The sequence below is a fragment of the Paenibacillus sp. ACRRY genome (genome assembly GCF_022346995.1).
Classification (GTDB): Bacteria; Bacillota; Bacilli; order Paenibacillales; family Paenibacillaceae; genus Paenibacillus.
This window is the reverse complement of the sequence record NZ_JAKRNM010000004.1, coordinates 1-115,343: the sequence shown is the minus strand read 5'-3', so window position 1 is coordinate 115,343 and position 115,343 is coordinate 1. Positions and strand designations below refer to the sequence as shown.

At 48.6% G+C, this 115,343-nt stretch carries 92 protein-coding genes, 1 rRNA gene, 1 pseudogene and 1 riboswitch (1 of these 95 running past the window's edge); of the genes and pseudogenes, 21 read left to right on the top strand and 73 right to left on the bottom strand.

Features of this window, described 5'->3' with window-relative positions; genetic code table 11:
* A protein-coding gene (locus tag MH144_RS16565) for a M48 family metallopeptidase (protein ID WP_239302333.1) crosses the window boundary here: on the bottom strand, positions 1 to 652 show its 5' portion. Its footprint begins 44 nt before the window's first position; the window shows 652 of its 696 coding nt (coding positions 1–652); it begins with the start codon at positions 650 to 652; its stop codon lies off the left edge, out of view.
* A gap of 139 nt (positions 653 to 791) precedes the next feature.
* Between MH144_RS16565 and MH144_RS16560 the strand changes: the two genes are divergently transcribed.
* Positions 792 to 1,559 carry a GNAT family N-acetyltransferase gene (locus tag MH144_RS16560; RefSeq protein ID WP_239302332.1) on the top strand — a complete coding sequence of 256 codons (768 nt, stop codon included), beginning with the start codon at positions 792 to 794 and terminating at the stop codon, positions 1,557 to 1,559.
* A 94-nt stretch (positions 1,560 to 1,653) separates the two neighbouring features.
* On the opposite strand, the gene MH144_RS16555 is transcribed toward MH144_RS16560, so the two are convergent.
* The 3 genes from MH144_RS16555 to MH144_RS16545 all read right to left on the bottom strand — a co-directional run bounded on the left by MH144_RS16555 (position 1,654) and on the right by MH144_RS16545 (position 5,422).
* The gene (locus MH144_RS16555; protein ID WP_239302331.1) at positions 1,654 to 2,289 is read right to left on the bottom strand and encodes a 2'-5' RNA ligase family protein; all 636 of its coding nucleotides are present in this window, start codon (positions 2,287 to 2,289) and stop codon (positions 1,654 to 1,656) included.
* Positions 2,290 to 2,399: 110 nt separating this feature from the next.
* Positions 2,400 to 4,781 carry a GH36-type glycosyl hydrolase domain-containing protein gene (locus MH144_RS16550; protein WP_239302330.1) on the bottom strand — a complete coding sequence of 794 codons (2,382 nt, stop codon included), beginning with the start codon at positions 4,779 to 4,781 and terminating at the stop codon, positions 2,400 to 2,402.
* Between the two features lie 221 nt (positions 4,782 to 5,002).
* Positions 5,003 to 5,422 (bottom strand): ester cyclase, encoded by a 420-nt coding sequence (locus MH144_RS16545; protein ID WP_239302329.1) that lies wholly within the window; start codon positions 5,420 to 5,422, stop codon positions 5,003 to 5,005.
* A gap of 286 nt (positions 5,423 to 5,708) precedes the next feature.
* Between MH144_RS16545 and MH144_RS16540 the strand changes: the two genes are divergently transcribed.
* Positions 5,709 to 8,174 carry a transglutaminase domain-containing protein gene (locus tag MH144_RS16540; protein ID WP_239302328.1) on the top strand — a complete coding sequence of 822 codons (2,466 nt, stop codon included), beginning with the start codon at positions 5,709 to 5,711 and terminating at the stop codon, positions 8,172 to 8,174.
* 95 nt (positions 8,175 to 8,269) lie between these two features.
* Here MH144_RS16540 and MH144_RS16535 read toward each other — a convergent pair whose 3' ends face one another.
* The gene (locus tag MH144_RS16535; protein ID WP_095360984.1) at positions 8,270 to 9,172 is read right to left on the bottom strand and encodes an SDR family oxidoreductase; all 903 of its coding nucleotides are present in this window, start codon (positions 9,170 to 9,172) and stop codon (positions 8,270 to 8,272) included.
* A 315-nt stretch (positions 9,173 to 9,487) separates the two neighbouring features.
* Here MH144_RS16535 and MH144_RS16530 point away from each other — a divergent pair, with 315 nt between their 5' ends.
* Positions 9,488 to 10,504 carry a MerR family transcriptional regulator gene (locus MH144_RS16530; protein ID WP_239302327.1) on the top strand — a complete coding sequence of 339 codons (1,017 nt, stop codon included), beginning with the start codon at positions 9,488 to 9,490 and terminating at the stop codon, positions 10,502 to 10,504.
* Positions 10,505 to 10,530: 26 nt separating this feature from the next.
* Here the strand turns inward: MH144_RS16530 and MH144_RS16525 are convergent, their stop codons facing one another.
* On the bottom strand, positions 10,531 to 12,045 hold the full coding sequence (locus tag MH144_RS16525; RefSeq protein WP_239302326.1) for an alpha/beta hydrolase family protein: 1,515 nt from the start codon (positions 12,043 to 12,045) through the stop codon (positions 10,531 to 10,533).
* Between the two features lie 223 nt (positions 12,046 to 12,268).
* Positions 12,269 to 13,648, bottom strand: a complete 1,380-nt coding sequence (locus tag MH144_RS16520) for an amino acid permease (protein WP_239302325.1) — start codon at positions 13,646 to 13,648, stop codon at positions 12,269 to 12,271.
* A gap of 216 nt (positions 13,649 to 13,864) precedes the next feature.
* On the opposite strand from MH144_RS16520, the gene MH144_RS16515 reads away from it, so the two are divergent.
* The 3 genes from MH144_RS16515 (at position 13,865) to MH144_RS16505 (ending at position 17,319) form a co-directional block, all read left to right on the top strand.
* Positions 13,865 to 15,766, top strand: a complete 1,902-nt coding sequence (locus MH144_RS16515) for an AraC family transcriptional regulator (protein WP_239302324.1) — start codon at positions 13,865 to 13,867, stop codon at positions 15,764 to 15,766.
* 161 nt (positions 15,767 to 15,927) lie between these two features.
* Positions 15,928 to 16,293, top strand: a complete 366-nt coding sequence (locus MH144_RS16510; protein WP_239302323.1) for a DUF6713 family protein — start codon at positions 15,928 to 15,930, stop codon at positions 16,291 to 16,293.
* Positions 16,294 to 16,326: 33 nt separating this feature from the next.
* Positions 16,327 to 17,319, top strand: coding sequence for a DUF4003 family protein (locus MH144_RS16505; RefSeq protein ID WP_239302322.1), 993 nt, complete (start codon positions 16,327 to 16,329; stop codon positions 17,317 to 17,319).
* A gap of 102 nt (positions 17,320 to 17,421) precedes the next feature.
* Here the strand turns inward: MH144_RS16505 and MH144_RS16500 are convergent, their stop codons facing one another.
* The 5 genes from MH144_RS16500 to MH144_RS16480 all read right to left on the bottom strand — a co-directional run bounded on the left by MH144_RS16500 (position 17,422) and on the right by MH144_RS16480 (position 23,137).
* A complete protein-coding gene (locus MH144_RS16500) occupies positions 17,422 to 18,411 on the bottom strand; it encodes a phosphotransferase enzyme family protein (RefSeq protein ID WP_239302321.1) in 990 nt (329 codons plus the stop codon).
* A 153-nt stretch (positions 18,412 to 18,564) separates the two neighbouring features.
* Entirely contained in the window at positions 18,565 to 19,302 is a 738-nt protein-coding gene (locus tag MH144_RS16495) for an SMI1/KNR4 family protein (RefSeq protein WP_239302320.1), read from the bottom strand.
* 1 nt (position 19,303) lies between these two features.
* Complete coding sequence (locus MH144_RS16490) at positions 19,304 to 19,747, bottom strand: NUDIX hydrolase (RefSeq protein ID WP_239302319.1); 444 nt, start codon at positions 19,745 to 19,747, stop codon at positions 19,304 to 19,306.
* Between the two features lie 177 nt (positions 19,748 to 19,924).
* A complete protein-coding gene (gene gnpA / locus MH144_RS16485) occupies positions 19,925 to 22,105 on the bottom strand; it encodes a 1,3-beta-galactosyl-N-acetylhexosamine phosphorylase (RefSeq protein WP_239302318.1) in 2,181 nt (726 codons plus the stop codon).
* A 12-nt stretch (positions 22,106 to 22,117) separates the two neighbouring features.
* The gene (locus MH144_RS16480; protein WP_239302317.1) at positions 22,118 to 23,137 is read right to left on the bottom strand and encodes a glycoside hydrolase family 88/105 protein; all 1,020 of its coding nucleotides are present in this window, start codon (positions 23,135 to 23,137) and stop codon (positions 22,118 to 22,120) included.
* 168 nt (positions 23,138 to 23,305) lie between these two features.
* On the opposite strand from MH144_RS16480, the gene MH144_RS16475 reads away from it, so the two are divergent.
* Positions 23,306 to 24,247: an AraC family transcriptional regulator gene (locus MH144_RS16475; RefSeq protein ID WP_239302316.1), complete on the top strand. Its 942-nt coding sequence runs from the start codon at positions 23,306 to 23,308 to the stop codon at positions 24,245 to 24,247.
* A gap of 111 nt (positions 24,248 to 24,358) precedes the next feature.
* Here the strand turns inward: MH144_RS16475 and MH144_RS16470 are convergent, their stop codons facing one another.
* From MH144_RS16470 to MH144_RS16395, 16 genes are all read right to left on the bottom strand, one after another.
* Positions 24,359 to 25,717 carry an LLM class flavin-dependent oxidoreductase gene (locus tag MH144_RS16470; RefSeq protein ID WP_239302315.1) on the bottom strand — a complete coding sequence of 453 codons (1,359 nt, stop codon included), beginning with the start codon at positions 25,715 to 25,717 and terminating at the stop codon, positions 24,359 to 24,361.
* Between the two features lie 273 nt (positions 25,718 to 25,990).
* Positions 25,991 to 27,001, bottom strand: a complete 1,011-nt coding sequence (locus tag MH144_RS16465) for an ABC transporter substrate-binding protein (protein ID WP_239302314.1) — start codon at positions 26,999 to 27,001, stop codon at positions 25,991 to 25,993.
* A gap of 104 nt (positions 27,002 to 27,105) precedes the next feature.
* Entirely contained in the window at positions 27,106 to 27,861 is a 756-nt protein-coding gene (locus MH144_RS16460) for an ABC transporter permease (protein WP_239302313.1), read from the bottom strand.
* 91 nt (positions 27,862 to 27,952) lie between these two features.
* Positions 27,953 to 28,762: an ABC transporter ATP-binding protein gene (locus tag MH144_RS16455; RefSeq protein ID WP_239302312.1), complete on the bottom strand. Its 810-nt coding sequence runs from the start codon at positions 28,760 to 28,762 to the stop codon at positions 27,953 to 27,955.
* 251 nt (positions 28,763 to 29,013) lie between these two features.
* Positions 29,014 to 29,721, bottom strand: coding sequence for a DNA alkylation repair protein (locus MH144_RS16450; RefSeq protein ID WP_239302311.1), 708 nt, complete (start codon positions 29,719 to 29,721; stop codon positions 29,014 to 29,016).
* A gap of 55 nt (positions 29,722 to 29,776) precedes the next feature.
* Complete coding sequence (locus tag MH144_RS16445) at positions 29,777 to 30,169, bottom strand: hypothetical protein (protein WP_239302310.1); 393 nt, start codon at positions 30,167 to 30,169, stop codon at positions 29,777 to 29,779.
* A gap of 35 nt (positions 30,170 to 30,204) precedes the next feature.
* On the bottom strand, positions 30,205 to 31,383 hold the full coding sequence (locus MH144_RS16440; protein WP_239302309.1) for a DUF4317 domain-containing protein: 1,179 nt from the start codon (positions 31,381 to 31,383) through the stop codon (positions 30,205 to 30,207).
* Positions 31,384 to 31,875: 492 nt separating this feature from the next.
* Positions 31,876 to 33,444, bottom strand: a complete 1,569-nt coding sequence (locus MH144_RS16435) for a hydantoinase/oxoprolinase family protein (RefSeq protein ID WP_239302720.1) — start codon at positions 33,442 to 33,444, stop codon at positions 31,876 to 31,878.
* Positions 33,445 to 33,455: 11 nt separating this feature from the next.
* Entirely contained in the window at positions 33,456 to 34,571 is a 1,116-nt protein-coding gene (locus MH144_RS16430; protein WP_239302308.1) for a DUF917 domain-containing protein, read from the bottom strand.
* 4 nt (positions 34,572 to 34,575) lie between these two features.
* On the bottom strand, positions 34,576 to 35,865 hold the full coding sequence (locus tag MH144_RS16425; protein ID WP_095288555.1) for a cytosine permease: 1,290 nt from the start codon (positions 35,863 to 35,865) through the stop codon (positions 34,576 to 34,578).
* Between the two features lie 38 nt (positions 35,866 to 35,903).
* Entirely contained in the window at positions 35,904 to 36,488 is a 585-nt protein-coding gene (locus MH144_RS16420; protein ID WP_275440154.1) for a TetR/AcrR family transcriptional regulator, read from the bottom strand.
* Positions 36,489 to 36,767: 279 nt separating this feature from the next.
* Complete coding sequence (locus MH144_RS16415) at positions 36,768 to 37,577, bottom strand: AAA family ATPase (RefSeq protein WP_239302306.1); 810 nt, start codon at positions 37,575 to 37,577, stop codon at positions 36,768 to 36,770.
* A gap of 97 nt (positions 37,578 to 37,674) precedes the next feature.
* On the bottom strand, positions 37,675 to 41,046 hold the full coding sequence (locus MH144_RS16410) for a HEAT repeat domain-containing protein (protein WP_239302305.1): 3,372 nt from the start codon (positions 41,044 to 41,046) through the stop codon (positions 37,675 to 37,677).
* Between the two features lie 352 nt (positions 41,047 to 41,398).
* Complete coding sequence (locus MH144_RS16405; RefSeq protein ID WP_239302304.1) at positions 41,399 to 42,559, bottom strand: cobalamin-independent methionine synthase II family protein; 1,161 nt, start codon at positions 42,557 to 42,559, stop codon at positions 41,399 to 41,401.
* Between the two features lie 397 nt (positions 42,560 to 42,956).
* A complete protein-coding gene (locus MH144_RS16400; protein WP_239302303.1) occupies positions 42,957 to 43,526 on the bottom strand; it encodes an SF0329 family protein in 570 nt (189 codons plus the stop codon).
* 168 nt (positions 43,527 to 43,694) lie between these two features.
* A complete protein-coding gene (locus MH144_RS16395) occupies positions 43,695 to 44,684 on the bottom strand; it encodes a tRNA dihydrouridine synthase (protein ID WP_239302302.1) in 990 nt (329 codons plus the stop codon).
* 540 nt (positions 44,685 to 45,224) lie between these two features.
* Between MH144_RS16395 and MH144_RS16390 the strand changes: the two genes are divergently transcribed.
* Positions 45,225 to 45,431, top strand: coding sequence for a DUF2536 family protein (locus tag MH144_RS16390; protein ID WP_154892995.1), 207 nt, complete (start codon positions 45,225 to 45,227; stop codon positions 45,429 to 45,431).
* A gap of 215 nt (positions 45,432 to 45,646) precedes the next feature.
* Here MH144_RS16390 and MH144_RS16385 read toward each other — a convergent pair whose 3' ends face one another.
* The 3 genes from MH144_RS16385 to MH144_RS16375 form a co-directional block, all read right to left on the bottom strand.
* Positions 45,647 to 47,320: a GTP-binding protein gene (locus tag MH144_RS16385; RefSeq protein WP_239302301.1), complete on the bottom strand. Its 1,674-nt coding sequence runs from the start codon at positions 47,318 to 47,320 to the stop codon at positions 45,647 to 45,649.
* Position 47,321: 1 nt separating this feature from the next.
* Positions 47,322 to 48,221, bottom strand: a complete 900-nt coding sequence (gene cysD / locus MH144_RS16380) for a sulfate adenylyltransferase subunit CysD (protein WP_110755561.1) — start codon at positions 48,219 to 48,221, stop codon at positions 47,322 to 47,324.
* A gap of 326 nt (positions 48,222 to 48,547) precedes the next feature.
* Positions 48,548 to 53,008 (bottom strand): endo-1,4-beta-xylanase, encoded by a 4,461-nt coding sequence (locus MH144_RS16375; RefSeq protein ID WP_239302300.1) that lies wholly within the window; start codon positions 53,006 to 53,008, stop codon positions 48,548 to 48,550.
* Positions 53,009 to 53,373: 365 nt separating this feature from the next.
* Here MH144_RS16375 and MH144_RS31005 point away from each other — a divergent pair, with 365 nt between their 5' ends.
* Positions 53,374 to 55,239 (top strand): leucine-rich repeat domain-containing protein, encoded by a 1,866-nt coding sequence (locus MH144_RS31005; protein ID WP_239302299.1) that lies wholly within the window; start codon positions 53,374 to 53,376, stop codon positions 55,237 to 55,239.
* 108 nt (positions 55,240 to 55,347) lie between these two features.
* On the opposite strand, the gene rlmD is transcribed toward MH144_RS31005, so the two are convergent.
* The 4 genes from rlmD to MH144_RS16350 form a co-directional block, all read right to left on the bottom strand.
* Entirely contained in the window at positions 55,348 to 57,090 is a 1,743-nt protein-coding gene (rlmD, locus tag MH144_RS16365) for a 23S rRNA (uracil(1939)-C(5))-methyltransferase RlmD (protein ID WP_239302298.1), read from the bottom strand.
* A gap of 152 nt (positions 57,091 to 57,242) precedes the next feature.
* A complete protein-coding gene (locus MH144_RS16360) occupies positions 57,243 to 58,124 on the bottom strand; it encodes a diacylglycerol kinase (RefSeq protein ID WP_095288492.1) in 882 nt (293 codons plus the stop codon).
* 430 nt (positions 58,125 to 58,554) lie between these two features.
* Positions 58,555 to 58,971, bottom strand: a complete 417-nt coding sequence (locus MH144_RS16355; protein WP_239302297.1) for a DUF4395 domain-containing protein — start codon at positions 58,969 to 58,971, stop codon at positions 58,555 to 58,557.
* 99 nt (positions 58,972 to 59,070) lie between these two features.
* Positions 59,071 to 59,994 carry a ketopantoate reductase family protein gene (locus MH144_RS16350; protein WP_239302296.1) on the bottom strand — a complete coding sequence of 308 codons (924 nt, stop codon included), beginning with the start codon at positions 59,992 to 59,994 and terminating at the stop codon, positions 59,071 to 59,073.
* Between the two features lie 208 nt (positions 59,995 to 60,202).
* Between MH144_RS16350 and MH144_RS16345 the strand changes: the two genes are divergently transcribed.
* Positions 60,203 to 60,772 (top strand): TetR/AcrR family transcriptional regulator, encoded by a 570-nt coding sequence (locus tag MH144_RS16345; protein ID WP_239302295.1) that lies wholly within the window; start codon positions 60,203 to 60,205, stop codon positions 60,770 to 60,772.
* A gap of 61 nt (positions 60,773 to 60,833) precedes the next feature.
* On the opposite strand, the gene MH144_RS16340 is transcribed toward MH144_RS16345, so the two are convergent.
* A complete protein-coding gene (locus MH144_RS16340; RefSeq protein ID WP_239302294.1) occupies positions 60,834 to 61,646 on the bottom strand; it encodes a sirohydrochlorin chelatase in 813 nt (270 codons plus the stop codon).
* 1 nt (position 61,647) lies between these two features.
* Entirely contained in the window at positions 61,648 to 61,938 is a 291-nt protein-coding gene (locus tag MH144_RS16335; protein WP_017690665.1) for a YerC/YecD family TrpR-related protein, read from the bottom strand.
* Positions 61,939 to 62,396: 458 nt separating this feature from the next.
* Between MH144_RS16335 and MH144_RS16330 the strand changes: the two genes are divergently transcribed.
* On the top strand, positions 62,397 to 63,038 hold the full coding sequence (locus MH144_RS16330) for a tyrosine protein kinase (RefSeq protein WP_239302293.1): 642 nt from the start codon (positions 62,397 to 62,399) through the stop codon (positions 63,036 to 63,038).
* Positions 63,039 to 63,224: 186 nt separating this feature from the next.
* Positions 63,225 to 64,310 (top strand): DNA alkylation repair protein, encoded by a 1,086-nt coding sequence (locus MH144_RS16325; protein ID WP_239302292.1) that lies wholly within the window; start codon positions 63,225 to 63,227, stop codon positions 64,308 to 64,310.
* A 319-nt stretch (positions 64,311 to 64,629) separates the two neighbouring features.
* Here MH144_RS16325 and corA read toward each other — a convergent pair whose 3' ends face one another.
* The 4 genes from corA to MH144_RS16305 form a co-directional block, all read right to left on the bottom strand.
* Positions 64,630 to 65,589, bottom strand: coding sequence for a magnesium/cobalt transporter CorA (gene corA, locus MH144_RS16320; RefSeq protein ID WP_239302291.1), 960 nt, complete (start codon positions 65,587 to 65,589; stop codon positions 64,630 to 64,632).
* Positions 65,590 to 65,945: 356 nt separating this feature from the next.
* A complete protein-coding gene (locus tag MH144_RS16315) occupies positions 65,946 to 66,935 on the bottom strand; it encodes an inorganic phosphate transporter (protein WP_239302290.1) in 990 nt (329 codons plus the stop codon).
* A 14-nt stretch (positions 66,936 to 66,949) separates the two neighbouring features.
* The gene (locus MH144_RS16310; protein ID WP_095288482.1) at positions 66,950 to 67,564 is read right to left on the bottom strand and encodes a DUF47 domain-containing protein; all 615 of its coding nucleotides are present in this window, start codon (positions 67,562 to 67,564) and stop codon (positions 66,950 to 66,952) included.
* Positions 67,565 to 67,845: 281 nt separating this feature from the next.
* A complete protein-coding gene (locus MH144_RS16305) occupies positions 67,846 to 68,925 on the bottom strand; it encodes a DUF3048 domain-containing protein (RefSeq protein ID WP_239302289.1) in 1,080 nt (359 codons plus the stop codon).
* 341 nt (positions 68,926 to 69,266) lie between these two features.
* Here MH144_RS16305 and MH144_RS16300 point away from each other — a divergent pair, with 341 nt between their 5' ends.
* Complete coding sequence (locus MH144_RS16300; RefSeq protein ID WP_239302288.1) at positions 69,267 to 69,806, top strand: DoxX family protein; 540 nt, start codon at positions 69,267 to 69,269, stop codon at positions 69,804 to 69,806.
* A gap of 137 nt (positions 69,807 to 69,943) precedes the next feature.
* Positions 69,944 to 70,156 (top strand): hypothetical protein, encoded by a 213-nt coding sequence (locus MH144_RS16295; protein ID WP_239302287.1) that lies wholly within the window; start codon positions 69,944 to 69,946, stop codon positions 70,154 to 70,156.
* A 149-nt stretch (positions 70,157 to 70,305) separates the two neighbouring features.
* On the opposite strand, the gene MH144_RS16290 is transcribed toward MH144_RS16295, so the two are convergent.
* Both MH144_RS16290 and MH144_RS16285 read right to left on the bottom strand, forming a co-directional pair.
* The gene (locus MH144_RS16290) at positions 70,306 to 71,094 is read right to left on the bottom strand and encodes a DODA-type extradiol aromatic ring-opening family dioxygenase (RefSeq protein ID WP_239302286.1); all 789 of its coding nucleotides are present in this window, start codon (positions 71,092 to 71,094) and stop codon (positions 70,306 to 70,308) included.
* 168 nt (positions 71,095 to 71,262) lie between these two features.
* A complete protein-coding gene (locus MH144_RS16285; protein ID WP_095288477.1) occupies positions 71,263 to 72,093 on the bottom strand; it encodes an alpha/beta hydrolase in 831 nt (276 codons plus the stop codon).
* 376 nt (positions 72,094 to 72,469) lie between these two features.
* On the opposite strand from MH144_RS16285, the gene MH144_RS16280 reads away from it, so the two are divergent.
* On the top strand, positions 72,470 to 73,168 hold the full coding sequence (locus MH144_RS16280; protein ID WP_239302285.1) for a response regulator transcription factor: 699 nt from the start codon (positions 72,470 to 72,472) through the stop codon (positions 73,166 to 73,168).
* Positions 73,165 to 74,628, top strand: a complete 1,464-nt coding sequence (locus tag MH144_RS16275) for a HAMP domain-containing sensor histidine kinase (protein ID WP_239302284.1) — start codon at positions 73,165 to 73,167, stop codon at positions 74,626 to 74,628. Before MH144_RS16280 ends, MH144_RS16275 begins: the two co-directional genes overlap by 4 nt.
* A gap of 16 nt (positions 74,629 to 74,644) precedes the next feature.
* Here the strand turns inward: MH144_RS16275 and MH144_RS16270 are convergent, their stop codons facing one another.
* Positions 74,645 to 74,893 carry a hypothetical protein gene (locus MH144_RS16270; protein WP_239302283.1) on the bottom strand — a complete coding sequence of 83 codons (249 nt, stop codon included), beginning with the start codon at positions 74,891 to 74,893 and terminating at the stop codon, positions 74,645 to 74,647.
* A 155-nt stretch (positions 74,894 to 75,048) separates the two neighbouring features.
* Here MH144_RS16270 and MH144_RS16265 point away from each other — a divergent pair, with 155 nt between their 5' ends.
* Both MH144_RS16265 and MH144_RS16260 read left to right on the top strand, forming a co-directional pair.
* Positions 75,049 to 75,213 (top strand): hypothetical protein, encoded by a 165-nt coding sequence (locus MH144_RS16265; RefSeq protein ID WP_183522267.1) that lies wholly within the window; start codon positions 75,049 to 75,051, stop codon positions 75,211 to 75,213.
* Between the two features lie 96 nt (positions 75,214 to 75,309).
* Complete coding sequence (locus tag MH144_RS16260; RefSeq protein ID WP_239302282.1) at positions 75,310 to 76,119, top strand: hypothetical protein; 810 nt, start codon at positions 75,310 to 75,312, stop codon at positions 76,117 to 76,119.
* Positions 76,120 to 76,193: 74 nt separating this feature from the next.
* On the opposite strand, the gene MH144_RS16255 is transcribed toward MH144_RS16260, so the two are convergent.
* Complete coding sequence (locus MH144_RS16255; protein WP_239302281.1) at positions 76,194 to 77,099, bottom strand: AraC family transcriptional regulator; 906 nt, start codon at positions 77,097 to 77,099, stop codon at positions 76,194 to 76,196.
* 177 nt (positions 77,100 to 77,276) lie between these two features.
* Positions 77,277 to 80,486, bottom strand: coding sequence for a copper amine oxidase N-terminal domain-containing protein (locus MH144_RS16250; RefSeq protein ID WP_239302280.1), 3,210 nt, complete (start codon positions 80,484 to 80,486; stop codon positions 77,277 to 77,279).
* 291 nt (positions 80,487 to 80,777) lie between these two features.
* On the opposite strand from MH144_RS16250, the gene MH144_RS16245 reads away from it, so the two are divergent.
* A complete protein-coding gene (locus MH144_RS16245) occupies positions 80,778 to 81,746 on the top strand; it encodes a hypothetical protein (RefSeq protein ID WP_239302279.1) in 969 nt (322 codons plus the stop codon).
* Between the two features lie 87 nt (positions 81,747 to 81,833).
* On the opposite strand, the gene MH144_RS16240 is transcribed toward MH144_RS16245, so the two are convergent.
* From MH144_RS16240 to MH144_RS16120, 25 genes are all read right to left on the bottom strand, one after another.
* The gene (locus tag MH144_RS16240) at positions 81,834 to 82,442 is read right to left on the bottom strand and encodes a GNAT family N-acetyltransferase (protein ID WP_239302278.1); all 609 of its coding nucleotides are present in this window, start codon (positions 82,440 to 82,442) and stop codon (positions 81,834 to 81,836) included.
* Positions 82,442 to 83,734, bottom strand: a complete 1,293-nt coding sequence (gene ilvA, locus MH144_RS16235; protein WP_239302277.1) for a threonine ammonia-lyase IlvA — start codon at positions 83,732 to 83,734, stop codon at positions 82,442 to 82,444. The genes MH144_RS16240 and ilvA overlap by 1 nt, the downstream gene beginning before the upstream one ends.
* Positions 83,735 to 83,827: 93 nt before the next feature.
* On the bottom strand, positions 83,828 to 84,688 hold the full coding sequence (locus MH144_RS16230; protein ID WP_239302276.1) for an alpha/beta fold hydrolase: 861 nt from the start codon (positions 84,686 to 84,688) through the stop codon (positions 83,828 to 83,830).
* Positions 84,689 to 84,901: 213 nt separating this feature from the next.
* The gene (locus tag MH144_RS16225) at positions 84,902 to 87,193 is read right to left on the bottom strand and encodes a beta-glucosidase family protein (protein WP_239302275.1); all 2,292 of its coding nucleotides are present in this window, start codon (positions 87,191 to 87,193) and stop codon (positions 84,902 to 84,904) included.
* 228 nt (positions 87,194 to 87,421) lie between these two features.
* Entirely contained in the window at positions 87,422 to 88,027 is a 606-nt protein-coding gene (locus MH144_RS16220) for an alpha/beta hydrolase (protein WP_239302719.1), read from the bottom strand.
* Between the two features lie 14 nt (positions 88,028 to 88,041).
* Complete coding sequence (locus MH144_RS16215) at positions 88,042 to 88,992, bottom strand: ring-cleaving dioxygenase (protein WP_275440153.1); 951 nt, start codon at positions 88,990 to 88,992, stop codon at positions 88,042 to 88,044.
* 263 nt (positions 88,993 to 89,255) lie between these two features.
* Positions 89,256 to 90,338 (bottom strand): hemolysin family protein, encoded by a 1,083-nt coding sequence (locus tag MH144_RS16210; protein ID WP_239302274.1) that lies wholly within the window; start codon positions 90,336 to 90,338, stop codon positions 89,256 to 89,258.
* 252 nt (positions 90,339 to 90,590) lie between these two features.
* Entirely contained in the window at positions 90,591 to 91,928 is a 1,338-nt protein-coding gene (locus MH144_RS16205; protein WP_239302273.1) for a hemolysin family protein, read from the bottom strand.
* A gap of 645 nt (positions 91,929 to 92,573) precedes the next feature.
* The gene (purD, locus tag MH144_RS16200) at positions 92,574 to 93,842 is read right to left on the bottom strand and encodes a phosphoribosylamine--glycine ligase (RefSeq protein WP_239302272.1); all 1,269 of its coding nucleotides are present in this window, start codon (positions 93,840 to 93,842) and stop codon (positions 92,574 to 92,576) included.
* Between the two features lie 121 nt (positions 93,843 to 93,963).
* Positions 93,964 to 95,511, bottom strand: coding sequence for a bifunctional phosphoribosylaminoimidazolecarboxamide formyltransferase/IMP cyclohydrolase (purH, locus tag MH144_RS16195; RefSeq protein ID WP_239302271.1), 1,548 nt, complete (start codon positions 95,509 to 95,511; stop codon positions 93,964 to 93,966).
* Positions 95,512 to 95,710: 199 nt separating this feature from the next.
* Complete coding sequence (gene purN, locus MH144_RS16190; RefSeq protein WP_239302270.1) at positions 95,711 to 96,328, bottom strand: phosphoribosylglycinamide formyltransferase; 618 nt, start codon at positions 96,326 to 96,328, stop codon at positions 95,711 to 95,713.
* Positions 96,328 to 97,368, bottom strand: coding sequence for a phosphoribosylformylglycinamidine cyclo-ligase (gene purM, locus MH144_RS16185; protein ID WP_239302269.1), 1,041 nt, complete (start codon positions 97,366 to 97,368; stop codon positions 96,328 to 96,330). The genes purN and purM overlap by 1 nt, the downstream gene beginning before the upstream one ends.
* A 66-nt stretch (positions 97,369 to 97,434) precedes the next feature.
* Entirely contained in the window at positions 97,435 to 97,875 is a 441-nt protein-coding gene (locus tag MH144_RS16180) for an immunity 26/phosphotriesterase HocA family protein (RefSeq protein WP_239302268.1), read from the bottom strand.
* An 11-nt stretch (positions 97,876 to 97,886) separates the two neighbouring features.
* Positions 97,887 to 99,365: an amidophosphoribosyltransferase gene (purF, locus tag MH144_RS16175; RefSeq protein ID WP_095288459.1), complete on the bottom strand. Its 1,479-nt coding sequence runs from the start codon at positions 99,363 to 99,365 to the stop codon at positions 97,887 to 97,889.
* On the bottom strand, positions 99,350 to 101,593 hold the full coding sequence (gene purL, locus MH144_RS16170) for a phosphoribosylformylglycinamidine synthase subunit PurL (RefSeq protein WP_239302267.1): 2,244 nt from the start codon (positions 101,591 to 101,593) through the stop codon (positions 99,350 to 99,352). The genes purF and purL overlap by 16 nt, the downstream gene beginning before the upstream one ends.
* The gene (gene purQ, locus MH144_RS16165) at positions 101,571 to 102,260 is read right to left on the bottom strand and encodes a phosphoribosylformylglycinamidine synthase subunit PurQ (RefSeq protein WP_095288457.1); all 690 of its coding nucleotides are present in this window, start codon (positions 102,258 to 102,260) and stop codon (positions 101,571 to 101,573) included. The genes purL and purQ overlap by 23 nt, the downstream gene beginning before the upstream one ends.
* 4 nt (positions 102,261 to 102,264) lie before the next feature.
* Positions 102,265 to 102,510, bottom strand: coding sequence for a phosphoribosylformylglycinamidine synthase subunit PurS (gene purS, locus MH144_RS16160; RefSeq protein WP_090904903.1), 246 nt, complete (start codon positions 102,508 to 102,510; stop codon positions 102,265 to 102,267).
* Positions 102,511 to 102,811: 301 nt separating this feature from the next.
* Positions 102,812 to 103,684 carry a phosphoribosylaminoimidazolesuccinocarboxamide synthase gene (locus MH144_RS16155; protein ID WP_239302266.1) on the bottom strand — a complete coding sequence of 291 codons (873 nt, stop codon included), beginning with the start codon at positions 103,682 to 103,684 and terminating at the stop codon, positions 102,812 to 102,814.
* 232 nt (positions 103,685 to 103,916) lie between these two features.
* Positions 103,917 to 105,215 (bottom strand): adenylosuccinate lyase, encoded by a 1,299-nt coding sequence (gene purB, locus MH144_RS16150; RefSeq protein ID WP_239302265.1) that lies wholly within the window; start codon positions 105,213 to 105,215, stop codon positions 103,917 to 103,919.
* Positions 105,212 to 106,408, bottom strand: coding sequence for a 5-(carboxyamino)imidazole ribonucleotide synthase (purK, locus tag MH144_RS16145; RefSeq protein WP_239302264.1), 1,197 nt, complete (start codon positions 106,406 to 106,408; stop codon positions 105,212 to 105,214). Before purK ends, purB begins: the two co-directional genes overlap by 4 nt.
* The gene (purE, locus tag MH144_RS16140) at positions 106,405 to 106,890 is read right to left on the bottom strand and encodes a 5-(carboxyamino)imidazole ribonucleotide mutase (RefSeq protein ID WP_153976876.1); all 486 of its coding nucleotides are present in this window, start codon (positions 106,888 to 106,890) and stop codon (positions 106,405 to 106,407) included. Before purE ends, purK begins: the two co-directional genes overlap by 4 nt.
* A 193-nt stretch (positions 106,891 to 107,083) precedes the next feature.
* Positions 107,084 to 107,185, bottom strand: a riboswitch (purine riboswitch).
* Between the two features lie 270 nt (positions 107,186 to 107,455).
* Positions 107,456 to 107,890 carry a universal stress protein gene (locus MH144_RS16135; protein WP_095288453.1) on the bottom strand — a complete coding sequence of 145 codons (435 nt, stop codon included), beginning with the start codon at positions 107,888 to 107,890 and terminating at the stop codon, positions 107,456 to 107,458.
* A gap of 151 nt (positions 107,891 to 108,041) precedes the next feature.
* A complete protein-coding gene (locus MH144_RS16130; RefSeq protein WP_239302263.1) occupies positions 108,042 to 108,305 on the bottom strand; it encodes a DUF1294 domain-containing protein in 264 nt (87 codons plus the stop codon).
* A 129-nt stretch (positions 108,306 to 108,434) separates the two neighbouring features.
* The gene (locus MH144_RS16125) at positions 108,435 to 108,572 is read right to left on the bottom strand and encodes a hypothetical protein (RefSeq protein ID WP_170948088.1); all 138 of its coding nucleotides are present in this window, start codon (positions 108,570 to 108,572) and stop codon (positions 108,435 to 108,437) included.
* A gap of 125 nt (positions 108,573 to 108,697) precedes the next feature.
* Complete coding sequence (locus tag MH144_RS16120; protein WP_239302262.1) at positions 108,698 to 110,827, bottom strand: DNA topoisomerase III; 2,130 nt, start codon at positions 110,825 to 110,827, stop codon at positions 108,698 to 108,700.
* Positions 110,828 to 111,177: 350 nt separating this feature from the next.
* Here MH144_RS16120 and MH144_RS16115 point away from each other — a divergent pair, with 350 nt between their 5' ends.
* Positions 111,178 to 113,115 carry an amidase family protein gene (locus MH144_RS16115; RefSeq protein WP_239302261.1) on the top strand — a complete coding sequence of 646 codons (1,938 nt, stop codon included), beginning with the start codon at positions 111,178 to 111,180 and terminating at the stop codon, positions 113,113 to 113,115.
* A 131-nt stretch (positions 113,116 to 113,246) separates the two neighbouring features.
* Here the strand turns inward: MH144_RS16115 and MH144_RS16110 are convergent.
* A pseudogene (locus tag MH144_RS16110) lies at positions 113,247 to 114,249 on the bottom strand (beta-ketoacyl-ACP synthase 3).
* Positions 114,250 to 114,548: 299 nt separating this feature from the next.
* On the opposite strand from MH144_RS16110, the gene MH144_RS16105 reads away from it, so the two are divergent.
* Positions 114,549 to 115,094 (top strand): NADPH-dependent FMN reductase, encoded by a 546-nt coding sequence (locus MH144_RS16105; RefSeq protein ID WP_239302260.1) that lies wholly within the window; start codon positions 114,549 to 114,551, stop codon positions 115,092 to 115,094.
* A gap of 128 nt (positions 115,095 to 115,222) precedes the next feature.
* Here MH144_RS16105 and rrf read toward each other — a convergent pair.
* A 5S ribosomal RNA gene (gene rrf, locus MH144_RS16100) occupies positions 115,223 to 115,339 on the bottom strand.
* Positions 115,340 to 115,343 lie beyond the last annotated feature (4 nt).

Below are 115,343 nucleotides of genomic sequence, written 5' to 3'. Positions count from 1 at the left end.
TCGTCTTGTAGTCCGGCATGATCCTGCCAACGCGGCGCCAGAAGGAGCGATCGTGATTCATATGATGAATATGGCACAGCTCATGGATAATGACATAATCAATGACTTCCGGTGGTGCCATGGCCAGTCGATAGTTAAATGTGAGTTTTTTGTCCCAGCTGCAGCTGCCCCACTTGGTCGGGGATTCCACAATGTCTATGGACTTTGGCTTGACCTTCAGCTGCTGTTGGTATGGACCAATGCGTTCACCAATGATCCTCTTACACTCGGCAAAATAAAACTTCTTCAGATTCGCCCGCAGCTCATCCTCGGACAACCCTTCAACCTTAATTAACTCATGCAGTGCATATTCCTCGCCCAGAAACAAAAACTTCCCGCTGCCTTCTTCCTCGTAGTCTTTGGCCTGCGGTCCTTCCAGGGCGTGCTGCATAAGCGCCGATTTCTTCAATATGCTCTCACCATGCTGCTCTACAAGCTGCTGAATGATCTCATCGCTCGTGCCATTAGGTGCCTTAATCGTTACCATGTAGGGCAGGTCCATCGTGATGGAAACCTTCTTGCCTTTGCCATATACCACATGGCATTGAATGATGTGTTCGTTTAGTTTAATCGTTAGCATACTGTGCTCCGCTTCTTTTTTTAATCCATTCATTACGATTGTATATCATCCTAAGGTAATCTGCACAAACAACACATGCATATTTGTTAAATAAAACTGTATTATTATTCATAATTTTGTATTATTATTTAAAACATACTGAACTCAGTCTCATATAAACGGAGGACACCGCATGAAGCAGATCACTGAGATGGACCACAAAATCATTGAGGAATTATCCCTCAATCACTGGCAGTCCTTGTCTACCTTGTTCTATGATGGATGGATTTTACGTTTTGCCAACGGATACACGAAGCGCGCCAACTCCATACAACCCATCTATGATTCTACCCACGATGTATTTGCCAAGATAGACGAGTGCGAGCGAATCTACACTTCCAACCAGCTGAGTACCATTTTCAAAATCACACCGTTTAGCCAGCCGGATCACTTGGATCAGCTTCTGCAGGACAGAGGGTATTCCCTTGTGGATCACACCAACATGCAGGTGCGCAGTCTGGAAGAGCTGAAGGAACCGGAGTACCCTTTTGTACAAATCGATGAACAGTTGACCCAGGAGTGGCTGGATCACTTTTGCCGATTGAATCAAGTACATGAAGGGAAGCGGGAAACCATGACACAGATGCTGTCCAACATCCGTACAAGCACGGGTTTCATTTCACTCTCGGTTGATGGGCAAGTCGTGGCCTGTGGGCTGGGCGTTGTCGAGCGTGGCTACATTGGCTTGTATGATATCATTACGGATGCCGCATACCGGAATCGCGGGTTCGCTGAACAGATGATATTACATCTCTTGCATTGGGGGAGAAAACAAGGTGCCACATCCAGCTATCTGCAGGTTGTAGCCAGTAACGCTCCCGCTATAAAGCTCTACGCCAAACTGGGCTATTCGAAAATCTACTCGTATTGGTATAGAGTTAAGGCATTCCACGAATCTTGATCCTCAATTCTAATGGTGATTTTTCAGCTAGGACAACCTCCTTGTTGAGTAAGGCGGTTGTCTTGGGAGGCGATACTTTGGCAGTATGGTAATTCTATACAAAGCGCAAAGCTTTCGTATATATAGATGGTGATTTTATACATTTGCCATTCTCGTATATAGCTTTGATTACTGTTATTTCATTAATAGTAGCATGTAGTGTTTCAATTCTTTTGGTGCAGTAAACCATCGCTTCTTTTAAATTCTCATCGTTTAATCTGTTTGCTATTGTACAGTGAGGTATCCAAATATTGGGGAGATATTGAGACTCAGCATTCATTCGGTATTTTTCAAAGAAATGGTGATAATTAGCATGAAACGTTAAAAATTCTTGGGAAGGAACAGGGGCAAGGAATACAATTCCTGAATTCAAAAAAGTCCCTATTGAGTTCAGAGTGATCGAAAGCTGTTTTTTAGATTCATAAAAGCAGTCAAAATCACTTATGAATTTGTCGATATCTACGTCAGAGTCATAACCTGCTATGGTAATATGAGGTCGTCTATCCTGTACTTCTTCTGCATACCTGGAAACTGCATTATCACTTAATTCTTTCCAAACCTGCTTAATATAGAGCTCTGTATCCTGGTCAAAATGAGCAACTACTCCGTACAAGTCCATAACCCCCTCCATAACTATAAACCCTTGCAAAGGAGAGTATTCAACGGCATCATTGAGCAATCCTGCCCGCATATCATCTCCGAATGGAATTACCACCTTCGCTATAGAGCATTGGTTCCCAATAATTGAATGCAAAAATGCCTTTCTTAAATAACAAGAAAGGCATTTCATATTTTCTATCCTTATGATATAGGAAGCTTGACCAGTACCTCGTATGACTTGCCAGCCTGGATATCCTTAATCATGTCTCCTTCGATCAATTGACCGTTAACATACACTTCGGTCTTTCGGACAGCCGCATCCCGTCTCATCTCCACCTGCAGCTCGGCACCACGGAACAACCTGGTCACGGAAGCCTTATCCCATTCCGCAGGTAATTGCGGACGAACGAGCAACCCTTCGGCGTGACCCTGCAATCCGAACAGTCCATCGATCAGGCAGCGATACACCCAAGGTACCGTACCCGTGTTGAACAGGTGGCTGGAGCGCCCGGCTGTACGTGGATATTGTCTGTAGGCCCCGCGATAATAATTGGGGATGAATACAGGTAACTGCCCCCGCTGGAGGATATCTTCGGTATCGGGACCCGGAATCATTTTGCGAAGGAGACGGTAGGCGTTCTCCTTTTCCCCCACCAAATACAGTGCATAGATATAGAACGCAGCCGCATGGTTGTAGACCGCTCCATTCTCGGCGCTGCCCGGATGTTTTTGCGTGACCCGGCCCACATCTTCCCGCATGGCGGTGAAAGACGGTGCCAGTTTCTCCACACCATATGGCGTCTCCAACTGCTCCTCCACTGCCCGGATCAGCTTCTTCCGCTTCTCATCATCGGCCGCGCCGCTCATCAGCGCCCAACCCTGAGGATTAATATAGATGCGTCCTTCCTTATCCTTGCTGATGCCAAAAACGACATTATCATCCGTTATTCCGCGTGCATACCATTCGCCATCCCACAGATACTCGTTCGCTACAGCATTGGTCCGGTCAGCTTCCTCACGGAATTGCTTCGCTGTTTCGGTATGCCCGGCCTGCTCGGAAATATCCGCCCATACTTTGAACGCATACGCCGTTGCAATGGTCAGCCAGCCGGATACCCCTTTGCCCTTATAACCCACCATGTTCATCGGATCACACCAGTCGCCTTGATTAATGAAGTTGAGGCCGCGATGGTCACGATCCTGAATCAGCCAGCGCATGGCCAGATTCATATGCTCCAGCACAGAGGCTTTCTCTTCACTGTCGGCAAATGCAACCTGCTCCTCCAAAATGCTGTAATCATTCGTCTCATCCAGATACGTACGCATACAGACCGGAAGCCAGATACAATGGTCCGTATGAGGAACCTGGTTGATGTATTTGAGCTCAGCATCCGGGTGCAAAATGATTCCATCCGGCATCGCGCCGCTTGCATGCTGCTGAGCCAGGGCTGTCAGGAAGGATTCACGCGCGATCCCCGGCTGAATATAACTCATGCCCATGTTATCCTGCAGATAGTTCCGGGTCTGCGGATCAGTCGTCAAGCGGTTCGTTTTGCCGTGGTAATACATTTGGCGTGGCAGCCAGTGGTTTACAAAATTATTCAATCCGTCATCCGGGGTCTGGATCTGGATATTTCCCTGTCCTTCTGCAACGTAAGCCGCATATTCCTGTTCAGCCAAGGCAAAGCCATCCAATCCTTCATGATCCCGCTTGATAAAATACTGCTGCCGGATGCGTTCGATCTCTGCCTCATCATGAGCCGGGCCAAAGATAAACCGGTATTCCCGCTCAGCCCCAGCTTCGAGCTCCAACCTGTACTGAAGGACAGCGACAGGTGTCTCATACCTTGCATCCCCGCCCTCCAAGGTGTCCAGCTGCAATGCCGATGGAGCATGAAGGCCGCCTTCGCCCTCGAAACGCTCGTGATTCACTTCCCATGAAGCAGGCTTGCGATCCGCAAGCAGGTAGGTCTTGTCGCTGTAATTTTTGACTTTGGCATAGTCCTGATATTTCTGATACGGCGTAATGGACGAGCAGACGATTCCCTGCAACTCATCCACGTATTCACCGGATTGATTCATCCATGACATATAACCAACCGTGAAATACGGATACATGCTTAGCTTGCGTTTATGAGAGGAAAGGTTCTTCACCTTCACTTGCCACAGCTCCATGGCATCCGCTTTGGGCAGACGCAGGCTCATCTCAATAGAAATGTCATCGCTTACAACATTCCAGCGAATATCGTGTTTACCCACGGCGAATGTATAGCTGTCCGCCTGTTTTCGCACCGGCTCATACGGAGCTGAGAAAATATTTCCGCCTACTTCATCTTTGATGTAGACAAATCTCCCCGGATGATGCGCATAATACGGCTGCTCGGGCTGCATAAATGTCTTCGCTTCCAGATTGGGCGCATGCGAGTACTTGGCAGGCTCCGGCTGCATGAATTGGGCCACAGCATATCCGCGGCAATTCATATGGATCATCATCTTTTCGTTCCATAGGAATCCGGAAGCCTTGGGCATACTTGTCGGACTGGTCAGCTCGTAATATTCATTATCGTTCGTTGCTCTGATCATCACTGAACCTCTCTTTCGGGTTATAAAATTGGAATGACAGAAAACGTTTTAGTAACTTGTATACAACTTCATTCATTATAACACGGGAACGCTTACAGTCACGGATAAATGTTTAAAACTTCATGTAAATTAACCTGCTCAACGCATAAACTTCGAAAACATTCTATAAAAAATATAACTTCTGTAAGAAGGATCGAACTAACAAAAAAAGAGCTGATTTCTCAGCTCTTATTGCGCTCCAATTGTTTTTCAATACCCAGCCTGTCAATCTGAATCCAATATTCTGCAATCCGCTCATTTTCGACTCGATATACGGCACTGGCAATTTCAATCACGGGCAGATGGGTTGGTGCATAACCGTCCACTTCCCCAATATGAATACCGGCTTGTCTCCAGCGCACATACACTTTATTGCCCTGTGCGATCAGTTCCTGAATCGCAAGTGAGAATTCACCGTAAGCCTGAATCATCTCTCTTACATGATCCGCATATTCGGAAGGTGTCCTGTTTACAGTCACTTCTTCTTCCGATATTACCTGATGGGCCAGCACCTGTTCTGCCATCAATGTATCTGCATAATCTAGATTGCGACCTGACCGTACCTCCTCGAAAAAGGCTCTGACAATCTGTTCTGGGGTCATTCCATGCACTCCATTCACGTTGGATTCTCTGCCACATCTAAAATGCAGGCTTCTATCTTCCCTTATTCTAACATCCATTCCATGGTCGGAGATCAATCTGTTCTACTGTTCTGCAGGACTATTTTCCCTATTACCACACCTTGACAATGAGACTATATAACCATAAACTAGCAAAAGACTTTAGGTAATTAATAGGAGGTTTTGCTGATAAGAGGATTCAGATTGATTTTTACCATAAATGATAATGTCAGGTGTATGAACAAGAAAAACCAGAGAGCGGTGTATCATGAAACGTCTATTTGTAATGTTGTTTGCCCTCACTCTGCTGCTGGCTGGATGCCAGAGCAATGACAAGGAGAGCAGTCCAAGCGACAATAATCCCACAGAAACTTTAGAAGGCTCTACCATATTAAGTTTGAAGCAAAAATACGGCTCCGAATCAAGCCCATCGATTATGCCCATGTATAACGTAGCTCAAGACGAAGAATTCCAGTTTACATTTAAGGCTGACCTAAAAACCAGTCGTCTACAAGCAAGTGACATGATTAGTGTACATACGGATATTAAAGCCCTGGAAGCAAGTAAAGTCTATGCCATACCGGAAATCAATGATAATAGCATTTCGATCAAACCCCTCGGATGGGGTGTATTAAGCTCAGAGAAGCTGAAAGCACAAGCACAAAATACATGGGGTGGTGCTCCCATCTATTACATTCGTCTGAACTATAATCCAGATGCTGAGAAACTGACACCACTTGATCAACCCATGATTATTCCTTTTACAGTAAAATCCGAGTTGCCTGTTCCGAATCTTAAGTATGAGATCGACAAGGATAAACGGTTTACGCTTACCTGGGACAAGGTAGAGGGCGCAACAGAGTACAAAATCTATAATCGGGCCGATCGAACCGTTATTTTTGAAACAAACAATGTTCCCCTGCAAGGGGCAGAGAAAGCCTACAATGGAAGCAATCCGCTGGTCGTAGCAACGACAACCGAGACATCATTTAATGATTTCAATGAGGATGGCAAAGGCGGCCTTGGTATCATGAATGAACTAACGACATCCTATCAGAACCATGGCATGAAGGGTGAATACTACGTCACCGCTGTCAGTGGGGACAAGGAATCGAATTTCAGTAACGGTGTAGCTACTGCTCCTCTCTCTAACCAGCTACCCATGGCTCTAAAAGAACAGCTCTATATGAAGAAACTGAAGAGCACGAACGAACTGCCTAGAACAACAAGTATTGAGCACATCGACGGTTCCTTCTCCCAAGGAACAATTGTCTATGATACTGCGGATGTAGACATCTCGGAGTTCAATGAGACGAACATTCCTTTTCATATCAAAGGAACCGCTCTTAAGAGCTACGTACGGGTAGAATCTGTAACCCAAGACGACTTGGCCAAACTGGATCAACAAACGGTCGCGGAGTCCAGTAACGGACTGGTTGAGCCAAAAAATGACACACCTTACGTGCCTGCACCTGATGTGCCAACCATCATTAGCAATAATGATGCGCCTGCATCGGAGACTGCAACAGAATCTACGCCTGAAGAGTCTACAACGGCTGCTATTCCAGCACCTGAAGATGAAGTGGACACGATTACTGAAGAAGGTTCTGAACAAGCACCTGCCTCTAACCCTGAAACGAATGAAGCAAACCTGGTGGACGAACAGAAATCGAACACACAGCAGAATGTTGAAGAAGGCAACCAGGAAACCGTTCCTGAACCGGCTGCAGGTGATAAACTCATCAATGCGGATTCTGCACTGGAAGAAGTGCTGGCCAAAAACATGATTGCAGCTGAAGATCAAATCTCATTGAAAGCTTTTCCCGAAGCCCAAAATTTCACGACACTCTCGGATGTTGTCCTGAAAGTAATGTATCAGAATCCATTGATTCTCGGCGTCGAAGGTTTCGAATACAACTATGGTACATTGACACTCTCCATTCATTACAATGAACCTGCAGATGTCATCCAGAAGAAACAAGGCGAGATTATTGCCAAAGCAAACGAAGTTGTTGCTTCCATCATTAAGGATGGCATGAAGGATGATGAGAAACGAAAAGCCATCTACGATTATTTGAACGATAATGCGAAGTATGACGATGCGGCCCTGGAAAGTGCGGAGCAAAATAACTTCAAAAATGTGGAGGCTCAGTTTAACGACTCATTTACCACCTATGGTATCCTGGTCAAAGGGGTTGGTGTTTGCGCCAGCTATGCCTCCGTCTACAAGTTGCTCTCCGATCTGTCCGGATTGGACAGCATTGTCGTAACGGGAGCATCCAGTGGTGTTCCTCATGCGTGGAACAAGGTCAAAATTGGCGATGAATGGTTCCATGTGGATGCCACGAACAACCTGACCAACTCCGGTATTCCCTACTTCCTATACAATGCAAACGATGAGACGGCTGCAAGTCAGGAAACGATAGCGGATAAAGATTACTGGATCGATTCCGAACTCGACCTGTTTCATGGTGAAAGTGATGCGAATGACTATTATGTGCAAAATGAACTCGAAGTCGCTTCGGTCAATGAATATAAAACGAAGACGGAGAGTGAACTGAAAAATGGGGAGAAACGGGTTATTCTGAGATTTGCCTCCCCTATTAACTCTGATGAATTAATGACAGCGGCAGGCGAAGCACTTGCTGCGGTGGATGAAGCCCTGCTGAACACGGCACAACTGGCAACGCTGGGCAGTTACACGATTCTGGAAACCAATCCGGAACCAAAATAAAAACCAAAACACAAAGAACTCCATCCCCCCTATCGGGGATGGAGTTCTTTGCTTAACAAATGCTAATCAATTGGGGGCCCATTTATGGCCTCCTATTATGGACTAACCGTACCACCATTGGCATTCAGTGTCTCACCGCTCACGTAACTGGATTCCTGACTCGCCAGGAATACAAAGGCAGGTGCCATCTCGGCAGGTTGTCCTGCACGACCAAGTGGTGTGTTGGAGCCGAAACTAGCAAGCTTCTCGACGGGTTGTCCGCCAACCACCTGAAGTGGTGTCCATACCGGACCTGGCGCAACAACGTTCACACGAATGCCTTTGCTGCCGACCTGCTGGGCCAGTGCTTTGCTGAACGTGTTGATGGCCGCCTTCGTCGTTGCATAATCCAGCAGGATTGGTGAAGGACTGTACGCCTGAATGGACGACGTATTGATGATGGAGCTGCCTGGTTTCATATGTTTTACAGCTGCTTTGCAGAGCCAGAACATGGAGTACACATTCGTTTTGAATGTCGCATCGAATTGCTCTGTAGTCAGATCTGCAATCTGTTCCACAAACTGCTGTTTACCTGCCACGTTGGCAAGGATATCGATCCCGCCAAGCTCCTTAACGGCAGACTCAATGAGCTGCTCGCAATAGTTCTCATCCTTCAGGTCACCGGGAATCGCAACAGCCTTACGGCCTGCTTCTTCAATCAGCTGTACCACTTCTTTGGCATCCGCTTCTTCTTCAGGAAGATAAGACAGCACAACATCCGCGCCTTCACGGGCAAAAGCAATCGCCGCCGCGCGGCCAATCCCGCTGTCTGCACCGGTCACTACGGCTTTACGTCCAGTCAGACGTCCGCTGCCTTTGTAGCTCTTTTCGCCTGCATCAGGCACAGGTGTCATCTCGCGCTGAAGTCCTGGCTCTTCCTGCTGCTGTTTCCATTCTGATGTTGCCTTCGGATATTGTGTTGTCGGATCTTGTACAGTATGCTGGTCTTGATTAGCCATGTTCAATTCCTCCTCGGGGAAATTTACAAGTGGTCACTACGATCACAGAACAACCTTACGATCGCTGTTATCCCCAGATTTCTTTATCTCCCCTTTATTAAGGGGGAAATCCGGGGATAAAGGCGAACACTCCGTTTCTCCAGGTTATTTCTGCTCTCTTCGTGAACGTGTAAATTTCAATTTATTTATAGTTGGGTTTCATAAAAGTTGCACTCTTTTCTTTGTAACCGAGATGGATGGAATTTAAACTGAGCTTGACCATTTCCTTATGGCAGCTGCTGTACAATTGAATCTCCAGTAACTGGAGGTTATATAATGGATCATGAGGTGATTTTATTGGATTCAAATCACGGTTCTAATCAACATACCTATTCGATCGGCGAAGCCGCCAAAATGATTGGTTCCACCGTTAAAACGATCCGTTATTACGACGAGATCGGACTGGTTCATCCCTCTCTGCACACGGAAGGCGGCCACCGTCTCTACACCCCCCAAGACCTGTGGCGACTGGAGCTAATCACAACGCTTCGCTATCTGAATTTCGGCATACCGGATATTCGCAAGCTCATGTCTGGTGAACTGGGTGTCTCGCAGGCGCTGGACCTGCAGATTGAAGCGCTTGAGACCCAGATCGGCACGCTGAATTCCATGCTCTCCATTTTGCAGCAAGCCAAGCAGCATGAAGCCGAAGCTCCATTGCATGCAGGTCAATCTCTCAGCTATGTATCCAGCCTGGTGGATTCGCTTACGGCCCATGCCAAGAAACGCAAACAGTTCGTGTCTGCCAAAATGGAAGAATCCCATCTCCTGGACGGAATTCCGCAGGAATGGAGAGTTTCATTCTTGCATTTCTTTGATAAATACTTGATGAAAGATACCAAAATGTCTGCCGAGCAAACGATGGCCTGGAACGAAATTCAGGAAATCATTAATGATCCGGATTATTTTGCCGATCTGGCGCGACTCGAACTCCCCTTCTTCACGATGGCGAACCATCCACAGGTTGAGGCGGAAGTCTGGGTGAAGAAAATGGAGGAAATCCGCGTCCGGGCCACCGAGGCATTGTCCAAGCAATGGCCGCCAGACAGTCCTGCGGTTCAGGCGATCGTGCAGGATTTTGTCATGTTGTACGCAAGTAATGAGCATACCGGAGACCCGGAAGCTTTTTTCCGAACTCAGGCTCAGTACATGCTGGACTCTGTTACGGAGCGCATCCTCCGCTTTAACAGGCTGTGTACGGTGGTGAACCCCGAGTGGAGTGAGATCGTCGACGGGATTAACCTGCTTCAGGAAGGCATGCGGCTGCGGTTACAACAAATGGAAGAAGACTGAAGTCCAGTCTCCTTCCATTTAACCGTTTATCCCTTTTTCAACGAATAGGATTCATGTTCTCCCACGTTACTATCCATCCGCAGCGGTTGTCCTTTCAGGTAGTGATTAAAAAAGTCGATGGTTGTATCATTTATCAACTGTTGTGCCTCATGCGCATCTACACCCTGGGACCATTCCAGAATAGGAGATATCAAATAGAGGTCAGAGAAACTCAGATGTTTGGTGTTATTCAGTTCCATCCAGTAGTTCCCTTCTGCCGTTACCGGCTCATAGCGTGCGTATACTTCCTCATAGTATTTCTCGGCTTCCGGACGGGTCGTGCCCATGGCAGCGATCTCTTCGTCACTCATGATGCTTGTTCCTGCAACTGTTGTGTCTGCACTCATCATCAGGAACGGTTTGCCAACTCCTTCAGCAGGAATGCGTTTCTCGCCAAAAAGTACCCCATCCATATTCATGCCTGCCTTGAGGCGCGGATCATCCATCAACATCTGTACCGTCGTTGCCCCGCCAAATGAATGCCCGAACATGCCCATGTTGTCCAGATCCATGTGACCGGTAAAACGTCCGCTCGGATCATTCGCAGCCAATTTCTCCACCTCATCCAGTACAAATTGCGCATCCTTCACCCAGGTCTCATTAAGCTTGTCCATATAACTGAATTGCAGCTGTTCGAAGCCCTTTTTACCCTCCGATTCAAACTGAGCCACCCGTCCATCCGAAAATACGGATACCAAACTGCTGTAGGTGTGATTAATGCCAACGACAATGTAACCCTGACTAACAAGCTGCTCCACCTGGAACGTATTCTGATTTTCGTAGCCATGCAGACCATGAGAGAAAAGGATTACCGGATACTTGGCTTCCGCATCCGATAACGATGCTTCCTGTATTGCATGAGTTTGGACCTGGCCCAAACTTGAGAATAACAGCTTCGGCAGCTGCAGCACTTCATTGAAGGCTGTTGCATAAACCGCTGGATCGTTTACATACGGAGCTGTTTTCCCCTTGGCATCGGGATCTGTTGGATACCAGATCTGTACCATCAGCTCCCTTTGGTCTCCGGCGGTACTCGTCAGCAATTCCTCCCGGCTATTGTCCGTCCAATCATAGGAGACTGTGCCGATACCATAAGGACCTGTTGGTTTTTCAAACGAAAATACCGGAAATAGAAGCGGCAGACCTACCGCAACCGCTGCATACACCAGTACCAGCAACGATGCTGTAATGGCCCTTACACGACCAGACTTTCGCGCTGCAGAAGCAGTTGAACGGGCAGCACGTTTACCTTTTTCCGAGATCACACCTACACGCCGATGCCGTCTTGCTTCTGTGATTACAACAACCGCAGGAACCAGTGTCAGCAGGTATGCCGGGATCATCGGCCAGCGCATTCCCTCGACCAGACCATGGATCACCAGCAGGGCAGCCGATATAACCAGCCCTCCCCATACCCATTTCCGCGGTTTATTCCGTCCCCCGATCAACCACACCAGCATCATTACGTTGAAAATAAGATAAATCCATTCGATTGTCCTCATCTTGCTTATGCCCCCTTGTCTGCCGCAATGGAATTGATATGGATCGCGCAGCAGCTCTTCTAGTTCATATCCTAAAACCTCCAGTAACAGGAGATTCAAGAGGGAAATTTAGAGGACACAAAAAATGCACTCCCTGAATCGCATTGGATTACCCGAAGGTTCTCCGATGTGTTCAAGGAATGCATATACGATACGATGATATTACAATGTTACCATATTCAAATTAATGATCTTCTCTGCCCTCTACACGCTGCTTTTTCCCAATACCGAATATGAAATATCCGATTACCACGATGGCCATAAAGGTCGCACCCACAATTAGGGGCAAGCGTGTATCCGGGTTAAACGCCATCCCGATGATAACCAGGAGCAGATATACAATAATAATGTAGTTGCTGATGGGGAACCATTTGGACTTGAAGTTGTGTTCACCCATCTCATTACCCCAACGCTTTCTGAATCGGAACTGGCTGAAGGCGAGTGCGAACCAAGGCACCATCCCCGGAAGAACACTTGCACTGTAGATATACAGGAACAACTTGGAATCCGGCATCAGGTAGTTCAATATTACACCGATCAACAACAGGGAGATCGTAATGATGATACTGTTGCGAGGAACCCCGCCTTTGGACAGCTTTTTGAAGAAGGCAGGTGCCTGTCCATTCTCAGCAAGCGTATATAACATACGTCCCGCACTGTAAATTCCGCTGTTACACCCCGACATCGCCGCCGTGAGCACCACGAAGTTGATAATGCCCGCAGCAGCCACGATACCGACTTTGGCAAATGTGAGTACAAACGGGCTTCCCGTCTGTCCCACTTCGTTCCAGGGGTACAGTGTCACGATGACAAAGATGGCTCCTACATAAAAGATAAGGATACGCCATACGATATTTTTGATCGCTTTACGCAGCGTATGCTTCGGATTCTCCGCTTCCCCTGCCGTAATGCCGACCATTTCCACGCCCTGATAGGCTGCCGTTACGATACATAGAGCAAAAAGGAATCCTTTTATTCCTCCAGGGAAGAAGCCCCCATGACTCACCAGGTTCGATAATCCGATCGGCTGTCCACCGTTACCCAGACCGAAGAAGATTAAGCCGGTTCCGATCACGATCATGAACACAATGGCTGTTACCTTAATCATGGCGAACCAGAATTCAAACTCCCCGTAATATTTAACCGCAGCCAGATTCGCCGCCGCAATAATAAGCACACCAGCCAGTGCCGGCAGCCATTGTGGAATATCCGGGAACCAGTAGCCGACATAAATACCGATCGCCGTTACTTCCGCCATCCCCACCGTTACCCAGAGGAACCAGTAACTCCAGGCGGTCAGGAACCCGGCAAGCGGACTGATATATTTATGAGCAAATGTGGCAAAGGATCCGGTGACAGGCTCCTGAATCAACATTTCTCCCATAATACGCATGACAAAAAAGATAATGATCCCGGCCAGCAGATAGGCCAGCAGCACCGAAGGACCTGCCCATTTGATCGTACTCGCCGATCCCATGAACAATCCAACGCCGATTGTACCCCCGAGTGCAATCAGCTCAACGTGACGGGGCTTTAGCCCTCTAGATAGTTGCTTCGATTCCAAACGATTCTCCCCTTTTCTTGTGTGCAGCTTCGTGTTGTCAGAATTACATTTTCATGTTCACATTAACGCAATGCAGAATTACTTCACCAAATTGTACGAGATGTGCCGAAGAAATACAACAAGGAATGTAAGGAAGCGTTTGAAATGAGAATGATTATCATTTATAATAATGTACAAAAATAAATTAATGGCTTTCACTATGGATAGGAGGAGTTCATGGATTTTCCCACCTTGATGCAGCAATGGACTCAATCGTCCCTGAATATACTTGATGTTCGCTATACTCTGATCCCAGCGGCCCAATCTCTTCCACCCTATCGTCTTCCTGCGAACGGCTTCTACCTCATCTGCCAGGGGCAGGGAAGTCTTGTCATGAACCATACTTCCTACCTCGTCTCCCATAATCACGTGCTTCATGGAAGCAAAGGTATTCATGTTGAAATCATGACGAAGGAACCGATGGCATTCTATCTGATCTTGTACAAAACGGAACCGATTCAGACCGCAGCGCAGTCCCTTTCGGTGGAGCCTTCCACCCCTCGTTGGGCAGAGCCATTCGGCATGATTTCCAATTATCCGGCCGTTCTGCATCAGCATGCACGCAAGCTGTATGAAGCCTGGATGGATGGCGGAGAGTTGTCACGATTCAAGGCACGTGCCATCTTTCAATTATTTTTGCATGAGATTCTGCATCAACTGGATGATCAGTCTGCAGTGTCCGTCAAGCCGGATATGGTAGACCAGGCCATTCGATATATCGAAGAACATTACACCGAAGCCGTGACACTGGATCATCTCTCGCAAGCATTGAATTATAACGTGCAGTATTTGTCCCGAAGATTCAAAGCCAAGATGGGCCGCAGTCCCATTGATTACCTCATACATTTTCGAATGGAAAAGGCCATCCGGCTGCTCTTGGAAACAGATGCCACCATTCAGGAGATTGCACAGCGTGTTGGATATGCGGACTTGTTTTATTTTATTCGGCGGTTCAAAAAGCACACGGGTGTGGTTCCTGGACAATTCCGCAAGCTCGCTGCCACAGGGCAGTTATCACATGTTACATATAAGAGGTTCAAATCCTCCATATGGAATTCTCCGGCTCTCTCCTATACTGAAGAACGTAGCAACGCAGACGATCATTCAGGCAAGAAGGGAGATTCACTCGTGACCAGAGAATATAAAGCACCGCTAGCCGTAGCATTGCTCATGTGCATGATGATTATGCTCAGCGCTTGCGGGACCAGCATTCAACCATCCCAGGCAAGTCAGCCGTTAGAGTATCAGCATGATATGGGCACGACCAAGATTGAGGGTACACCTACCAAAATTGCTGCAGCCGATTATCGGATCCTGGATACGCTGTATGCCCTGGGCGTAAAACCACACGCGACCACCACATATGGCGGCTCTACGGTTCTGCCCTATATGGACGAAGCCGAGCAGAATGCAGGCATACTGCCCCTCGGAGACCGCATTAACCTTGAAGCAGCCCTAGAGAGCGAACCGGAGCTCATTATCGCCCGTCATATCGAACCCGAAGTTTATGAGCAATTAAGTAAAGTAGCTCCTGTCGTGGTGTTCCGGGGTGATGGTGATTGGCGGGAGGAAATGAAGGAGATTGCTGGCGTTGTCGGTAAACAAGCCGAAGCGGATACCTGGTTGGAGCAATATGATCTGAAGGCCGCACAAGTCAAACAGAACATTGCCAAGCAGGTTGGACCGGATGAGACATTCCTGTTCATGCGTATTCAAAAAGATGTGCAGGTAGCCAGCCCTAATGTTCATCTGGCCGCCACCCTGTCCAAGGATTTGGGACTGAAGTATGTACCTCAGCTGGCAAACATGAAGGATTCATATGAGAATTTGTCTCTTGAATCTCTACCGGAATTGAACCCAGACCATATCTTTATGACCATAGGCAAATCTACCGTGAGCCAGGACGATGAAGCGGAAAAGGTACTCGAAGATATGAAACAATCTGCCGTATGGAGCCATCTGAAAGCAGTACAAGCCGGCAATATCCATATCATGCCTCAATGGGTATTCGGTGATTATCCCAATATCAAGAACGAATCGCTTGAACTGGTAGAAGCTGCTTTGACCAAACAACCATAGGAGTTATACAGAAACAGAACACAATAACCCTCCCGCAATCTGGGAGGTTATTTTTGTGCTTTGGATATAGCCACATCGAAAAGTGACGTAACAGGCAACAGACTGGAACAATCTCGGGGCCCATTCGTATCTTCTATAAACACTTTAGTGGGAGGCTTTACATGCCTGACTTGTTACTGGTCTTGTTTTTGTTCAACCTGTCTCTATTTCTTCTGCACGAAATGGATGCGATCAGGCGGTCCGAGTGGAGATTATTTATCGTGTTGAAAGAGATGGAAGACGAGAAAGCTTATACATATTTCACATGGGTGCACCTGCCCATATACACCGTCATCCTCTCCCTGCTATTCAGTTCGTATCAGACGATTACGTTCTGGGTACTGGACATCTTTTTCATCATACATACGATATTGCATTTCTTATTTGAGAAGCACCCTCGCAATCAATTTAAAAATTCATTCTCAAGGTCATTCATCTACCCCATGGGAATTTTTGCTTTAATCCATTTGATTTTCCTAATAAACTAGGGGTAACAACTACTCATTTCGGGAGGTCTGCATATGGAACAGCAGCACGCAGCACGAGTCGAATTATTCGTTTCCAACGCACAGATCATCAAGAAGTCGTTCAAATGGCAAAATCCGATGATGCATCGCCTGGCGGCACTTCTCTATGCAGGCGAAAATAAAACTGCAGATGGCGAGGCCATTCGCCAAAGTCATGATCTGATGAAGCAAAATACAAACCTCTTTTCCGTATTCAGGGGCAATTCGGCTATCAGTATTGCCGCCATGCTCTCCCTTACCACGGATCAGGAGTCAAAACTGGCGGATACCCTGCATGTCTACGATCTGATGAAGCAGATCAAGTTTCGTCCTTCCGATTTCCTGGCCGTGGCCGCCTATCAGATTGCTGCCCAGGCAGCGCCTGACCAGTTTCAGTACACGGTGGAGCGTGCCAAGAATTTTTATGATCAGATGAAAGCAAAACACCGCTTCCTGACCGGACAGGATGACTACATTTTCGCAGCCATGCTGGCTCTCTCCGATCTGGATGTGGAATCCGGTGTGGCCCGCATGGAGCAGCTCTATCGTGAACTGAAGCCAGAGTTCTCCCCTGGCAACAGCGTGCAGGCATTGACTCAAGTATTGGTTCTTGGAGACAACAATCCTGAATCAAGCGCGCGTGTATTGGCATTACAGGAGGCGTTCCGTAAACGCAGCATACGCTTGGATAAAACGTATACCCTATCCTCCCTCGGAGTGTTCTCTCTGCTGCCTGTCAACCAAGACACACTGGTGGATCAGGTCCAAGAAACGTTTGACTGGCTGCGCGGTCAAAAGGGCTTCGGGGCATGGTCGATCACCAAACAGGAGCTGCTGCTATTCTCATCCGCCTTAGTGGCTGTTCAGCATGTTGAGAATCTGCGAAGCGGTGTGCTGACCACGACTCTCTCAACCAGCATCACCAACATTATCATCGCACAGCAGGCCGCCATGGCCTCCGCTGCCGCGGCATCGGCTGCTGCTGCCGCTTCATCATCTTCAAGCTGAGGTTCGCCAAGGCAGCTTATTATGAAAAGCCCCCTCTGATTGATTCAGAGGGGGCTTAAGATTATTCAAGATCAGTGTTGAACAATTACTCATCTTATGAAACTATATGATTCCCGCTTCTCGAAACTCCTCGATAAAACTATCCAGCCAATCATCACCATAATCCAGTGCACCCATATCATTTTCGATAAAAGCAACATCCAGACCCATGACCCAGAATCTGCGAGCGATAATGAACAGGTCCACCGCCTGCTCGTCCTCTGGAGAGAAGCTTCGTACCGAACGATAACCTGCCATGAGTGCATTCCATAATGCTGCTTTTTGCTCACCGGATTGTCTCTTTCTAGCCTTTACCTGAGCCAGATCGTAGGCACGCCAGCCTTTGGCTGCCCACTCCAGGTCATAATGCGTAAACGAGCCTCCCTGCTGAAAGGCATTATTGTTGCCATGCATATCGCCATGACACAGCCCCCATTCCAGACTATCGGCAGATGCTGTAATACGCTTCTTCAACTCCTGAGTAAACGCAACCAAAAATGGTGCTGCTTCATGCGACTCTCCGATATACGCCAGAATGCGCTCGAGCGGCTGATCAATCAGAAATGTTGTATCCAGCTCATATCTGGGCTGCTCCACTACCACCTGATCCATAGCCTTGTGCAGCTCTGCCGCAGATTGACCAAAAGCATAACAGGACTCCTCATCCTCCAGGTTGTTCTCGGCCCCTTCAATATAGCGGAACATCACGACCACGCGTTTGCCTTCCGGCGCATCCAGAACGGAGTAATCACGATTATCCTCTTTCTTCATGTAATCTCCAACATCTGCATGCACCGAAGAATTCAATATTGCTTTCAATTGAGATAGTACGGACAACTCCGTGATCACTTCTTCCTCCCCGATCTCGGCACGGTATACCCGAAGGATGTACAAGCCAGTGGACGTTTTTACCCGGTATGTATCATTCAATCCTCGCAGCCAAAACAAGCATTCTTCCCATTGACCCATATCATATTGATCTCTTAGAGCAAATTCCAAATATTTCGGGCTTAGAATAGAGCGCAATGCCATTGGTTGGTTAAAATTAAGCATATTGATGCTCCTTTGGTTTAATAATTTCTGTTACTCCTATCATTTAATATATAAGTTTCAGGTAAACATTGGAAGTAAAATGAAGCAGAAGTGTACCTTAGCAAGCTCGTCCATCATTCACCCCGACACGATGCTTACTGACCAAGCCAGTAATCACCGCGGCGATCCAAGATTAGTTCTATAATCGGGCAGCTGCCTGTCCTGCGTTGTACGATTCAGCAGGCTCGCTATACGCTCCAGGTCAAAAGAAGCCAGATATACAGCTAAGACATCATCCTCGTCTTCACCAACAGCCAGTTCGAATAGAAGAATCACATGATCCCTACAAAATATCCGCCAAGCCTGAAGAGATGACGTTTCTGGAATTTCATATGCTCCGTCGCTTAATCCCCAATAGGATCGGTAATCCGATAACCCCCACATGTTCTCATCAAAAATAACCCAATAGGGCAGCCTGTCCTCCACCCCCATTTGAATAAATGCCTTGCTTACCAGAAAATTGGTGAGCGATTCATTCTCCAGCGACCAATCCGGATTGTTCCAGGCACATAGATACACAGGCGGGTCTTCCTTCGTCAGATCACTGAAACGAATGCCGCAATAGATCACCGATTCTTCGCATTGATAAAATATCAAAAACGCCTTGTCCGTTGTAAAGAAATCGGAATCCGGTACAAAAATATCCTCCAGAAGCATCGGCTCATACTGATTATTGCAATGCTGCGTAATATAATGGGACCGCCCAAACCTCTTATAGTATTCACGCAGAGCGGCTGGAAACGTCTTGCCGAGGCGGCGCTCCTGTTCCCGAATGTCTTCTTCTGTGGTGGAACATTCTCCTTCATCATGACCTTGGAGGAACTCGGTTAACACTTTAAAATCTGCAATCAAGTCAATCTCCTCCTCTTACCAGATCGTAACTTTCAAAGAATACACGGGCTTCCGGAAATAACAGTGGAGCGATATGGTCTATGGGGAACCACCGAATATCATCGATCTCATCATCCTGAGGTTTCAGGTCGGTCCCGTCTCCAGCGTATTCCACCAGAAACATCGTCGTTTCCTGCCCCTGAAATCCCAATTTCTCCTGCGTTATGGCATCAAAACGAAAGACAATTCTATCCTTGAATGGTTTGGTAATTGTAAAGTTTGTTGATCCGGTTTCTTCTTCTAATTCCCTGAGCAGTGCTGCCTCTACGCTCTCATCCTGCGGTTCCATCCCGCCTTTCGGGAAATCCCACGTTCCTTTGATTTTCCCCTGTGCTCCCTTTACCTTATGAACTAACAGTACTTCATCATCCTTTTGAATGACCGCACCGACAGCCATACGAATCATTGATTACACCCCACCATCTTAAGTCTGGAACAAGATATCCGGTTTGCTCGCTTGTATGGTTAACATTATAAAATATTCATGAGCAGAATTCCTTTTTAGCCAAAATAGACCGCTCCCTAGTCAGGGAAACGGTCTATGAGACGATATTCTATGAAGAAATTTGATGAAGAAGATATCCTATGACGATACCGAGTTGGTTGCGCCAATCTTGGTGATGACCGTATCATAAGGAGCCAGTTCCAGCGTTTGTTTTCCAAACTCGGTATCAATCGTTGTTGTTTGAACCTGGTCGCTATTGTTGATCACAACCAATATGTTACTTTCCGGATAATACGCACACTCGGTGTACAGGTTATCCGGGATATACTTCGTTTCTTCGTATTCTTGGCCTGCATAGCGAATCAGATTCAGCAGCAATCTGGTATTCTCCCAGTTGAATTCAAATGCAGGGAGATAGATTCCTTTTCCTTTGCCGAATGCATGCGTAGACAACGTAATGTTTCCATCCGTTTCATGCAGCACCTTAGCTGTGCCATCCGTAAGATAGATGCCTTTCTTCGGCGTTATGCTGGCTTCATCCGGTACCAGACTGTACTCATCCCGGGCCTCATACGACCATTTCCCATGAACGACTCTTGCCCCTGTATCTTCATCCACACCAAGAATATGTGCCATTCGGAAAAAACTGTCGTATCCCTCGATCGCCGAAGGCTGATTGATGCCGATAAACGTACCACCTTCATACACCCACTTCGTCAGTAGGTCCACGCACGTATGGTCGTTCCAGTGCTCCCCACCGCTCCATGCGGAACCGGCAGAGCCGGCATTGATCACGACATCGCAATCTTGCAGTACGCCCTGACGGATGTCTTCAAAATCGATGAACTGAACCTCAACCGGTAATCCCGACAACGCTTCATTTACGTGAATGAGATCATGCATGTACGTTTCATGGAAATGCCCGGACAGCGTCCAAGATCTCAGTTTGCCCCAGCTATGCAGCACGGCTACCTTGGTCTTGATCTGATAAGGCATGCCAGCCTGATGCAGCTCCTTCATCTCCCTGAACTCATTGGCAATCTTCTCGATGTATTCCACAAAATCCGGATAAGGCTCCACCAGATGCAGATACCCGCCCAGTCCGATTCGATCGATCGGTTCTCTAAGCAGGGCACGCCGGATATTAATCCAATACTTCTTGGCATCCAGTGTTGGGTCGCCGCCCTCCTTGAAGGTAGGAAGCCCGCCTAAACCAACCGGAAACAGGTAGGGATGCAGCCGGATTTCATGCGTATCCACGTTGATACCCGAACACATTCTTGCCTCATACCCGGAGAAAACACATTTGATCATGCCGTCGAATCCAAATTCTTCGAAGCGGTCATTGTAAGGCTCCATGCCGACCCAGCTATCATCGTAGAAAACATAGGCCAGCTTGCCATGTTTGTGTACAATATCATTCAGCTTTTTGCCGAATTCAATCACAAAATCATTAATGAACGCCATCCAATCCAGCTTGCGCTGATTCGCAGGGATATGACTGACCCGGTATTTACCGCCATTCACAAAATCCTCAGCCGTGAGGGAATAGCCAGCCTTTTTGGCAAACAGATCAAGCGCTCTTGAACTTACTGTAAAATCATACGAACCCCAGTCCGAGAACAGATGGCGATTTCGCTCACTGCTGCCCCAGATCCAGGCGAAATTATAGAACAGGGAAGTAAACCGAACAACGGTCGTTTCCTTATGCTCCTGACACCAATTTTCCATCCAATTCAGCAAGTATGCTTGTGTCTCCGGATAGATGGGATCGATCTGCATCAGATGCTCTTTGTCCCAGTCATTCGTCGTGTGATTGTACATCGAAATCTCTTCCCATATCCGGTAAACCATGAAGCTGACGGTGTATTTATGCCACGGAACAATACCGGTAATGACTACATTCCCGGATTCCCGCTCATAATTCCACTGTTCTCTTGGCACTTCTTCCCCCGTCGTCCGGTCATAGACCTGCCAATACTTGAACGCTTCCCGAGAATCGTTCACCTTGAACTGTTCAGCGAAGAAATCCTCCATCAGATAGATGGACAGGTAATCCTGCACGGCCACCTTGGGGTTGGTTATGAGAAAACATTGCTGCAGCTTATCCGTATTGTGGGATGCCCACTCATTATGATCCCGGATGATACAGATCGTCGAATAAATGCCGTATCCTGCGTTGATAATCTCATCTGACAATTTCGTTCCGTCACTGTCACGAATGACATCGGCACCCCACCGTTCAGCGAGTTCCAGTGTCAGCGCCTCATAACCCGATTCTCCGGGCAGGGTGAAGGCTCCCGTTGTTTTTTTGGACAATTGGATCTCCTCCTATCTCAACATGTCGGACAGAAAAGCGAGTGCCAGGCCTTGACCCCAGCCCTGAATCCAGTCTTTCGGGATCTTGCGGTACCCTTCCCGATCCTTCATGACAGCCGTGCCGCCGGATACGCCCAGTACACGTCCATCTTCGGTGATATTTTGTAGAACACCGTCCAATGCCTTCTGTACATACTTGGTATGCAGCGGATTGCCGTTATTGATCATGGCCGCCGCTATACCGCAAGACGCCGATACTTCTTCATAGGACTCCTCATCGTCCAGCACCGTTCGCCACAAGCCGTTGTCCGTCTGAACCAGCTTCAATGCTGCCAGTTGGTCCCGAAGCGAGCACTCGACGTCCATACACTGCGGATATAAATACCAGTCCTTCAATTGAGGTTTCACCTGCGACATTGTGTAGGCACCCCAGGCATTCGCTCTTCCCCAGTAAAATCCGGACATATGATCCTTATTGACGTTGTTATACCCGTGGTACCAAAAGCCCGTGCTTGGGTCCTGAAGGTATTTGATATGCCAGTAATACTGATTCAGGGCATCCTGAATCATGGCTTCATCCTTCAACTTGCTGCCTACGCGCAGCAGGAAAAATGCAGCCATAAACAAGGTATCTGCCCACGCCTGTTCCGGAAAGTCATTGGCAACGGATACGGTATGCTGCAGCACGTTGTCTCCGAAGCGGAGCGCATGATTTTGGAGATAATCCACTTTGCTCAGCGCGATATTCCAGTACTTCTGGTCTCCTGTTTCTTCATACAACGTAATCAGCATATGACCCATGGCACAGGTGTTCACCGTCCAGCTCGGCAGGCCCAGCTCAATATATTCATCCGCCCACTGAACCAGCCTGTCCAAAATCTCCTTGTTGCCTGTCGTCTGGTAGGCTCTGGTTACACCGTAATACGCTACACCGCAAGGCCAGTCCCATGTCAGGTCCATGGATAGTGTTTTTTGGGTGACATTATCGATGACCTTTAAAATCTCTTCCCTGTCATATTTCACTTGAAGCATCGGTATTCCCCTCTCCTGGACACACGCCCCCAAGTGCGCCCTGAGAGGTGTCCGTTCGTATTGTAAACGCTTTACTTATTCCATTCTACGCAGTAAAATAGTGTCAATCTAAGCATATTCGTAACAAAACTGCGCAATTTCAACCATTTATGAATGGGGGTATCGCATATGGCCAAAACCAGGAAGCCTGTTATTGAATACCGTCATTACAGCCTGCCCATCCATTTTCCCGTCCTGCTATTAAGCGGTGAACGCTGGAAAATATCCGATATCAAGAGCGAGCATCTTCATTTTCATAACCATCTGGAGATTGGCATCTGCTACTCCGATAGCGGCATTATGGAGATCAAGGGAGAATCCGTCCCCTTTCAGGCCGGCGATGTGACCTTCATTCCCCGATATCTTCCTCATACAACGTATAGCACGCCTGGTACGGCCAGTTTGTGGGCTTATATTTTCTTTTCGCCGGAGGACCTGTTTCAGCATTCATTAAAACATACATACAGTGACTTTGAGCCGAATCTGTGGGCAATACAGGGAATGAACTGTGTGCTAAGCAAGGAGCAGCATCCCAAAGTGTACACGCTTGCCACATCGATCGTAGAGGAGTTAAGACAGCAGAATCCCTACTATCAGGAAAGTGCCTACGGCTTGATGCTGTCCCTGTATATCGAGCTCCTACGAATTCATTCCCGGAATCGCCCCCTGTCAGAACAGGGAACAGATCCTGGTTTGAAAGGGGACCTTGTGATCTCTCCCGTACTCGAGCACATTACCAAGAACTACATGACCCCCATAACCATCGACTTTTTGGCCGATCTGTGCCACTTGAGCACAACGCATTTCCGCAGAAAATTTTATGAGATTATGAGAACGACGCCTCTCGAATTCATTAACAGCACACGGATCGAAGAGGCCTGCAAACAACTGAAGAGCACCGACCATTCCATTCTATCGATCTCCGAGCAGGTCGGTTTTCATTCCATTTCCAGCTTCAATCGCTGCTTCTCCAAACTGATGGGACAGTCCCCCAAAGCGTGGCGCAAAGGTGCACAAACCGAAGTACAGTCCGCCAAAGCATCCATATTGGAGTTTACGGGATGGGTCTAAGCCTTGGCTTGAAAGGCAAGAAAATAAGCTTCCTCCTCCCTATGGAGGTCTCTCCGTTAGCACAACAAAAAACGCAACCATGAATGGTTGCGTTATGTTAATGCCTATGCCTTACACAACTTCACCTGTGCTCACACCGGTTAATGCCTTTTCGGGTGTTTGTACGGCAGGTACAGACAGCCCCAGATTCCCTCGAAGGGTACTGCTCTCATATTCGGTACGGAATAATCCCCTCCGCTGCAATTCAGGAACCACCAGTTCGATGATATCGTTGAAGCCCTCCGGGAAATGAGGCGGCATGATATTAAAGCCATCTGCACCATCGTTCAGGAACCACTCTTCCAATTGATCCGCAATTTGTTCCGGAGTCCCGACAATCTCCCGATGACCACGTGCTCCTGCAATTCGTTCATAGATAGCACGGATCGATTGCAGGTTCTCCCGTTTCGCAATCTCGCGAATGATGTTATAACGGATTCGGGGATTGGTCTCATCTTCGATGGAGCTTGCCTCTGGAAGTGGTTCTTCGACATCATACCCGGACAGATCAATATTCGTAAAAGCAGACAGATATGCCAATCCCACTTCAGGCAGGATATAGCTGTTTAACTGCTGCTGCTTCAGCAGGGCTTCTGCCTCTGTTTTGGCCACCGTAATGAACACGCCAGGCATGATCTTCAGATCTTCCGGATTGCGTCCGTATTTAGCCAGTCGGCCTTTGACATCCTGATAAAAAACCTGTGCCTCTTCAAGCGTTTGCCAAGCTGTAAAAATGACCTCAGCCGTCTTCGCTGCCAGCTCTTTGCCAGATTCCGAAGACCCGGCCTGAACAATCACGGGATGCCCTTGTGGTGTTGTTGGGGAATCCAGGGCACCCTGCACCTTAAACCATGCCCCCTCATGGTTAACCGGATGTACCTTCTCTATATCCAGATATCGTCCATTTTCCTTGTCGATGACAAGTGCCTCATCCTCGATGGACAACCATAGCTGCTTGACAACGTCCACGAATTCCTCAGCACGTTCATACCGGAGCGCGTGCTGCAGATGCTTTTCTTTACCGAAGAGAAGGGCTTCTCCTTCGTTGGCGGATGTGACGACATTCCAGGCAGCCCGTCCCTTGGACAGATGATCAATCGCTGCAAATTTACGCGCGACATGGTATGGGTCGTTATAGGTCGTGGTCAGTGTGGCCGTCAGCCCTATATTTTTCGTCACAGCCGCGAGGGCCGAAATGATGATAACCGGGTCCAGCTTCAGTGAGGAGTGTGCATTACCGGAAAGTCGCTGACCCAGGACATCGGCGAAAAAGATCATATCGAACTTACCGCGCTCAGCGGTCTGTGCAATCTCCGTTAAATAATCCAGATCGAATGCACGGCCTGCACCTGAAGAAGGATGGCGCCAGCTTGCTACATGATGTCCCGGCAGATTAATGAAAGCTCCCAGTTTCATTTGTTTTCTAGTCATACGAACCACTCCCTGATCTAATTTTGTTAAAAACTTATTCATATAAACCACACTTATCTATCACACAAGGCCACTGCGAGTGCAGTACCATCTTCCGATCGCTGTTATCCCCAGATTTTTCGATTCCCTTTCTCAAAGGGGAAAATCCGAAGATAACCCTATGCTTCCGATGCAGCTTTCTTTCAGAAAGCTTTCAGCGAACGCTTCGCTTCTTCAGGTTATTTCTGTCCTCTCCTTTCTCGTCTAAATGTTTAGTTCAATTTATATAAAAGGTTATTGGGCAAATGGATTATATTCGTTGGTATATAAGTCCTCCGGTTTCACCTGACCTTCTTTTAACTCACCATTCGCTACAAGCCAGTCGATCCAAGTTCCGTATTCCGATGGAGTAATGACGCCTCCCTTTTCCGAAATGCCCGTACTCTTCCAGTATTTAAGGTTATCCGTCGTTTCCTTGCGTTCCCGCTGATTAACAATGTCCTCGAACCTCGAGATGACTTCCTCCCTAGGTGTGGTCTGAGCCCAGTCAATGGCTTTGGCAACCCCGTCTACAAATTGCTTCACCGTTTTCGGATTCTCCCGGATATAATCTTCACTGAAGAAATAGTCGCCTGCGGTAAATTCCTTGCCAAACACATCGATATCTCTAAAAATTTCGGTAATTCCTCCTGTTGCCAGAGCCCTGTCCCGACCGATTCCGCTTAACATCACCACGTCGATCTGTTGATTCCGCAGTACCTGTTCCGCACTTGAACTTGGGACAGTCACCAACGTGACCTGTTCGATTTCTTTTTCAGTCAGATTACCTTGTCGTAAATAATCTTTGAGGACAAATTCCAGATGGGCCCCGAGAATATTCACGCCTACCTTTTTCCCGATAAAATCCTTGGCCGATTGGATTGGCGTCCCCTCAAGGGTATAAGCGCCGATGTACGTATGCTCATCACTGCCGTATGAACCGACGACCGATTTTATTTTTACGTTTTGAGAGTAGGATTTGATAATGGCTCCGTTAAAAGCTGATCCAAAGTCGATTTGTTTCGTCGCCGTTAATTGAATGCTCTCCGGTCCCCCAACGCTGTCACCTATGGATTCCAGTTTCAAGTCCCCCAAGTAGCCCAAATCTGCAGCCAGCTCCGGATAAGAAACACTTCCAGGTGAAGACTGATATTGCAGAACTTGATCTTCTTCTCCGCTCTTCGCGGAGGTCTTGGGATCTGAGCAACCTGATAGGACACCACTGACCAAACCTGCAAGTACAAGAAAGCCTAACGTTCTTTTCATCTCGCTTCTCCTCCTCCAAACGATATCTTATTTATAACTTATTAATTCAATTGATTTAGTAAGGATTAATGATAAAAAAATAATGAGTGAATATTTGAACAGAACTACTCATTCACTTGCTGTTTCCATTTGGAGAATTTACGTTCAAGCATGCTGAGCCCTTGGTTGATTAACAACCCTAACAAGGCAATGGTTAATATCCCGGCATACATCTGAGGAATCTGGAAGTTATATTGGGAATACGTAATGAGATAACCCAAGCCTTCTTTGGCCCCTACCATTTCAGCCGCTATGAGTACCAGGATAGCCCCTGTCCCTGCCATGCGAATACCCGTGAAAATCGTGGGAACCGATGCCGGCAGAATGACCTTGAGGAACAATTTGAAGGACTTGATATTCATCGATCTTGCTGCCTTAATTAGCAAGGGATCGACGTTGCCGACAGCAGCAATCGTATTCAGAAGAATGGGCCATGTGCAGGCAAAGAGCACGATCGCAATCTTGGAGGTTTCCCCGATTCCCAGCAGCAGCATGAAAACCGGAAGCAGCGCTAATGCGGCAGTATTTCGAAACAATTCCAGCACGGGATTCAACAGCTGTCTGGCTAATGGATACCAGCCAATCAGTAATCCTAACGGGATCGCAATAAGTAAGGCTAAGGCAAATCCACTGAATGAACGAACGATGCTTGCCAGAAAGTGAGTGAAAAGTTCACCTGAGATGATCAGACTCCATAATGCCCGGATGACCTCGGAAAAAGCAGGGAAAAATGCTGCATCTACCAAGCCCGTCCTTGGTGCAATCTCCCATAGTAAGACCAAGGCAATTAACACGATCGACTGTTTGAACAACTTAAGCACACCAGAAAAGGCAGCAGGACTTCGTTTACCAAGCCGTAGGGTTGAATGAGCAGTCTTTACGGATTCGATAGGAATACACTCCTTTAATCAATTAGATATAAGCACCGCGGTACTCAGGTTCATGCAGCAGACTCCATACTACATGGCGAGCTTTCACAAAGTCGGGATGGGAGCGAATATCCGCATCTTCCAATCGCGATTGAAGCGGAATATCCACAATTTGTCTCACCATACCGGGTCCTGGCGTCAATACCACGACTCGTTCTCCTAGATAAACCGCCTCATCGATACCATGTGTAATAAAAATGATGGTCTTCTGGGTCTTCTGCCAAATACGCAAAAGTTCACTCTGTAGGGATTCACGCGTCTGGGCGTCTAATGCGGCAAAGGGCTCATCCATCAATAAGACATCCGGATTAAAGGCAAGGCTTCTGGCAATCGCTATACGCTGCTTCATCCCCCCGGATAGCTCATGCGGATAACGGTCTCCGAAGTGAGTAAGTCCCACCAACGACAGAAAGTGCTCCACCTGCTCCTTACGCTCCTGCTTCGGAATACCCTTGGCTTCCAAACCAAACTCAATATTGCCACGTGCCGTCTTCCACGGAAATAAAGCGTACTGCTGAAAGACTATACCCCGGTCAAGCCCTGGGCCCGTAATCGTTTGGCCATCAATTAAAATGCGTCCCTGTGTCGGTGAGGATAGTCCACTGATCATATCAAGCAAGGTTGATTTTCCGCAGCCACTCGGACCCACGATGGTGATAAACTCGCCTTTCCTTACCGAAAAGTCCAGATCTTTTACAGCTGTAAATGCCTGAGTTGCTTCCTTTTGCTTGGGATCGCGAACAGTAAACGTTTTGGTGACACTCTCAAATCTGATTTTCTCAGCAGCAGCCATTGACTTCACCTCTTTAATTTGATTGGGGTACCTAAGCAAAAAAGGCTCAGCTGACAACGACTAGCGCTGCCCTCTGAGCCTCTGGATAAACCAGTCAGCTTCCATTCAATGGTTAAAATTTGAACATCCACAATTTACATTAATCTGATGTGTTTACTATATTTTAGACCTGTTGGATTGTCAACAACTACTTGAAAATAATGTATATTCACCATGTGAAATCCAGATACAACCATGTGCATTGTCTTCCTTTAACACCTTACATATTTACGTTTGAAACCAATCCGATTTTTATCTACGGCATTTTGAATGGTTTCGGAAGCATTCAGGAACTTGCTCTTGGGTTTGTCCTTTTGAACTTCGACCGGGCCGATTGTCTTCGCCGTTTCAATGGCCTTGTCATGCAGCGGAACGTAAGACACACCCACGGTGTATACGAAACTGTTCATCGAATACTGGGTACGCTCGGGAGAGTGGTGAATCTTCGCTTGCACGTCTTCCAACATCCTGCTCAGCTTATCCTCGGAGAACTGGCTGTCCGGACGATTGCCTAGCAACCAGCAATAACAGCTCCATCCTGCCGACATCTTCAGTTCTTCGCCACTGGCAATCCACCGATCTGCGACTTGCTGTGCAATATCTGTCTCGGATAGTGTAACGGCAACGATGAAGTCGGAGATCATGTAAAAATAGGCGTCCTCGATCCACCGATCAAAATCCGCTTCTGTCATTGCTTTTGGATCAGCAATAACGCCCGCAAAATACATTGCATCGTAATTCCCGGTGGCGTACAGCTGCTCAGCCAATGCCTGATCCTTTTTGATTTTACGGGCGATCGGTTTCATCGCTCCTGTAGCCACACCGAAGAGTGGCTCGTGTGCACCATTCGACATATATATCTTTTTCGTGCGCTCCTTGCCAAGTGCCTCAAGCTCCTGCATCACTTCTTCCAAATTCATGACCGCAACACTCCTTGATTCATAGTGGGAATGGGATATTTCGTCTGGCCAGGTTTCAACTATCTTCCAAAACATCGTTGAAGAGCTGTCCGCCTCCATCAACATCAATGATTTTAAGGCGACTTGTGTTTTTGATAAAAATGGTCTTGTATTTCTCTTCACCGTCTTGTTTCGCGAGTAAAAGAATGCGTTCATTATCATTGTCGGTTACCGTTCGAAACGTATAATCCTGGGAATCAACTTCCCGAACAATCGTGGCATATTCGGGAAGCGAAGACCACTCGCTCTGGCTTGTACTTTCTTCGGTTGGTTCGTTGTTTGGCTGCGCCGTTTCGGTCTGTGCGGATGGTTCGTTGCTGCCCGAGGGGTTCCCGGCATCCGTCTGGTTCGATTGGCAAGCCGTCAACATCGTTGCGGCCGCGATCAGGATCATAAGTAGTCTGTTCATCGTTAGTCATCTCCTGCCTGCGTTAATGCTTTTTTTTATTGAATAAGGGTCTCTGACGCCAGCGTAAAGCCTTCAATCGCAACATCTTCGTCCACTTCAATCATGATGCAGCGTTTCCCTTGGAAATTCACCTGCTTGACGTATCTCAAATCCTGCGGGCTAACCGAAATCGTAGCGACCTTGGTTTCGATCTTAATGGACTTGGAAGTGAACTTCGGCATAACACTGGTTGCTTTCATCTCATAGTTTCTGTTGTCCACGATTGTTTCGAATGCCCGTTCCACCTTCTCGGTGGTCACATCCTCCACGCCGCTCGCGTTCAGTACACGCTCCAGATCTTTGTAATCCAGCTTCGGAGGTTCTTCCTCCTTCGTCTCTTCGTTGATTTCAATCACCCGGTTAATCTCTTCGTACACCTGTGCAATGGTAGCTGAATCGAGCTCTTCGCCGGCCACTTCCTTGACGATATCTTCGAAGATCGCTCGCTCTTCCAGTGCTGTCACGGATCGTTCTCCGTTCAATACCTGTTCAACAAAATGAGGATCCGGGAAGTTTGATTTTCCCGTACAGTACAGAATCCGATTCACATCGGAATAGTTGTCCGTCACGCTTGGGTACAGGAATCCTTGCTCCGGCGTGCTTAATTTGATAATCGGATCGACAATAATATTGTACTTGAACTCCCGCTCCACATAATCGAACAAGAGTGTCTTCCGCTGTTTCTCCGTGGAGTTCACGCTGCATAAGATGAACGGATGGGCAAACACCTCGTTCTTCTCACTCTCTTCCGCATCATCGTTTCTCGCCTTGGTCGGCAAATAATACTGCCCCCGAACAAATGTGACCACCATGTCCCGCTCATACTTGGCATCCGCCAGCATTCGGTCCACGAGCAGCAGCATCATGTCCTGCCATTCTTCCGGATCGCCCGTTACGAGCGCTTGATGAAGCAGTACCTGCGCAGGCTCCTCCGCGGCTTCCTGGAACTTCAGTTCGAACAATTTTTGATCCAGTTCGCCGGTCAGCAGTTTTTTGAAATTTCCCATGTATAACTCCTGCTTCTCCCGGTCCACCAGTTCAAACGGATGACGCTCCCAGTGGTAGACTTCATTCGTTTCCTTCGTAATATAGACATTGAGGATATCGTAAATATTCAGTAGATCGTGATCCATCTTGAATTGCTTGCGGATGTTAGCAACTTCTTTTTTGTTCATAGCGGACTCGGCAGCTCCTTCGATATATTCTGGCTTATTTAGTATAAATTATTGAGCATAAATTTGTTAGCAATTTGCGGCTTGCATTACTATGCCTGCGAGTCCATTCCCCCGGGCACCTGATCCTCTATTGTGGCATATTTAGATACCCGAGTCGAGGGCATTTCCTTGAAATAAACATCTTACTTCATTGTGCTTATTTTCCTTTTCCCGAACTTGCAGCATTACGGTGATATCAAAAAAAGAAGGCTATCCACTTGAGTATGAACATGGCAGTTTCCCTGCATTCTTAATCCTATCTCACCAGAAAAGCCATCACCTCAAATAAAAATGGTGATACGGGATTTGATCCGTACCACCAAGTTCATTTCATATTATTTTGTTCACGCGCCATTCACTGTCGAGCACAGTAAATGGATGCCAGATGTTTATGGCACGCTTCTCATGCAGCAGATCATGCTGTCGAGCATAGAGGGCATATCGTTTATGGTATTACAGCTTACCTGCCGCTTTCACTTTCACGAGCAATGCGTTACCTGGCAAATAGGCAATCGGAATGTCCTCGACGGACACAATCTGAACCGTCTCCGGGTTCGCTCCAGCTGCCGTTGCCTCGTTCACGGCGCTTTCCTTGGCATCCGGCATGACGTCATCATATTTCCAGTCGTCCAGCGAATAGATGCGCTCCGACTCGCCGCTAACCTCTCCCAGCGCTGCGCCGATTGCATTCGCCGCATCATAGTTGTCTGGCCGGATGATTCGGCTCGCCCCAGCGAGCGTCTCCGGTACAAGCAGGCTGCCGCCGCCAACCAGAATGACATCGACCGGATCGGCACTCGTCTTCATCCGGTCAATGGCGTCCTCCAGGCTCTGCTGCATGACTGCATCCACCTTGCGGCATATCGCTTCGTCCACCGCATCCGCGTTGGTGCCCGGCCATACCGCCCGGCCCAGCTTCACCGCCACGTCCGTCGTCGTCAGCGTATCACCACCGAAGATGCGGGCCCGTGTCGTCAGCTCATAGCCAACGCTGTCGGGGCCAACCGTTACGCCGCCAGCGTCATCCAACCGGACAATGGTTCCGCCGCCGAGACCAATGGACAAAATGTCCGGCATCCGGAAATTCGTGCGAATGCCGCCGATATCCACCGCTGCCGACGACTGGCGCGGGAAGCCTTGCACAAGCACGCCGATATCCGTTGTTGTACCGCCAATGTCAACGACCAGCGCATCCGTCAGCCCGGACAGGTGCGCAGCGCCCCGAATGGAATTCGTCGGTCCGCAGGCAATCGTCAGAATCGGGTAACGGAGCGCATATTCGCTCTTCATCAACGTACCGTCATTCTGGCAAATGTACAGCTGCGCATGGATGCCGAAGCCGTTCAGCGCTTCTTCAAAGCCGCGCACAACACCCGCAATGACTTGCAGCAGCGCCGCGTTCAGCACAGATGCATTCTCCCGCTCAAGGAGTCCGATGCTGCCAATCTCACTGGAATAGGTAACCGGCATGTCAGCGCCCAGCACCTCGCGAATGATCTCGCCAACCCGCTTCTCTTGGTCACGGTTCACCGGGGCAAAGACCCCACACACCGCTACTGCGTCAACTTCACCCTTCATCCGGCGAGCCAGTTCGGCGATCTCCGTTTCATCCAGATTGGCGATCTTGCGGCCATCATACTCATAACCGCCAGAGGCGATATAGCTATGCAGTCCAACCGCCGCACGCAGCGATTCGTCCCAGCCAGCAAGCGGCGGAACGGCTGTCGTTGCCGGAGCGCCGATACGAATCAGGCCGACCCGGCCGAGATGTTTGCGTTCCACGATCGCATTCGTGCAGTGCGTGGTGCCAAGCATCGCGTAGCGAATTGCTGCTCCGTTTACGCCGCTCTCCTGCAACAAGCGGCGAACAGCCTCTACAATGCCTTCGTTCACGTCAGCAGTCGTATGGACCTTGACCTTGTGCACGCAGTGCAAGTTGGAGTCCAGCAGGGCGGCGTCCGTATTCGTTCCACCCACATCAATGCCGATCCGGTAAACCTGGTTTGTGTTTGGTTCGATCATCGTACCTTTAGTCATTGCGCCGCACCTCCTTTCAAAACCAGCGTCTCAATCGGCACATAGTCGAAATCATATCCGAAGTATCGCGGTCCAGCCGTCTCGATGCCTTTTGGTGTGCGCCATTTGTCATCACATGGCAAGCCTGCTACCGTCACCCGGGCACCATACTTCAGGTTTTCCGTCGTTACCGGCATACCTGTATCTTGATCCAACAGCGTGATCAGGTCAGGCGTGATGGCGAGTGGTTGCTCATCAACGGTAGCGAGCAGGAACTCATTTTGGAAAAACAGCCGCATCGTCTTTCCCTTGTTCTCCCCGGTTCCTTCAAATACCGCTTCGCCGCGTGTAAAACCGCCATCCATACGGCGGCGGATATCCACGGCCTTGCCATGAAACAGGGCATGTCCATGCAGCTTCGTGAGCAGTTCATGCACAGGATTCAGCTTCTCCTGCTTCGCTTCGAACAACGTCCGCCCGATCTCATAAGCGAGCGTCAACGTACCGCCGATGGCGCTCTGCTTCGCCTGTGCACCAGATACCGGATAATCACAGATGGAAGCAGAACCACCCATCTCTACTGTCAGTGCACGCGCCATGCGCTCTTCCCATACGCCATCAATCGTATGCATCAACGCGCTGTTGCCGCGCTCATCCGCCATCGCCACTGGACTGCACGGAATGCCTTCCAGATGGAACGTGACCATCTGAGATTCGGGAAACGCACGCCCCATTGCATCGGCATCCACAAGCGGAATTCCGCGCTGCGCCGCCGCAATGACCGGAACGAGCGAGTTGCCGCCACCGACCTCGATCGGCATGACGGCATCCACTTTGCGGCCAAGTTCCCTTTCCATCAGATCCAGCGGCTTGGTCAGCTGTTCTGCCGAAGGGATTTTCTCCAGCATCACCGTTGGTGCACCAATCATCGATACCGGTACGACAAGTCCCTCATCATCCAGTTCTTCAAGCTGTACGATTCGGACCGGACCATGCTTGCGAATGGCCTCCATGGCAATCAGTTTACCGACATGAGGGTCCCCCCCACCGCCTGTGCCCAGCACCGCTGCGCCGATTGCAATATATTCAATAGCCTGTTCATCAAGTGTAGTTAATCTTGCTGCCTTGTTCATGCTTTCATCCCTTCTTTGCTACCCATTTGCCTATGATGGCTTGTACGATAAATGCCATCAAGAAGCTGTCCAGCGCCGGAACCTGCGTCACCTGGAACCAACCCAGCCCATCCGGAGCCATCGTTGTCATGAATCCGAAGAATGTGGCAAGGACCCATACCACGATGGAGCGGGGAATCCAGCTCCGGTTGCTGTCCAGCCCTTCAAACGAGAATCTGTTTTTGTTCACCAGCAAATACTCTGCCGTATATATACCGCCCAGCGGTGCAACAAGCATCGTGATATATGTGAGGAACGTCATGAAACGGTCATAAATGCCGAAGCAAGCGAGTGCTGTCGCAATCAAACCTGCAATGATCGTAATGACGGATTTGGGCACTCGTTTGAATACGACGGAGAAACCCAGTCCTGCGGAATACAAATTGTTCGTGTTGGTTGTCCACTGTGCCAGTGTCAGCACGATAATGGCCGGAATACCGAGTCCAAGCGTCAGGAAAATACCCGTCAGATCGTCGGAATCCATCGACCGTGACAAGAAGATGGCAATGATCGTCATGAAGCTGTTGCCGACAAAGAAACCGACAAATGCTGCCGTAATCGCATGCTTGGGTGTCTTGGCCCAGCGGGCAATGTCAGGGGACAGTGCTGTCCCCAGGATAAAGATTCCGATGACCAGCGAGATCGCTGTTCCCATCGGCACTGCCTCACCCTCGAACGGTGACCAGACCGTGCTTCCGCCTTCGCCGTTCAGCGCCAGGACCAGCGCGAAAATAATAAACACGACGAGCAGCGGTACCGACCAAACGCTTAATTTCTCAATGGCCCGATAGCCCCAGATCGCCGTGGACATCATGAGAAGTCCGCCAATCATCGACAGTACCCAGAGCGACCAGTGCCAGCCCCACAGCTCGCTTAACGCCGTCTGGAAGTTGGAAGCGAAGAAGCCGACCTGTACGCCGAACCAGCCAAGCGATGAAATTCCGAGAATGACGGAGACAATGAGTGCTCCTTTGTTCCCGAACAGAAACCGGCTAATCATGGCCGTGGACAAGCCTGTTTTGGCCCCAACATAGGCGCACAATGCCCCGATAATGCCCAAAATGACCGAACCAACGATGACCGCAGTAAGCGAGTCACCGATGCTCATGCCTGCGCCGAGCTGCGCTCCCAGAAACATGGCAGATAGATCAATCCCGATTGCAATCCAGACAAATGCCATCGACAGCCATGATTTCCGTAAATGCTGAGGTACGGGTTCCCGTTCGTAATCTTCTATTTTCGTATCGTTGCTCATGTTCCACCCTCTGCTTTCTGTACAATCTTGTTGATTGCCTAAGCTGCGACGGATCTCCAGAACATCTCAAAGGCATGTTTCAGTTTCCGTTCGAACAGCTCCGGCGATTTATAGTAGTAATACTGCATGCCCAGACCGTCCATTAAGGTGAGGAACGAATCCACCAGCGTCTCCATCGGAACGGCAGCCAAATCGCCGCGATCCAGACCTTCCTGCATGATCTCGCCGATAATGCTGCTCAGCAATGTATCGAAACGCCCGAATGCCTCCTGCATCCGTTCCAATAGGAAATCCGGTGGGAAAATCAAATACCGGAAGGCAAACACGGCAAGCTCTGTTTTGTTTCGGTGATAATCGTATTGGCGAAGCAGCAGCGCATGCAGTTTTTTCTCCGTATTCATTCCTTTGCTGGTTTCCGCCATCGCTTGGATATATTCGTTATAGGCGCTCATCGATTCTTCGAAGACCGTCATGAACAGAGCTTCCTTGCTCTCAAAAAAGGCATAGATTGCCGGTGTTTTGACCCCGACCTCCTTCGCAATTTCTGATAATGCCGTCCCATCGTAGCCCTTCTGCCCAAATAATCTCAGCGCGGCTTCCTTCAGCTTCATTCTGGTGGTCATGGTCATCCCCTTTTCTCCATTCTAATTAACGTTAATTAAGTAGATTATACAATTATCTGCATAAAAATCAATGCAATTAATTGCTATGTCAGCTTTTTATTTCAATGTTATACGGTCAAAATTCAGTTAGGACAATATTCTCGCAGATTTGGAATGGAATGAATTAGTAGATTGCAGAGGAGTGCATAAGAGATCCATATGGCCCTAACCTGATAAAAGGTATAGCAAAAAGAGGTACCCTGACATCAGGATACCTCTTACTAGAATGTTAAAGCCAATTCATTCAAACAGCCGTTGATGCTTATGAAAAAACTCGTAAAAGAATCGTACATTGTCCAGTTCATACCACTCTGCCGTCTGCAGCATGCTGGCATCAAGATTGTAGATCTTCGCATGAAGCGTGCCCAGAACAAAGGGAGAATGCGTTGCAATAATGAATTGACTGTCGAAGTAACGTGCCAGATCATTCATTTGTTCAGCCAGCTTGATTTGATTCACCGGAGACAGCGACGTTTCCGGTTCATCCAATAAATACAGATGCCCGGGAAGCAGATGCTCCTCAAAGAACTGCATCGAGCTTTCCCCGTTCGAATACTTCTCCTGCGAGAAGCGAATGATATCCATCTTTTTCTCAAATGCATACGACTGCTCGAGCTCTTCTACCTCGGCCTTGCTCTTTCCTTGTACGAATTGCTCATGGAGCAGCCCATCGCGAAGCACGCTTTCCTGCTGTATTTTTTTGATTTCATATAGCAGATCCTCTGACTTGATGTACCGGCTCCCCTCAGGCAGCTTATATACGGGACGCTCGTGTTCATCCTGCCCAAGTTGATAGCTGCTCTCCTCAATAAAACGTTGAACATAGATGCTATGTCCATAAGTGGACATTCGCTCAGCGCCCACCATTCCCAATTTGTTCGCGATCAGATTCAGCAAGGTGGATTTGCCGGAGCCATTACTGCCGTAGAGTACCGTGATTCGGTCAAACAGCAGCACCTCTCCTGCCATGTGTCTGAACACATGATCCGGGTAGATATTCGGGTTGCTGGAAATGACAGAAGAGAGTTTGAAGTTACTTATATGCAGCACGTCTCGGCTCCTCTCCCGGGTAAAATAAAATGACCTTCATATAGAAGATTCATAACGAACAATCTATCCATGCAACCATCCGATCCAAACGTCTTTTCTATTCGAGAACCGTCCAAATATCCAATGCCAACATACGAATGGCCTCATGCTCATGATTCCGGTATGCTCGCAAGCGTTCGGTACAAGCCTGATTCCACAGTAGTGCGGTTCCCGCAATCCTCAGCAGAGAAAGCCCAAGATACTGGGCCGCAATTCGCTGCTGACCTCTCAGTTGGTCTACCAGATCCAGAATCGCCTCCGGTTTCCAATACGCCTCACTGGCATTTGCTGCACGATTGATCTGCCTGTACGCCACATCCAATAGATACGAATGCTTGTCCACCATTTGAATCACAGGATCCAATTGCAGGGCGGCCTGATCCACCTCGTTCCATTCCACAAATGCCAAATGTAACTTGATCACAGCAGGCTTCAGGGTTTCTTGAGATTGAAGAGCAGCAATCATGCCTGTATATAATGGAACGAGTCCCCGCTTCGCATGTGGAGGCAATGAGATTAGCTTGTCTATTAATGCGACCAAACGTTGCCGCTCTGGAAGGTCTCTCTCCGAGCTGGCATTCCATTCGGCTCTTGTCTCCGTGCCCGCCAATTGTGTGCAAACGTTAATGACCTGATCATTCACCTTTCCTTCACGACAAGCCGCAATGAGTGTATCCATCGCTGCCTTCCACCTGGAATTGTCCTCCAAATCCAGAATCGTTTTGCTGGCCGAAACTGCTACCTTCGCTTCACTTCCATTCACCCACAGACTCATCGCCCGGAAAGCCTCTCTCGCCACAACCGGATCGGCATGTCCAGCGATCTCGATAATCAAATGCAAATATCTTGGCCGGGCTTCTACAGGAATGCCACCAGAATACTGGTTAAGCAGGCTTCTGGCGATGTCACGCTGCGGGGAAGCAGCCATGGCACTCAGCATGGCCCAGCTGCGTTCATCATCCAGCCATTGTCTGGCGGCATGCCCTAATGCGATCATCACGTCCTTGTGTACATTCGGTTTCTTGTATTCACGGATAAGAAGCGCCATGCTCTCTTCACTTTTATAAGCTCCAAGCAGCCGGATGGCCTCTTTTCTGACCGTGATCTTCAATTTCTCCCGATGGAGCAGTTCGGACAGCATGGACGTCAACATCACCGGACTGACCCTGCGCATGCATCTGGGAATCGAGTACATCGCAACCCGGGCCCGGTCTCCATCCAGGTTATTTAGCAATACAGGCAGTGCCTTCTCGGGCTCTTCCCATAACGAGTACGCATACAGAGCCGCCTCCACAACATGCACTTCCTCATCCTGCAATAGGACTTCCAGTTGATCAGAGCAATAATCAGGCATGCTCGCCAAGCTGCGCATCGCGGATGCTCGTTCATGGAAGCTTCGTTTGGCGTCGAGTGCCACCCGTTCCAGCAGGGAAGCGAATGCCTTTTGCTGACGCGGCAGCCACCGATGAAACCCGTTATGCGCAGGCACAACATAAATGGTTTTTCCCGATAAATGCTTGCCCTTGATGATTGTCCCCGAGATGAACGGGTCCAGCCACTCCTGACGCTTCAGATGAAGATGCATGAATACGTCATGGAATGAGATGAAAGATGGGTCTCTGTCCAGCAATTCTCTAACCCTTGCATCCCGGGTTTTATAGGGTGCCAGCCAGTAATGGACTGCCTGTGGGGACACCGTTTTGGCCTGCAGCAGTTCTTCCAGCAGCAGCTGGAGCTTCGGCAACCGCTCCACGGCTTTCCCGAACAAATCTGCCATGCGCAGAATCACGCTTGTGTTTTCACGCTTGTTCGCTTCTACACCAAAGGCATAGACCTCATCAAATAACGCCTCCAGTGCAGAACTCGGTATGCTATCCCAATCGATCGAGTACAATGCAAACTGTCCATCCCGCATTGTCAATCTTCCGAACGTTCTAAGAGCAAACTTGAACAGGGCGCCCTTCGGCTCCAGTGCATGTTCACGCAGTATGGCAAAAGCCAGTCTCTCCACTGCGGACCTTGTCCCGTATGACGTGTCTCTTGCTTCAATCACGCTATCCACCAGCAACGTCATATCGTCGATATGCTCTTCCTTGAACATGGGAGCAGGACAGTTGGAGAGCTGAGCCATCACCATGAAGCGTACCGGATCCTGATCGTTCTTGATTCGAGTCAGGAAGCGAAGCGTCTCATCCATACCACGCCGGGAAAGTGCTGTGCTTCGAACGAGGTGGGCATAGGCTGCAGCACGCTCGTCACTATTAGACACCTGAACGGCTTGTTCCAGCTTCTCCCGTGCATGATCGATGGCAAGGCGTGCCGTCGTTTCGAGCATGGCGTCCCGATCATCACGAATGTCACGCAGTTCCAGCATGCGGGCAGCTTCCTTGTCACGCAGTTGGTGTGGCAGTACATCCAGCAGCAACGTGGGGAAATTGCGCGTCTTCCGCTCTTCTTCCTGATAAGCCGCATCAAAGATCGCTTCGCGATGTGACGGCGCAAGGGCATCCAGCACCCTGGCCAAGTGTACTGGCTGATCTGCGAGTAATGAACCCAGTGTGGTCCACTGGGCTGTGGTGAACCATTTTCTTTTTTTCAAAACACCTGCCGGTACGCCATGATTCAGAAGATATTCCCTTGTCTCCTCACGTGTCAGCAGTTCGAATACATCCTCTGCGCTGGCCTGAATCAGAATCCCCAGCTGCTGCTTGAGTACAGGATGAATCGTATCCGTCGGCCCAAGCGAAAGCGCACACTCTAGCACGATCGCCGGTCTTGAAGAACTCAATATTTCAATCGCGGAAGAGAGCGTCCACCATACATGGGTCTTTTCCCGATGCGTTGCATGCTGCAAAGCATTCTTGAAGTACGCTGCCACCAGATCGGGGTGGTACTTCGTTAAGAGACGCCAATTCTGTAACGCATATCCCAGCTCTGGCAGCCTGCTGCGTACCGTCTCTTCGCTGCACACAGCCAGTAGCAAGGCCGCTTCTTGTGCTCCCCAGCGGTTAAGCACGATCGGCAGCAGCCGCTCTGCCCAATCCTGACGATGTGTATTCACAATGTTTCGCAGTAATTGGCGGCGGCAGTGGTATGACATCAGCGCAATTTCGGTTTCAATCGAAAAGTCCGGGTTAGTCACCACTTCTGGCAACAGCCTAGCCGCCCGGCCCCTAACTCCTGCCTTGGGATGCTGCAGGGCCAGTGTAACCGCACGGGCATCATTCACTACACCCGCACCCGTCAAGGCCAGATGTGCCTCATAGGCGGTGCCACTTTCGAGCAAGGATACAAGCAGCGCGGAATAATTCGCATCTTCTACATGCTCGCGTCCCAGAAGTGCCATCCGCTTCATTCTGTCCGAATACCCCAGCAAGTCCAGCGCTGTAAGCAATCGTTCTCTATTTATCAGATCATGGTTATCTGTCATCATTTTCTCTCCCCTCATGCTTCTAATAATCTCTAATGAACGCTTATAAGCGATCAAATCATCTCCACAACCATACTTCACAGGGTATTCCTGGAATAATATAACTTCTTGATCAGCATAGGTTTCTCCTGTTTAATCCCACAATTCAGACAAAGTTAGCGCACGAAGTCTATCCTCTTAGGCTAGATTCATATATGAAGGCAGCTGGACAAAAACCACATTCAAATGTACTACGTCGGGGTTTTCTGCGTTTGACCGAGGCAGCAGGATGCACGCAAAAAGGGATGACTCACGAGGTCCGTAAACGGCCCTTGGAGTCATCCCTTTTATCTAAAATAATGCTTGTATTGAATTAGTTATTCCAGTATTGCTTCGCAATGCGTTGACCTTGGTCGATCTTCGCCCATTGCTGAGCTTCGCTTAGCTCGTTACCGCCATCGCAGGAAGCAAAGCCGCATTGATGGGAGAGCAGCAGACGATCCTTATCAATGATTTTGGATGCTTCGTCAAGCAGACGGATAACGCGTGCTTCATCATCCAGTGTACTTGTTTTGGAAGATAGCAGGCCGAGAACAATTTCCGTCTCCGGTCTGTCTTTGAACACTTCCAACGCTTCAATTGAACCTGCACGATCATCATCCCACTCCAGGAAGAAACGGTCATATTTCAACTGTTTCAGGAACAGGTTGGCGATTTTCGCATAAGATCCACCGCCCATGTTGCGGGAATCGTAGTTACCGCGGCAGTTATGTGTCCACATTTTCAAGCCGAGGCTATGACCGAAGTCAATTACGGTGTTGTTAATATCAATAAATTCAGCAGCGAGACCCTTTACTTCCTCTTGATCAATGTGCTCGCCGGTAAATGGAGAGTTCGGATTGTCGTCTGCAAACAGCTCCCAGAGGCAGTCATCGAATTGCAGAATTTTGCCGCCAGCGGCAGCGAATTCCGCTACGAATTCTTTATATGCCTTCTCAAGACCCGCTTTGAGCTCCTGTTTGTTCTGATATACAGCATCCGTGCCGCCGATGTTATCCGACCAGGACAGCTCACCGAAGATATGGGAAGGTGACGGTACGCAAAGTTTTGTTTGCTGATCGCCAGCCGTATCCTGCAGCTGTTTGAACAGTTGAATGAAGTGATGGTTCTTACCGCTCAGTTCACCCGTAATGCGCAATCCGATATCTTTACGAGTTTCATATTTGGATGTTCCGTCCACATCCCGGAAAAAGTAACCGTGGTCCGCAATATAGCGTTCAATTCCGTCAAAGCCCCAGACAAAGTCCAGATGCCACATCGACTTGGAGAACTCGCCGTCTGTAACAACCGACAGGTTATGATCGATTTCCTTTTTCACAACCTCTTTGATTGCCTTGGTCTCGCATTGCTCATATCCTTCAAAATTTTCATAGAATGGATATTGGATATCATCACGATGCTCAATTTGCGTTTTATATGTCAGCAGCTCTTCGGGCCGCAACAAACTTCCTACGATCTGGAACTTATCAGTCATGTAAATAACCCCCTCGTTGTATAGGGCTATCATAGCACGCGGAAAGGAGTTAGAAGAATAACCAAAAGAAGATAACTAGTTATAGCTAAAAGCTATAGCAAAATTTGAAAGACCCATGTGTTGCTGTTCTTCTGAGGGGAACTGCTTATTGCGTCAAAGTCCAATAAACACAAGTAGACCGCCCCCCCGAGCAAAGGTTGCGGTCTACTTGACGTGTATCCTCTTGTTAAGCCCACCGCCCTTAAAAGCGGCTATTGCTCAGAGAGTCGTGTTGACGCACGGCTCTCTTTGCATTATAAGCTGTTCATGCCCTTAGTATAACATGACGAATGAGGAATTCAATTCATGGCTTAGCAGGCGTAGAATAAAAACGCTAAACATCTAACTCCCAACTAATTCACAACGTCCTACGTCGAATTTCATAAAAATACTGCACGGCTGGGTGCTTTAACTTGATCTTCTCGGACATGTTCAAAATCCGCTTTTTGCCAACGCGTCTGTCTACCAAAGCCAGAATGTTAAGCAAAATATCCTGACTCTCCAGACTTTCCTCTATAGGTCTTGATAAAAACGTAGTCGCTGCAGCCGTAAAATTGGATTTGCTTAATGATGACTGAGCTGACAAAAGCTCTTTGGCCAGAACAGAGATTTTTCTGCTTCTTGCAATGACTTGCAGGCGATCCTCCGGAATGGCTCCTTTGCTCTCTTTTCGGATCGCTGCAATCTCTTCGTTATCCACAGGAATTTCAAAATTCGGATCGTTCTTGATCTCCTGTTCCGTCTGATACCAGCGGATTGGAGTTGTTGTGTCACTCATATTGAGTATGTTCTTCTTATCTACGGCAAGGTAACAGTTTCCTGGTCGATCAGATGAATAGCGATAACTAGTTGATCGGTATTCTACTCTTCCTACTAACGCTGGACAGAGGAAACTCTCTAGATTTTGCTTCAATTTACTCCAGGACATTGATTTCTCCCTTGTTCAATATTCTCAACCACCCTTTAGGTGGCTTCTCTACCATCCATCATACAATAACAAGTGCTTAACCTCTATGACGTGGTCTTCAAAAGAAAAAACACAGCCAAGTCGGCCATGTTTTCCCGAGGTTAGTCTGTTGTTACTCCAACCTGTATCTTAATTCTGGTGTTCCTCTACCTCATCATGATTCTTGCTTCCAAACTCATCTAGCAGCGTGCGCACTTCCTTTGTGGATTTAGCGTTCATCAAGCTGTTTCTGAGTTCACTTGCCCCGCGGAATCCACGGACATATATTTTGAAGAAGCGGGCAAGCGGGCTAAACGAACGCGGCTCCTGTGCGGAATATTGATCATAGAGATCCAGATGAAGCCGCAGCAGACCAAGCAATTCTTCGCTGGTATGTTCCTTCGGCTCTTTTTCAAAAGCAAACGGGTTCTGGAAGATACCACGCCCGATCATAATGCCATCCACGCCATATTGCTCAGCGAGCTTCAACCCGGTCTGACGATCAGGAATATCCCCATTAATGGTCAACAGTGTATTAGGTGCTACCTCATCACGAAGTTTTTTAATCTCCGGAATCAGTTCCCAGTGAGCATCTACCTTGCTCATTTCTTCTCTTGTGCGCAGATGAATCGAGAGATTCACGATGTCTTGCTTCAAAATATGGGTCAACCAGTCGCGCCATTCGTCCACTTCAGTGAAACCAAGTCTTGTTTTTACACTTACGGGCAGTCCCCCGGCTTTCGCAGCCTGGATAATTTCCGCAGCCGTTTCGGGACGACAGATCAGCCCGCTGCCCTTCCCGTTCTCCGCCACATTGGCTACAGGACAACCCATGTTGATGTCGATGCCTTTAAAGCCTTCTTTTGCCATACCGATACTCATTTCACGGAAGAATTCCGGCTTATCTCCCCAAATATGAGCTACCATCGGCTGTTCATCCTCTGTAAATGTCAAACGCCCGCGTACACTTTTGTTCCCCTCCGGGTGACAGTAACTCTCCGTATTCGCAAACTCCGTAAAAAACACATCCGGTCTGGCCGCTGCACTCACAACGTGACGAAACACAACATCCGTTACATCTTCCATCGGTGCCAATATAAAAAATGGTCGTGGCAATTCACGCCAAAAATTGTTTGTCATCTCAAAAACCCCTCTATATATACCGGGACCAACATGGCCCCGAGAATGTAAATATCTGATCATTCCCTAGTTCATCCATTTAGTACGAATGTTACTGCTTCTTCTTCAATTACACCATCTTCACTTATACCATGTTACCGCAACGTAGTTCAAACAGTATTATATGTTAATGCCGTGTCCAAACGAAAACATTTTAACCTGAACAGACGCAATGTTTTTCATGGATTCGCATAAAAAAGAGGGGCGATGCCCCTCTTGGCTATTTACCCAATGGAACTTGGATCTGGTTTCCCCTTCTCCACTTGTCCTTTCTCTAATTTTATCACGTCTCAAGCTGATTTTCAGCACGAGTTTATTCGTCATGTCTCAAAGCCTAAATCAACTCCCGCTTTGCCTCCCCCATATATAAATCGAACCGGCTCCTTCGTTCTAATGATTCTCGCTGTCCGCTCTTGCCGAACCGAACGAGCTCCTCTACAATTAAAGCTCGGCAGGCTTTTGTACCTGCAAATCGTGACATGAAGGTGGCCTGAATCAAACATGGAAATTTCATTGGATATGATCAAAGACAAAGTCGAATGCCTGCAGGCTTATGACTTCAAAGAACTGGAGCGTACGATTGAAGACCGAATCGGAATCAACAAAGCGCTGATGCTGCGAGTGAAGCAGGTTCAGCATCAAGTGACGTACCACCCCATTAACAACAAGATGTTATATAGTGCCGTTGTGCATTTTGCCGTTGATTGATGAGTACAGGTAGATAAATGGGAACAGCGAAAACCGGATTGATCTATATTCAATCCGGTTTTTGCTTTGTTTTGTGATCATACTTTTTTTCAAACTTGTGCTTTATATTTTTTCACACCGACTCTTACATAAGAATTCCCAGACTTTTAACTGCTCATTAATCTTAAGCAAACAAGCGGCTGCCTGACCGGCAACCGCTGTATCTGACATGCTTATTAAATGTCGTAGTTATTCGAAGGACTGTGAGCGATAATGGATTGCACGACTCGTTTAACCACGGATTTTGCGGCATCCTGGGTGGAAATTCCGCTAATCTCGTCCTCGTTAACTTCGATAAATCCTTTGCCCCCAATGATCTCACGGGCTGTCTCAAGTTCGCCCGCACTGTTAGAATCATGGGATACCAGTGAGATCAGACCGGCGTCGTTCAACACCTTTGCCATCTCTGCCGTACCGCGGAGCGTTTCTCCACTGACGCTCTCAAGCAGCATCGTATGGTAACCGGATGACATTAGTCGCTTCTCCACTTCCTTGGCGAGAGCTACCGTATCCGAGCCAGCAATCCAGACCGTGAGCGGAGATTGTCCTTTCTGCTGGGCGCGAACCTCTCTCGTGATTCCCGTATCCAGCGTGGCATATCGGCTGTCTCCCTTAAGCGCTTGATCGATGACTCCGCAAGCGGACGTCATGTTGGTGACACGATCAATGAGGATGAACCCTCCGATGCTCTTATTATGTTCAAAGGAATCGAAGACGATCTGATCCGACAGCGTGAATTCACACTTGGCCAATTCGTTCTTAACAATCTGATCCGCCGGAACGGTCTGGCCCGTGTTAATGTCAATTTTATGAGTAATCGCCGTTACAGTGCCTGGAAGAGTCTTCGTTCCGACTTTTACCCAATAATGCTTGCCCGGAGTCAGGACGGAATCGTCCATCCACAAGATCGTAGAAGCGAAGCTGTCAGCTTCTTGCACTTGATTGTCCACCGTGAGCACGCAGCCCCGCGAAACATCAACTTCGCGGTCCAGTTGAATCGTAACCGGTTGGCCAGCATAAGCCGAATCCTGAACTTGGTCCGTCACCAAAATTCGCTTAACCTTTGCTTTCTCCCGACTTGGCAGAGTCATGAGTTCGTCTCCGACCGAAATCTTTCCAGCTTCGATCTGGCCCTGGAACCCACGGAACGTATGGTCCGGTCTGCTTACACGCTGAACCGGCATCATGAAAGGCTTCGTATCATCGGTAGTATGAACATCTATATTTTCCAAATACGGCAATAAAGCTAACCCTTCGTACCAAGGGCTATTTGGCGACTTAGTTGTGATGTTGTCCCCTTCCGTAGCGGATACGGGAATGACCTGAATGCTCTTGATTTGGAATTCGGCCGTCGTTTGGATGAACTCTTCCTTGATCGCCTCGAATGTCCCCTGATCGAAGCCGACCAGATCCATCTTGTTCACAGCCAATACGAGATGCTTAATCCCCATCAGGGCGCAGATCCGGGCATGGCGTTTGGTTTGGGTAATGATGCCTTTGGTTGCGTCCACCAGAATGATGGCTAGATCGGCAAAGGAAGCGCCTACAGCCATGTTGCGCGTATACTCTTCGTGTCCCGGTGTGTCCGCCACGATGAAGGAACGATGAGACGTCGTAAAATAACGATAAGCCACATCGATGGTGATCCCTTGTTCGCGTTCGGCCAGCAAACCATCGAGGAGCAACGAGTAGTCGATCTTGCCGCCTCGGCTTCCCAATCGACTATCGAGCTCAAGAGCTCGTTCTTGATCGGCGAACAGCAGCTTGGCTTCATAGAGCATATGTCCGATCAGCGTGGACTTGCCGTCATCCACACTTCCACAGGTAATGAATTTAAGTAGACTCTTCATGTTAGAAATAGCCCTCCCGTTTGCGTCGTTCCATGCTTCCCGCCGCTTCTTGATCGATAACCCGACTGGTCCGTTCGGAAGATAACGCACCCAATGTCTCCTCAATGATCTCATCCAGCGTAACGGCATCGGACTCGACTCCGCCTGTGAGTGGGTAACAACCCAACGTGCGGAAGCGAATCTTCTTCATCTCTACCTTCTCGCCAGGCTCAAGCTTCATCCGCTCGTCATCCACCATGATGATATGCCCATCACGATTAACGATCGGTCTTACGTCCGCGGAGTAGAGAGGAACGATGTCGATGTTCTCCCGACGAATGTATTGCCAGATATCCTTCTCAGTCCAGTTGGACAGCGGGAAGACTCGAATGCTCTCTCCCTTGTTGATTCGCGTGTTGAACAGCTTCCACATCTCCGGACGTTGGTTCTTCGGGTCCCACGAGTGGTTCTTGTTCCGGAACGAGAAAATTCGCTCCTTCGCACGCGACTTCTCCTCATCACGTCTTCCGCCACCGAACGCAACCGTGAATCCGTATTTATCCAATCCCTGCTTCAGGGCTGTGGTTTTCATAATGTCGGTATATGCGGAACCATGGTCGAAAGGGTTGATTCCTTGTTGAATAGCTTCTTCATTAGAGTGCACGATCATCTCGATACCAAATTCCTTCGCCTTTCGGTCGCGGAACTCAATCATTTCCTTAAATTTCCAAGTCGTATCGATATGCATGAATGGGAACGGCGGCTTCTCGGGGTAAAAAGCCTTTAGGGCCAAGTGCAGCATGACCGAGCTGTCCTTGCCGATAGAATACAACATGACCGGTTTCTCGCACTCCGCTGCTACTTCTCTGATAATGTATATCGCTTCAGCCTCAAGTTGATCCAGATGTGTTAATTCTTGCATGGCAAGGCGGCCTCCTTTTAATCCTCACTAAAACCATCGTATTTATAAACTTATCCTATCAGATTCCATCTTTATTGCAAAGTGGAAAAAAGTAAAATTTATGATGTCTATGTATTGGATCGACAATATTCAGCATTGTGTAGCGGCTTCCTTCTAATTAAAATCGCCTAAATGGACGATTTTTGCTGAGCTGCAAATGGAATCGGTTGGTTAACGATCTATATTACTATCATGATCGAGGGCCATGGAATTTGGAAAAGCTGCCGCCTGTAAAGTACAGACAGCAGCTTCAATGAGTAGTTTTTCAAAATGTCCTATAAAATCAATTACATGTTCCAGATGCGGGACAGAATCACCGCTGCTTCAGCGCGGGTCAATGATTCAGTTGGTGCGATTTTGCCACCTTTTCCGTTGACGATTCCGCTTCCTACGAGGGAAGCTACACTATCCACCGCATAAGTGGAAATACTTGCGGTATCGGAATAAGGAGCCAGATTCCCGCTGCCGGCAGATGGCTTACCTGCTGCTTTCAGGGCTTTCGCTGTAAGAACCATCATGTCTTGGCGGGAAATGCTGCTGCCTGGTTTGAACGTGTTGTCTTCGAATCCAGAGGCGATTCCCAGCTCCTTGGCAATGGCCACAGCCTGTGCATAGTAAGCAGTAGGCTGTACATCGCTGAAGGCTGCCATGTTCGTGTCCTGGCCCTTCAATTCAAGGGCTCTCACCAGCAAAGTGATAAAGTCAGCTCTCGTGATGGAAGCTGCAGGAGCGAAGCTCTCATCCGAAATGCCTTTAATAATATCGCGTGCAGCCATTGCTTCAACGGCTTCTTTTGCCCACAGGACATGCTGTACATCGTCAAAAGACTTGGTTACGAAGGCTACGGCATACGTGCTGAATTGCGTTGTCTTGAACACAACCGATCCGGATTTAGCATCGTATCGTCCGTTCGGTACAACTGTTGCCTTTCCTTGACTATCAATATTCAGGATCACCAGTTGATGTGCATTGGCAAGTTCTTGGCCAGCAGGTGTGTACGGAACAGATACCGTTACAGGCACCGCTGGATTATTCCAAGTCAGCACATGGTCCCCTGCTTTGATGCTAAGGTCGATCGCCGGACGACTGCCCACTTTGGCGCGGACTTCTGCGTTCAAGCGATCTGCCAAGACTTTGCTAATCTGAATAGAGATTTGATCCGCTTGTTCCGTAATATTAGACAGCATGTTGGACGGAATTTGAAGTGCTGCATAGTCTGTCTTAAGTACAAACTCAACATTATTATTGCTCTGCAGATTTGAAGTTGGCAGCTGCACCACATAGGATTGGGCATTCGCCTGCTTCGGCACTTCGATGGTAACCTGCTTCTTGCCATTTGCACCTGGGGAAGCCTGTTCAATCGCTTTATTCAGGCTGTCGCTTGAAATGGTTGCTGTGGCTGTTCCATTTTCGACTTTCACTACTGGCACAATTGCCGAGTCGCTGCCTGGAAGCTGTGGTTGAGGCTGCGGCGTTGTTCCGGAGTTCGATCCACCACTGCTGCCACCATTATTCCCGCCACTGTTGTTGCCTCCACCGTTGTTGCCGCCACCGTCGTTTCCTCCTGGAGAAGGTTTGCCCGTGAGCGTCAACTCACCGAATACAGACGTATCCTGGTAACCTTGACCGGATGCATCATTCCATGCGTTTACGCTGATTCTGTTGCCGTCTTTGGCATCATTAATCTGCGCATCGAAGCCGATCTTGGCATTATTCGCAGGCTTCACCTTTTTGAATGGAATTTTCATCTCGACCGTGTAGTTGGTACCGGAAACAGAGACTTTGGATTCGAAACCTGCTGCGATTTCCGCAGGATTAAAGGTAGCAAGGTTCTCGAAGTTCACTCTGTATTGTCCATCATCATCCTGGAAGCTGGACGTTTTTCCGTTGTTTTCATCGACGAATATCTCGACGGAATCCTGTTCCCATACATTTGGATTGGTCTTGTTCAGTTGATCGTCTTTCACTTGAACGAGCACATAGAGATTGTCATCATCCCACAGTACTCTTGCCGTTCCTGTCGCACCGGACCACGCCATTTGCTTCGTATCCAGTTTCAATTCAGGAGCTTTGCTCCATATGCTGTCTACAGAACCATCAATGGATGGTGTCCCGTAGAGGGCAGTTGATTTCTTGTAATCAAGCTCTTCGGGAGGATGTTCTGCCAGGTACTTCTCCGGATCAACGACCCCGTAGAAGGCCTCTTTGGCTTGGAAATTCTTGTCGAACAAGGTTGGGTTCTGCTCGGCTCTCCAGCTCGTGCTGTCATTCAATCCCCAGAAGGTCACACGCGGAATATGCTCGCTGTTCTCCTTATAGAGATTCATTAATGAGGCATACAGGTAGGCCTGCTGCTTCGCTTCTTTTTCAGTGATTGCAGAGTTGGTGCCTGCCATAATGTCCAATTCGGTGACACTAACTTCTACACCCAAGGAAATGAAACGTTCGAGTGACATCTTCACATTGTCCAATCTTGTGCCCAGATTGTAGTGGGCTTGCATGCCGATGCCATCAATCAGTTTCTCGCCAGGGTGATCTTTCGCGTAATTCTCATTGATCTCTTTCACCATGCTGTAGATCGCTGTAGATTTATTCTGGTTGTCATCGTTGTAGTCATTGTAGTAAAGCTTGATGTCCCATCCATTCTCGTCAATGACTTCTTTGGCTGCAAGGAATGCTTCCTCAAGAAAGTCAGGGCCGATGGCCTGTAACCAGCCGGAGTTACGCAATGCATTTTTCCAGTCTTGCGGATTAGCCGGGTTATCGTTCATGGCTTCGTTGACAACGTCCCAGGAAATGACCTTGTCACCAAAATGTTCAACGACCGTTTTAACATGTGTTCTCAGGTTCGTCAGAGCTTCTTCACGGCTCAAAGGTTCGCCGTTTGCTGCCGTATGCAGCCATGTAGGAGACTGCGCATGCCATACGAGCACGTGACCGTGCAGATCAAGGTCTGCATCCTGTACTCTTTGGACAAGTGCATCTTCTGCAGTGAAATCAAATTGTCTGTCCGTGTTGTATGCATAATCCGGCTTCATATCATTCTCAAACGTGACGACATTGTGATGCTTCGTCAGCAGCTTGAGCCGGGTCTCGTCAAAGGTCGCCGGATTAACAATGTTACCGATCAGGAAATGATCCTTGTAAACCTCCTTCAGATCAGGAAGGTCTTCTTGAATCGGAGGCGCAGCAGTTACAGGACCCACATATTTTAGAGCAAAATCATCCAGGAAGAAGGTACGGTTCCCACCATCGTCATTTGCCGTTTCAATATACGCATTGAGTACGCTTGGAGTCGTCGTGAGTGTATATTTTCCTGTTAGGTGTACCCACTCTTGATCTGTAACGGTTGCATTTTGTGAAACGTTCGCATAGCCACTCTCCACGTATTGAACACTAATACGAAGTGTCGTAGGCGCCTCGTCTGGTGCCATTTTCACCCATGCAGACAGCTCATATTCGTGATTCTTCGCCATTTTGCCTGTAGCATCAACCAAGGCTGCATCATATTGTGCCGTAGTCGTCACAAGCAAGCTTTGCTTGCCGTCAGGGGTATGATTATCAGATTGAGAAAGGTCAACTGTTTCGCGGCCGTTGCGTGCTTTGAATCCATCCAGACCGCTCTCAAAGTCTGCAGTGATTCCTGTTTTATCCACAATCTCTGGTTCGCTTTCACCAGGGGTCACATCGGTGATGATGACTTCATCAATGTAAATATCGGAGGTTAACGTATTGTTTGATGGTTCAACATAGATGATGACCTCATTCGTTTTAGAAGGAACTTCGTAACCTTTGGTTTCAAATAAAGTCCAGTCGGAAGCGGTTACATGTTTATTCCCTATAATCCAAGGATACTTCTGATCATCCGCTAGGATTTCAGAATCGATCTTGGAAGCCAGATGGAACTGGCCTTCACCAGAACCGAGTCTTACCTTGAGGGAGATATCGTACTTACGGTCGGATTTCATCTTGTCTGTAAGTACGAGGGCAGGAACGGCTTGCTCATCGGCCCGATTGAAGAACTTCAGAGACTTCGTACCTTCAGAGGCTACGTCGTCAACGACCGCAGTATCGCCGTTCGATCCCCAACCAAGCTTGCCCCAACCACCGGTACTGCCGTCCTCAAAACTTTGGTTAAGGACTACCGTGGGTTCGACAGGTGCTGCTGCCTGTGTAATTGTGATATCTCCAATATAGAAAGAGACACCCTTACCTGCTTCATCAGACTTGATTCGCAGAGCTGTCTTGTCCACACTGTCAACGGAGAGATCAGCGGTTAGCGTAATGCCTTGGACGGCTACAAAGTCAGTAGAGCTAATTCCAGTGTATGCCTCAGATCCATCAACGCCCTTATTGCTTACAACCTCCAGGACGGCTTTCCCGGCTGCAGGTGGATTAATATCCGTATCGACATAAACGGAAGCGGTTACAGAATACTCTTTGCCATTGGTCAAACCAAGATCGGTGAATGCAATATCCACGCCATCATAGTTTTTGGATCGGTTACTGACTTTTAGCGCTGCTCCATCATCATTGCCCTCAAATGACTTGCCTGTGACAGCTTCCAGCTGGGCACCACCGGATTGAGTTGCTTTGCCCTTACCATTCTGGAATGTTTCCTGATAGACAATCTGTGAATTCGATGCTGCTGGATCTGCTGCACTTACTGCCTGAGCCGTAAAGCCGCCCGGAAGAAGCAGAGCCGCTGCGAGTAACCCGGAAACGACCTGCTTAAATGATTTCCTCATTCGAAGCCTTCCCCCCATACCAAATTTTTTTATAAACCATGTAAAGCGCTTACATAATTTATTGTAACCAGCCTCCTTTCTCACCAGATAATACCACTTCATGGAAGAGAATTCTTACTCCAAATTAAAGGGGAATCCTAGATTATTTCAGGACTATATCAAGTCTGATAAGGGTATGGACATGCTCTTCGTTCCGATGCCACAACCAGCCACACTTTAATAAGATCAAAGAGGAGCAGGGTTTCCCTGCTCCTTCGCTATGCGAAACTTCTTTCTCTCATCAAACGTAAATTCACAAGGTATAATGCAATTAGCTGCCCGTTCAGCATGATCTTATGACCATCATAATGAAGGAGGGGACATTCGTGGCTTTTATCCCGTTAAACTGTCCCAATTGCAACGGACGAATTGAATACAAAGAGGGTGAGATATTAAAGTGTCCCTATTGTGAAACAGAGCTTTTATTGAAACAAAATCCTGTCTATCACGTGGACCAGACCATTAATCACTACCACGGAACGCCCCCAAAAACAGCACCGAAGCTGAACGTCCCTGTTAGGCTGGTGCTGTTATTGATGCTGCTCCTAACCGGGGCCATCGGCACTTATTTTTATTACAGCGTCAGCTCCACTCATCCCCAAGCAGAAGCCAATCTGCCTGTGAGGAAGATGCCTGAAAGCGAGGTTCTGCTCTCCTTTTTGCGGGATATCTTCGATAAAGGGTCTGCCTTGCCAACAGAGGAGGAATTGGCTCGTCTTCGCTATTTAACCGTAGAGCATTCGGAGAATGATCAGTGGAAGTTTACATATAGCCTCTCCGATCCCTTCAGCGATGAACAGGCCGAGAAGATCACCTATGTTACTCAGGACAAGAAACTGAATACTCAGGAGATCGATCAGCGAGATTTTGAAGCCTTTACGGGACTGACGGCATTGGACCTGACGAATACCTATGAAATCTCCCAGTCGAACCAAACCACGTTTGCTCATATGTCCGGATTAAAAAGCTATAGTGGTGCTTTTAACGAATCTTTCAGCACGTTTTCCGGCTACTTTGGCGATAAGTCCAAAGTTACGGAGCTTTCCACTCAGCTTCGCAGCAATCAGGAATTGGCCCTACTGCTGGAATTCCCTAATCTGAACTCGTTATCCATCACCTATGTGGATGAATCGGTAACGGATTTTTCTTTATTGAACAAACTGCCGCTCAAGTCCCTGTCGCTCACCTATATCAATGAACTGGGATGGTTGTCTTCTATGACCGGGCTGACCTCACTGTCCATCAATTACAGTGAAGCCACAGACCTGCAGCCGCTGTACGCCTTAACTCAGCTTCAGGAGCTTCATTTGTCCTTTTTAACGAATGTAAAGTCCATCGACTTTGTGCAAAACATGCCTGCTCTACAAACGCTAGATATTGAAAATGTAAACTTCTCCAGTCTGGAGCGTCTGACCGACAAGACTTCCATCACGAAACTACGCCTGGCTTCTTTAAGCAAGCTCAGCTCGGTCAAACCCATCAACAGCCTCTCCTCGCTGCGAGATTTAGCGCTGTCCGGTTATTACGAGAATGCAGAAGTGCTGACACTGCCTAAAGTAGAGCGAGTGGAAATTCCAAGTTCCTTTCTCCCCGAGCTGAAAGCGCCCTCCGCAACCAGCCTGACGCTCCGAGGCGGAAGTGGAGAATTGAATTTGGCGGCGCTGGGGAAATTTCCGAAACTTAAGCAACTCTCCCTCTCGGAGGTCAGTGAAGTAACCGGCCTTGGCGCCCTGGACGGCTTGTCCAGCCTAGAGGCCCTAAGCATTTACGACTCGTCACTATATAAGGAGAGCGATGCTTTATTTCGTTTGGAGCAGGTCAAATCTCTGATGTGCTCCGAGTGCAGGCTGAACTTTGAACAAACGACCGCCGCGGAGAACAGCGTACTTGAACATTTAACATTAGAGCAGCCGTATTTCAGCATAAACAACACCTCTGTTAATGAAGTTGACCAAATGATGCCTTACTTTTCCAAACTGTCCGCTCTGCGTTCCTTCACCCTGCAAGACAGCAATTTGGCTTCTCTCGAATTTATGAGTAACTGGCAGGCCATAGAGGAGCTTCATCTCGAGAACAATGCCATTTCCAATATCGAGACCCTAAGCCAGCTGCCTAATCTGCAAAAGGTATATCTATCCGGTAATTCCGTACAAAACAAATCCGTGCTTGGTACGGGTGTACACGTATATTAATTACCGCCTCACTCCAGAATTACTTATAAATTCATGGATGGTATTAAAACAAAGACAAGAAGGGGTTCGAGAATCATATATGAATTCTCGAACCCCTTCTATTTATGTTTAGCTTCTAACCAACATCGCCACCGACTCCACATGTACCGTATGCGGGAACATGTCCACTGGCGTTACCTCAACCGTTCGGTAACCGCCATCCTCCAGCACACGTAAATCACGTGCCAAGGTGCTTGGATTACAGCTCACGTATACCACGCGCTCCGGCTTCATCTCCAGGATGGTATCCAGCAAACGTGGATCACAGCCTTTACGCGGCGGATCGACGACGATGACGTCTGCTTCAATACCTTGCTCTTTCCAACGCGGGATGACATCTTCCGATGCCCCGACTTCGAACTTCACATTCTTCATCTCGTTCAGCATCGCATTGCTGCGAGCGTCTTCGATGGCTTCGGGCACGATCTCTACCCCATACACCTGATCCGCATGCTGCGCGAGGAAAAGAGAGATTGTACCGATGCCGCAGTATGCATCAATAACAGTCTCTTTGCCGCTCAGCCCTGCGTACTCTACCGTCTTCCCGTACAGCACTTCCGTCTGTACCGGGTTGACCTGGTAGAACGAACGTGGAGAGATCGCAAACTGCACATCCCCGATATAATCGTAGATCACATCACGGCCCCACAGGACGCGGGTTTCGTCGCCGAAGATGACGTTGGTCTGTTTCTTGTTCACGTTCTGGCAGATGCTCGCCACATGCGGGATCACTTCACGAATACTGCCGATCCATTCATCCTTATGAGGGATATCTCGGCCATTGGTGACCAGAACAAGCATCATCTCACCTGTGCGGAATGCCTTCTTCACGACCACATGACGCAGCAGGCCACGGCCTGTCTCTTCGTTGTATGCACTGATCCCGAGATGGCTACCGATCTCCTTCACCTTCGCTACGACTTCGTCGTTATGCTCATGCTGAATAAGGCAGGTCTCCATATCAATGATCCGATGGCTTCCTTTGGCATAAAATCCACCGACCAAGCCACCTTCGGTCACGCCGATTGGCACCTGTGCCTTATTGCGGTAGCGCCATGGCTCGTCCATGCCCATGGTAGGCAGCACACGAATACCTTGCGCAGCAGCTTCTTCGTTCATGACACCTTCCAGCCGAAGACGAATACGATTGCTGCCGTTCCCTTGTTCTTCGGAAATAGCTAGTTCAGCTGCCTGATCCACATTTTCTTCAGACAGTCTATTGAGGTTCGCTTCTTCATCACCCTGAGCGTCTGCATCCCCCACCATAACGTTCAGCTTCCCGATCCGCTGCAAATTATCCACCACCAGCTGGCGCTTCCACGCTAGCTGTCCGGCGTAGCTCATATGCTGGATCTGACAGCCACCGCACTGATCATAGATCGGACACGGCGCGGATACACGATCCGGGCTCGCCTTCACAATCTCAAGCAGCTTGGCGTAGCCGTACTGCTTCTTGGTCTTCATTACGCGCACACGGACGGTTTCACCAGGGAGCGCACCTTGTACGAAGAGCGTGTATCCATTCGCACGGCCTACACCTTCACCGTCATGGTTCATGCCAATGATGTCAATGACGGTCTCTTCGTTTTTGCTGACCGGAAGTCCTTCGATTGGCGCGGATTCACGTCCACGTCCCTTCGGACGAACGGCAGAAAGAGATGCGCCTTGTGGCCGCACCTCTTTCCCTTGCTGACGTGATGATGGACGAGATGATTTACCTGGCTGACGGGATGCCATCGCATTCCCTTGCCCCTGAGAGGCAGCCGAATTCCGGCGGTTTTTTCCACGACCGCTGCGGTTCGTATTAGACAACGTACATTCACTTCTTTCTTCTTATATATCACCCCACACATGGGGAGTTCATTACATTTCATCTTTTCAATTTCACCCTGAGATTATACGTGATCCCCACGCGGACGGCAACTGGAAAAACACACTGCCACCCCGCACCACCACCTATCCTCTTAACGATAAAGCAGCAGGTGATGCTGGAGGTTCTGGAACGTCGCAGGCAAAGTACCGCCAAGCTCTCCATCCAGGTTCAGCTGTACATATCCCGGCGATGTCACTTCCATATAATCCGTCTGGAAATGAAGCACTTTTTTATCGTTCAGATGTTCCCCTCGCAGCGCGAGTGTAACGAGGCGGATCATGTCGGCCAGATTACATTTGCGTACACCAATCACATCGAACATTCCGTCGTCTATCGTTGCCCCTGGTGCAAGCTTCTCGAAGCCCCCGACGGAATTGGTATTGGCGATCAGGAAGAGCATGAATTCGTCATGAATCTCTTCCTGGCCTGCCGCGCGGATAATCAGCTCCTGCGGAGACAGACTGGCCATTTTCTCGATGCCCTTCATATAATAGGCGAGCTGTCCGATCATCGTTTTCAGACGGCTTGGCACCTCATATGTCAGTTCCGTCAACGAGCCGCCGCCTGCGATATTAATGAAGTATTTATCATTTGCCTTCCCCAGATCGAGCGGACGAGTCTGCTGATTAATGACCAGATCCACATAATCCTCCCACTGTCTCGGGATCCCGAGCGCACGCGCAAAATCATTCGTTGTTCCCAAAGGGAATACACCCAGCGGCGGACGATTCTCCCGCTCGGCCATGCCGTTGATGACTTCGTAAAGCGTACCGTCGCCACCTGCGGCAATAATCATGTCATATCCACGTTCAATCGCCAGCTCCGCTTCACGGGTTGCATCTCCCTCACCCGTTGTTGCGTGTACTGAAGCTTCGATGCCACCTTGATCCAAACGCTGCAGCACATCAGCCAGACGTTTCTTCATTTCTTCCCGGCCTGAGGTCGGATTATATATTAAGCGAGCCTTTTTCATCTCATACGCCACCTATTCCACATTATCCATGAGTCTGAGCGACCTCATTTTCTTTCACTTGCGAGCGTCCACAACCGGAGAACATTTTTACATGATCACCCACGTCCGTTAATCCTGCCCGAATCTTCATCATACCTATATCTATGCATAAGGAATTCCATCTCATTCCAGAGCCTTTATATTCTATCATATCATCAAATGTAAAGATGTCCTAGCCTGTAACGGATTTACGCCATCCGGCAAGCATATACTATGTTATTTTACACAGCCAGCGATTTTCTGTTCAACTGTAATTAACCCATTTCATAGACACCCATTCTGCCCGTCTGACAGGAATTTAACCTTTTTCTCCTTCAAAAAGCACAAAGAAACGGCTCCGAATCACGAAGCCGCATCCACGTTACATTTATATTTCACCTTCATCATCGGTTTAGAAGCCGATTCGTCTGCCTGCGCGAAGCTGTTTGTACCAGAAATAAACGGTGCAGCCCACACAATAACCGAGCAGCGCTGCACTTGCAGCAAGCAGAAGCATTCCCGAGAAGAGATAACCGGCTACCTGCCAGCTCAGGGAGAATGAGATGAGAGCCAGTGACAGGAACACAACCGCCAGAATATTATTGAAGCGCTGCAGCTCTACTGCCTGGGTTTCCGTACCTTTTCCCTTAAGCACGGCTTTCCCGATCTGGACAAATAGATTCAGCTTCCCGCCAGAGACGAGCCCGACCACCTGAATGATCCACAACGCACCCAAGATCAGCAGCTGATTGAACCCAAACGATAGGAGCACAAACAGCACGATCCCGACCTGATTCGCTTTGACATAACGCATAGGCACTTCCCGCATCCTCATATCTCCTTATCCCCATTTTATTAGTTGGTTTTATTGTAATCGGGATCGATGGTTTGAGCAACAGAAAGATAGTTTGAACATGGGCATATCGTATTATAGGATGGTAAAATCCTTTCGGAGTGCATCCCAATGGGGCGTAAGTACATTCGTTACCCTTTTCCACTCCGTAAATGCCTGGTCCATTGCCTCTATTTCGCCAAAAGCACCTGCAACCAGCTTATGCACCGGAAGCATGCTGTAGATCTTCAGCAAAAGATACAGCAGACGCTTATGCTTGCGGATCAGCTTCGCCTGCGCTCGAGGAATCATGGCGATGCCCATCGCCTCCAGTAAGGCTATCCCCTCATCCATGGCGCCAATCATGTGCAGGAGCTGCTCTCGGTTTCCCTCCAGCTTCTTCAACTCTCGATCTTCATTGAAGCTTACCGCATTCAGCACCAGAATTGGGATGAGATGACTCTTCAGCCAAGCGTCGATATCCTCAATCACATCCAGTTTATACTTTGCTTTGGCAAAGGCCTGATCCAGCAGAGGTTGAAAAGGGATCTCACCGTCCAGTGCGCCAATCACCATCAGTCCCTTCCCCCCACCTATGGACATCATCCGATCCTTGTGACGCTTCCCGCCGCTAACGTGAAAACCAAACGCGACTTGTTTATCCACTGGGCTGTTGCCCTCGAGATAGGTCTGCATGCTTCGTGCATCTGCATTGTTGCCTACAATCACGATGTTGGTGCTCCGGTTATTCGCGAGAATGGGTAACACGGATGGAAAATCGTTATATTTCATGACCACGAAAATGAGATCGTAAACATCTTCCGCTCTTAATTCTCTTGTTACCCGAACCGGATCAACCGTCGTTCTAAACTGAAATACATGCCGAATGACTACGCCATCCCTCTCCAATTCCTCAGCTCGTTTCCCTCTCGCCAGAACGGTAACGTCATTACCTCCACGTACCAGAACATGGGCCAGCTGACTGCCTAGCACACCCGCACCATAGACCAATATTTTCATTCGCTTCCCCTCAGTTTCGTTATTTATGAATAATCGTTGCTTTATGAACAGTTGTTGATAAAATTAGAGTATCAAAGCAGCTTTCATGCTTCAATCGCTAAAAAACCCGCTTTCGTTGAATAATCAACGAAATACTCCTTTTTGTTGAAAAGCGTAAGCATTTATAGAGAGATATACAGAAAACGAAGAATCATGTAGAGGAGGCGCCATGGACAGACGTGTGCTTAAAACCAGAAAGGCCATCATGGAGGCTTTTGTAGGATTGCTGGATGAGAAGGATTTCGAGCAAATGACGATCAATGACATCGCAGATCGGGCCAATGTTAACCGGGGAACGATCTATCTGCACTATACAGACAAGTATGATCTGCTGGACCGCTGTATTGAGACGTACCTGCAGCAATTGGTGGACACCTGCATGATCGATCACTATCCAACGCCAATGACGGCAAAAGACGCGCTGCTGCGAACCTTCCGTTATCTCGAGGAACATGCAGCCATCTATACCACCCTCCTCACGAAAAAAGGGATTCCGGCCTTCCGGAGCAAGATCATGACGATTATGATTCAGGGCTTCGAAGAACAGATGGATGCGTGCGGCGTTCGGGAAGGCATGAGCAAGGAGATCACTGTACAGTTTCTGGCTTCTGCTGCCGTAGGTCTGCTGGAATGGTGGATTATGAATGCCATGCCTTATTCTTCAGAGGATATGGTCGATCAGTTAATTGCATTATTGGAGCTTCATCTGAGCCTGCCTGGACTCGTGGTCCAAGGATAAGCTCCTCCTCAAGAAACACCAGCAATAAGAAAACCACGTCCGGCGGACGTGGTTTCATTGTCTATAATTTTAAAGTGCTCGTCCCCTTCTTAAGAAAGGGCCTACCCTCATTACATTTGTCCAGTAAAAGTTGAATTTGACGCTCCAGCCAGTTCCCCAGAAGCGGATGCGGCAGCAGCGTCTCACCGCTGTACGCATAGTCCAGTTCCTTCAGCCTGCCTGGAATGACGTTCATGGTAAAATAACCGGCACTCAAAAACAGCGGCGCCACAATAACGCGGGTTCCCTGCTCCTGGCTCCAGTATTTCGCCTTGTCATATACACTCTCCGGATTGAGGAGTGCATAATCCGTATGGGCAACGCCACTGACATCCTGTACCCGCTGCGCGAGTGAGGAGATGCCTGTCTCCCAACGCTGACGGAATCCATCGTGAATGCTCCCGTGCCCAACCAGTAGAATCGTCTCCTGCTTCGGCTCCCGGGACAGCGATTTCACCTTATCCCACACCATCACGGCAATATCCGGATCGTTATCCACAGGATAACCGAAGTGTACTCTTGCAGTTACCTGAAAGGGTTCCAGATCCGTTTCCCGTTCCGGTGCTTCCTTCGCGCCGATTGCATATTCAATTTCATCCACATGCGTGCTGCCAGACGAAACGAATAGCGGTACGACCAGTATATCCGTTACAGCCTGTGCCTCCAGTCGGTTGATACCGTCCTGGATCAGGCGTCCTTCCACAAGTTCAAGAAATGAAGCTTCAACAGGCAGATCGTCAGGCAGATTAAGCCGGGAGACCGCGTCATCGACGGATTCTACCCAGGTCTTCTCCTGAGAACCGTGACTAATGATCAGTACACCCGGTTTCTTCATCTTAGCGACCCAGACGTTCCAATGTCATTTTGTAACCATCATTGCCATAGTTCAGGCAGCGCTTCACGCGGGAGATGGTAGCTGTACTAGCTCCTGTCTCTGCTTCAATCTGATTATACGTGTTGCCTTTACCAAGCATACGAGCAACTTCCAGCCGCTGGGACATGGATTGAATCTCGTTCACCGTGCAGAGGTCATCAAAAAACACATAGCACTCCTCAATATCTTTCAGAGTGAGAATGGCCTCAAATAGTTGTTCAATACTTTTATCATTTAGCTTTTTCAGCTGCATTTCATCATCATCCCCTAGCGGTTACTGTGTACCTTCATTGTACTCACCCTGAGTTGGTATTTCAAGCGTTAACGATTTCACGCACTACAGAATAAAAATACATGTTACCGCTTCCATTAGGTACTATTGTCCTCCACACGCGGACACTACCCGGTATTCCTGCGATATATTCCATTTTCCACCTGTATATTCCCGATTACTTATGTAGGGATTTAACCCTTCTAATTGTTACAATTTTGTGTACAAGCTTCCCTTTTCCATGATTATGAATCCTTCCTTGTCCCCTGCGCCCAATTCCGCAAATATCCCGTTTTCCGTGACACCCGCCTACGCCGTCTCTCCGCGAATGACATACAGTATAGCAAAAGGGAGTTCCATCACGGTCTGTTTACGCCTATGGACCTGACAGTTGAAGGAACGCATTTCCGAAATCCAATATAGAAGGAACGTGATCGTTTATGCCACAGCATTATTATCATCGCCAGCCCACACCACGGCAGCGTCCGTCTTCCTATTCACACCGACAGGCGCACACTTCTGCCTATGCTCCGCCTGGTGCGGTACAGCGTTCATTGAATGAAACCCAAGTGCAGCCGATGTACCCCGGGGTAGAGCCCTATTATCCGGTCTACGGTGAAGTGGAAGCATCCGCACTTGTACCTTACGGGCAAGGCGCACCTGGCGGAAACTTGTATGGTGGCGGTGTTCCCGTTGCTCCTCCAGTTCCGGTTGAGGCACCTGCCGCTTCAGGAGGTTCCGGGTTCTCGCTGGCCAATCTCGGTGAACTGAAGGGAATGATCGACCGCTTTGGCGGAATCGACGGCATCATGAGTGGAATTGGTAAAATGCAGAAGGTCGTTGGCGGCATTCAACAGATGGCTCCAATGATGAAACTTGTTATGGGCATTCTGCCTTTTGGAAAAGGGAAAGGCAAGAGCAGTCCTGCGGAGACTGATTATGAGGAATATACTCCACCTCGGTCCCGCCCGCGCAAGCGCCGCAAGAAGTCTACTACGACTACTCCACGTCGCCGCAGCAGTAACACGACTCGGCGGAAAACAAGCTCCACCAAGCGCCGTCCCTCAAGCAGCAAACGTTAACCATTCCCTCAGGCACCTCTCCCTTGAATAAGGAAGGTGCCTTCATCTTCTTTACGAGCAGGCCCAGTTATCGCTTTAGCCCTTCCCAACTATCTCATTTAAAGTATCTCAAATAAATTTCCGAGAACCTATGTTCTTATTTCTGTGAATTAAGGTATACTGGGTAGTAGATAAAGGAGGCGGACCATGGAACTGTTTAAGGATAAATATACGCTCGGATTAATTGATCGGACCGGCGAACTGCTGCATCAATATTACCCTGCCCTGGACAAGGCACACTTTCGTAATCTCGTGTTTGCCGAAGGCTGGGAACAGGCAGAATTCAAGGCACGTATTCGCCGTATTACACTGGCGCTGACCGAAGTACTGCCCTCTTCCTATGAGGAGGTGCTGCATGTCCTCGAACAGGCGGCACCGCAGCTGCGAGGGGTCGAGTATTTGTTTGTCCCTGATTTTATCGAGGTGAACGGACTTGCACCTGAACATTATGAATTGTCCATGAAGTACCTGACGGTCTTCACACCTTATTCCAGCTCGGAGTTCGCGGTGCGCCCGTTTATTGAACGGTATCCGATCGAGACGTTGAAACGGATGATGGAATGGACAAGCAGTGAGAACGAGCATATTCGCAGGCTTGCCAGCGAAGGCAGTCGCCCTCGTCTGCCATGGGGTTCCAAGCTGCGCAGCTTGATTGCGGATCCAACGCCAGCACTTCCCATTCTCCATGCCTTGAAACAGGACGACTCCCTCTACGTACGAAAAAGTGTAGCGAATCATCTAAACGATATCTCGAAAGACCATCCTGATCTGGTTCTGGATCTCGCCTCCACCTGGTACGGTCAGCATGCACATACCGACTGGATTGTGCGCCACGCAAGCCGCTCGCTGCTCAAAAAGGGGCATCCCAAAGCCCTCGCCCTCTTTGGCTATGTTGAGCAAGATGCGGTGCACGTTGAGCAGCTTCAGCTTGCACGGGATACGATTGCCGTTGGTGAAGAGCTGGAATTTACGTTCGATGTGGTCAATGCGAGTGGGCAGCCTCAAATGCTGCGGATTGAATATGAGATTGGATACATGAAGGCGAGTGGCAAGCAGGCACCCAAACGTTTCAAATGCTCGGATAAAACGTATCCTGTGGGCAGAAGCAAGGTCGCTACGAAGCAATCGTTCAAGGTGATTACCACCAGACGTTACTATGCCGGACTTCATACTTTGACGATTGTGGTCAATGGACAACCTACTGCTTCGGCAACTTTCGTTCTTGAAGAATAACGTCCGGATTGCGTTAATGAGTTATTCACAGCCCATAACCCCGGATAAAAAGATATTCACATGTGGATATCGTTGATATCCCCCTTAACCGAATGCCTGTCTGTCATAGACTCGCTTCGTTTGATGATCATTTTCGGTACACCCAACTATAGAAGATACGCTCTGCAACCACAGTACTTAAAGCTTCAACACTCACTTTCACTTTCTTGAACAGACAACAAGCGATGATCTCTTACGCCCGGCTACAACAAGGCAAAAGAAGATCATCGCTTCGTTACATCCTATTTCGTATCCTCATTACCACTTCTATATAAATCCTTTATTTGAACCATCCGCGCTTCACAAACCATGCCACCATGCACCCACCGAGTACAAACATCAGCAGCAGCACGGCTCCATATCCGAACTTCCACTGAAGCTCCGGCATATAGGCGAAGTTCATGCCATAAATGCCGGCGATCAGCGTCAGCGGCATGAACACCGTTGTAATAACGGTAAGTGTCTTCATGATCTGATTCATCCGGTTGGAGTTCAGGGAAATATAACTGTCCCGCAGGTCCGAGGTCATTTCCCGGTCCGCCTCGATCATGTCCGTCAGCTTCAGCAGATGGTCATAGATATCTGTAAAATACGCCGTATGCTCTCCTGTCCGCTGCACGTGCTGCGAGTTGATTACCCGGTAGAGCAGATCCCGCATGGGTACGACCGTTCGTCTAAGCTTCAGCAGTCGGCTGCGCAGGTCAAATACCTGATTCATCAAGTCTTCTACCGATTCCTGGCCGCCCCGGTTCTCCAGTTCTGCCAGCTCATCCTCAATCGCAAACAGCGACGGAAAGTAATGATCGACAAGCTTGTCCATCACGGTATAGGCAGCGGCTACCGGTCCACGTGCCCAGATGGTGCGTTCGTGTGCATGATGCAGAATGCGCTCCCATGCTTCATCCACTTCTTCCAGTACACCATGATGAAAGGAAACGAGGAAGTTCGATCCCAGAAACAAATCCACTTCTTCCGCTTCCAGTGTAGTTGGATTAAGCGCGTGCAGCACAAGAAACTGTAAATTATCGTAGTAATCCAGCTTCGGGCGCTGCAGCACATGCAGACAATCCTCGATCGCCAAGGGGTGAAAATGAAAATATGTATCCAGCAATCGGCTTTCTTCCTCCGAAGGCTGGTTGAAATCTGCCCAGACCCAGGCATAATCCTGCAGGTCCAGCTGTGTCAGGGGAATATTGATGGAGACCTGATGATCTCGTGTGATGGCGAGTGTACGAATCATAAATTAGACCACGTCCTTGTCCTATATCCTTTACGCTATTGTATAACTTCATGCTCGAACCGTCTCCTGCCACCGCATAACATCCATATTATCCACATAACCTCTCGCTGCAGGGACAACAAAAAAAGCCAACCCTGTTGGCTTCTCTCATTCCCTATCCACAGTTCCCTGTATCCACAGGATAATCTAACGTTTGGTTTATCATTCCACGGATGGCTATCCACATATCCAGCCTGTCCACACGTTCATGCACAGGCTTCTCTATAATATAATTAAAAATTGTCCACATATCCCGATATTCACACAGTTATGAACAGCTGTGCAAGTCGGTCCCGAATGGCTTTTGGATCACTTTCTTAGAAAATAATCCAGTACAGCAAGCCTGACAGTACTGCTGTGATCGGAATGGTAATGAACCACGTAATAATGATACGTCCGGCCAAGCCCCATTTTACAGCAGAGAAACGCTTCGCGGACCCTACACCCAAAATGGCGGATGTAATAGCGTGCGTTGTACTTACTGGAAGATGCAGCAGTGTTGCCGTGAATATAACGGAAGCCGCGGACAAATCGGCAGCAAAACCATTGATCGGTTCAATTTTAAAGATTTTGGTTCCCATCGTTTTGATGATCTTCCAACCACCGATGGAAGTACCCAGTGCCATCGCCGTTGCCGCGGAGATTTTAACCCACAGCGGAACTTCTAGATGATCCTGCACATTTGCTGCTACGAGCGCAAATGTAATAATCCCCATGGCCTTTTGAGCATCATTCGTACCATGTGTGAACGCCTGCAATGCAGCCGTGAAGATCTGTACCGTACGGAAACCTTTGTTCACGGTGTGCGGACTGCGTTTGGCAAAAATATATTTGAGAACGGTCATGACCACATAACCTATGGCAAATGCAATCAGCGGGGATAACAAAAGCCCCTCGACGATCTCGATGAATCCGCCCCATTTTACTTTATCGGAGCCTGCACCAACGAATACTGCGCCGGCAAGTGCCCCGATCAATGCGTGTGAGGAAGAAGAAGGAATCCCAAACCACCAGGTCACGAGGTTCCAGATAATCGCGGCAATCAAGGTGACTATGACGACCTCTATCCCGTTATCCAGCTTCGTGGGATCTGTAACGCTTCCTCCGATCGTCTTCGCTACTCCCGTAAACATCATCGCTCCAACAAAGTTCATAACCGCTGCGAGAATGATCGCCCGGCGCGGGGTCAGTGCCCGAGTGGATACCGAAGTTGCGATGGCATTCGCAGTGTCGTGAAAACCGTTGATGAAGTCAAACGCCAGTGCAAGGAAGACGACTATACCTAATACCCAAATCGTTGTTTCCATTATTCTCTGGCTCCTTAAGAATTACGCATAATGATGGATTCCAGCATGTTGGCTACGTCTTCACAAGCATCCGTAGTTGTCTCAAGACGCTCGTAAATTTCCTTGCGCTTGATCAGTTCAATCGGATCAGACACGGTAGCGAAGAGATGCTTGATGCACATGCGCAATACTTCGTCGCCCTGGTTCTCCAGATCGTTCAGACGAATTGTATATTCGCGGATCGCCAGCAATTTTTTCTGGGACAGCAAATGGATCGCTTTTTGAATTTCGTAAGCCGATTGGCGCAAAATCTCAGCGAACTGCACGATGAATTCATCCGGGTCAGTCAGTTGGTACATATAGAATCGGGAAGCTGTTGCTTCAAGCCCGTCCAATACGTCATCAAGTGTTGTTGTCAATTCCATGATGTCATCACGCTCGATTGGCGTAATAAACGTTTTGTTGAGCTCCATAATGATCGTATGCACATAGTCATCGCACTTGGACTCATATTTTTTCATTTCATTGGTAAACAGAGTTACATCCTGAAGGTTGGAAACATGCTCGGAGAAATAGTCAGCTGCCTGTACGACAGTATCCGCCATATTCTCTAATGTTTCGAAAAATATATCCTTCTTCTTTATCTTCATCGTCCTATCCCCTTTACGAGAAATTGCTGATAACCTTGAAACATGAAATGACAACCTTTGATATCTTATCATATTTGTTTCATGGTTTGTACAAAAGCTGCGATCCTTTTTTATATTCTTATCACATTAATCTGAAATGAATCTTAATTATTTGGAATGGATGGAAAAATGATGCTCAGATTTTACACTGCGTTTACAAAACACGAACCGACAGGATTCGACTTCTGATTTTGGTCAGCATATTAATGAAGCAAGCGAAGGAATTTGGTTTGCATTAAATCTTAATTTTGAACTTGATTTTGGACTTCAATATGACTTGCAAAGTCAGGTTGATTAGGAACGATACTGATAAAGGTCTGGCCTGGAACCAGGGCAGCCTCTGTCCCATTTTGTACAAAACGAATAATATCACCCGATTTCTTCACCCACTGACCACGAACCATCTTGCCTTTTTGAAACAAAATCGCTTCCCCGCCCTGTTCCACATTGACGGACAAACGGCCAACGCTATCGAGCACCTTGTGATCTGCACCGGCTACAATAATATTCGCTGCTCCAATCTGCTCTCCATTATCCTGATCCTGATCGGGCTTCCCATTCACCAGTCTCATATATCGTCCGCTAACTTCATCATAATCATACGTCACCCGGTAACTATCCAATAAATAATGAATATCGAACTCAGCTGCAGATTCTCCTGATGAAGTTGAGCCTTCCTCATTATAGATGTAGACGGGAGATTCGGTATCGTGGCTATACCCCTTAATGTCCGCTCCCTCTCTAAGCTTGTCCGCTGAAGTATACAGATTATGTGGTGCCTTCCGATCCGGGGAACGCCAGAAGTAAGGGCCGCTGTTCGATATTTCATCCATGTGCTGCTTCTGCTGCTTTTGCAAAATGGAATAAGCGTCTGGACTGCCGCCCGCATGTACCAGTACACCATCATAACTCTCACCCAGTTCAATCAGATACGGACGAATGCTTCGTACAGGTCCTACGGTCTCTGCACCGCCCTGACTCTGGAAGATCGCAATGAACCGGGTAATTCCGCCCTCTGCGAGAACCTCAATAATGATATCTGCCGAGCTCAGACCGGACTGGGGCCGGGCTGCAGGTGCATTGTTAATCATAACTGCGAGGGGTCTCTGCGTAACAGCCTCCTCAACCGGCAAGCCGGTCAGCGGTGCGGTGAACTTCGGAGCTGCCGGTTCTTGTGTCTCTTGCTGCTCTTCTACAGGCGCTGGTACCGATTCCGGTTCCGGCGGCTGCGTTGCCTCCTTACTTTGGCAAGCTGCCAGGCTTATGGCGAGAATCAGCAAGGATGCAGCAGAGGCTGCCTTATTCCATTTGAATGACTTCAATCGTTGTACCTCCTGTACAATGGCCTAGGTCTAAGGTGTGGCTATTTCTGGATGCGGATAACCATTTCACGTTTTTCTTTCCATTTAATCACACGTACCACCATTTGTCTTCGATATAAAGGCAATTTCATACCCCCGTAGCAAGTAATTGAAACGATAATTCGGCAATCATTTATGTCTTAAATGTGAACTCATCAAAGCTTACTTAAAATTTGAACTAGATTGTGATTTTTATCACAAACAAAAAGACTTTTGAACTATACAATAAAGACATCAAAGGTGATCACTTAGAAAAACCAAAACAAACAACACACACTAGATTCCATGAAGGAGTGGTTTATATGTTCAGCTTCAACCAATGGCTTAGAGAAAACAAAGTGGCAATGTGGATTTTGACAGTACTTCGGGTGTACATCGGTTATGATTGGATGACTCACGGATGGGGCAAATTGACAGGCGGCTTCCAGGCTGGCGGCTTCCTCGCTGGAGCAGTTGAGAAAGCAACAGGCGAAAGCCCAACCGTTCAGGCTTGGTGGGGAACGTTCCTTGAGAAATTCGCAGTACCAAATGCCGGATTGTTCGACTTCATCATCCCGCTTGGTGAATTCCTTGTAGGTGTCGGTCTCATCCTTGGCTGCTTTACAACACTGGCTGCACTGATGGCTCTCGTGATGAACTTCGCGTTCCTCTTCTCGGGTACAGTGAGCACGAATGCACAACTGGTTCTGATGCAAATCTTCCTCGTCGTTGCTGGTGCCAATGCTGGTAAAATCGGTCTGGATCATTGGGTACTGCCTTACCTTCGCGGATTGTTCAGCCGGAACAAAGGGAATCATCCCAAAGATACACCAACCATAAATACAGCTCAAAAAACAGCGTAACGTTCAGAATACCATATCAGCCCTGCTCCCCATCCCCCGGGGAACGGGGCTTTTTCATGCCTGACTTGCCCCTGCACAGAATGACGTATTATGATGGAACCAGGAATTAAAGTACATGATCAAAAGGAGTACCCCACATGCCGACCAACCGCCGTCTTGAGACCGAGGCCGACTTCCAGGAAGCCATGGAATTGCAGCACAAGATCCGGGTATTTAAAGATAACCATCAGATTGATTCCGGTGGTGTCATTATCCGTTTTGACAGCCAAACGATTGTAGTCCAGTCCAGTGTCAGTGAACTTGCCTATCATTCTCGTGCCGCTTGTGAGTTCTTCGAAATTCGAAAATAAATATAGGCTTACACCAAAAAAGGTTCCTCCGCCCACCAATATTGCTGGGTGAAGGAACCTTTTGCTTTTATTATTCATAAGTGGTTCATGTCTGAATGTCATTGTATAGAGGGCCGTACTGTACAGCTATCCCTCTTGTCTGCTCCAAGTTACACGCCGTCACCGAATTGCCAGCAGTTCAAACTGAGTGTTCCATACGGATAAGACTGGAACAGGCGCTTCGCTTTTCGGGACATGTCTGCTGTGCCCATGGCATAGAACAGGGGAGCCAAATGCTCTGTTCCATAGGAAGGAACCGCAGTTCGGGCATTTGGAGCTTTTTTGTCATATTGAAACAGCTCTCTCGTGTTCCATTTCTCCAGCCGCTCTTCCATCCAATCATCGAACTCCACAGCCCAATCCTCCGGCTCATCTTCGTCACTACCGAGTAGTCGCAGATTATGAACGGTACCGCCACTGCCTATGATCAGTACATCGTCATGACGCAGCTGTTCAAGCATCCGGCCAATATCGTACTGCTCCTGCGGTGAACGCAGCGAATCTACAGACACAACAACGACAGGGATATTCGCCTGTGGATACATATGCAGCAGTGGCACCCAGACTCCATGGTCCAGACCTCTGCCTCGAACAGGCTGATGCGGCAGATTGCTGCGGGTAAAGAGAGCGCAGATCTCATTCGCAAGTTCGGATTGTCCTGGCGCTGGATAATCGATGTTATACATATTAGAGGGGAATCCGTAGAAGTCATGCAAGGTCTGATGTGTATCGTCCATCGTCACGGACGGCTCGGGACAATCCCAATGCGCCGTAAATACAACAATGGCTTTTGGAGCCGGCAGCCTGTTTCCAAGCTGGTTCAGAAATTGAGTGTAGTCATTGCTCTCTACCGCCATAGCGGGAGAACCATGCGCAATGAAAAATGCGGGTAATGTCATTGCTGCCAACCTCCAGACACGGATAGAATGGTCACGCTTCTATACTACTCCTCTATTCTACCGCGTAGAAGGCGCTTTTCCAAGCTGACATCACGAAACTGCCCAATCACGCCATTCTGGTTCTCCACTCCATTATGTGTTCGATAGCTTAAGACGTCCTCCTAGCCATTAGATCATCCAGTGCTGCCAATCCTGTTCGATCTTCTGACGTTCGCCGAGCCATTCCCGGGTACGCGTGATCAGCTGCTCCCGCTCTTTGCCGGAAGAGAAGGTATGATCCCCCTGGAAAATAATCTCCTTGTCGCAGCGTCCTTCCTGACGCATCCAGAATACCTTCTGATATAGGAACGCATAGTCTACAGGAATAATGTCATCTGATGTCCCGTGCACGACCAGAACATCGCCGTTAAACTTAACGGCTTCCTGGAACGGTTGATGCTCAGCCAGAGACTCAAAGAAAGCCGGAGTGAACTTGTAAGCGAGATAATCAGCCGAGCCCTGCTTCACGCCCAGATCGTACACCTCACGTCCCGTAATCTTTACGATGTCATTGAACGGATAGCCCACCGCAGACCACATGACCAGATTCTTGACGCGTTTATCACGGATGGCCGTCAGCAGAGCAACTGCTCCGCCCAGACTATGACCGATCAATGTTACGCGGGTTGGATCCACATCACTGCAGTTCACTGCGTAGTCCAGCACAGAACGAGTCTGGGCGATCATGGAATCCAGTCCTTCAGCTCCATATTCGCCGCTGCTCTCCCCGCAGCCGATGTAGTCGAAGCGCAGCACCAGGTATCCATCCTCAGCCAGTTCACGTGCGGTCTTCACGAACAGGCGATCCACGCCAATCCGGCTGCCGACAAAACCATGGCAAATGACCGCCAAAGGCACACGCTGCTGGTGGTTCCCCTCCTTGATATCCCTAACTACGGGATAATGAATCGTAGCTGTTAATTCTTCCTGTCCATGACGGATACTGATCTGACGCTCCATGCTAATTTCCCCTTTCCATTCTTGCCGTTACTCGTTCATTCATTTTATTGTATATAAATCCGATGAGTTTAATGTGTATTAAGATGTTATTAGTATAATATCATCCTGGGAACCTCAAGTCAACGTGAGGAAACGCCTGTGCAACAGGCAAATTATCATTAATAGATGGAACGTTATAAAATCTTTAGAATTCATGTGTATCTTCAATGTATCGGCGAGATTATGCCTGGAGTGAATGAAAGAATCGAATTCTTCCTTAGCATTCTTGTTTTTACGATCATGGAAATTTTAGGTACAATATATACTCAACTATTCGAAGGAAACGGAGACGGCAGTAAGGAGTAACAGCCTCGAAAAATACTGCCAGGAAATCATCATGAACGAAAACATTCTGATTGTAGATGACGAAAAGGATATTGTGGCTCTGATTCATCAGACACTCACACAGGAAGGATATAACGTGTCCACGGCATCAAGCGGCACCGAGGCATTACAGCTTCTCGGTAATCTGCCGGATCTGATTCTTTTGGACATTATGATGCCCGGCATGAGCGGGTTTGAGCTCTGCCGGCTGATTCGGGATGAGGTGAGCTGCCCCATCCTCTTCCTCAGTGCGAGGCAGGCCGAAATGGACCGGATTCAAGGGTTATCCATCGGCGGCGATGATTATATGACGAAGCCGTTCAGTCTTGGGGAACTGAAAGCAAGAGTGGCTGCCCACTTGCGCCGTTCCCGTCGCGATGGCGTTCAGCCGCTCGTGAATAAGCCTGCGTTTTACAGATACGGATCTTTGCAAATGGACCTGAAGGGGCGCACGGTCATGATCATGCAGCATGCCATTCCGCTCACGCTCAAGGAGTATGATTTGGTGGAACTGCTGGCCACGCATCCAGGGCAGGTTTTCTCCAAGGAACAGCTATACGACCGCATCTGGGGCCTCGAAGCAACGGGGGATACGACTACGATCACGGAACATGTCAAAAAAATAAGGGCCAAGCTGGCAGCAGCTGACCCGGATCATGCGTATATCTCAACAGTATGGGGTGTCGGGTACAAATGGGAGCCCGTACGATGATTAAGGAACGCTGGCCGATCAAAAAACAACTCGTCTGGGCATTTGCACTCGTTATGGGGATTAGCATCGTATTGACACTCCTGACCTGGGCCGCGGGTATATCATTTCTCTTCTCCAACCAGTGGCTGAAGCCTGCCAACTATTATGAATCTCAAATTCCCGATATTCAGCACACTTTACAAGAGCAGGCGAAGCAACAGATCAAGTGGACCGACACCGCCAATCAGGCCAAGCTGGAACAGCTGCTCCCTCCGGAAGGCATCACCTATCAGGTTGTGGATACCCATGGAAACAGAAGATACGGAACAATCCAGGAGCATGTTGTGGAGAATGAAATGGACCTGCTGAGCAGGCTGAATAGCAAAACAATCACAGATAGTACACTTGGGTTAGGCGGACTGGTTACGCTCATCTCGCCTCTAAGCGAAGATCAGGGAATGTATTCAGGTGCTCTTGTACTCCAATACCGATTGGAAACCAGCCCTTCTCCATCCATATCGCGCGTCTGGACGAATACGTTTCTCGGACTGATGCTGGCTTCTCCCTTCGTATATATCGCGGGAGCGACCTGGTTTGTGGCTGGGAGAGTGGGTCGTAATGTGAACCGGCCGATTCAGGACCTCATTCTGGCTTCCAAACGCATTAAGGACCAGGATCTGGACTTCATTTTGGATAACCACGCGCCTAATGAGCTCGGTCTTCTCTCTGCCTCCTTCGAGGATATGCGCAAGGAACTGAAGAGCGCCCTAACCCGGGAATGGAAGCTTCAGCAGGAACGGAGTGAACTGATGGGTGCGATCAGCCATGATTTCCGTACGCCGATGACGGTGATTCAGGGTCATGTGGAACTGCTTAAGGATTCACCCGCACATGTTGTACATACTGCCGAAAGCATGAGCAACCATCTGGATGTCATTGATCATAATGTGAAGCGAATTAATCGGCTCATTCAGGATATGACGGTAGCCGCAGGTACCGATTTTGATTATTTTCCGCTTCGACGTGAAGCGGTTGATCCTTCTTCCTTTTGGGAGATGAAGCAGCGAGAGATTGGTTTCCTGTGTTCCAGTCAACGTGTGCATTTGGAATTCAAACTCGTGGATCGAAGGGCGGACAGTTCTCCGCCCCTCCAGCTGGATGTACAACGGGTCGGTCAGGTGCTGGATAACTTGGTGGCTAACAGCTTACGTTATGTACCCCCACAAGGGGAGATCAGACTACATGTGGATATACAGGATGTACATATCATGCAGGTTACTGTCTGCGATACGGGTCCAGGCTTCACCGAAGCGGATCTGCCGCATTTGTTTGACCAATTCTATCACGGCCACCAAGGGCAGACCGGATTGGGCCTGTTCACCGCCAAACGCATTGTGGAGAAGCACGGTGGGACCATAGGCGCCAGTAACCTGTCTGAAGGTGGTGCCTGTATCTCTTTTACACTCGATACTGAAGGGTGATCATGGAGTCCATGTACTATTCATAGCTCCGGCGAAACATCTCGTGGGTCTCTACTTGACCTTCCCAGCGATGCTCACGGGCAAAATCAGAACTTTCCCAGAAGCTGCCCGTTTTGTCGGGTCCCTCACCAAGCTCAACTGCAAATTCGGTATCCTCTGCTGCTCCCTGTCCCATGGGAACCACTTCATCCTTCACACCACGGGAGTTGCTGTTCAGCAGCAGCTTCCGTGTTAATTCGTTGTTATTATGATTCGCTTGATTCATGTCTGCACACTCCCATTACTGTTTTTTTCGTTTGAAATGCTACTATTGTGTTGGAATCGGCCAGCCTTTATTCATCCTTCACACAATCGTTGGATATGGGCTCAGCCTATGAATATTTCACAGGAAAAATGGGGAAATTAATCGATAATATGTACATGCAAATTGACCTCGGATTCCTTCCGGCGAAAGGGATTGAATTCATGGAACATCTCATCGAATGGATACGTGATCATGGCAAGCTGGTGTTGTTATGCACCTGTGTCATTCTGGCCTGCGTAGGGCTATGGATGAATCACAAGCAGCTTTTTTATAAGGAATGACTTTGCGAAACGAGAGCCCTTCCCGTATACTAAAATACCGTCAGGGTCTTCAGGAAACTGGGGATCTGTAACGTGTTCAGACAGGGGGAGCAATCATTGGGGATTTCCTATAAGAAGCTTAAAGAAATACAAAACCGGCAAATGACCGAAATGAGCCGGATGACGCCCGAAAATGTAAAATTGTTCGACCAGATTAGCGGCATTGCCCGCCGTACCGACGCAGATGAAAGAACTCAGGAAGAATGGATTTTGGCTGAAGGAAAAGCCATTGTACAAGCCCAGCGGGATGGACTATCAGCACGCGAACGATATGGAGCGGACCTGGAACAGGATATCCACGAACGCCTGGATACAGGTGCAGGAGCACCGAGTTCTTCATCTGTATCTGTGGCTAGAGACTCATCCAAAAAATTGAAAGCCGATAAACCAGCTAAGCCAGCTGTAGCATCCAAGGACGATGAAGATGTGAACGGAGAAGCTTCCGGTCCAGTCAAACGTACACCCAAGTGGTATGTGATGATTGCATGGGCAGCCATTTCTTTTGTCATGCTCATTCAGGGCGCAGCCGGGCTATTTATCGGCTGGAGCGGTGGAGATACAGAACCATTCAGCCATATCAGTCTGTTTTCGATTATCATTTCAGCCGTTGGCGGGATTGCCCTGGTTGAGATGCTTCGCCGCCTGGCGGAACGGCCGGATGATCAAGGCAAGGATATGACGTCGAGGCCCCAGGTTAACCTGAAAGGAATTGCGATCTATATCGTCATTGTTGTGCTTGTCCTGTTCGTCGGTTATCCGCTGCGGGACAGTCTTCCGGTATTTTACTTAGCCCCGTGGGTTAGTCTTGTGATTGGTATCGTGGGGCTTGCTCTACTGAGACCGCTCTTCGGGCAGAAAAAGAAATAAACCAAAAAGGGGCCATGATGGCCCCTTTCTTCATTACTCACCTTTTCTTCATACCTATCCTCGAAAGTTACCCTTCAAAGCGTTGGCGTCACATCGGGTTCGCCTTTTTCAGCACTAGACTGGTTCCGCTGTTTGATCCCCTTGCCAGGCGTTTCACCGAATTCGCGTTTGAACATGCGGATAAAATAGTTAACCTCCATGCCAACCATCTCTGCGGCCTCTCTCACACTCGCACGTGGATGCTTGTCCAGCCATTCGGATGCCTTTTGCAGTCTCAAACGCTGCATATATTGATGCCCGGTCACGCCCTGGCGCTGATGAAACAAACGATTGAGATGCTGCACGGAGTATCCCACGGCTTCGGCCACATGCTTTAATAACAGATCATCCTGGTAGTGGGCATGCATCAAGGCAACCGCACGGGTAAATGCCTCACTTCCCGGATCGGACTCACGCTGATCAGACGTCACAGAGATACGACTCAGGTCAGATAAATCTGCTCTCTCCTGTGTCGATACGGACCTGGCGATGTCTAGAATAAACTGGTAGACGATAAGTGAGGTATCCCAGACACCAGACTTCCCATCGTCCAGCCCATGCCAAAGATCCGTCATTCGCGACCAGAACTTCTCAAAATCGGATAGGGCTCTCGGCCCCTCATGCAATAACCCGGCTGATTGGAGCACCGATCCGGCTGAACTGCCGCCAATGCCGATATATCCAAGTTCCCCGTTTGTCCTGGAATGCGGGTAAAATTCGTGGGCTACTCCTGGTTCACCTACCCACAATTGGCCTGCTCCTACGGGCCATGACCCCTTACCCGGAATCTTGAGTTCGCCTGCGGCGCTGCGTGACAGGAAGAGCTGATGCACCGGAAATCCTTCCGGCCTAAGCTGCACTTTCTGCTCGTGTGTTCCAATACAATACAGATACAGAGGCAGCCGAGAATCCGGCAGCCCGGTCAAGCGAAATGCCAGCATCCCATCATTCCCTTCGGATCATGCGCTTCTTTCTTCTATTATCCCCCTACTGGCGCGGCCCAGCAACGGCCTAGAGAACCCTTTTGACGACAAGAATTGAGCTAATAACAAGGAAGCTCCCTTCCAATTAGATTGGTAAGGGAGCTCTCAATACAATGACTCAATTAAAAAACTAAGTTAGTTTGTGGAATTAGTGCTGGTGCCTTGAGCAGAATCAGTCGGACTGGCATTTGGGTCAGTCGTTGGAACTGCCGGATCTGGATTCACTGGGGCTGCCTGAGCTGCATCAAGTTTAGCTATACCTGACGGAGCAGAGAGAACACTTGTGTATAACGACGGATCACTTGTTACCGAAAGGATATACACTTTGTACTCTACTCCTAGTTCAATCGCCTTTCCGCTTGAATCCAGCGTATCTTTAGTTAAGGAAACTTCTCCTGCAGTAACTACTTTAAAATTATTATTTGAATTTGCAGAAGGCAGATCCAGACTATCTTGAGCTTTTACTACAAATAAACGGTATTGGCCAATCCCTTTTTCGTCGGATGCTTTAGTGAAAGTTACCTTCAGGCCTGCATCCGTAGCTGTACTGGCATTCTCAATGTTCGTTATAGTTGCTGACTGAACAGCAACAGGCTCTGCCGGTTTGGCCAGGATGCTGAACTCGTTGGACGCACCGGACAGATTGGAAGCTCGCGTACCGCTATCGGATACGGACAAAACAAATGCTCTGTATTTCTGACCTACGACAAGAGCATTACCATTGATATCAACGTGACCATTATTCAGCTGAACAGGATTGCCAGCATCATTTTTGGAGATTTGGACATATGATCTGATGCCGAGAGCCGAATTCAGGTCAAATCCAGTCACTTGACCAGATGGAACAATTAATACTCTATAATTTGCAATACCACTGTCTGTTGTTGGTTTACTGAAGTTCACAGTCACATCCGACGCATTTCCTGCTTGCCCTTGATTTTTCACTGAAACATTCACGTTACTCACTGCTCCAACAGCCGCATTGGAAGTGAGGGTAATCACGTTTGAGCCTGATGACAATGCATTGGCGAGGGAAGAATTACCGTTCACCGCCATGACATACACGCGATAACCCACACCATTTACAATGGGACTACCATCCACTGTTTTCGAGTTACTTGTGAAGTTCGCAGTTTGATTGCTTCCATTCTTACTTACATACGTATAATTCGCACTACCTACAGCATTTGCAGCCGACAGATTGAAGCTGGTATTCGTGGATTTAACAACAAACACCCGATAGTGATTCACATTGGTCTCATCCGCCGATTTGGTGAACGTTACGCGCAGATCACGTCCGTCCTGATTATCACCGATATCGCTTGCCGCTACGTTACTCGGAGCTGTTATCGCTGCATTTGGAGTCAATGTAATCTGTGACGAGTACGAAGACAACGCGTTCTGACTGGAGTTGCCGCTTGTGCTTACCGACAGGACGAACACCCGATAAGTCACGTTATTGGAAACTCTGTTTCCATTCGTATCCACCATGCTGCTTGGCAGTGTAACCGACAGGTTGCCACCTGTTTTATTCACTTGGTAGTAGTTGTTCGATGCGTTAGCCGCGCTCAGTGTGAAGCTTCCTGCGTTAGCGGAACGAACCACATACACCCGGTAGGCTGAAACTCTAGACTCATCTGATGCTCTGTTGAAAGATACCCGCAGATCCCGTCCGTCACCATAGTCACTCACATCCGAGACTGCCAGGTTATTGACAGCTCCTGCATTTCCGTTCGTCGTCAATCTCAATAACGTGGATGAAGAAGACAAGGCATTGGTGTAGTTGTTTTGCTGATTGCCCACAGCCATGACATAGATCCGGTAATCCTGCAGATTCGTCACGTTATACCCGCTTGTATCTTTCATCGATGAAGGTAACGTTGTGGTGACATTGCTGCCTGTTTTGTTCACGGTATAGTATAGGCTTGAAGACAAATTGCTTGCCGTTGCCAGATTGAAGCTGCTGGCCACGGAGTTGCGTACAACGAAAATACGGTAGCTCGCTACCTTGGATTCGTCGGAAGACCGATTGAAGCTCACCAAAATGTCACGGCCATCTCCATAATCCGAGTTGTCCTTGACTTGCGTAATGACAGGCGCCGTTGCCGTATTCACGCTAAGTGTCAGTGAAGAGGATACGGAAGACAGCTTGTGGTCAGCAGCTGTTGCATTGGAGCTGACCGACATGACGTATACGACATAGGCGGTGCCGCTGCGAATCAATTCCCCCGATGTATCACGCGTGGAAGAGGTAAGCTGACTTTTGACCGCTGTGTTGTTCCCTTTATAGATGATCGTTGAATTCGAGCTGGATACTTTATTCGCCGCAGTCAGATTGAATGATGAAGCATCCTTCGCTTTGACGACAAATGCACGATAATAGGTAATATTCGACGTGCTGCTTGGCTGATTGAAGTTAATCTCCAAGTCACGGCCATCTCCGTAGTCACTGATATCGGCAATACGAAGACTGGTGACAGGCTGAACTGTTGTTTTCACATTGTTTAATTTCAAAGACTGGGCAGACCATGCAAGTACATTTTTGTAACTATTGCTGCTGTTGCCCATGGTCAGGACATACAAACGATAAGTTTCACTTGTATTCAGCAGATCTCCGTTAACGTCACGTGTCTGAGCATTCAGGGTCAACTTCGGGTTGCTTCCATTTGGAGAAACCGAAGTATAATTGCCGGATGGCACAACTGAAGCCGCTGACTCGTTGAAGCTGTTCACATCACGGGTTTTCACCAGCATAATGCGATATTCGGATACTGCCTTTTCGGATGTAGGGCGCGTGAAGCTGACCGTCAGATCCCGACCATCTCCATTACTTCCTGAAACGGATCCATAGATGTTCCATGCCGCAGCTTTCGTGTCATCGACAGGAGGCGTGGACGTTGTTTTGATATCCACCCGCTGATTGCGGGAGTTCCAGAATACCTTCTCTCCAAATGCTTCGCTCACAAAGCGAATAGGGACCATCGTGTTACCCTTGATCGTACTCGCAGGCACGTCCAGCGAGACCGCTTCCCCGTTAATGTAAGCTGTCTTGGAACCCAGTGTCAGTGAGACCTCTTGGTCTCCGCGAGTGGCTGTAATGGTTTTGGTTTTGTTGGTATACCCCACTTTAGCATCCAGCCCTTCAAAAATGGACCGCAGCGGAACCAATACCCGTCCGGCCTTCATGACAGGCGCTTGTGCAGAAGACAGCTCGGCATCATTGATGTAGATACTGATTCTCGCTGCTGCGTCGATTACCGCCCCTGGCAAGGCTGACATCAGCATGGCTGATACGGCCAGTGCAGACATGACCTTTTTGACTTGACGTCCTCCGGCTTTTTTCATATTGAATATCCCCATTCTCTTTTTAGATGAATTGAATTGTATTAGAGCGTATTTCACTTGATTTTATTCCTGTAATTTCCTGTGCACATCTAAGACGTCTGGACCCGATCAAAAGTTTCCAATCGCTCAAAAAATATTTTCGCAGAAAACTTCTTCCACCATCTACCTGCTAAAGGTTAAAAATAACAGAACATTTTGTCATTATTCCGAAACAACATCCGTACAAAATTGGGTTAATGTATAAAGAATCAATCCGTTTGTATTTTCAAAATTCACGGGAGGTTTACAACAATGACATCATTGTATTCATCTGCCAGACGCCAAGGGCTCCGTATGTTCATGACTGTCACAGCCGTTGCTGTCTTGATGCAGACCGGTGCCGCGGGGATCACGGGAATGGCTGCAGCAGCCCCCTCCGATTCCGAAGCGAAAGTAACCACCAGCAGTTCAACCGCCATATATAACACATTTCAATCCACACTCCAAAAAAAGAACGGCTTATCCGCCGCTGACACCTATTTGGAATCCAATATCGATAAAGTAACCACCCACCATGCGACCTTAATGGTGCTGCAGCTGGAGAATGCCCGCATCAAGGGACTCACAGCCATGACGGACCGCATGTTGGTTCCCAATGTTCAGGATAAGATGATCAAAGCATATAAGTGGAACGATAGTTTCACCCAACTGATGGAGCGCACCAAAGACTCGGAACTACGCGCATTGCTGAAGGAAGCAAGGGACAGCGGCTACCGCCTTGTGATGTTGGAAGGCGCCCTCTATCCGATCATGAATTATATGACTTTTCAAAAATATAATTCGCATGTCAAACCAGATACCAAGCAGTACATCAACATCATGGCGGTTGAAACGGGGAATCTAGTTGCGGAGGATGCAGCGCTCAAGATTGGTTACCAGGAGATCTTGAATCGAGCACTCAATCAGGAACGTTTCTTGCAGGATTATCCGAAATCTAATCGGGTCAAGCAGGTACGAAATTTGCTGAACAATTATACGCTGTATACCTTTTATGGCCTGAACAATACACCATTGTTTGATTACGAAACCAACACCATGGTGGCCAATGCCCAGAAAGGGTACAAGGCCGTGCTGCAACGGAATGCATCCGAGGACAGTGACTTACTGGCTAAACTGGGTGCCTTCATGGACGTCGTAACCGAAGCCAAATACCAGAAGACTTCCGCTGTGGAAAAGTGGTTAGATCAAAAAGTTCCAACCGGCAGCTACAACGGCTTTTAAAACTATTCATCCCATTATGGATGCATCCGTTGAAAAAAAAAAAAAAACCGCCACAGGATACGCTCCCATGGCGGTTTTTCAGTACGATCAATCCTGCTGAATCGGCTTGATCATATGGTTATATTCATGTCCTGCAATGACAATGACATCATCCTTCGTATAGCCCTGTCGTTCATACAGCATCAAGGCACGACCATTGTCGCGTTCGACAATAAGAGCCACCCGGTCATGCCCGAGCTCTCTTCCCTGCTGCTCAAAAGCAGCCATGAGAGCCTGGCCGATCCCCTGTCCCTGATAAGATTCGCTTACCGACAGTGTATCCAGATAATATTCGCCGGGACGAGTTTCTTTGATTATTGCATACTTCTCATCCTGACTGCGTCCAGGCCGATCCTGAATCGGTTGGTCCAGACGATCCGCTTCACTACCGTCGTAGGCTACGAGAATACCGGCAATGTCCTGACCATGTTCCATCACTGTTACATGGCGATAGCTGATCCGGTTGTCCTCCTGCATATAAAACTGCTTCAGAATCTGCATCGCCTGCTCGTGATTGGACTCACCTGCCAGCGCGTAAGCAATGTCTCCTATCGCCTGATAGAGCAGCGGAATGACTTGATCTGCGTCCTCCCTGCGAGCTGGCCGCAGCTGGAGATGGGGCTCGTTCCGATCCGGCTGCAACATGGAATCATTCATCAGATTAACATGTTGAAGAGATTCAGATTTTTGTTCAGCTCGGTATAGGCAATGCCTTTGCGATTCATGCGTTCAATCAGAGGCTGATAGTCTTCCTTGTACATGAGCTCAATGCCTACCAAGGCAGGGCCGTTCTCCTTATCATGCTTCTTCGTATATTCAAACCGGGTGATATCGTCATTCGGTCCGAGCACTTCCTCCAGGAATTCACGCAAAGCACCTGCGCGCTGCGGGAAATTCACCATGAAGTAATATTTCAGACCTTCATAGATCAGGGAACGCTCCTTAATCTCCTGCATCCGGTCGATGTCGTTGTTACCGCCGCTAATTACGCAGACTACGGTCTTGCCCACAATTTGCTCACGGTATTGTTCCAGTGCAGCAACAGCCAGTGAACCGGCGGGTTCAACCACAATTGCATTTTCATTGTACAGCTCCAGGATGGTCGTACAAGCCTTGCCCTCTGGCACCTTAACGATGTCATCCAGCGTGCTGCTGCAAATGTTGTAAGTTAGGTCTCCTACCCGCTTCACTGCAGCTCCATCCACGAATTTATCGATATCATCGAGCGTGACAACCTGTTTGCGGAACATGGCCTCACTCATGGAAGCAGCGCCAAGAGGCTCCACACCAATGATGCGCGTTTCCGGGCTGACCGTCTTCATGTAGGTTCCGATCCCAGCAGCGAGTCCACCGCCACCAATGGTAACAAATACATAATCTGCATCCTCATCAAGGCTTTCCATGATCTCCATCGCAACCGTACCATTACCCGCAATAATTTTGGGTTGGTCAAACGGATGAATGAACGTCATCCCCTGTTCATCACATGCACGCATGGCTTCTGCATACGCATCATCATACGTATCCCCGATCAGCACCACTTCTACGTTGCTGCCGCCAAAGCGTCGTACCTGTTTGACCTTTTGATTCGGTGTTGTGCTCGGCATGAAGATTTTGCCGTGTATTCCGAGGGCGTTACAGGAAAAGGCAACACCCTGTGCATGGTTCCCTGCGCTTGCGCAGACAATGCCCTTCTCCAGTTCAGCCGGAGTCAGACTGCGGATCATATTGTAGGCACCCCGAATTTTGAAAGAGCGCACCACTTGCAGATCTTCCCGCTTGAGATACACATTGCAATTATATTTGGTCGACAATACAGCATCCCGCTGCAGAGGCGTTCTTACAATAACTTCACGCAGCACATGATGTGCACGTACGATATCTTCCATGCCAACACCGGCATGGCCAGAATTTTTATTTTCCGTTGATTCTTGTTCCACTGGTTTCATCTCTTCTCCACACTCCGCTTTGTCTTGGTTGGCAATGCAAGCATTGCTTTTTCTGTTATTGTATCACTTTTGACCTAAGCTTGCGCCAAGGCCTCAACGATTTGCCATCCGCAAAATTTCATCAATAATAATCTGCGGGTCGGTAAAAGTAACCATATGGCCCGATTGACCTGCTTCGATCCAATGTCCATTCGCGAGCCCTTGGGCTGTCTTGCGGTGAGCTGACACGATGGCAGGTCTAATTTTTTGCTCTCCCTGTCCTGCTTTTGTGCCAGAAATAATCCGAACTTCCAGATTCCCAAGCTCAGGAGGAGTATCCCGCAATGAGGCCAAATCATCCAGAAACGCCACCGATTCAGCAGCCATCATACGTGCTGCCTGTACAGTGAAGTCTTCCTCTTGGTGATCTCGTGCAACATCGTCCGGTTGAACCTGGCCCGGCTTGCTGCCCATTTTTCGATACAACCCTGTACGTGCCATCCAAGGAAGTAAGAAACGGTTCAAGCCAAAACTGATTCTGGCCATAGAGGAAAAATACAATTCACAGTTCTCGTCTGATGGATCGACCAGTATCAGTCCTCTGATGCGAGACAGATCCGCTGCTGCCGCAGCTCTCACGACTGGCCCTCCCCAGCTGTGCCCCACTAGAATAAAAGGACCTGGTCCAAGTGCAGTCAGCAGATCGCCTAGATCCTCTGTAAGCCTACGTAGAGTCCGCTGCTCCGTGTCGGCCTCACTCCGTCCCAACCCGGAACGATCATAGACCACAGACTGCGTATGTTCAGCCACTTGAGGCACCACGAGTCCCCACGCCGATCTGGAAAAGCCCATGCCTGATTCAAACACAACGATGGGGTGACCGGCTCCCTTCGACATATAATGAAGCTTGCGACCATCTCGTGTGTGGATAAATGCACTTGAACCATACGAATGATTGGAATGAATAGCGTTCATGGTCCCCTCCTGCCCTGTTTACGAACATCGTCATTTCTAGTCCTATCGTTCTAAATGAAAATGATTATCAATTACTTTAGTATAGGATAATTCCTCCTGTAAAAGCAAACCAAAAACCCGATCCATTCAAGGATCGGGTCCATAATATACTGGCCAATAACGATTGAATTCACTACCTATTGCATCTCACTTACTTACAATATCATTCGTGTGCTACGCCCGAATTCCATGATCTTTGCTGTTCAACTGATCGAGCAATTGATTCATGGCTTCTTCGCTCATCGCTCCCCCACTGAAAGCGACCAGGGCACGCAGCGGCATATATTTCATCATGGCAGCCATCATATCCGCATGCTCTCCCGCATCATCGCCACCCATGCCGCTGGCTTCCTGGAATTGCTGCATGGCTTGTTCCAACAGCCTTTTGTTAGCCGGATCGCGCTGAATATCGCCGAGCGTGCTATTCCGTGTGTATGTGGGAATGAACGTAGCCGTGGACTCCACCTTAACACGTTTGATCAGATGAATATCCTTGGAAGAACTGCCCACTTGAATATCGAACTCTCCAGTCTCTACGTGCCAGTCTTTCATATCCACATTGTAATAAGCAAACGACCGTTTGTTTAACGTAAAGCGAACCACCTCGGAAGCCCCCGGCTCCAGCTCCACTTTGACAAATGCCTTCAGTTCCTTCACCGGACGAATCACCGTACTTTCCACATCACTGATGTACAGCTGCACAACTTCTTTGCCCGCTCTGTCTCCGGTATTGGTAACCTTCACGCGCACTTCAACTTCATCCTGGTCTGTCAGTTCATTTCGGTCCGTTACTAGATCGGTATATTCAAATGTCGTATAGCTCAGCCCATAACCAAATGGAAATAACGGCTCGATCTGTTTCTTGTCATAGTACCGGTAACCTACGAAGATACCTTCCTTGTAGTCTACCCGATCTCCTTCACCCGGGAAGTTAAGGAAAGACGGATTATGGCTCAGCTGTGCCGGGAACGTCTCTGCCAGTTTCCCTGAGGGATTCACCTTACCGTACAACAGGTCAGCAATCGCTCCGCCAACAGCCTGCCCACCCAGATAAGCTTCGAGTACAGCCTTCACTTGTGGCAGCCAAGGCATTTCCACGGGTGAACCATTGCTGAGCACAACAACGATACGTGACTGGGCCTTGGCCACCTCTTCAATCAGGCGGATATGGTTATCCGGCAGACGCAGATGGGAGCGGTCATATCCTTCAGACTCATAACGGTCGGGTAAACCGACAAAAACAACCGCTGTATCCGCAGCCTTCGCAGCCTGAACTGCTTCTGCCATAAGCTGATCATCCACATCATCCGCTTCAATGCGGTAACCCGGGGCATAGGAGATCTCTGTCTCCGTTCCGGCAATCCGGGTCATCTCTTCCACAATATCATCGACTTGGGTCGGATTGATGTGGGAGCTTCCTCCACCCTGAAAGCGCGGTTTGCGGGCAAAGGCTCCAATCAGTGCAAGCTTGCCTTCACGTCTCAACGGAAGCAGCTGATCTTCATTTTTCAACAAAACCATACTCTCCGATGCAACTTTGCGGGCAAGCTGATGGTGTTCGTCCTTATTGTAGGTAGCGTCCTTACGCTGCTGATCCGCAGCCTTGAAGATAAGTGTAAGCAGTCGTTCTACCGCCCGGTCCAGCTTCTCCAGAGACAGCTTGCCGCTCGCAACAGCTTGGATTACCTTACGCTCTCCAATCCCACCACTTGCAGGCATTTCAAGCTCCAGTCCTGCGGAAAGTGCATCTGCACGCTCATTCACAGCACCCCAGTCGGACACAACGAGACCCTCATGTCCCCATTCTTCCTTCAGAATATCGGTGAGCAACCACTCATTTTCACCTGCATATGTACCGTTCACCTTGTTGTAGGAGCTCATCACCGTCCAAGGCTGCCCATCCTTCACCGCACTTTCGAAACTGGCAAGGTAAATCTCACGGAGCGTGCGCTCATCTACCACCGCATCAATGGACATACGCCGCTCCTCCTGGTTGTTCACCGCAAAGTGTTTCAGCGATGTGCCCACACCCTGACTCTGTACACCCTGGATATGGCCGGTAGCCATGCGTGTAGACAGAAGCGGATCCTCGGAAAAGTATTCAAAATTCCGTCCGCCCAGTGGCGAACGCTTAATATTAACGCCAGGCCCCAACAATACACCTACTTCTTCGGCCTGACATTCTTCACCCAGTGCCACTCCAACCTGACGTGCCAGGTCGGTATCCCAAGAGCTAGCTAATCCTACTGCGGATGGGAAGCATGTCGCAGGCACACTTGACGTCAAGCCCAGGTGATCCGCGCTTCCATCCTGTTTCCGCAGGCCATGCGGCCCGTCTGTCACCATGATGGATGGTATACCGAGACGTTCCACCCCTTTCAGATGCCAGAAGTCCAGTCCGGAGCACATGCCTGCTTTTTCTTCCAGTGTCATCTGCTGTACCAGTTCCTTGATGTTTCGTTCCATAATAACCCCTCCAGTTCATGATCGTGCTTAAGTGCTATATTAACTAAGCATACAAGCTTATGTAGTACGCATTCAAATGATTACCCGGTTAGTAACGTTTACATAACACCCGTAATTCATTCGGGTGATCAATAAATAGAGACAGCTCGATCCTTTCAGATCAAGCTGTCTCTTGTCTTGCCGATATAGTCTGGCTCCGTACTCATTACCCAGATCCAATAATTAGTTTTATGCCTGGGCTTTAAACCATGCTGCTGCAGCCAATGCCTCGGTACGGGTCAACTGATGTCCCTGACGCTCCCAGTGGGTTTTCACGTCTGCGCCTGCACCGCTAAGAAGTGAAGCCAGCTCTTCCGTTTCCCGTTTCGGGACAATCGGATCGTTCTCTCCTGCACCGATGAAGACAGGCAATCCGTTCAGATTCGGTAGTTCGAGTCCGCGCAGAGGTACCATAGGATGATGCAAAATCGCGCCTTTGAATACATTAGCCTGGTGGAACATCAGACTAGCCGCAATATTGGCACCATTGGAGTAACCAAGTGCGTAAACATTGTTACGATCGAATCCGTACTCCGCAGCCGCTGCATCCACAAACGCACCCAGCTCCGCTGTCCGTGCAATCAGATCCTCTTCGTCAAACACGCCTTCGGCCAAGCGGCGGAAGAAACGGGGCATCCCGTTCTCCGACACGTTGCCGCGTACACCAAGCATACCTGCTCCTGGCGCAATCAATTCGCCAAGACCTACCAGATCATTCTCGGTTCCACCTGTCCCGTGAAGCAGCAGCAGTGTTGGGGAATCCGGCTGTGCACCTGCTTTATAAATATGTTTCATCGTATTGGTTGTGGTCATGATTTGGACTCTCCTTTCCATTCACGTACTTCGATGGGTGGCAGCAATTTTTCAATTTGTTCACGTTGTGGTTCATACCATTCAGGCAGCATCAGTTTCTCGCCCATGCTCTCCTGAGGTTCATCGCGTGCAAATCCCGGAGGATCGGTAGCCAGTTCGAACAATATGCCTCCCGGTTCCCGGAAATACACGGCATTGAAGTACTGACGGTCGATTACAGGGGTTGGATGGTAGCCTGCTTTCTCCAGATCCCGCTGCATTTGCTCATGCTCGGTATAGTCTTTTGCACGCCATGCAATGTGGTGAACCGTACCTGCTCCGCCAATGCCCCGCTGGAATCCGGAAGACTGAACATCGATGATTTGCCCGATGTCACCGGTCGCACGAAGACGAATCAATCCATTTTCTTCCCCTACCTGTTCCAGGCCGAGCATGGATACCAGCACGTCGGTAGTTTTCTCAGGAACTTGGCTGAACAGGACTGCGCCGCCAAAACCTTTGATGGCATGTTCAGGTGTTACCCCGTTGAATGTCCATTTACTTGGCTGGCCTTCTTCGCGTTCCACCAATTCAAGCAGCAGGCCGCCTTTGTCGAAGAAGCGAATATATTGCTCACCGAATCTTGTTTTATTTTCAAACGGAATATCGAAGGAAGCAAGACGTTCTTTCCAGAATGGCAGACTTCCTACCGGAATCGCATATACGGTTACCCCGGTCTGTCCGGAACCAATGACACCTCTCATGGCATTTTGGTGCGGGAAGAAGGTGATGATTGTACCTGGCGCTCCGTCCTCATTTCCGTAATACAGATGGTACACATCCGGTGCATCGAAGTTAATTGTTTTTTTCACCAGTCTCAGGGCCAATACCCCTGCGTAAAAATCTACATTTTTCTGTGCGTCATCTACAAAAGCCGTTACGTGATGGATTCCTGAAGTTTTAAACATAATCTCCACTCCCTTGGTTTTAATTTTATCATGGTTGAATTTAGCGGTTTGTTATTCATTGTTGCTGCTTGTTGTTTGTTTATTTATCTTTAATTTAAGATTCTTTAAATTCATATTAATCCATTGTTGGTCGAATTGCAAGCTTTTTGTTTTAAAATTAAGATTGTTTCCTCGTTGATGTTGTTAACTCCTGATTAGCAGAAAAGAGCAATACAAAAACAGGTCTCCGAATGAATCGGAAACCTGTCTTGATTACGTCTGTTTTAAGTCAATTTCAATCGTTTGGGCGGATTCACCAGATCCTTATGCTCGTATTCGTCCTTGATATCCCCTACGATTTCCTCCAGAATGTCCTCCATCGTAACCAAACCAATGGTAGCACCTTCTTCATTATTTACAATGGCCATATGCACACGACTCTGCTGCATTTGGATCAGAACGTCCTTAATCGGGGACTTCTCCGAGAATCCAGGCATATCATGAATGTAGGCATCCATGCTGAACGATCTTCCTGCAGCCACACTGGTCAACATTTCTTTTGTATTAATGAAGCCGATAAAGCGAGCCGCATCCCCGTTCGCAATGACCGGGTATCTCGTATACTCGTGCCGATTCAGCACTTCAATAACCTGATCCAGTGGCATTTCCTTATTCAGCGTAACGATTTTTTCTTTGCGAATCATAATCTCCTGCAGCAGACGCTCATCAAACGCAAAAATGTTTTTCAGATAGTCCAGCTCGGTCTGATTGATCTCCCCGCTCTCGTAACTCTGGGCTACAATCAGCTTCAGCTCCTCTTCGGAGTGGACGGTATCGTGTCCGGCAGGCTTGACGCCAAAGATCCCGAGCAGCACCCGTGCAGCACCATTAAGCGCATAGATGAACGGATTCATGATCTTACCAAACCAGTACAGCGGTGGTGCAAGTAAAAGCGTCATTCTCTCTGCAAATTGAATCGCCAGCGTTTTGGGTGCAAGCTCACCAATTACTACATGCAGAAACGTAATGATCGCCAAGGCAATCCCGTAGGATAATACCGTCGACACGGCTGCCGGCACTTCAAGTCGCTCGAACAGCGGATGAAGCATTTTTTCAACGGTCGGTTCACCCAAAGCCCCCAAGACGAGAGCCGTAATTGTGATCCCCAGTTGACAAGCCGACAGGTAATAGTCCAGATTGTGTGCGACTTTCTTGGCCATGACCGCTTTTTTGTTGCCTTCCGAGATCAGCTGATCAATTCGTGACATCCGCACTTTCAGAATGGCGAATTCAGCGCCGACGAAGAAGGCAGTGAGCCCTATAAATACGGCTACCAAAAATAAATTCAATGCTATTATTCCGTCCAATGATTTCCCTCGAGTGAGGGATTCACCTCCAAGTTGAACATTTTAATGGTTATAAATTTCTGATGAATCTTACGTTGGTACACTCCGATGCCAGAACAACCTTCCGATCGCTGTTATCCCCAGATTTTTTTAATTCCCTGTTTATAAGGGGAAATCCGGTGATAAAGGCGAACGCTCCGCTTCTCCAGAATCGATTCCGTCCCCTACACTACTATCAACCAAACTATCGAAAATTCAGAAATTCAATTCTAGTTAGGCCATATCGCTTGTGGCTTCCTCCACCGGGGCTGCGTTCACGCGCTCAAGCAGGACCTGCTTGATCTGATAATTTTCGGTATCCACTACGGTCCAGACATAGTCACCGTGGGCAACCGTATCACCATTTTCCACACGCACGCCCTTTTGGAACTGAATCCAGCCGGCGACGGTGTCCATCTCTTCATTCCCTTCGAAAATCAATCCGAACTGCCGCTCCACTTCGTCCAGAAGTACTCGGCCGTTGATCAGATATTGATTCTCCCCGGTCTCCTGAATGTCAGCTACTTCATCGGCATCGAATTCGTCACGGATCTCACCGACAAGCTCCTCCAGAATATCTTCCATCGTAAGAATACCCGAGGTGCCGCCGTATTCATCCACTACCACGGCCATATGCACGCGTTCCTGTTGCATTTTAATCATGGCATCCTGGATTCGTGTAATCTCGGATACAAATGGAATCTCACGGACAAAGTCGGCAAGTTGGTATTGCTTCTGGGCAACCATATCCGGCAGGATCTTTTTGACATTGACCATGCCGACAATGCGGTCCTTATCCCCTTCCTCGATGACGGGATAACGGGAATAGTTATGCTCATCAAGCACAGGGATGATATCGTCGTAAGTCATCTCCTGGTCCAATGTGACAAGTTCCGTCCGCGGAACCATGATATCTTTTGCAACCCGTTCATCAAACACAAACACATTTTCCAAGTAAGACAGCTTGGTTTGATTCGTCTCGTCGCCTTCATAACTCTGGTTCATGATGATTTTGATCTCATCCTCGGAATAGGCCTGATCATGTCCTGCAGGTTTCACACCGAACATCCGCAGAAGGACGCGGGATGCCCCATTGAGCGCCCAGATGAATGGGTACATGATCTTTCCGAACCAGTATAGCGATGGCGAGAGCATCAGCGTCAATTTTTCCGAAAATTGAATCGCCATGGTTTTGGGTGCCATCTCACCGACAACCACGTGAAGGAACGTCACGAGGATAAAGGCAATTGCATAGGAGGCAACCGACGAAATGGCCGGTGAAATACTCAGGTAATCAAATACCGGATATAACAGCCTTTCGACGGTCGGCTTACCTAATGCTCCAAGTCCTAGAGCCGTTACCGTAATACCAAGCTGACAGGCAGATAGATAGTAATCCAGATCGGAAACGACCTTCTTGGCGAGTACAGCCTTTTTGTTACCTTCGGCAACCAGTTGATCCACTCTTGATGTACGAATCTTAACAACCGCAAATTCGGATGCCACAAAAAAAGCGGTCAAAGCAATTAAGAGAACGAGTAATGCTAAATTCAAGATGGTAATTATGTCCAATGATTTCCCCGATTCTCAGGGATTCACCTCCAGAAATAGTTACAGCAGCGCTCGTTAACCCCGTTAACGGCTGCACAGCTGATTGTAGTTAAATTGGGCGTATGCATATATAAAATCAAATTCAATAATGACCAGATTGCTATATGCTGCACACAGACCTTGTAAGTTGCAAAACAGGAATTCAGGATGAAGTCAATCACATTAAGAAACCACTTCACTATAAATAGGGCTAACCCTCATGCTGTCAGATTGTTTCTCCGATTTACTCCACCTTAATTCTCCATTTGGACAGTTTACAATATCGCCTTCCCAATAGATATCCACCTCCCCTCTTGTTCATTCCTGTTTCAGAAAAGTATAACATGTTCCGAATCAAACCATCCAGTTGTACGTCATGGTTTGGGTTATCTTGCACGTATATTCATGAATATTTTGTTCACAAATGGCTTAATTCATGTAATAAGTTACTTATATGCCTAACAAAGCTATGTATAGAATAGACCGATTTTATAACACTACTACCCTTGGAGTTATCCAGCTGAAACATATTTCTAATCGAATGGTCCAACGCAAAAAGGCCCGCCCGACGAATGCCATGCTTCTAATCTGAAGGCATTCGTCGGGCGGACCCATATTCCATATTAACTATTTCACTAGAGCTTTGGCAGCAATGTCAGATCGCTGATGCTTGCCTTCGAAGCAGATACGTTCCGCCTCGGCATAAGCCTTGTTTCTAGCTTCGGCAATATCGGCTCCAAGTCCCACAACTCCAAGAATACGTCCACCATTCGTGACCCATTCTCCGGATTCGCTGCGTGTCGTTCCTGCGTGGAAGACGACAGCATCACTGACCTGATCCAGACCTTCGATGACTACGCCTTTTGCATACGGCCCCGGATATCCTCCCGATGCAAGGACCACGCATACAGCAGACTCTTCGCTCCACTCGATCTCCAGGTCTGCCAGTTTGCCATGCACGGTGGCCCAGAAAATATCAAGCAGATCCGTTTTGAGGCGCGGAAGTACAACCTGCGTCTCGGGATCACCAAAACGAGCGTTGAACTCAATCGTTTTGGGTTTGCCGTCCGGTGAGATCATGAGTCCGGCAAAAAGTACGCCGCGGAATGGCCGTCCTTCGGATACCATGGCTTTGGCCGTTGGCTTGATAATCGTTTCAACAGCCTCTTCAATAATTGAATTCGGGATATGTGGCAGCGGTGAGTATGTACCCATACCACCCGTGTTAGGCCCCTTGTCATCGTCGTAGACAGGCTTGTGATCCTGTGCAGCGGCCATCGGACGAACCGTCTCGCCGTCGACAAATGCCAGAATGGACATTTCCTGCCCTGCCAGAAACTCTTCAATAATGACTTTGGCTCCTGCTTCCCCGAATACTTTCTCCACCATAATACTGCGTAGTGCCTGATCCGCTTCTTCGCGGGAATAAGCAACCGTTACGCCTTTACCGGCTGCCAGACCATCAGCCTTAATGACCACAGGAATAGCCTGTGCATTCAGATAAGCCTGAGCCTGCTCGTAATTGTCGAATTTCTCATAGGCTGCCGTTGGGATGTTGTACTTGTGCAGCAGATCCTTCATGAATGTTTTGCTTCCTTCGATCTCTGCTGCATTGCGACGTGGTCCAAAGACCGGAATGCCTGTGGAATCAAATGCATCTACAATCCCGTCTGCCAGCGGATCGTCTGGGCCAATGACCACCAGATCCACTTTCAGTTCCACGGCAAGAGCCTTTAATTTATCGAATTCATTCACTGCCACCGGGTGACATTCGGCAAGCTGTGCAATGCCTGCATTTCCTGGCGCACAGTGAATCTTGCCCGCCTTCGGACTTTTTGCTAGTGCCCAGATAATCGCATGCTCCCGGCCGCCGCCGCCCACTACCAGAATATCCATTCGTTCCGTTCCCCCTCATGAATTCCAGATTTCGCTCATTATTAATTGCTAATGCGCTGAAAATGAGGATGAACAAGCCTATTCGCTTGTTCATCGACGTGTGAAGCTTTGGTTTTGAATCTTAGTGTTTGAAATGACGAACGCCTGTGAAGACCATGGCAATACCATACTCATTCGCTACTTTGATAGACTCTTCATCCTTAATGGAACCGCCTGGTTGGATAACAGCTGTAATTCCTGCCTTAGCTGCCAGCTCCAGCGTATCGCCCATCGGGAAAAATGCATCCGATGCAAGGATAGCACCCTTTGCTTGCTCGCCAGCTTGTTCAATGGCAATTTTGGCTGCACCAACGCGGTTCATTTGTCCAGCGCCCACACCCACGGTCATGTCATTCGCCGCAAGCACGATCGCATTGGATTTCACGTGCTTAACGACTTTCCAGCCAAAGAGGAGCTGTTTCAATTCTTCTTCGGAAGGTGCACGATCTGTAACGACTTTCAGTTCACTCGCTTCAATGGAATGCACATCGCTCTGTTGTACGATCATGCCGCCGTCAATGGAAGTCACCGCGAATTGACTCGCCCGGTCACGAGCTGCGTTCAGCTCACCCGTTTTGAGCAAACGAATGTTTTTCTTCTTGGTCAGGATATCCAGTGCCTCTTGCGTAAAATCAGGAGCCAGCACGATTTCCAGGAAAATCTCACTCAGTTTTCCAGCTGTGTCGCTGTCGATTATGCGGTTAGCTGCCACAATGCCACCGAAGATGGATGTTGGATCCGCAGCATATGCTTTGCTGTAGGCTTCATAGATGCTTTCACCGATGCCCACGCCGCAAGGGTTCATGTGCTTAACCGCCACAACAGCAGGCTCTACAAATTCCTTAACGATCTGCAACGCTGCGTTTGCATCGTTGATGTTATTGTAAGACAGCTCTTTGCCGTGCAGTTGCTCGGCTGTTGTCAACGTATCTTGAGCAGCAAGCGGTTTACGATAGAATGCCGCTTGTTGATGCGGATTTTCGCCGTAGCGCAGATCCTGGATTTTTTCGTAAGTCACCGTCAAACGCTCTGGCAGTGGATCACCATTCAGGTTGGAGAGATAATCAGAGATAACTGCATCGTAAGCCGCCGTATGACGGAAAACTTTTGCCGCAAGCCGTTTGCGTGTTTCCAGCGTGGTATCCCCACTGCTGCGAACTTCCTCCAGCACTTTGCCATAATCTGCCGTGTCGACAACAACACTAACAAACGCATGGTTCTTGGCTGCAGAACGAAGCATGGTAGGACCACCGATATCGATGTTCTCAATCGCATCTTCATAGGTTACATCCGGCTTCGCAATGGTGTCCTGGAATGGGTATAGGTTTACGACTACCAGGTCGATATAATCCAGTCCGTTCTCTTCCATCTGGCGTTTATGATCTTCACTGTCACGTACAGCCAGCAACCCGCCATGAACGGCTGGATGCAGCGTTTTGACACGTCCGTCCATAATTTCCGGAAATCCGGTCACATCCGAGATCCCGATTACAGGTACGCCTTCCTTCGACAACAGGCTGCTTGTACCTCCTGTCGAAATAATCTCCACTCCCATTTGCGACAGCTCGCGGCAAAAGTCCACGATGCCTGTTTTATCCCACACACTGACCAAAGCCCTTTTGATACTCACAATATGCTCCTCCTTTAATGTCCCATGGTCCCGCGTTTCATGACGAAACACTGCCGATTTATTTCCCGAGAAATATCACAAAATGCGTACCAATTTTCGACTCTACCATATAAGTTAAACGAATGATTGTACACTGGACCACTACGAGGTCAGAACAAACTTCCGATCGCTGTTAATGTGTAAACGTAGCCAACTTATATCAATCCGGTTTCAGTACCTTAACCTGTCGGCCTTCCAGCCGAACCAATCCTTGAGCAAACCAGGAAACGACCTCCGGATACAGCTGCTGTTCCGCCGCGTGAATGGAACGGCTGATCGACTCTGCCGTATCCCCAGGCAGAACCGGTACAGGATGCTGGGCAATGATAGGCCCGGTATCCATGCCACCATCCACGAAGTGTACAGTTACCCCGGTAATTTTCACGCCGTACTCCAATGCCTGTCCAATTGCATCCTTACCTGCAAATGCGGGCAGCAAAGACGGATGGATGTTAATCAGCCGTCCTGCATACCGATCCACTACGACTGAGGTCAGCAACCTCATGTATCCGGCAAGAACAATCAAGTCAATGTTTTTGGATTCAAGCACTTCCACGATCTCAGCCTCGTAGGCCTCGCGGGATTCGTAATTTTTCGGAGTGAACAAATGGCAATCGATGTCCGCATCCTTGGCCCGCTGCACAACGCGTGCAGCAGGTCTGTCACACACCAGCAAGTCTACGGACGCATCCAATCCTCCGTTTTTCGCTGCATCCACCAATGCCTGAAAGTTCGACCCTTCACCAGAGGCAAATACGGCAATCCGGTAGTTCGCCATTAAACATCCGCTCCCGTGAAGGTTACTCGCGCATCTCCTTCAGTCACACGTCCAATGATGTACGCTTCTTCACCAGAAGCTTTCAGCTGTTGCAGAGCTTCGTTTGCGTCTGCTTCGTTCACGACAAGCACAAGTCCGATTCCCATATTAAACGTGGTGAACATATCCCGGTTCGCGACCGCCCCTTTTTGCTGCAGCAGGTTGAAGATTGGCAGAATCGGCCATGAACCGTAATCGATATCTACATTGACGCTGCTTGGCAGCATCCGTGGGATATTCTCGATAAAACCGCCACCCGTAATGTGTGCCATACCTTTGACGTTGACCTTTTCCAGGAGGGACAGAAGTGGTTTTACATAGATTTTTGTCGGCTCCAGAAGTGCATCCCCCAGCTTGCCGCCCAGTTCAGATACTTCCTCATGCAGATCCAATCCGGCTTCTTCCAGCAAAAGTCTGCGGACCAGAGAGAATCCATTGCTGTGTACACCACTGGAAGCCAGTCCAATTACCGTGTCACCTGGAGAGATGGTCGTACCGTTGATGATTTTGGCTTTATCCACGATTCCCACGGTAAATCCGGCAATATCGTATTCCCCTTCGCTGTACATGCCCGGCATTTCTGCCGTTTCTCCGCCAATCAGCGCACATCCGGACTGGTGACATCCTTCAGCGATACCAGCAACGATGGCTTCGATCTTCTCAGGAATGACTTTGTCACATGCCAGGTAGTCGAGGAAAAAGAGCGGCTCCGCACCCTGCACCACAATGTCGTTCACACACATGGCCACAGCGTCGATTCCAATGGTATCGTGACGGTCCATGGCAAACGCGATTTTCAGCTTGGTTCCTACACCGTCAGTGCCGGAAACGAGCACCGGCTCATCATATTTGTCTTTGTTCAAACCGAACAGGGCTCCGAATCCGCCCAGATCTGTCATCACTTCCGGACGGAAGGTACGCTTCACGTGTTTTTTCATCCGTTCAACCGCTTCATTACCTGCCGCGATATCGACGCCGGCCTTTTTATATGCTTCTGACACTACCATCGCACCCTTCGTATCTTGTATAAATTGAGCTGGTAATTGACACTCAACACTTCAACCCATTTATGATTGTCCCATCTCTAACAGATAGTTCTGCACCAACTCAAATCCAGCTACACCCATTGTAATGTACTGACTGTACTCTTCTGGTGGAACCATTCGAATGAATTCGTCACCGTTGTATACCCCACCGGCGCACTGGAATACTTGCAGTTCTTTTTTCGCCGGAGTCAGCGGAATGTTACCAACATTGCTCCATGTGCCATCTTTCAGCAGCTTGGGTGACGTGAAGATCACGCTGCTCTTACGTTTACCATAAGAATAGACAAGGAATTCGCCGTCTTCCAAACTTAAGGTTTCGTCACGCTGAATGCTCATCACGCCGAACGAAAACGCCTTTTTGAAGCGGCCTCGCAGCGCACATACAATCTGACACACGGCAAACCGTCCATCATGCATCGGAATCAGAAAAATATCGCCTTCATTATAGCTTTTTCCTCCCATAAGCCTGACTCCTAACAGCTGCAGCCGAATTTCTCTTCGCCGCCGAAGTCAAGGTTGGTTGGATAATCATTATCGAAGCAAGCCAGGCAGAGCCCGCCTTTGTAATCATCCTGATTGTCTCCCTGGATTGATGCAATCAGTCCATCCGGACTGAGGAACGCAAGAGAGTCCGCATTGATCTCACGGCAGATCTCTTCCACTGACAAGGATGAAGCAATAAGTTCACGGCTGTCAGGTGTATCGATTCCATAGAAACACGGGTTTTTGAATGGAGGCGACGTTATGCGTACATGCACCTCGGTTGCTCCGGCATCACGCAGCATGTTCACGATCCGGCGCGAAGTCGTCCCCCGGACGATGGAATCATCAATCATGACAACGCGCTTGCCTTCTACGACGCGGCGCACAGCGCTCAGCTTCATCTTCACGCCTTGTTCACGCAATTCCTGACTGGGCTGGATAAACGTACGTCCGGTGTATTTGTTCTTGATCATGCCCATTTCATACGGAATACCGGTTTGCTCAGCGTATCCAATTGCCGCGGAAATACTGGAGTCCGGTACACCTGTTACGAGATCGGCATCCACAAAAGACTCAATTGCCATACGTCCACCCATCCGCTTCCGGGCAGCATGCTGGTTGGCACCGTTCATGTCACTATCCGGACGGGCAAAATAAATATATTCCATTGCACACAGTGCCTTGCGGTGTTTGTGATGATCGAAGCGATCTTCGTGCAGACCATCTGCATCGAGCACCAGCAGTTCACCAGGTTCAATATCGCGAATCAATTCTGCGCCGATCGTTTCCAGTGCACACGTCTCGGATGCGAAGAGATATGCATCTCCGAGCTTGCCCATCGTCAGCGGACGCAGACCGTGCGGATCAGAAGCCACGAGCAGCTTGTCGTTGGTCATGATCAGAAATGCATAACCACCCACAATCCGCTGGAATGCATCTTTTGCAGCTTCCACCAAACCCTTCGATGAACGTGCAATCAGATGCGCAATAACTTCCGTATCGCTAGTTGTTTGAAAGATCGACCCGCTCTGCTCCAGCTCACGACGAATCGTTGGTGCATTCACGATATTCCCGTTCGTGGCAACGGCCAGATCTCCGTCACGATACTTGAAAACCAGGGGTTGTGCATTGGTCAGTTTACTGTCGCCGCTCGTGGAATATCGAACGTGACCAATGGAAATGTCACCAGACAAGGTCTGCATCAGGTCTTTGGTGAATACTTCCTTCACCAGACCCATACCACGATGGTAGTTAAACTGGGTACCATCACTCACACACATGCCTGCACTTTCTTCGCCCCGATGTTGAAGCGCATGCAGTCCATAATAGGAGAGCGAAGCAGCATCAGGGTGTCTGAACACCCCGAATACGCCACATTCTTCCTTCAATTTATCGAGTCCTTCCTTACCGGACCCTTCGTTATAATAATCGCCTGTCCACCACTGTCCTGTCGTCAGTTCATGAGACATGGAATCGCATCCTCCCAGACCTGAGCCAAACCTCCTACGGGTTCGTTCACGGCTGATGTTCCGTTCAATTCGATCGTCAAGTTGCTTCCTTCCACACGTCCAATAACAGCTACGGGTACACCACGCTCACGTACAAATGCTTCAAGTTTGCCTGCTTGCTCCGGCGAAGCGGACAGCAGAATGCGGGATTGGCTCTCACTGAAGAGTGCATGGTCCGCACGCAGTGCAGTTTCCACATTCACCTGTGCACCCACGTTGCCGCTGATGCAGGACTCAGCCAAAGCTACAGCCAATCCGCCTTCAGACAAGTCATGTGCAGAACGAACAAGTCCGGATTGGATGGCTTCCAGCACAGTGGTGAGCAGCGCCTTCTCCGTGTTCAAATCAAGCTGCGGCGGACGGCCTTCCGTTTTGCCGTGAACTGCATATTGCAGCTCACTGCCGCCCAGCTCCGCTTTGGTCTCGCCGAGGAGAATGATTACATCGCCTTCGGATTTGAATCCCTGTGTCGTGATATGATCCGTATCATGAACGAGACCTACCATACCGACTACTGGCGTTGGATAGATTGAGCCTTTGGCGTTTTCGTTATAAAGACTCACGTTACCACCAATAACCGGTGTATCCAGCACGCGGCAAGCTTCCGCCATACCGTCTACAGCTTTTTCCATCTGCCAGAAAATGTCCGGCTTCTCCGGGTTACCGAAGTTCAGGTTGTCCGTAATCGCCAGTGGCTCCGCACCGGAACATACAATGTTACGAGCAGCTTCACTAACTGCAATGCGGCCACCCACTTCAGGATCCAGATAGACATAGCGTCCGTTACAGTCGGTTGTCATCGCCAGACCTTTGCTTGTTCCGCGAATCGTTACCACGGCAGCATCCGAACCCGGACGAACGGCTGTACTTGTACGAACCATGTAGTCGTATTGATCGTAAACCCACTTCTTGCTTGCTACCGTTGGCGAAGCCAATACCTGTTTCAACGCACCGCCGAGATCCGACACTTCATCGTAACGCAGCGTGTCGATTGAAGCGCTTTGCTCGTAGTAAGCCGGTACAGAAGATGGCTTGTTGTACACCGGGCACTCGTCGACCAATGCCGTCACTGGCATGTCCCCAACCACTTCGCCGTGGTGATACAGTTTTAGACGTCCATCATCGGTAACTTTACCAACTTTGGCACAGATTACGCCCCAACGCTCAAAGATCTCCATAGCTTGGGCTTCATCCTTCGGCTCAACCACGAACAGCATCCGTTCCTGAGACTCGGACAGCATCATCTCATAAGGTGTCATGCCTTCTTCGCGCTGTGGCACCTGATCGAGATACAGTTCCAGACCATTACCGGCTTTACTTGCCATCTCCGCACTCGAGCAAGTCAGGCCAGCCGCACCCATATCCTGAATACCAAGTACGATACCCGTGTCGATCAGTTCAAGGCAGGACTCCATAACGAGTTTTTCCATGAACGGGTCGCCGACTTGAACCGCTGTCTTCTTGGATTCGGATTCCTCTGTCAGCTCCACCGATGCAAACGTTGCCCCGTGAATTCCATCACGGCCCGTTGGAGGACCAACATAGTACACCGGGTTTCCTACGCCTTTGGCTACACCACGCTGAATTTTGTCATGATCAATCAAGCCTACGCACATAGCATTTACGAGTGGATTACCCTCATAACTTTCGTCGAACATCACTTCGCCTGCTACCGTAGGAATTCCGATACAGTTACCATATCCAGCGATACCGGATACGACATGTTCAAACAGGTATTTCACGCGGTCGCTCTCCAGCTTGCCGAAACGAAGCGAGTTCAGCAGGGCTACCGGTCTTGCACCCATGGAGAAAATATCACGGATGATACCGCCCACGCCTGTTGCTGCCCCTTGATAAGGTTCAACAGCGGAAGGGTGGTTATGGCTTTCAATTTTGAAAACAACAGCCTGGTTGTCGCCAATGTCAACGATTCCCGCACCTTCACCTGGTCCCATCAGGACACGCGGTCCACTGGTTGGGAAACGACGCAACAGCGGCTTGGAGTTTTTGTATGCACAGTGTTCGGACCACATAACGCTAAATACACCGATTTCCGTGTAGTTCGGTTTGCGTCCCATGAATTCACAGATCAGCTCATACTCACTGTCCGACACGCCCATTTGTGCGTAAAGTTTATGTTCTGCGACCTGTTCTGCCGTCGGTTCCTTAGCGGATAGCTGCTGCGTCATGTCGATCCCTCCATGCTTTCAAAATAGATGTAAACATACGTTTGCCGTCTTCCGAGCCCAGCAGTGAATCCACCGCGCGCTCCGGATGCGGCATCATGCCGACCACGTTTCCACCCTCATTACAGATTCCTGCGATATCACCCAGGGAACCGTTCGGATTGCTGCCGTACGTAAATACGATCTGGTTGTTCGCCTGCAAACTTGCGAGCGTCTCTTCATCGCAGTAATAGTTGCCTTCACCGTGAGCAATCGGGATGATAATCTCTTCCCCAGGTGCATAGTCACGTGTAAATGGTGTATCTGCATTGGTTACTTTCAGTACCGTATCGTGACAACGGAATTTCAGTGACATATTGCGAATCAACGCGCCCGGAAGCAATCCGGCTTCAGTCAGAATCTGGAATCCGTTGCAGATCCCAAGAATATATTTGCCTTGTTCAGCAGCTTTGGCTACCTCATTCATTACTGGTGCGAAGCGGGAAATCGCCCCACAACGCAAGTAGTCTCCATAGGAGAAACCACCCGGAACCAGGATACAATCATACGCCGAAAGATCCGTTGCCGTGTGCCATACATAATCAACCTCTTGCCCAATGGCATCTTCCACTGCCTTGTAACAGTCAATGTCGCAGTTGGAGCCAGGAAACACAAGAACTGCAAATTTCATGGGATTAACCCTCCAATTCGTAGCGGTAATCTTCAACAACGGTGTTGGCCAGCAGCTTCTCACACATCACAGTCAAACGTTTTTCCGCTTCTGCGCGATCAGTTGTATCCAGGTTCAGTTCCATGACTTTACCGATCCGTACACTTTCCACTTCATTGAATCCCATCGAGTGCAGGGCACCTTGAACGGCTACTCCTTGCGGGTCGAGAACGCTTTGCTTAATAGTGACATAGACGGTTGCTTTGATCATGATCCTATGTTCCTCCTCAGTAATGAACGGGATAAATGCTTTATGCTGTTAAAAAAGTGGTTTGGGAGCTTGCTCCGGGGCGGATTGTTCTTCCGGTCGCTGTTGTCCCCAGGTTTTTCTGATTATTTTGAACCGCTGTGCGGTCAAAACCCGGGGACAAAGGCGAAAGCTATCGCTCCTTTAAGAACAATTCCGCCCCTCCGCTAGTCCATGCGACGTTTTTTTGAAAGGCTTAAATCTTTTACGTTGCACGGTGGGTAATGGTCAAGCCTGACCATTATGTGAGAACAATTAAAATTTATTATTTCGTTAAACGGTTATAGATATCGACGTATCTTGCCGTTGTTGCCTCCACCACCGCTTGTGGTAGCGGGTCAGGCTTACTGTTTTTGTCCCAATCGGTTCCTGCCAGATAGGTGCGCACCGGCTCCTTGTCCATGCTGTCGATCTCGATGTCTAGTGCGTAGTTCTCTTTCGCCCAGAAACGTGATGCATCCGGGGTGAAGATTTCGTCGATCAGGATGACCTTGCCATCTACGATACCGAACTCGAATTTGCAATCTGCAAGAATAATGCCACGCTGATCACAATAATCCCGGGCGAATTCGTACAGACGCAGGCTTTTTTCCTGAAGCTCGCTAGCCATCTCATCACCAACCAGCTCTTTCATGCGATCCATCGGGATGTCTTCATCATGACCTACATCATTTTTGGCTGCCGGGGTGAAAATGGGGCTTTCTAGCTTGGCGTTTTTGCGAAGTCCTTCCGGCAGTTTGATGCCGTTCACCTCTCCGCCATTCTCATATTGTCTCCATCCGCCGCCGGTAATGTATCCGCGTACGACGCACTCGATATCAATGCGTTCGGCTTTGCGTGTCACCATAATGCGATCTTTCAGAAGCTCCGGGTCCACAATCAGATCACCGAGACGGTTTACATCCATATGAACTACGTGGTTGTCCATCATGTTACTCGTCAGTTCAAACCAGAAGCTGCTGAGTTTATTTAGCACATTGCCCTTCTCGGGCACTGCTGGGTCCAAAACGTAGTCAAAAGCTGAAATCCGGTCCGTAACCACAATTAGAAAATGTTCCCCCAGGTCGTACAATTCACGTACTTTTCCTTTATATAACAGAGGTGCTTTAACGAGATCTGCCGCTGTGGACAGTGCCATGGAGGCTCACCTTCTTTCAGGAGATATAAAATATAAGTTCAATTCCCCTAATCACGCTACCCACTCCGAATTCAGAACAACCTTTCGATCGCTGTTATCCCCGGATTATTTTGATTCCACTTTTTCCAAAGTGTAAATCCGGGGATAAAGGCGAGCGCTTTGCTTCTCCAGGTTTGTTCTGCCTTCTCCGTTCCCGCGTGAACACATAACAGACTAATATTTTAGGAGTTAATTAGTTGGTCAAACCAAGCTTCTTGAAGATGGTATCAACATGCTTCAGGTGCCAGGACGGGTTGAATGCATCTTCGATTTCTTCATCGCTCAGCACCTCGGTGATTTCCGGTGTGGCTTTTACGATATCCTTGAACTGGCGCTGTTCTTCCCATGCCTGCATGGCACGTGGTTGAACGGTATCATATGCCTGTTCACGGCTGAAGCCTTTATCGATCAGCTTGGTCAACACACGGCCCGAGAACGGCACTCCATATGTGCGTTCCATGTTGCGTTTCATGTTCTCAGGGAACACCGTCAGGTTTTTCACGATGTTACCGAAACGGTTCAGCATGTAGTTCAGAAGCATCGTTGCATCCGGCAGGATAACACGCTCTACGGAAGAGTGTGAGATATCGCGCTCATGCCATAGTGTTACGTTTTCGTATGCCGACACCATATGTCCGCGGATGACGCGAGACAGACCGGAGATATTTTCGCTACCAATCGGATTACGTTTGTGCGGCATGGCGGAAGATCCTTTTTGACCTTTGGCAAACGCTTCTTCCACTTCACGGAATTCACTCTTTTGCAATGCACGAACTTCTGTAGCGAACTTGTCCAGTGATGTTGCGATCAATGCCAGGGTAGCCATGTATTCAGCATGACGGTCACGCTGCAGGGTTTGTGTCGAAATTGGTGCTGCTTTTGTACCCAACTTCTCGCAGACAAACTCTTCAACGAACGGGTCGATGTTCGCATAAGTTCCTACCGCACCGGAGATTTTACCGTACTGCACGTTGTCTGCCGCATGGCGGAAACGCTCCAGATTCCGTTTCATCTCTTCATGCCACAGGGCCATTTTCAAACCAAAGGTTGTTGGCTCGGCATGTACCCCGTGTGTGCGACCCATCATTGGCGTATGCTGATAAGCGAGGGCCTTCTCACGCAAGATCTCGATAAAATTCACGATATCGCGTTCCAGAATTTCATTGGCCTGGCGCAGTACGTACCCCAGAGCCGTATCCACCACATCCGTGGATGTCAGTCCGTAGTGCACCCATTTGCGTTCTGCACCCAGACTTTCGGATACCGTGCGTGTAAAAGCAATAACGTCGTGGCGCGTTTCCTGTTCGATTTCATAGATGCGATCGATATCAAAAGAAGCGTTTTGACGAAGCAATGCTGCTTCTTCCTTAGGAATAACTCCGAGTTCCGCCCAAGCTTCACATGCACAAATTTCAACTTCCAGCCAGGACTTGAATTTGTTTTCCTCCGTCCAGATGGCTCTCATTTCGGGTCTGCTATAACGTTCGATCATGAATTTGTATTCCTCCAGATATTAGTTTGTTCAATCCATTGCAATCCTTCTTCAACATCCTGACAGAGCAGATTGACATGCCCCATTTTCCGTCCCGTTTTCGCTTCGGTTTTGCCATATATGTGAAGCTTGGGAATAACACCGAGTTCCATTGCTTCTGCGTCAGGTTGACCCGTTCTGGCGATAATTCCTTCCAGATGTTCTCCAAGCACATTGACCATAACGACCGGACTTAACAGTGTAGTGTCTCCTAATGGCAACCCACAGATGGCACGAATGTGCTGCTCGAACTGTGACGTCGCACAGGCTTCCATCGTGTAATGACCGGAATTATGAGGTCTTGGAGCCAGTTCGTTCACATACAATCTTCCGTCAGCCGCCACAAACAGTTCCACCGCCAGCAATCCAACAGCCTGCATGGATTCGGCCACAGCCGCTGCAAGCTTCTGGGCTTCGATCTGTATGTCCGTAGCCACTCTGGCCGGTACGATCGAGACATGCAGAATGTTGTTCACGTGAATGTTCTCCGCTGGCGGGAATGTCTTGATCTCTCCACTCGTGCTTCGGGCAACGACGACAGAGATTTCGCAGTCAAACTTGATGAATTGCTCCAGCACCAGTTCCGCTCCGGTCGCTGCAAGCTCTTCGTAAGCCGGTATAGCCTGGCCCACTTCGCGAATGACTCGCTGCCCTTTACCATCGTATCCTCCGGTTACCGTCTTCAAAACACATGGTACACCAAGCTCGCTTACGGCTGCTTGCATGGTATCCTTACTTGTAATCTCCCGATAAGGCGCTACTCTTACTCCCGCAGCTTCAATCGCTCGTTTCTCACGCAACCGATGCTGGGTTGTATACAATAACGCACTTCCTTGCGGCACATAGGATTCACGTTCCAGCAAGCTCGCAACACCCGCATCTACATTTTCAAACTCATACGTAATCACATCACACTGACGGGCCAGTTCAAGTGCTGCAGCTTCATCGTCATATCCAGCCTCAATCTGGCGGGCAACCTGTCCGCAAGGCGAATCTACCGCCGGATCAAGCGTAACAAAGCGGTATCCCATCGCTGTCCCAGCAAGCGTCAGCATTCGTCCAAGCTGTCCGCCCCCGAGAACTCCAATTGTTGTTTTGCCTGGGAGCAGGACACGTCCAGCCATACCGGAAATATTCAGTTCAGTTTTGCTCATAGCTCATCACTGCTTTCGAGTACTTCACGTTTGATCCGCTCTCTGCGGGCTTCGCAGCGATTACGGACATCCTCATCGAATGCACCAATCATCTGGGCCGCAAGCAGTCCTGCATTGGTAGCACCCGCTTTGCCAATCGCTACCGTTGCGACAGGAATGCCGCCCGGCATCTGGACAATGGATAATAGGGAATCGAGACCATTCAGTGCCTTGGACTGCACAGGTACACCGATTACCGGGAGCATCGTTTTGGAAGCAACCATGCCAGGGAGATGTGCTGCTCCGCCTGCACCTGCAATGATAACCTTGAACCCGCGCTCAGCAGCCTGCTCGGCATATTCAAACATCAGATCCGGTGTGCGATGCGCGGATACAACCTTTTTCTCATACCCGATCTCCAGTTCGTCCAGCACCTCACACGCATGCTTCATCGTTTCCCAATCCGACTTGCTGCCCATAATTACAGCGACCTGCACTGACATGAATACATCCAACTCCCGTCTGAGCTTTTTTTGATAACAACCGCTTTTGCCATACGCGTTCCCTTTTGAAACGAAAAAATCCGCTACCCGCGAAAACATCACATTTTCTCCGGACACCGGACTCCAAGAAATACGTATCCCTCATTTGGGCATGCCAAAAGGGGGCTTGCTGTCCGCATCCATATTCATGCGACTCTCAGCCGTATCTCCTCGTAGTCCGGAAATTTACGGTCTCCGGGTAGAGACTTCCGGGCCTTATCCCCGGCGTTATACGAGCAAATATCTATTCAATCCAAGCGACTCATTTCTGTCCAACCTTGGTACATCTTTCGTTCCTACTCGACCTTATTCTTACCTGATCGACACATCTAACATTCTAACAATCCCCTACAGCTAATGTCAACTTAAAGACGAACATTTAACATATTGACAAATATAATGTTCGTGATTGAGGCGTTTCTTTTGGACTTCATATCCATTTCATCCCATAAAAGAAAGCCGACTTCTCTTCAATGGAATGAAGACAGCCGGCTCACTGCATATTTGTAGCTCACAAATTATTGCATTATTTAACGATCAATACAGGAATTTGAGCATGCTGCACCACATTGTGGCTGACACTGCCCAATACGAATTCACGAATGCCGCCAAGACCACGACTTCCGATGACGATGACATCCGATCCATTTTCCTTCGCGTAATCAAGCAGAACTTCAGCTGCGGCTCCCTGAATCAGGTCTACGTTTGCCGTAACTCCTGCAGCTTTGAGTCGTTCTTTCGCTTCATCCGTTGTCTGCACAGCCAGGTTGTAGTAATCGTTATTCAGAGATGGCGGCAGCGGTGCAAGTCCTTCTCCGATAAATACACGCGGGAAATCAAAGGCATGAATGACATCAATGACTGAATCCGGAGAAACCTTAGCCAGTTCAATGGCACGATCCAGCGCCTTGTTTGAAGCTTTTGATCCATCATAAGCCACTAAAATTTTAGAGAATAACATGTAAATCCCGTCCCTTCCTTATATGTAGAAACTCCGAAGCTGAAGGCTTCGGTCTGACATAAAACTAAATTCAGCACCATGTAACCCTATAAACGTTCTTCATGCGATATGAACCATTTGCCCAATTTTACAGCGGAGCCACCACTAGGTTCTATTTCAGGAAATACCCATAAATTATGGCATTCAGAAAGAGCAAAAGTGGAATCCCGATGGTAAAGCTCGGATGTTTGGTTTTGTGCCTTTTCCGGTACATTGCAATCCAAACTCCAAGTGCCCCTCCGATAAACGCCAGCAGGAATAACGTTCGTTCAGGTGTACGGTCACGGCGTCGCTGAGCCCGCTTTTTGTCATCTGACATCACCAGATAACCTACCACGTTAATAAATAAAAACCACAATATGAGTCCGGTTTGCATATAATTCTAGCGGTCCCCCTATCCCGGGACATCTCCCTGTTCCTCCATTATAGTCCTCTGCAGGGACATGATCAACGCGAGAAGGGAGCCGCATAGTTGTTTTATGGAGTCATCCGTTCCGGGTAGAACCTAAGACTCCTGTTTCGGAATACCGTTTAGACTGGGAACTCTTTTGCCCGCCTTGGCTGGACGTGCTCCGATGCTTTCTTCCCGAATACTGTCCTTATTCTGCTGGTTATGAATTTTCTCTGGTTTGTTGTGTGGCATCTGTGTCACCTCCTTGGCTTACGTTGCCTGAAAAGGAGGGATCTTATACGACACCATGCGAAGCGGTTGCTGAAGCATGACATCGCTAGTAACCATTCAACTTGTACAACACACTTTCTGGAGTACTAGTCCCCTTTTTTCTCCATAGCTGCTTTCAACAAATCTCCGAGATTGGATCCGATGGATTCCTGCTTGGCATACTGTTTGACCAGCTTTTGCTGTTCCCGTTTGTTGACGTGCTGTTTATCTTTATCCAGTGCTTCCGTGATTCCGCAAGGCAGACACTGCACATAGAGGCCAGCTTTGCCTTCTTTCATTTCCATCTTCTTGTGACACTGCGGACAACGCCGGTTGGATAACCGCTTCTCTGCCGAGCGACGATAGCCACAATCCTCCGTGGGACATACGAGAAACTTGCCGCGTTTCCCTTTCTTCTCGAGCAGACGCGCATTGCAATCCGGGCAGTGGCTGCTCGACACGTTATGCGGTTTATACTCTGCCTTGCTTCCTTTTACAGTAGACACCAGTTCTTTAGCCATTGAACGTATGCCTTCCAGGAAAGGACCTGGTTTCCCTTGTCCACGAGCAATCCGTTCCAGTTCAGCCTCCCAACGTGCCGTCAGGTCAGGTGTACGCAGCTGCGGAGCAGCCAGCTCAATCAATTGCTTCCCTTTACCTGTAGGATGCATGCTGTTGCCTTGGCGGTCTATGGTATCGGAGCTGACCAATTTCTCGATAATATCTGCACGCGTAGCCGGAGTACCGAGTCCGTGCTTCTCCATTTGCGCGAGCAATGCAGCCTCCGTGTACCGTTTAGGTGGCATGGTCCTTCCACTTTTAATATGACAACGCTGTACGTTAACCGACTGACCTTGCTGTACGTCTGGCAGAAGAGTGCGGCCATTGTCCGCTTGCTCATCTGTGCGCTCATCATCTTCGTCACTGTAGTCTCCGCCATATACTTCACGCCAGCCACTGTCTTTTACCGTTGTACCTTTAACATGGAATGAATCTTCACCCACTTGCACAGTAATCGCTACCGAATCGTATCTGGCAGCTGGATAGAACAGACTAATAAACCGGCGTACGATCAAATCATACAGTTTGCGTTCCTCCGGATTCAGCTGATTCAGCAGCACGGTCTGTTCTGTTGGGATGATGGCATGGTGATCCGTTACCTTGCTGTCATCCACAATTCGTTTGGTGATATTCAGATTTTTCCGCAGCAAGGGACGCGCTATTGATGCATATGGTCCAACAGCTACACTATCCAGTCTTTCTTTCAGCGTACTTGTCATGTCCGATGTCAGGTAACGGCTATCCGTACGCGGATATGTAACCAGCTTATGCTGCTCATAGAGACGCTGAAGAACGTTGGAAGTCTGTTTGGCTGAAAAGCCATATTTGCGGTTGGCATCACGCTGCAGTTCCGTTAGGTCGTAGGCCAGAGGATGCGGCTCGACTTTTTCGCTCTTTTTGACCTGAGCAATGGTTCCCTTACGTCCATCCACTCGTTTCTTCAATGCCGGGGTATCCTGAGCATCAAACATGCGCGAATCCCCGCCCGAGGCACGCCACACAGCTTGAAACTCTCCAAAATCCGCAGTTAATGTCTCATATTCCTGTGAGCGAAATCCATTGATTTCATTCTCCCTGTCCATAATCATGCCTAGGGTTGGCGTCTGTACCCGTCCTGCAGACAATTGTGCATTAAATCGAACGGTCAGCGCTCGTGTCACATTAAGCCCAATCATCCAGTCTGCTTCCGCACGGCAGCGTGCCGATTCATAGAGACGGTCAAATTGACTCCCTGGCTTCAGCGAAGCAAATCCTTCTTTGATTGCCTTATCCGTCTGAGAAGAAATCCACAGTCGTTTGAAGGGTTTCTTCCACTGCGCCATTTGCATGATCCAACGGGCAAGCAGCTCTCCCTCCCGGGCGGCATCCGTCGCGATGACCAGTTCACCAACATCTTGGCGTTTCATAAGCTGCTGTACGGCTTTATATTGATGATTCGTCTCCCTTAGTACCTTCAGTTTCGCCCGCTCCGGTAGAATCGGCAAATCCTCAAGATTCCAGGTGGCGTACTTCTTGTCGTAATCTTCAGGTTCCGCCAGCCCTACCAGATGCCCAAGTGCCCACGTTACGATATATTTAGGACCTTCCAAATAACTCTTATGTTTATCACGCGCTCCCATAACTCTGGCAATTTCACGTGCCACAGATGGTTTCTCAGCGAGTACCAATGTTTTCACTTCGTATCTCTTCCTTTCTTCATACACCTTGTAACCTACATTCCTATCCTTTCATTATATCATTTCAGACCAATCGTTTCTTGGCATATCCCAGGTGAACGATTAACCTGATAAATTACTGCCCTTGAATAGATGTTAGATAATATAACACAACTGCAAACACTTAAATTTCTTTTTGGAATGAAAATAAGAGCATCTGAAAGAAATAAGCACATTAACACAACTTGTATACGTTTTTTTGAATAAATATGAGTGTTGTAAGAATTCCTGACATGTTATTAAAATGTGACAAAAGCATATGCAGCCGTTTCAACAACACACATCATTGCGACAGAAGGGAGCGTGGATGCATGACTTATCATGGATCTGTATTGAAAAAAAGTGGAGCTCTGTTACTGACAGGAGCAGTAATGGTTACAACTTGGGGAGGAGCTTCCGTACAGCTGGCGTCAGCCGGAGCAGCAACTCCATCAAGCAAAACAACGGTCGCAGTAACAGCTGCCGGGAAAGCACCTGTCACGTCTGCCGCATTTATTGAAGCCATGGAAGAAGCAGCGACACTTGCAGGTGTACCTTTTTCAATGGACGAGCTTTCAGGTAAAACCATTCAGCGTAAGGATGCTGCTCTAGCTCTTCAAACCTGGTTGAAGCTGGAGTCCACCACAGAGCCGTTCAAGGATGTACCGGACCAATCCAGCTTTGCAGGTGCCATTGGTGCCTTGAATACTGCAGGGTTAATGAAAGGATATACCGATTCCCTCTTTCTACCTAATGCTGTCCTGACGGAGAATGACGTCGCCATATTGAAAGACCGCATTTATAACTACATAAAACCATTTGTTCTGGAGGAAGCAACGATTACGGATCTCCAGGCTGCAATGACGCAAGGAAAGCTCACATCCAAAGAATTGGTCCAAATGTATCTGGATCGGATTGAGAAATACGATGATCAGGGAGTTAGCATTAATTCCATACTAACCGTAAACCCGGAAGCACTTGAACTTGCCCAGGCATTGGACGAAGAACGTGCAGCCCAAGGCGCGCGCGGACCGCTGCACGGTATTCCGGTTCTTGTGAAGGACAACTTCGATACGAATGATATGCCTACCACTGCCGGTTGTATCTGTCTGAAGGATTCCGTGCCTGCACAAGACGCTGAGCAAGTGAAAAAGCTCAAAGAAGCAGGTGCCATTATCCTCGGTAAAACAAATCTGCATGAATTTGCATTTGGCATTACTACATCCAGTTCATTGGGTGGACAAACCTTGAACCCTTACGCACTGGATCACTATCCTGGTGGTTCCAGCGGCGGAACAGGGGCAGCGATTGCTTCCAACTTTGCTGCAGCAGGCATGGGTACAGATACTGGTGGATCGATCCGTATTCCATCCAGCTTCAACAGCCTTGTCGGAATTCGTCCAACAATCGGATTATCCAGCCGTGAAGGTATTATCCCGCTTGCTCTTACTCAGGATGTAGGCGGACCTATGGCTCGTACGGTTAGCGACGCTGCGATCATGCTGGATGCTACTGCTGGGTATGACAAAGATGATGTGGCTACAGCTTATGCTGTTGGCAAAATTCCTTCCAGTTACACTGACTTCCTGGACGTGAATGGTCTAAAGGGCGCACGTATTGGTGTAGCTACCGAACTGATCCCAAGCACCAAAGCTGAAGAAAAAGCTGTTGCTGATGTCATCAACAATGCAGTGAAAGAATTGAAGTCTCTTGGTGCAACTGCTGTACCGATCAGTATTCCGAACCTGGACGAAATCAACAAATACCCAAGCTTGAGCGGATATGAATTCAAATTCCAGCTCAACGACTATCTGGAATCACTTGGTGAAGAAGCTCCATACCACAGTCTTTCCGAGATCATCGCTTCAGGAGAATTTGATAAGACACAGGAACAATCCATGAAGACTCGCGATGCACGGGAAACGCTGGAGACAACTGAGTACAAGGACATCGTATTGAAACGTACTCAAATCACGCGTGAAGCTCTTCTAAAGGTTATGGCTGACAATAACCTGGATGCCATCGTTTATCCTACATCCACACAGGCTGCTGCCGTGATTGGCGAAGGTCAAAACTCCGGCGGGAACAACCGACTAAGCCCATTCTCCGGGTTCCCAGCAATCACCGTACCTGCTGGCTTCACTACAGAGGGTCTACCTGTAGGCATTGAATTCCTGGGCCGTGCTTTTGATGAAGGAACGTTGATCAAACTCGCATATAGTTATGAGCAAGGAACCCACCACCGCCAAGCTCCTAAACTTACGCCATAACTCCTTTATGGATTAGAAAATGTTTAATAAACAAAAAAGTACACTCACCTCCACAGCGGAGGAAAGTGTACTTTTTGTTTACTAGCCTGCTAAGGTAAACTGTCTTATCTGCTTAATCTCAACTTTCTACGTTACTTCATTGAATCAGTGTCTGGAACACTCCATTCCAACACAAGGCCTGCATAAGTTAAGCCACCACCGAAACCGAATAAGGCAAGGCGCTGACCCTGCTTCACTTTCCCTTCATCGACAGCCAGCTGAATGGCCAGAGGTATGGATGCAGCCGATGTGTTTCCACGGTACTCCATGCTGGTTAGCGTGCGTTCCAACGGTACAGGACCGCGCTCGCAGACAGCTTCTATCATTCTCATATTGGCGCTGTGTGGTACAAACCAGTCGATCTGCTCCGTCTGCAACCCTGAGTTCGCGATAAGTTTCGGTAATTGCTCCGGTATCAGCCGTACAGCCCATTTGTATACTTCCCTGCCGTTTTGCACAAGACGTCCGTCACCTTGAAGGGGTACCCCGTTCATCTCGGAGGAAAGCCCACTGCTATAAACATGTAAGCCACCATCACCCTGTGTTCCGGAAAGTGCTGCCAGATTACTGCCCTGCCCTTCGGTTCGTTCCATCAAAAACGCTCCAGCTCCATCACCAAACAAAATACAGGTCGTACGATCGGTGTAGTCCGTAATTTTGGATAAGGTCTCTGCCCCGATCACGAGCACTTTGCGATACATGCCACTTGTGATCATGCTATCGGCCAGCTGCAACCCATAGACAAAGCCTGCGCATGCTGCGCTTAAATCCAGCGCTCCCCGTCTGAGCAATGTTCAGACGTGCCTGTACTCTGGAGGCTGTGCTGGGAAATGCATACTCCGGCGTACTTGTTGCTACGAGGATCATATCCACATCATGAACGTCAACTCCGTACCGCTGAATCATGTCTTCCACGGCCTTAACCGCCAGATCAGAAACGTACTGATCCTCTGCTGCAATTCTCCGTTCCCTCATGCCTGTTCGTTGCACGATCCATTCATCGTTCGTCTCGACCAATTTTTCCAAATCTGCGTTATTTAAAATACGCTCCGGCACATAGGTTCCGAATGCAGTAATAGTGGCTTTTGATTGCATCATAGCGTCAGTTCACCTCGTTTTGTTTTTTATTATTATAGCACTAAGTCTTAGTACTTGGTACTAATTTTTGATAAACTTTTATTGTTTTCTCTGTTGATAAAGAAAAACCCACCTTCTGGTCCATTTCCTCACACTTGGTATGTAGATCAAATGAAGAAGAATAATCATATTCGGTTTAGTATGAAGGATGCCTTAATAATCGCCGTTATCTGTAGACTCTTCGTAAGGAAAGATGGAAAATAGACAAATCAATTCATATTACTGATAGACAATTGACAGAGATGGGGGATTAAATAATGGAAAGAGAAATAAACATCCTTGCAATTTCAGGAAGCCTACGGAAACAATCCACAAACACCATGCTAATGCAAGCCATGATGGCACTTGCACCTACTACTTTAAAATTTCAGGTATATGATCGGCTAAATGATCTTCCACACTTCAATCCTGATCTCGATGTAGATGATGGTCCAGTTTCCGTTCAACATTTCAGATCCCTATTAAAGCAAGCAGATGGTGTCCTGATCTGTACACCTGAGTATGGGAACGGTATTCCAGGTGTTTTAAAAAATGCTTTGGACTGGATTGTATCGTCCGGAGAATGGGTGAATAAGCCTACAGTGGTCATAGCAGCTTCCCCCAGCCCGTTAGGCGGTAATCAAGCCCATACATCCATATTGCTGACTTTAAACATGATCAATGCTCGCATCCTGGTTGATGCATCATTTGCAATTCCTTATATTACGATGAAAATGAACAAACAAGGTACGATCATTGATCCTGATACCAAAAAGGCACTACAAGCTTCTCTTTTACGTTTAGCAGAAGCATGCTCCAACTGAATGAACTGGCCAGTTTTATAAAAAACAAAAACAGCCTGATAGTGATCTATCAGACTGTTAATATTATAATCTGTTACATTTATAAACAAATAAAAACCACCACCGAGTATCTTCGGCAGTGGTTCTTTGCTTGGCAGCGTCCTACTCTCCCAGGACCCTTCGGTCCAAGTACCATCGGCGCTAGAGGGCTTAACGGTCGTGTTCGGGATGGGTACGTGTGGAACCCCTCCGCTATCGCCACCAAACGAT

Coding starts and splice junctions, on each gene's coding strand:
- MH144_RS16470 (WP_239302315.1), bottom strand. CDS start 25,717: ATGACTAGAAAACAAATGAAACTGGGAGCTTTCATTAATCTGCCGGGA.
- MH144_RS16215 (WP_275440153.1), bottom strand. CDS start 88,992: ATGTTTAAAACTTCAGGAATCCATCACGTAACGGCTTTTGTAGATGAC.
- MH144_RS16105 (WP_239302260.1), top strand. CDS start 114,549: ATGGAAAGAGAAATAAACATCCTTGCAATTTCAGGAAGCCTACGGAAA.
- MH144_RS16220 (WP_239302719.1), bottom strand. CDS start 88,027: ATGAAACATATTTATAAAGCAGGTGCACAGCCGGATTCCCCAACACTG.
- MH144_RS16490 (WP_239302319.1), bottom strand. CDS start 19,747: ATGATTCGTATGGCTGTCGGTGCGGTCATTCAAAAGGATGATGAAGTA.
- MH144_RS16545 (WP_239302329.1), bottom strand. CDS start 5,422: ATGACCCCAGAACAGATTGTCAGAGCCTTTTTCGAGGAGGTACGGTCA.
- MH144_RS16435 (WP_239302720.1), bottom strand. CDS start 33,444: ATGATCGAACCAAACACAAACCAGGTTTACCGGATCGGCATTGATGTG.
- MH144_RS16180 (WP_239302268.1), bottom strand. CDS start 97,875: ATGGGAGGAAAAAGCTATAATGAAGGCGATATTTTTCTGATTCCGATG.
- purS (WP_090904903.1), bottom strand. CDS start 102,510: ATGATCAAAGCAACCGTCTATGTCACTATTAAGCAAAGCGTTCTCGAC.
- MH144_RS16410 (WP_239302305.1), bottom strand. CDS start 41,046: ATGACAGATAACCATGATCTGATAAATAGAGAACGATTGCTTACAGCG.
- MH144_RS16355 (WP_239302297.1), bottom strand. CDS start 58,971: ATGCGGGAAGTGCCTATGCGTTATGTCAAAGCGAATCAGGTCGGGATC.
- MH144_RS16275 (WP_239302284.1), top strand. CDS start 73,165: ATGATTAAGGAACGCTGGCCGATCAAAAAACAACTCGTCTGGGCATTT.
- MH144_RS16445 (WP_239302310.1), bottom strand. CDS start 30,169: ATGAACAGACTACTTATGATCCTGATCGCGGCCGCAACGATGTTGACG.
- cysD (WP_110755561.1), bottom strand. CDS start 48,221: ATGCAAGAATTAACACATCTGGATCAACTTGAGGCTGAAGCGATATAC.
- MH144_RS16285 (WP_095288477.1), bottom strand. CDS start 72,093: ATGGAGCGTCAGATCAGTATCCGTCATGGACAGGAAGAATTAACAGCT.
- MH144_RS16225 (WP_239302275.1), bottom strand. CDS start 87,193: ATGGAACGAAACATCAAGGAACTGGTACAGCAGATGACACTGGAAGAA.
- MH144_RS16550 (WP_239302330.1), bottom strand. CDS start 4,781: ATGATCAGAGCAACGAACGATAATGAATATTACGAGCTGACCAGTCCG.
- MH144_RS16540 (WP_239302328.1), top strand. CDS start 5,709: ATGAAACGTCTATTTGTAATGTTGTTTGCCCTCACTCTGCTGCTGGCT.
- purL (WP_239302267.1), bottom strand. CDS start 101,593: ATGACGCAGCAGCTATCCGCTAAGGAACCGACGGCAGAACAGGTCGCA.
- purN (WP_239302270.1), bottom strand. CDS start 96,328: ATGGCGAACTACCGGATTGCCGTATTTGCCTCTGGTGAAGGGTCGAAC.
- MH144_RS16295 (WP_239302287.1), top strand. CDS start 69,944: ATGCCGACCAACCGCCGTCTTGAGACCGAGGCCGACTTCCAGGAAGCC.
- MH144_RS16455 (WP_239302312.1), bottom strand. CDS start 28,762: ATGGCTGCTGCTGAGAAAATCAGATTTGAGAGTGTCACCAAAACGTTT.
- MH144_RS16535 (WP_095360984.1), bottom strand. CDS start 9,172: ATGGCTAATCAAGACCAGCATACTGTACAAGATCCGACAACACAATAT.
- MH144_RS16430 (WP_239302308.1), bottom strand. CDS start 34,571: ATGAACAAGGCAGCAAGATTAACTACACTTGATGAACAGGCTATTGAA.
- purQ (WP_095288457.1), bottom strand. CDS start 102,260: ATGAAATTTGCAGTTCTTGTGTTTCCTGGCTCCAACTGCGACATTGAC.
- purF (WP_095288459.1), bottom strand. CDS start 99,365: ATGTCTCATGAACTGACGACAGGACAGTGGTGGACAGGCGATTATTAT.
- MH144_RS16310 (WP_095288482.1), bottom strand. CDS start 67,564: ATGAAGATAAAGAAGAAGGATATATTTTTCGAAACATTAGAGAATATG.
- MH144_RS16440 (WP_239302309.1), bottom strand. CDS start 31,383: ATGAACAAAAAAGAAGTTGCTAACATCCGCAAGCAATTCAAGATGGAT.
- MH144_RS16500 (WP_239302321.1), bottom strand. CDS start 18,411: ATGCTTAATTTTAACCAACCAATGGCATTGCGCTCTATTCTAAGCCCG.
- MH144_RS16290 (WP_239302286.1), bottom strand. CDS start 71,094: ATGACATTACCCGCATTTTTCATTGCGCATGGTTCTCCCGCTATGGCG.
- purE (WP_153976876.1), bottom strand. CDS start 106,890: ATGTCAGTGCAGGTCGCTGTAATTATGGGCAGCAAGTCGGATTGGGAA.
- MH144_RS16560 (WP_239302332.1), top strand. CDS start 792: ATGAAGCAGATCACTGAGATGGACCACAAAATCATTGAGGAATTATCC.
- MH144_RS16315 (WP_239302290.1), bottom strand. CDS start 66,935: ATGGAAACAACGATTTGGGTATTAGGTATAGTCGTCTTCCTTGCACTG.
- MH144_RS16505 (WP_239302322.1), top strand. CDS start 16,327: ATGGAACAGCAGCACGCAGCACGAGTCGAATTATTCGTTTCCAACGCA.
- MH144_RS16125 (WP_170948088.1), bottom strand. CDS start 108,572: ATGCCACACAACAAACCAGAGAAAATTCATAACCAGCAGAATAAGGAC.
- MH144_RS16475 (WP_239302316.1), top strand. CDS start 23,306: ATGGCCAAAACCAGGAAGCCTGTTATTGAATACCGTCATTACAGCCTG.
- MH144_RS16250 (WP_239302280.1), bottom strand. CDS start 80,486: ATGAAAAAAGCCGGAGGACGTCAAGTCAAAAAGGTCATGTCTGCACTG.
- MH144_RS16405 (WP_239302304.1), bottom strand. CDS start 42,559: ATGACTGATAAGTTCCAGATCGTAGGAAGTTTGTTGCGGCCCGAAGAG.
- MH144_RS16530 (WP_239302327.1), top strand. CDS start 9,488: ATGGATCATGAGGTGATTTTATTGGATTCAAATCACGGTTCTAATCAA.
- MH144_RS16345 (WP_239302295.1), top strand. CDS start 60,203: ATGGACAGACGTGTGCTTAAAACCAGAAAGGCCATCATGGAGGCTTTT.
- MH144_RS16375 (WP_239302300.1), bottom strand. CDS start 53,008: ATGAGGAAATCATTTAAGCAGGTCGTTTCCGGGTTACTCGCAGCGGCT.
- MH144_RS16130 (WP_239302263.1), bottom strand. CDS start 108,305: ATGCAAACCGGACTCATATTGTGGTTTTTATTTATTAACGTGGTAGGT.
- MH144_RS16300 (WP_239302288.1), top strand. CDS start 69,267: ATGTTCAGCTTCAACCAATGGCTTAGAGAAAACAAAGTGGCAATGTGG.
- MH144_RS16115 (WP_239302261.1), top strand. CDS start 111,178: ATGACTTATCATGGATCTGTATTGAAAAAAAGTGGAGCTCTGTTACTG.
- MH144_RS16425 (WP_095288555.1), bottom strand. CDS start 35,865: ATGAGCAACGATACGAAAATAGAAGATTACGAACGGGAACCCGTACCT.
- MH144_RS16480 (WP_239302317.1), bottom strand. CDS start 23,137: ATGCTTCAAGTGAAATATGACAGGGAAGAGATTTTAAAGGTCATCGAT.
- MH144_RS16525 (WP_239302326.1), bottom strand. CDS start 12,045: ATGAGGACAATCGAATGGATTTATCTTATTTTCAACGTAATGATGCTG.
- MH144_RS16155 (WP_239302266.1), bottom strand. CDS start 103,684: ATGGCACTGTCCACAGCGGCAGATCTCGTTAAAGCACCTCTGTTATAT.
- MH144_RS16510 (WP_239302323.1), top strand. CDS start 15,928: ATGCCTGACTTGTTACTGGTCTTGTTTTTGTTCAACCTGTCTCTATTT.
- MH144_RS16245 (WP_239302279.1), top strand. CDS start 80,778: ATGACATCATTGTATTCATCTGCCAGACGCCAAGGGCTCCGTATGTTC.
- MH144_RS16390 (WP_154892995.1), top strand. CDS start 45,225: ATGGAAATTTCATTGGATATGATCAAAGACAAAGTCGAATGCCTGCAG.
- purB (WP_239302265.1), bottom strand. CDS start 105,215: ATGATCGAACGTTATAGCAGACCCGAAATGAGAGCCATCTGGACGGAG.
- MH144_RS16400 (WP_239302303.1), bottom strand. CDS start 43,526: ATGTCCTGGAGTAAATTGAAGCAAAATCTAGAGAGTTTCCTCTGTCCA.
- MH144_RS16420 (WP_275440154.1), bottom strand. CDS start 36,488: ATGACCACCAGAATGAAGCTGAAGGAAGCCGCGCTGAGATTATTTGGG.
- MH144_RS16330 (WP_239302293.1), top strand. CDS start 62,397: ATGCCACAGCATTATTATCATCGCCAGCCCACACCACGGCAGCGTCCG.
- MH144_RS16515 (WP_239302324.1), top strand. CDS start 13,865: ATGGATTTTCCCACCTTGATGCAGCAATGGACTCAATCGTCCCTGAAT.
- MH144_RS16280 (WP_239302285.1), top strand. CDS start 72,470: ATGAACGAAAACATTCTGATTGTAGATGACGAAAAGGATATTGTGGCT.
- MH144_RS16240 (WP_239302278.1), bottom strand. CDS start 82,442: ATGAATGATTCCATGTTGCAGCCGGATCGGAACGAGCCCCATCTCCAG.
- MH144_RS16335 (WP_017690665.1), bottom strand. CDS start 61,938: ATGCAGCTGAAAAAGCTAAATGATAAAAGTATTGAACAACTATTTGAG.
- MH144_RS16385 (WP_239302301.1), bottom strand. CDS start 47,320: ATGAAGAGTCTACTTAAATTCATTACCTGTGGAAGTGTGGATGACGGC.
- MH144_RS16270 (WP_239302283.1), bottom strand. CDS start 74,893: ATGAATCAAGCGAATCATAATAACAACGAATTAACACGGAAGCTGCTG.
- MH144_RS16265 (WP_183522267.1), top strand. CDS start 75,049: ATGCAAATTGACCTCGGATTCCTTCCGGCGAAAGGGATTGAATTCATG.
- MH144_RS16230 (WP_239302276.1), bottom strand. CDS start 84,688: ATGAACGCTATTCATTCCAATCATTCGTATGGTTCAAGTGCATTTATC.
- MH144_RS16450 (WP_239302311.1), bottom strand. CDS start 29,721: ATGAATTTGGAAGAAGTGATGCAGGAGCTTGAGGCACTTGGCAAGGAG.
- ilvA (WP_239302277.1), bottom strand. CDS start 83,734: ATGAAACCAGTGGAACAAGAATCAACGGAAAATAAAAATTCTGGCCAT.
- MH144_RS16350 (WP_239302296.1), bottom strand. CDS start 59,994: ATGAAAATATTGGTCTATGGTGCGGGTGTGCTAGGCAGTCAGCTGGCC.
- MH144_RS16135 (WP_095288453.1), bottom strand. CDS start 107,890: ATGTTATTCTCTAAAATTTTAGTGGCTTATGATGGATCAAAAGCTTCA.
- MH144_RS16465 (WP_239302314.1), bottom strand. CDS start 27,001: ATGAAAAGAACGTTAGGCTTTCTTGTACTTGCAGGTTTGGTCAGTGGT.
- MH144_RS16360 (WP_095288492.1), bottom strand. CDS start 58,124: ATGAAAAAGGCTCGCTTAATATATAATCCGACCTCAGGCCGGGAAGAA.
- MH144_RS16325 (WP_239302292.1), top strand. CDS start 63,225: ATGGAACTGTTTAAGGATAAATATACGCTCGGATTAATTGATCGGACC.
- corA (WP_239302291.1), bottom strand. CDS start 65,589: ATGATTCGTACACTCGCCATCACACGAGATCATCAGGTCTCCATCAAT.
- purK (WP_239302264.1), bottom strand. CDS start 106,408: ATGAGCAAAACTGAACTGAATATTTCCGGTATGGCTGGACGTGTCCTG.
- MH144_RS16555 (WP_239302331.1), bottom strand. CDS start 2,289: ATGCGGGCAGGATTGCTCAATGATGCCGTTGAATACTCTCCTTTGCAA.
- MH144_RS16395 (WP_239302302.1), bottom strand. CDS start 44,684: ATGACAAACAATTTTTGGCGTGAATTGCCACGACCATTTTTTATATTG.
- purD (WP_239302272.1), bottom strand. CDS start 93,842: ATGGATATTCTGGTAGTGGGCGGCGGCGGCCGGGAGCATGCGATTATC.
- MH144_RS16255 (WP_239302281.1), bottom strand. CDS start 77,099: ATGCTGGCATTTCGCTTGACCGGGCTGCCGGATTCTCGGCTGCCTCTG.
- MH144_RS16340 (WP_239302294.1), bottom strand. CDS start 61,646: ATGAAGAAACCGGGTGTACTGATCATTAGTCACGGTTCTCAGGAGAAG.